Source organism: Caldivirga maquilingensis IC-167 (genome assembly GCF_000018305.1).
GTDB lineage: Archaea > Thermoproteota > Thermoprotei > Thermoproteales > Thermocladiaceae > Caldivirga > Caldivirga maquilingensis.
The window spans coordinates 57,672-173,014 of sequence record NC_009954.1; the positions used below are offsets into that span (position 1 = coordinate 57,672).

104 protein-coding genes, 2 tRNA genes and 2 rRNA genes (1 of these 108 only partly in view) are annotated in these 115,343 nt (G+C 43.5%); 47 read left to right on the forward strand and 61 right to left on the reverse strand.

Annotation, left to right across the window (positions count from 1 at the left end):
- Positions 1-52: 52 nt before the first annotated feature.
- The gene (locus CMAQ_RS00215) at positions 53-934 is read left to right on the forward strand and encodes a DNA polymerase sliding clamp (RefSeq protein WP_012185116.1); all 882 of its coding nucleotides are present in this window, start codon (positions 53-55) and stop codon (positions 932-934) included.
- 116 nt (positions 935-1,050) lie between these two features.
- Here the strand turns inward: CMAQ_RS00215 and CMAQ_RS00220 are convergent, their stop codons facing one another.
- The 6 genes from CMAQ_RS00220 to CMAQ_RS00245 form a co-directional block, all read right to left on the reverse strand.
- A complete protein-coding gene (locus CMAQ_RS00220) occupies positions 1,051-1,698 on the reverse strand; it encodes a hypothetical protein (protein ID WP_012185117.1) in 648 nt (215 codons plus the stop codon).
- 9 nt (positions 1,699-1,707) lie between these two features.
- Positions 1,708-2,115 (reverse strand): thioredoxin, encoded by a 408-nt coding sequence (gene trxA, locus CMAQ_RS00225; RefSeq protein WP_156769793.1) that lies wholly within the window; start codon positions 2,113-2,115, stop codon positions 1,708-1,710.
- 39 nt (positions 2,116-2,154) lie between these two features.
- Positions 2,155-2,586 carry a hypothetical protein gene (locus CMAQ_RS00230; protein ID WP_012185119.1) on the reverse strand — a complete coding sequence of 144 codons (432 nt, stop codon included), beginning with the start codon at positions 2,584-2,586 and terminating at the stop codon, positions 2,155-2,157.
- A 94-nt stretch (positions 2,587-2,680) separates the two neighbouring features.
- Positions 2,681-3,868, reverse strand: a complete 1,188-nt coding sequence (locus CMAQ_RS00235; protein WP_012185120.1) for a DNA double-strand break repair nuclease NurA — start codon at positions 3,866-3,868, stop codon at positions 2,681-2,683.
- Between the two features lies 1 nt (position 3,869).
- Positions 3,870-5,330: an ATP-binding protein gene (locus tag CMAQ_RS00240; RefSeq protein WP_012185121.1), complete on the reverse strand. Its 1,461-nt coding sequence runs from the start codon at positions 5,328-5,330 to the stop codon at positions 3,870-3,872.
- A gap of 83 nt (positions 5,331-5,413) precedes the next feature.
- On the reverse strand, positions 5,414-6,838 hold the full coding sequence (locus tag CMAQ_RS00245; RefSeq protein ID WP_012185122.1) for a VWA domain-containing protein: 1,425 nt from the start codon (positions 6,836-6,838) through the stop codon (positions 5,414-5,416).
- 263 nt (positions 6,839-7,101) lie between these two features.
- Here CMAQ_RS00245 and CMAQ_RS00250 point away from each other — a divergent pair, with 263 nt between their 5' ends.
- On the forward strand, positions 7,102-8,784 hold the full coding sequence (locus CMAQ_RS00250) for an MFS transporter (RefSeq protein ID WP_012185123.1): 1,683 nt from the start codon (positions 7,102-7,104) through the stop codon (positions 8,782-8,784).
- Positions 8,785-8,809: 25 nt separating this feature from the next.
- Here CMAQ_RS00250 and CMAQ_RS00255 read toward each other — a convergent pair whose 3' ends face one another.
- The 3 genes from CMAQ_RS00255 to CMAQ_RS00270 form a co-directional block, all read right to left on the reverse strand.
- A complete protein-coding gene (locus CMAQ_RS00255) occupies positions 8,810-9,685 on the reverse strand; it encodes a thioredoxin domain-containing protein (RefSeq protein WP_012185124.1) in 876 nt (291 codons plus the stop codon).
- Between the two features lie 145 nt (positions 9,686-9,830).
- On the reverse strand, positions 9,831-10,913 hold the full coding sequence (locus tag CMAQ_RS00260; protein WP_048062558.1) for an AAA family ATPase: 1,083 nt from the start codon (positions 10,911-10,913) through the stop codon (positions 9,831-9,833).
- Positions 10,914-11,425: 512 nt separating this feature from the next.
- Entirely contained in the window at positions 11,426-12,442 is a 1,017-nt protein-coding gene (locus tag CMAQ_RS00270; RefSeq protein WP_012185127.1) for a hypothetical protein, read from the reverse strand.
- A gap of 267 nt (positions 12,443-12,709) precedes the next feature.
- Between CMAQ_RS00270 and CMAQ_RS00280 the strand changes: the two genes are divergently transcribed.
- From CMAQ_RS00280 to CMAQ_RS00290, 3 genes are all read left to right on the forward strand, one after another.
- A complete protein-coding gene (locus CMAQ_RS00280; protein ID WP_012185128.1) occupies positions 12,710-13,561 on the forward strand; it encodes an SDR family NAD(P)-dependent oxidoreductase in 852 nt (283 codons plus the stop codon).
- Between the two features lie 209 nt (positions 13,562-13,770).
- On the forward strand, positions 13,771-14,010 hold the full coding sequence (locus tag CMAQ_RS00285) for a hypothetical protein (RefSeq protein ID WP_012185129.1): 240 nt from the start codon (positions 13,771-13,773) through the stop codon (positions 14,008-14,010).
- Positions 14,011-14,185: 175 nt separating this feature from the next.
- Entirely contained in the window at positions 14,186-14,977 is a 792-nt protein-coding gene (locus CMAQ_RS00290; RefSeq protein ID WP_012185130.1) for a nucleotidyltransferase family protein, read from the forward strand.
- Here CMAQ_RS00290 and CMAQ_RS00295 read toward each other — a convergent pair.
- Complete coding sequence (locus CMAQ_RS00295; protein ID WP_012185131.1) at positions 14,970-15,959, reverse strand: hypothetical protein; 990 nt, start codon at positions 15,957-15,959, stop codon at positions 14,970-14,972. The two genes, CMAQ_RS00290 and CMAQ_RS00295, sit on opposite strands and share 8 nt — an antisense overlap.
- Positions 15,960-16,100: 141 nt before the next feature.
- Between CMAQ_RS00295 and CMAQ_RS00300 the strand changes: the two genes are divergently transcribed.
- From CMAQ_RS00300 to CMAQ_RS00310, 3 genes are read left to right on the forward strand one after another with little or no spacing between them, the layout of a single operon-like run.
- The gene (locus CMAQ_RS00300; protein WP_012185132.1) at positions 16,101-16,505 is read left to right on the forward strand and encodes a Fur family transcriptional regulator; all 405 of its coding nucleotides are present in this window, start codon (positions 16,101-16,103) and stop codon (positions 16,503-16,505) included.
- 55 nt (positions 16,506-16,560) lie between these two features.
- Positions 16,561-17,031 carry a rubrerythrin family protein gene (locus tag CMAQ_RS00305; RefSeq protein ID WP_012185133.1) on the forward strand — a complete coding sequence of 157 codons (471 nt, stop codon included), beginning with the start codon at positions 16,561-16,563 and terminating at the stop codon, positions 17,029-17,031.
- Between the two features lie 16 nt (positions 17,032-17,047).
- Positions 17,048-17,650: a DUF3501 family protein gene (locus CMAQ_RS00310; protein ID WP_012185134.1), complete on the forward strand. Its 603-nt coding sequence runs from the start codon at positions 17,048-17,050 to the stop codon at positions 17,648-17,650.
- Between the two features lie 122 nt (positions 17,651-17,772).
- Here the strand turns inward: CMAQ_RS00310 and thiE are convergent, their stop codons facing one another.
- The 6 genes from thiE to CMAQ_RS00340 form a co-directional block, all read right to left on the reverse strand.
- Positions 17,773-18,390 (reverse strand): thiamine phosphate synthase, encoded by a 618-nt coding sequence (gene thiE, locus CMAQ_RS00315; RefSeq protein ID WP_012185135.1) that lies wholly within the window; start codon positions 18,388-18,390, stop codon positions 17,773-17,775.
- On the reverse strand, positions 18,387-19,187 hold the full coding sequence (gene thiM / locus CMAQ_RS00320; RefSeq protein ID WP_012185136.1) for a hydroxyethylthiazole kinase: 801 nt from the start codon (positions 19,185-19,187) through the stop codon (positions 18,387-18,389). The genes thiE and thiM overlap by 4 nt, the downstream gene beginning before the upstream one ends.
- Positions 19,188-19,266: 79 nt before the next feature.
- Entirely contained in the window at positions 19,267-20,658 is a 1,392-nt protein-coding gene (locus CMAQ_RS00325) for a glutamate synthase-related protein (protein ID WP_012185137.1), read from the reverse strand.
- A gap of 8 nt (positions 20,659-20,666) precedes the next feature.
- Positions 20,667-21,713: an asparagine synthetase A gene (locus CMAQ_RS00330; protein WP_012185138.1), complete on the reverse strand. Its 1,047-nt coding sequence runs from the start codon at positions 21,711-21,713 to the stop codon at positions 20,667-20,669.
- 163 nt (positions 21,714-21,876) lie between these two features.
- Positions 21,877-23,088, reverse strand: coding sequence for a redox-regulated ATPase YchF (locus CMAQ_RS00335; RefSeq protein WP_048062560.1), 1,212 nt, complete (start codon positions 23,086-23,088; stop codon positions 21,877-21,879).
- A 143-nt stretch (positions 23,089-23,231) separates the two neighbouring features.
- Positions 23,232-23,564, reverse strand: coding sequence for a hypothetical protein (locus tag CMAQ_RS00340; RefSeq protein ID WP_012185140.1), 333 nt, complete (start codon positions 23,562-23,564; stop codon positions 23,232-23,234).
- Positions 23,565-23,643: 79 nt separating this feature from the next.
- Between CMAQ_RS00340 and CMAQ_RS00345 the strand changes: the two genes are divergently transcribed.
- The 4 genes from CMAQ_RS00345 to CMAQ_RS00360 all read left to right on the forward strand — a co-directional run bounded on the left by CMAQ_RS00345 (position 23,644) and on the right by CMAQ_RS00360 (position 27,357).
- Positions 23,644-24,456, forward strand: a complete 813-nt coding sequence (locus CMAQ_RS00345) for an SPFH domain-containing protein (RefSeq protein WP_012185141.1) — start codon at positions 23,644-23,646, stop codon at positions 24,454-24,456.
- A 57-nt stretch (positions 24,457-24,513) separates the two neighbouring features.
- The gene (locus tag CMAQ_RS00350; RefSeq protein WP_232203772.1) at positions 24,514-25,845 is read left to right on the forward strand and encodes an NfeD family protein; all 1,332 of its coding nucleotides are present in this window, start codon (positions 24,514-24,516) and stop codon (positions 25,843-25,845) included.
- Between the two features lie 232 nt (positions 25,846-26,077).
- Positions 26,078-26,389, forward strand: coding sequence for a hypothetical protein (locus CMAQ_RS00355; protein ID WP_012185143.1), 312 nt, complete (start codon positions 26,078-26,080; stop codon positions 26,387-26,389).
- Positions 26,389-27,357, forward strand: a complete 969-nt coding sequence (locus CMAQ_RS00360) for a hypothetical protein (protein ID WP_012185144.1) — start codon at positions 26,389-26,391, stop codon at positions 27,355-27,357. The genes CMAQ_RS00355 and CMAQ_RS00360 overlap by 1 nt, the downstream gene beginning before the upstream one ends.
- A 5-nt stretch (positions 27,358-27,362) precedes the next feature.
- Here CMAQ_RS00360 and CMAQ_RS00365 read toward each other — a convergent pair whose 3' ends face one another.
- The 4 genes from CMAQ_RS00365 to CMAQ_RS00380 all read right to left on the reverse strand — a co-directional run bounded on the left by CMAQ_RS00365 (position 27,363) and on the right by CMAQ_RS00380 (position 31,234).
- On the reverse strand, positions 27,363-27,842 hold the full coding sequence (locus tag CMAQ_RS00365) for a hypothetical protein (RefSeq protein WP_012185145.1): 480 nt from the start codon (positions 27,840-27,842) through the stop codon (positions 27,363-27,365).
- Positions 27,843-27,882: 40 nt separating this feature from the next.
- Positions 27,883-28,491 carry a DUF2848 domain-containing protein gene (locus CMAQ_RS00370; RefSeq protein ID WP_012185146.1) on the reverse strand — a complete coding sequence of 203 codons (609 nt, stop codon included), beginning with the start codon at positions 28,489-28,491 and terminating at the stop codon, positions 27,883-27,885.
- A 68-nt stretch (positions 28,492-28,559) separates the two neighbouring features.
- Positions 28,560-29,966 carry an aldehyde dehydrogenase family protein gene (locus CMAQ_RS00375; RefSeq protein WP_012185147.1) on the reverse strand — a complete coding sequence of 469 codons (1,407 nt, stop codon included), beginning with the start codon at positions 29,964-29,966 and terminating at the stop codon, positions 28,560-28,562.
- Between the two features lie 80 nt (positions 29,967-30,046).
- Positions 30,047-31,234 (reverse strand): mandelate racemase/muconate lactonizing enzyme family protein, encoded by a 1,188-nt coding sequence (locus CMAQ_RS00380; RefSeq protein WP_012185148.1) that lies wholly within the window; start codon positions 31,232-31,234, stop codon positions 30,047-30,049.
- Positions 31,235-31,693: 459 nt separating this feature from the next.
- On the opposite strand from CMAQ_RS00380, the gene CMAQ_RS00390 reads away from it, so the two are divergent.
- Entirely contained in the window at positions 31,694-32,563 is an 870-nt protein-coding gene (locus CMAQ_RS00390) for an SMP-30/gluconolactonase/LRE family protein (RefSeq protein WP_012185149.1), read from the forward strand.
- A gap of 31 nt (positions 32,564-32,594) precedes the next feature.
- On the opposite strand, the gene CMAQ_RS00395 is transcribed toward CMAQ_RS00390, so the two are convergent.
- Positions 32,595-33,260 carry an NADPH-dependent F420 reductase gene (locus CMAQ_RS00395; protein WP_012185150.1) on the reverse strand — a complete coding sequence of 222 codons (666 nt, stop codon included), beginning with the start codon at positions 33,258-33,260 and terminating at the stop codon, positions 32,595-32,597.
- A 291-nt stretch (positions 33,261-33,551) separates the two neighbouring features.
- Between CMAQ_RS00395 and CMAQ_RS00400 the strand changes: the two genes are divergently transcribed.
- A complete protein-coding gene (locus CMAQ_RS00400) occupies positions 33,552-33,905 on the forward strand; it encodes a hypothetical protein (protein ID WP_012185151.1) in 354 nt (117 codons plus the stop codon).
- Positions 33,906-33,955: 50 nt separating this feature from the next.
- Here the strand turns inward: CMAQ_RS00400 and CMAQ_RS00405 are convergent, their stop codons facing one another.
- Both CMAQ_RS00405 and CMAQ_RS00410 read right to left on the reverse strand, forming a co-directional pair.
- Entirely contained in the window at positions 33,956-34,909 is a 954-nt protein-coding gene (locus CMAQ_RS00405) for an ROK family protein (RefSeq protein WP_012185152.1), read from the reverse strand.
- A gap of 4 nt (positions 34,910-34,913) precedes the next feature.
- The gene (locus tag CMAQ_RS00410; protein ID WP_012185153.1) at positions 34,914-35,705 is read right to left on the reverse strand and encodes a sugar isomerase domain-containing protein; all 792 of its coding nucleotides are present in this window, start codon (positions 35,703-35,705) and stop codon (positions 34,914-34,916) included.
- A 152-nt stretch (positions 35,706-35,857) separates the two neighbouring features.
- Between CMAQ_RS00410 and CMAQ_RS00415 the strand changes: the two genes are divergently transcribed.
- The gene (locus tag CMAQ_RS00415; protein WP_012185154.1) at positions 35,858-38,005 is read left to right on the forward strand and encodes a beta-galactosidase; all 2,148 of its coding nucleotides are present in this window, start codon (positions 35,858-35,860) and stop codon (positions 38,003-38,005) included.
- A gap of 354 nt (positions 38,006-38,359) precedes the next feature.
- On the opposite strand, the gene CMAQ_RS00420 is transcribed toward CMAQ_RS00415, so the two are convergent.
- Positions 38,360-38,986: a membrane protein gene (locus CMAQ_RS00420; protein WP_012185155.1), complete on the reverse strand. Its 627-nt coding sequence runs from the start codon at positions 38,984-38,986 to the stop codon at positions 38,360-38,362.
- A gap of 139 nt (positions 38,987-39,125) precedes the next feature.
- Here CMAQ_RS00420 and CMAQ_RS00425 point away from each other — a divergent pair, with 139 nt between their 5' ends.
- Together CMAQ_RS00425 and CMAQ_RS00430 are read left to right on the forward strand one after the other, a co-directional pair.
- A complete protein-coding gene (locus tag CMAQ_RS00425; RefSeq protein WP_156769794.1) occupies positions 39,126-39,842 on the forward strand; it encodes a hypothetical protein in 717 nt (238 codons plus the stop codon).
- A 278-nt stretch (positions 39,843-40,120) separates the two neighbouring features.
- Positions 40,121-42,088: a molybdopterin biosynthesis protein gene (locus tag CMAQ_RS00430; RefSeq protein ID WP_012185157.1), complete on the forward strand. Its 1,968-nt coding sequence runs from the start codon at positions 40,121-40,123 to the stop codon at positions 42,086-42,088.
- A gap of 10 nt (positions 42,089-42,098) precedes the next feature.
- Here the strand turns inward: CMAQ_RS00430 and CMAQ_RS00435 are convergent, their stop codons facing one another.
- The 7 genes from CMAQ_RS00435 to CMAQ_RS00465 all read right to left on the reverse strand — a co-directional run bounded on the left by CMAQ_RS00435 (position 42,099) and on the right by CMAQ_RS00465 (position 51,511).
- Positions 42,099-43,823: an MFS transporter gene (locus CMAQ_RS00435; protein ID WP_048062562.1), complete on the reverse strand. Its 1,725-nt coding sequence runs from the start codon at positions 43,821-43,823 to the stop codon at positions 42,099-42,101.
- A 67-nt stretch (positions 43,824-43,890) separates the two neighbouring features.
- Entirely contained in the window at positions 43,891-45,057 is a 1,167-nt protein-coding gene (locus tag CMAQ_RS00440) for a GNAT family N-acetyltransferase (protein ID WP_012185159.1), read from the reverse strand.
- 47 nt (positions 45,058-45,104) lie between these two features.
- Positions 45,105-46,787, reverse strand: a complete 1,683-nt coding sequence (locus tag CMAQ_RS00445) for a thermopsin (RefSeq protein ID WP_198002080.1) — start codon at positions 46,785-46,787, stop codon at positions 45,105-45,107.
- 38 nt (positions 46,788-46,825) lie between these two features.
- Positions 46,826-47,626 carry a ParA family protein gene (locus CMAQ_RS00450; protein ID WP_012185161.1) on the reverse strand — a complete coding sequence of 267 codons (801 nt, stop codon included), beginning with the start codon at positions 47,624-47,626 and terminating at the stop codon, positions 46,826-46,828.
- Complete coding sequence (locus tag CMAQ_RS00455; RefSeq protein ID WP_012185162.1) at positions 47,623-47,862, reverse strand: hypothetical protein; 240 nt, start codon at positions 47,860-47,862, stop codon at positions 47,623-47,625. Before CMAQ_RS00455 ends, CMAQ_RS00450 begins: the two co-directional genes overlap by 4 nt.
- Positions 47,863-47,925: 63 nt before the next feature.
- Positions 47,926-49,635 carry a tetraether lipid synthase Tes gene (gene tes / locus CMAQ_RS00460; RefSeq protein ID WP_012185163.1) on the reverse strand — a complete coding sequence of 570 codons (1,710 nt, stop codon included), beginning with the start codon at positions 49,633-49,635 and terminating at the stop codon, positions 47,926-47,928.
- A 61-nt stretch (positions 49,636-49,696) separates the two neighbouring features.
- Positions 49,697-51,511, reverse strand: a complete 1,815-nt coding sequence (locus CMAQ_RS00465) for a glycoside hydrolase family 15 protein (protein ID WP_012185164.1) — start codon at positions 51,509-51,511, stop codon at positions 49,697-49,699.
- Between the two features lie 283 nt (positions 51,512-51,794).
- Here CMAQ_RS00465 and CMAQ_RS00470 point away from each other — a divergent pair, with 283 nt between their 5' ends.
- Positions 51,795-52,106, forward strand: coding sequence for a hypothetical protein (locus tag CMAQ_RS00470; RefSeq protein WP_338028808.1), 312 nt, complete (start codon positions 51,795-51,797; stop codon positions 52,104-52,106).
- A gap of 51 nt (positions 52,107-52,157) precedes the next feature.
- Here CMAQ_RS00470 and argF read toward each other — a convergent pair whose 3' ends face one another.
- From argF to CMAQ_RS00485, 3 genes are all read right to left on the reverse strand, one after another.
- Complete coding sequence (argF, locus tag CMAQ_RS00475; protein ID WP_012185166.1) at positions 52,158-53,099, reverse strand: ornithine carbamoyltransferase; 942 nt, start codon at positions 53,097-53,099, stop codon at positions 52,158-52,160.
- 45 nt (positions 53,100-53,144) lie between these two features.
- Positions 53,145-54,212: a radical SAM/SPASM domain-containing protein gene (locus tag CMAQ_RS00480; RefSeq protein WP_048062564.1), complete on the reverse strand. Its 1,068-nt coding sequence runs from the start codon at positions 54,210-54,212 to the stop codon at positions 53,145-53,147.
- 96 nt (positions 54,213-54,308) lie between these two features.
- The gene (locus CMAQ_RS00485) at positions 54,309-54,665 is read right to left on the reverse strand and encodes a hypothetical protein (RefSeq protein ID WP_012185168.1); all 357 of its coding nucleotides are present in this window, start codon (positions 54,663-54,665) and stop codon (positions 54,309-54,311) included.
- A gap of 48 nt (positions 54,666-54,713) precedes the next feature.
- Between CMAQ_RS00485 and CMAQ_RS00490 the strand changes: the two genes are divergently transcribed.
- Complete coding sequence (locus CMAQ_RS00490; RefSeq protein WP_012185169.1) at positions 54,714-57,494, forward strand: DEAD/DEAH box helicase; 2,781 nt, start codon at positions 54,714-54,716, stop codon at positions 57,492-57,494.
- 182 nt (positions 57,495-57,676) lie between these two features.
- On the forward strand, positions 57,677-57,958 hold the full coding sequence (locus CMAQ_RS00495; protein ID WP_048062565.1) for an ATP cone domain-containing protein: 282 nt from the start codon (positions 57,677-57,679) through the stop codon (positions 57,956-57,958).
- Positions 57,959-57,987: 29 nt separating this feature from the next.
- On the opposite strand, the gene rpsJ is transcribed toward CMAQ_RS00495, so the two are convergent.
- Entirely contained in the window at positions 57,988-58,299 is a 312-nt protein-coding gene (gene rpsJ, locus CMAQ_RS00500) for a 30S ribosomal protein S10 (protein WP_048062566.1), read from the reverse strand.
- Between the two features lie 297 nt (positions 58,300-58,596).
- Between rpsJ and CMAQ_RS00505 the strand changes: the two genes are divergently transcribed.
- The gene (locus tag CMAQ_RS00505; protein ID WP_012185172.1) at positions 58,597-59,385 is read left to right on the forward strand and encodes a class I SAM-dependent methyltransferase; all 789 of its coding nucleotides are present in this window, start codon (positions 58,597-58,599) and stop codon (positions 59,383-59,385) included.
- Between the two features lie 84 nt (positions 59,386-59,469).
- Positions 59,470-59,548: transfer RNA gene (locus CMAQ_RS00510), tRNA-Arg, on the forward strand.
- A gap of 201 nt (positions 59,549-59,749) precedes the next feature.
- On the opposite strand, the gene CMAQ_RS00515 is transcribed toward CMAQ_RS00510, so the two are convergent.
- From CMAQ_RS00515 to CMAQ_RS00555, 9 genes are all read right to left on the reverse strand, one after another.
- Positions 59,750-60,223, reverse strand: coding sequence for an aspartyl protease family protein (locus tag CMAQ_RS00515; RefSeq protein WP_012185173.1), 474 nt, complete (start codon positions 60,221-60,223; stop codon positions 59,750-59,752).
- Positions 60,224-60,502 (reverse strand): hypothetical protein, encoded by a 279-nt coding sequence (locus tag CMAQ_RS00520; RefSeq protein ID WP_012185174.1) that lies wholly within the window; start codon positions 60,500-60,502, stop codon positions 60,224-60,226.
- Between the two features lie 306 nt (positions 60,503-60,808).
- Positions 60,809-61,090, reverse strand: a complete 282-nt coding sequence (locus CMAQ_RS00525) for a hypothetical protein (RefSeq protein ID WP_012185175.1) — start codon at positions 61,088-61,090, stop codon at positions 60,809-60,811.
- 896 nt (positions 61,091-61,986) lie between these two features.
- Complete coding sequence (locus tag CMAQ_RS00530; RefSeq protein ID WP_012185176.1) at positions 61,987-62,715, reverse strand: carotenoid biosynthesis protein; 729 nt, start codon at positions 62,713-62,715, stop codon at positions 61,987-61,989.
- A 238-nt stretch (positions 62,716-62,953) separates the two neighbouring features.
- Positions 62,954-64,006, reverse strand: a complete 1,053-nt coding sequence (locus CMAQ_RS00535; protein ID WP_012185177.1) for a glycoside hydrolase family 130 protein — start codon at positions 64,004-64,006, stop codon at positions 62,954-62,956.
- 216 nt (positions 64,007-64,222) lie between these two features.
- Positions 64,223-67,369, reverse strand: coding sequence for an alpha-mannosidase (locus CMAQ_RS00540; protein ID WP_012185178.1), 3,147 nt, complete (start codon positions 67,367-67,369; stop codon positions 64,223-64,225).
- Positions 67,370-67,435: 66 nt separating this feature from the next.
- Positions 67,436-68,083, reverse strand: coding sequence for an HAD family hydrolase (locus CMAQ_RS00545; protein WP_048062568.1), 648 nt, complete (start codon positions 68,081-68,083; stop codon positions 67,436-67,438).
- Between the two features lie 93 nt (positions 68,084-68,176).
- Positions 68,177-71,417: ribosomal RNA gene (locus CMAQ_RS00550) — 23S ribosomal RNA — on the reverse strand.
- Positions 71,418-71,478: 61 nt separating this feature from the next.
- Positions 71,479-73,157 (reverse strand): 16S ribosomal RNA (locus CMAQ_RS00555).
- Together the 16S and 23S rRNA genes form the textbook arrangement of a ribosomal RNA operon.
- A gap of 259 nt (positions 73,158-73,416) precedes the next feature.
- On the opposite strand from CMAQ_RS00555, the gene CMAQ_RS10505 reads away from it, so the two are divergent.
- The gene (locus CMAQ_RS10505; RefSeq protein WP_012185180.1) at positions 73,417-74,418 is read left to right on the forward strand and encodes a cyclic pyranopterin monophosphate synthase MoaC; all 1,002 of its coding nucleotides are present in this window, start codon (positions 73,417-73,419) and stop codon (positions 74,416-74,418) included.
- Between the two features lies 1 nt (position 74,419).
- On the opposite strand, the gene CMAQ_RS00565 is transcribed toward CMAQ_RS10505, so the two are convergent.
- Positions 74,420-74,917 (reverse strand): hypothetical protein, encoded by a 498-nt coding sequence (locus tag CMAQ_RS00565; RefSeq protein WP_012185181.1) that lies wholly within the window; start codon positions 74,915-74,917, stop codon positions 74,420-74,422.
- Positions 74,918-75,018: 101 nt separating this feature from the next.
- Between CMAQ_RS00565 and CMAQ_RS00570 the strand changes: the two genes are divergently transcribed.
- Positions 75,019-76,149 (forward strand): hypothetical protein, encoded by a 1,131-nt coding sequence (locus CMAQ_RS00570; RefSeq protein WP_156769795.1) that lies wholly within the window; start codon positions 75,019-75,021, stop codon positions 76,147-76,149.
- Here CMAQ_RS00570 and CMAQ_RS00575 read toward each other — a convergent pair.
- Positions 76,146-77,978: a DNA topoisomerase gene (locus CMAQ_RS00575; RefSeq protein ID WP_012185183.1), complete on the reverse strand. Its 1,833-nt coding sequence runs from the start codon at positions 77,976-77,978 to the stop codon at positions 76,146-76,148. The two genes, CMAQ_RS00570 and CMAQ_RS00575, sit on opposite strands and share 4 nt — an antisense overlap.
- A gap of 58 nt (positions 77,979-78,036) precedes the next feature.
- Here CMAQ_RS00575 and CMAQ_RS00580 point away from each other — a divergent pair, with 58 nt between their 5' ends.
- The gene (locus CMAQ_RS00580; protein ID WP_012185184.1) at positions 78,037-78,885 is read left to right on the forward strand and encodes a hypothetical protein; all 849 of its coding nucleotides are present in this window, start codon (positions 78,037-78,039) and stop codon (positions 78,883-78,885) included.
- 33 nt (positions 78,886-78,918) lie between these two features.
- Complete coding sequence (locus CMAQ_RS00585) at positions 78,919-79,701, forward strand: winged helix-turn-helix domain-containing protein (protein WP_012185185.1); 783 nt, start codon at positions 78,919-78,921, stop codon at positions 79,699-79,701.
- 2 nt (positions 79,702-79,703) lie between these two features.
- Here the strand turns inward: CMAQ_RS00585 and CMAQ_RS00590 are convergent, their stop codons facing one another.
- A complete protein-coding gene (locus CMAQ_RS00590) occupies positions 79,704-80,252 on the reverse strand; it encodes a multiprotein bridging factor aMBF1 (protein ID WP_012185186.1) in 549 nt (182 codons plus the stop codon).
- Positions 80,253-80,363: 111 nt separating this feature from the next.
- On the opposite strand from CMAQ_RS00590, the gene CMAQ_RS00595 reads away from it, so the two are divergent.
- Positions 80,364-81,605, forward strand: a complete 1,242-nt coding sequence (locus tag CMAQ_RS00595; RefSeq protein WP_012185187.1) for a M20 family metallo-hydrolase — start codon at positions 80,364-80,366, stop codon at positions 81,603-81,605.
- Between the two features lie 36 nt (positions 81,606-81,641).
- On the opposite strand, the gene CMAQ_RS00600 is transcribed toward CMAQ_RS00595, so the two are convergent.
- Positions 81,642-82,379, reverse strand: coding sequence for a creatininase family protein (locus CMAQ_RS00600; RefSeq protein ID WP_012185188.1), 738 nt, complete (start codon positions 82,377-82,379; stop codon positions 81,642-81,644).
- Between the two features lie 610 nt (positions 82,380-82,989).
- Between CMAQ_RS00600 and CMAQ_RS00605 the strand changes: the two genes are divergently transcribed.
- From CMAQ_RS00605 to CMAQ_RS00620, 4 genes are all read left to right on the forward strand, one after another.
- On the forward strand, positions 82,990-84,351 hold the full coding sequence (locus tag CMAQ_RS00605) for a serine hydrolase (protein ID WP_012185189.1): 1,362 nt from the start codon (positions 82,990-82,992) through the stop codon (positions 84,349-84,351).
- Positions 84,352-84,435: 84 nt separating this feature from the next.
- Positions 84,436-86,121, forward strand: a complete 1,686-nt coding sequence (locus tag CMAQ_RS00610) for a hypothetical protein (protein ID WP_048062842.1) — start codon at positions 84,436-84,438, stop codon at positions 86,119-86,121.
- Between the two features lie 313 nt (positions 86,122-86,434).
- A complete protein-coding gene (locus CMAQ_RS00615) occupies positions 86,435-86,830 on the forward strand; it encodes a hypothetical protein (protein WP_048062572.1) in 396 nt (131 codons plus the stop codon).
- Positions 86,831-87,144: 314 nt separating this feature from the next.
- Positions 87,145-87,720 (forward strand): hypothetical protein, encoded by a 576-nt coding sequence (locus CMAQ_RS00620; protein ID WP_012185193.1) that lies wholly within the window; start codon positions 87,145-87,147, stop codon positions 87,718-87,720.
- Positions 87,721-87,932: 212 nt separating this feature from the next.
- On the opposite strand, the gene CMAQ_RS00625 is transcribed toward CMAQ_RS00620, so the two are convergent.
- The 3 genes from CMAQ_RS00625 to CMAQ_RS10610 form a co-directional block, all read right to left on the reverse strand.
- Positions 87,933-88,166: a hypothetical protein gene (locus CMAQ_RS00625; protein ID WP_048062573.1), complete on the reverse strand. Its 234-nt coding sequence runs from the start codon at positions 88,164-88,166 to the stop codon at positions 87,933-87,935.
- A 53-nt stretch (positions 88,167-88,219) separates the two neighbouring features.
- Positions 88,220-88,765: an inosine/xanthosine triphosphatase gene (yjjX, locus tag CMAQ_RS00630; protein WP_012185194.1), complete on the reverse strand. Its 546-nt coding sequence runs from the start codon at positions 88,763-88,765 to the stop codon at positions 88,220-88,222.
- A 662-nt stretch (positions 88,766-89,427) separates the two neighbouring features.
- Complete coding sequence (locus CMAQ_RS10610; protein WP_156769796.1) at positions 89,428-89,631, reverse strand: hypothetical protein; 204 nt, start codon at positions 89,629-89,631, stop codon at positions 89,428-89,430.
- A gap of 82 nt (positions 89,632-89,713) precedes the next feature.
- Here CMAQ_RS10610 and CMAQ_RS00635 point away from each other — a divergent pair, with 82 nt between their 5' ends.
- The 6 genes from CMAQ_RS00635 to CMAQ_RS00655 all read left to right on the forward strand — a co-directional run bounded on the left by CMAQ_RS00635 (position 89,714) and on the right by CMAQ_RS00655 (position 94,660).
- Positions 89,714-90,331 (forward strand): hypothetical protein, encoded by a 618-nt coding sequence (locus tag CMAQ_RS00635; RefSeq protein WP_156769797.1) that lies wholly within the window; start codon positions 89,714-89,716, stop codon positions 90,329-90,331.
- 5 nt (positions 90,332-90,336) lie between these two features.
- On the forward strand, positions 90,337-91,107 hold the full coding sequence (locus tag CMAQ_RS00640) for a hypothetical protein (RefSeq protein WP_012185196.1): 771 nt from the start codon (positions 90,337-90,339) through the stop codon (positions 91,105-91,107).
- Positions 91,094-92,521 (forward strand): hypothetical protein, encoded by a 1,428-nt coding sequence (locus CMAQ_RS00645; protein WP_012185197.1) that lies wholly within the window; start codon positions 91,094-91,096, stop codon positions 92,519-92,521. Before CMAQ_RS00640 ends, CMAQ_RS00645 begins: the two co-directional genes overlap by 14 nt.
- A 397-nt stretch (positions 92,522-92,918) precedes the next feature.
- Positions 92,919-93,155 (forward strand): hypothetical protein, encoded by a 237-nt coding sequence (locus CMAQ_RS00650; protein ID WP_048062574.1) that lies wholly within the window; start codon positions 92,919-92,921, stop codon positions 93,153-93,155.
- Positions 93,156-93,168: 13 nt separating this feature from the next.
- On the forward strand, positions 93,169-93,300 hold the full coding sequence (locus tag CMAQ_RS10895) for a hypothetical protein (protein WP_269479082.1): 132 nt from the start codon (positions 93,169-93,171) through the stop codon (positions 93,298-93,300).
- A gap of 160 nt (positions 93,301-93,460) precedes the next feature.
- On the forward strand, positions 93,461-94,660 hold the full coding sequence (locus CMAQ_RS00655) for a pyridoxal phosphate-dependent aminotransferase (RefSeq protein ID WP_012185198.1): 1,200 nt from the start codon (positions 93,461-93,463) through the stop codon (positions 94,658-94,660).
- A 306-nt stretch (positions 94,661-94,966) separates the two neighbouring features.
- Here CMAQ_RS00655 and CMAQ_RS00660 read toward each other — a convergent pair whose 3' ends face one another.
- Together CMAQ_RS00660 and CMAQ_RS00665 are read right to left on the reverse strand one after the other, a co-directional pair.
- Positions 94,967-95,998, reverse strand: coding sequence for a threonine ammonia-lyase (locus CMAQ_RS00660; RefSeq protein WP_012185199.1), 1,032 nt, complete (start codon positions 95,996-95,998; stop codon positions 94,967-94,969).
- A 54-nt stretch (positions 95,999-96,052) separates the two neighbouring features.
- On the reverse strand, positions 96,053-97,897 hold the full coding sequence (locus tag CMAQ_RS00665; protein WP_012185200.1) for an APC family permease: 1,845 nt from the start codon (positions 97,895-97,897) through the stop codon (positions 96,053-96,055).
- Positions 97,898-98,133: 236 nt separating this feature from the next.
- Here CMAQ_RS00665 and CMAQ_RS00670 point away from each other — a divergent pair, with 236 nt between their 5' ends.
- Positions 98,134-99,012, forward strand: a complete 879-nt coding sequence (locus CMAQ_RS00670; RefSeq protein ID WP_048062575.1) for a hypothetical protein — start codon at positions 98,134-98,136, stop codon at positions 99,010-99,012.
- The gene (locus CMAQ_RS00675; protein WP_048062576.1) at positions 98,978-99,748 is read left to right on the forward strand and encodes a hypothetical protein; all 771 of its coding nucleotides are present in this window, start codon (positions 98,978-98,980) and stop codon (positions 99,746-99,748) included. The genes CMAQ_RS00670 and CMAQ_RS00675 overlap by 35 nt, the downstream gene beginning before the upstream one ends.
- Before the next feature lie 11 nt (positions 99,749-99,759).
- Here the strand turns inward: CMAQ_RS00675 and CMAQ_RS00680 are convergent.
- A tRNA-Glu gene (locus CMAQ_RS00680) sits at positions 99,760-99,837 on the reverse strand.
- A 149-nt stretch (positions 99,838-99,986) separates the two neighbouring features.
- Here CMAQ_RS00680 and CMAQ_RS00685 point away from each other — a divergent pair.
- From CMAQ_RS00685 to CMAQ_RS00695, 3 genes are read left to right on the forward strand one after another with little or no spacing between them, the layout of a single operon-like run.
- Positions 99,987-100,733: an indole-3-glycerol-phosphate synthase gene (locus tag CMAQ_RS00685; RefSeq protein WP_012185201.1), complete on the forward strand. Its 747-nt coding sequence runs from the start codon at positions 99,987-99,989 to the stop codon at positions 100,731-100,733.
- 36 nt (positions 100,734-100,769) lie between these two features.
- Entirely contained in the window at positions 100,770-101,147 is a 378-nt protein-coding gene (locus tag CMAQ_RS00690) for a hypothetical protein (protein WP_012185202.1), read from the forward strand.
- Between the two features lie 55 nt (positions 101,148-101,202).
- A complete protein-coding gene (locus CMAQ_RS00695; RefSeq protein ID WP_156769798.1) occupies positions 101,203-101,895 on the forward strand; it encodes a hypothetical protein in 693 nt (230 codons plus the stop codon).
- A gap of 22 nt (positions 101,896-101,917) precedes the next feature.
- Here CMAQ_RS00695 and CMAQ_RS00700 read toward each other — a convergent pair whose 3' ends face one another.
- The 3 genes from CMAQ_RS00700 to metG all read right to left on the reverse strand — a co-directional run bounded on the left by CMAQ_RS00700 (position 101,918) and on the right by metG (position 104,705).
- Positions 101,918-102,370 (reverse strand): 30S ribosomal protein S6e, encoded by a 453-nt coding sequence (locus CMAQ_RS00700; protein WP_012185204.1) that lies wholly within the window; start codon positions 102,368-102,370, stop codon positions 101,918-101,920.
- 96 nt (positions 102,371-102,466) lie between these two features.
- Positions 102,467-102,904 carry a MarR family winged helix-turn-helix transcriptional regulator gene (locus CMAQ_RS00705; protein WP_012185205.1) on the reverse strand — a complete coding sequence of 146 codons (438 nt, stop codon included), beginning with the start codon at positions 102,902-102,904 and terminating at the stop codon, positions 102,467-102,469.
- A 52-nt stretch (positions 102,905-102,956) separates the two neighbouring features.
- Positions 102,957-104,705: a methionine--tRNA ligase gene (gene metG, locus CMAQ_RS00710; protein WP_012185206.1), complete on the reverse strand. Its 1,749-nt coding sequence runs from the start codon at positions 104,703-104,705 to the stop codon at positions 102,957-102,959.
- A 115-nt stretch (positions 104,706-104,820) separates the two neighbouring features.
- On the opposite strand from metG, the gene CMAQ_RS00715 reads away from it, so the two are divergent.
- From CMAQ_RS00715 to hflX, 3 genes are all read left to right on the forward strand, one after another.
- Positions 104,821-106,266, forward strand: coding sequence for a PQQ-like beta-propeller repeat protein (locus CMAQ_RS00715; RefSeq protein WP_012185207.1), 1,446 nt, complete (start codon positions 104,821-104,823; stop codon positions 106,264-106,266).
- A gap of 211 nt (positions 106,267-106,477) precedes the next feature.
- Complete coding sequence (locus CMAQ_RS00720; RefSeq protein ID WP_012185208.1) at positions 106,478-107,095, forward strand: ArsR family transcriptional regulator; 618 nt, start codon at positions 106,478-106,480, stop codon at positions 107,093-107,095.
- A gap of 60 nt (positions 107,096-107,155) precedes the next feature.
- Positions 107,156-108,385, forward strand: coding sequence for a GTPase HflX (gene hflX, locus CMAQ_RS00725; RefSeq protein WP_012185209.1), 1,230 nt, complete (start codon positions 107,156-107,158; stop codon positions 108,383-108,385).
- Here the strand turns inward: hflX and CMAQ_RS00730 are convergent.
- On the reverse strand, positions 108,363-108,623 hold the full coding sequence (locus CMAQ_RS00730) for a KEOPS complex subunit Pcc1 (RefSeq protein WP_012185210.1): 261 nt from the start codon (positions 108,621-108,623) through the stop codon (positions 108,363-108,365). The genes hflX and CMAQ_RS00730 overlap by 23 nt on opposite strands.
- Entirely contained in the window at positions 108,604-109,599 is a 996-nt protein-coding gene (locus CMAQ_RS00735; RefSeq protein WP_012185211.1) for a coiled-coil protein, read from the reverse strand. The genes CMAQ_RS00730 and CMAQ_RS00735 overlap by 20 nt, the downstream gene beginning before the upstream one ends.
- A gap of 217 nt (positions 109,600-109,816) precedes the next feature.
- Here CMAQ_RS00735 and CMAQ_RS00740 point away from each other — a divergent pair, with 217 nt between their 5' ends.
- Positions 109,817-110,635, forward strand: coding sequence for an aldo/keto reductase (locus tag CMAQ_RS00740; protein WP_232203774.1), 819 nt, complete (start codon positions 109,817-109,819; stop codon positions 110,633-110,635).
- A gap of 180 nt (positions 110,636-110,815) precedes the next feature.
- Here the strand turns inward: CMAQ_RS00740 and CMAQ_RS00745 are convergent, their stop codons facing one another.
- Together CMAQ_RS00745 and CMAQ_RS00750 are read right to left on the reverse strand one after the other, a co-directional pair.
- On the reverse strand, positions 110,816-111,763 hold the full coding sequence (locus tag CMAQ_RS00745) for an aldo/keto reductase (RefSeq protein WP_048062578.1): 948 nt from the start codon (positions 111,761-111,763) through the stop codon (positions 110,816-110,818).
- A 42-nt stretch (positions 111,764-111,805) separates the two neighbouring features.
- Positions 111,806-114,421, reverse strand: a complete 2,616-nt coding sequence (locus CMAQ_RS00750) for a DNA-directed DNA polymerase I (protein WP_012185214.1) — start codon at positions 114,419-114,421, stop codon at positions 111,806-111,808.
- A gap of 138 nt (positions 114,422-114,559) precedes the next feature.
- Here CMAQ_RS00750 and CMAQ_RS10315 point away from each other — a divergent pair, with 138 nt between their 5' ends.
- On the forward strand, positions 114,560-115,343 hold the 5' portion of the coding sequence (locus CMAQ_RS10315; protein WP_012185215.1) for an ABC transporter permease. It continues 569 nt past the right edge of the window; the window shows 784 of its 1,353 coding nt (coding positions 1-784); it begins with the start codon at positions 114,560-114,562; the stop codon falls past the right edge of the window.

Genomic DNA, 115,343 nt, shown 5'->3' on the forward strand with positions numbered 1-115,343 from the left:
ATTCTTTAATGGGCCCGTAACCTTAAAAAGGGTTATTGAGAATTATATTACAATGCCTGAGGAGAACGAGGAGGAGAGGAGGGAAGAGGAAGCTGAGACTGAGGAGGCAGAGGGTGAGACTGGGGGTGGTTCAATAGTTCAGGAGAGTGGGGAAAGTGGGGTTGTTTACACATTTACGTTTCCTAAGGGTAGGGATGTTAGGTATGTTTTCCTAAGTCTGGCTCAAGTTCTAAATGAGGCTTTATTCGTCATGAGTCCTGATGGTATTAGCCTCAAGGCTATTGATTCATCTAAGGTTTCCCTAGTGCTCCTTAACATACCTTCAACAGCCCTTGAGGAAGTTAACATAACTGACACTGTTAAGGTTGGTGTTCTATTTGATACCATTAAGAAGCTGGCTAAGAGAATTAGGGCTAAGGATAAAGTTGACATAGGTGTTGATAAGGGGAGGAACAGGTTCCTAATGATAATATACTATGGTTCTAAGGGGCGGGAAAGCGGTATGTATAGGAAATTCTACTTACCGATTGTTGATGTTACTCAGGAGGAGATACCGGAGCCGAAGATTGATTACCCTGTTAGGATACGGATGAGCATGGATGCATTCAAGGATGCCTTAACAATGGCTGAGGACATAAGTGACGCAGTCACATTCACCGTTGACCCAGAGTCATTCACCATAAAGGCCTCCGGTGAGGGGGGTAGGTATTATGAGGTTCAGTATCAAAGCACTGATGAATCCTTCCAGGAATTCTCAGTGAGTGAGAAGCAGGAGGCGTCCTATTCCCTTGATTACATAATGAACATGAATAGGCAAATGGCCCCAATATGTGAATACGTTACCATAGAATTCGCCACTAATAAACCCATTAAGTTAACCTACGAGTTCGCGTCAGGTTCATTAACATACTATGTAGCTCCAAGATCCCTGTAGTGAACTAGGCGACTATAATAGTATTCACTATCCTTTAATGACTCTACACTGGGTATATTATGGTAACGTTACTTTGTGATAATACCATAAGGTGTTGCGTGGTCTAGGCCTTGAACCTACATGCCTAATGCTGAATCAACAAGATCCCTAAATAACATACCGATTTCATATAGCTTAACTGTATCGTAGTGCCTTGGCCTACTTATTGTAGCTATGTATATGCCGTATTCCTCATGTTCACCCTCATTTGGCCCCGTGGGCTCACCGTAAGGTGAGAAGAGAATGAATGAGGAGACTCCGCTATTGATTAAGGAACCAATGGCCTCATCAATAGCTGAGTAAACATCGCATTTAATTAATTGATTACTATGTAGGAACCTATCTGGAGCCGTTATGGCTGCTATAACAGGTGTCTTTACTGCTGCATTAATTATAGCATCTACGACTTTATTAACCTCCTCCCTGTATGATGTACCTTGGTCGAGATTAATACTGTATATGCCGTATGTTGGGTTAGCCACCGGTATGTTAATTAATGTTGACCTGGTTAACTTAACTAAAGGCGCCGCAGAGGGGTCGCTTTGAGTATTATTAGTGGGCTCCATGTTCAGTATACTCCACCATGATTTATCAGGGTATTGAGGCCTCTTATTCTCAACCACACCCCTATCAACAATATTCATGAGTCTCGGTAATGCATTAAGTTCACATTCCGTGAAACTACCGTAACCAATACCGTTTATTCCAAGAAGTATGGGATACATTTAACTCACCTAGTCATTGAGGTAAGCCTTAATCCTATCTTGAAGAATCTTCTTAGGCACCACACCTATTACCTGGTCGATTGGTTCACCGTTCTTGAAAATTATGACTGTTGGTAGACTCATAACGTAGTATTTAGCCGCAATTTCAGGTTCCTCTTCAGTATTAAGTCTACCGAAACCCACATTAGGCATCTCAGCAGCCAGTCTCTTTATTATTGGCTCAAGCATGAAGCAGGGGGCGCACCAGGTGGCCCAGAAGTCAACTACAGCAACTTCATGAGTCTTAATGAATTCATCAAAGTTACTGCGATTCAACTCCACTACACCACCAGTATTGTTAACGTTCTTAATCATTTCCCTAGCCTTCCTTTCAAGTAGCTTATCTAATTCAGGGTCTTTGTCAACATCATTAGCCATGAATTCCCCCATGCCTAGTATTTAATAAGCCTTTTTCCGTCAACCACTACCCTTCAGTAATCTATACGCGGCAACACTGTTATTCAGAGCATTATCAACTCCACTTAATGGATTAGCTGAATTATACTCAGTTAAATTTCCTAACGCATAATTAATGTACGTGCTTAACTGACTTACATTAACGCCGCTGCACTTAGCCTTAGCTAGTTCATTAATTAATACGCTGGCATTATTTTTAAGTAGTTGATAAGCATCATAGAATCTTGAGGTACAGCCGTTGACGCATCCATTATATGGTTCACTGTAGTTTAATGCATTAATAACCTTAAGCATTGTGTACTCAAGGGTGTTAATAAGCCTACTGCATTCATCATTATACCTATGGGTGGGTATGTAAACTATGATTAATGCGATAATTAAGGCAATCACAGTCACCAGAATCCAAGCCAACGCACTACGCATCACACTCATTAAGTAGTACCCCTTAATATATGCAGTGGTGCATGAGCTGCAGTGAATACTGAATAAGCCTGCGGGCACTAGTCATTGATATCATTGAATTTCATTAACCCTCCATCTGCCTATAAAGGTAAGCCTTCTGGGGATTCGTTAATTGAAGAAGCGTATTAATTAATTCCCTGACATTATCATTACTTGTACTTAACCCAGCGTACTTAGTTAAAAGTGATTTAACATAGTCAAGTAACCGGGAATCAACCCTAACATATGTATCCACTAAATCGAGTAAATACGGGTAACCTGTGTTAGTTGTCTGTGATGATAAGTACCCAACAATGTTAGGTGCACCTATTCCACCTAGGTCAAGTACCTCTAGTTTAGTTGCAACAGCAGTTATTGGGGCCTTGTAGAATATGAGTTCCGTGTTCGCTATCTTAGGTATTCCACTTAACCTTCCCCCATCTCCACTGAAAACCCTCTTCAAATTCTCAACACCCTCACTGAGTCTCCGTTCAGCCTCCTCCCTACTCATACCCCTCTTAATCTCGCAATCCATGTAATTAACTTGAAGCCACTGCGGCAGTAAATTACCGTAATTACCTAGGCTAATGTACTCACCCTTATTGAGGAGTAGGCTAGCCATGAGTTTATCATTTGTTGATAAGCAGTGGCCAGTGTAAATGGAAAGGTACCTTGATCTAACCCTCTTAACGACACCAATTATGGTTGTTCTGGTTTTTTCAGCAAGGTTAAGCATTCTCTCTAATACATCCTCAACCCTCCTCCTAACACCCTCATAGGCGGGTAGATTATACGGTAATGGGTGAATGTAAATCTCCCCATCAAGTATTACTAAGTCTATGTTCTTCCTACCCTGCATCTTATCCTTAAGTAGTTTAATCACCATTTCCCTTTCCCTTATCTTTGACAGTATTTCAATTGACCTACTGATTTCACTAGTGTCCTCGTAAAGTATGTCACCTGTAACATACCTATCTGACTTACCTCCAACCTGGCCAACATAACCATAGGCTATTACCGTTAAGACACCTCCAACTAACTCAAGTGGTGACGGTGGGAAACTTGAATCTACGGCGTATGCGAAGTACCTGCTTCCACTAATATTGGGTATTGGGCCTATTCTACCTGAGACCTTGGCCTTAAGTTCATTAACCTCATTCATAACTGAGGTTAAGTTAAGCCTATTAGCAATACTCTTAGCGTCCTCAAATAATGCATTAAGTAGGGGTGGATCAACCCAGAGGTCTATGGTGAGGTCTTCATTATTAAACAATTCACCTCACCTCCTTAACCTTAATTAACAATGGTTTCCGTAATGGATTCATTAGACCTGTTACGAAGAATTCCCTAACACTTAACTGTGTTAATACTGAGTCATTAACATCAGCTAAATCCATGTAGCCACCTAATTCCCTTAAATCACCCTGCGTCGGTAATCTACTGAAGAACACTGTACCAATATTAGCCCTGACATTGGCGGCGATATCCCTAGCCATTCTTTGACTAGCTAGTATTAGGCTGAGTCCCCATTTTCTACCCTCCCTTGATGTTGTCTCTATTGGATCCTTGCATATTGTCCATGAGTCCTCAGGCACGTAATTCTGGGCCTCATCAATTATGAAGACTAACCTAGCTGGTACATTGATTTCACCGCGCTTAACCATGTCCCATGCCTCACTTATAACATCAGCAACAATTGCCTGTTTAACAACTAAGTCAGTGTCTTGACTCATATCGATTACCGTTAATCCACGTTCAAGGGAATTCCTAACCACATCACTGGGCTTCACCGACCTCTTATTCAACTCCTCGAAGAACTCATCATCAACGAAGTAATCTATGAAGAGGCTTGCCTTATGAACCGTAGCCTCCCTGGCACTCATTTTACTCATGCTTTGCCTAAGGTGCCTTAGGAATTCCTGCTTATTCCACTTCTCAAACTTCCTATTCATTAAACCCCCCTTATCATTATCCCCCATTACATACGTTAACACCGCAACATCAAGGTACTCACCGTAGCTTTGCCAAGGTAACTTAGCCTTCGACGCTAGGACTGAGGCTATTGTGGGTGGGCTTATTGATATTACCTTAGACCCCACTGTGTAATCCTTATAATACGTAGTGTAATCCACACCGCTATGATCAAATACAATAATCCTATACTCACTTTTAATTAACTCATCAATTAAACCCCTAATGAGCCTTGACTTACCCATACCGGTTGCCCCAAAAACACCAATATGGTATTGAACGTACGTTGGATCAAGCGGCACCTCCCATCCACTATACTTATGTGAACCAATGATTACCTTACCATTAGCCTTAATGAAATTACCTAGAAATGAACCATCCTTAATCACGTAAACCTTAGAACCAGGTGTAACAACTTGAGTTACCTCATCCATTGTATTCTTATGAACATTAAGCATACCGTAGAACCTAACTATCGCTGACGTATAGGGCATTAGTAATGATGGATCCATTATCTCCGGCCTATCTATGAATGGGTTCCTAACCCTATCCTTAACTATTGGTTCAAGCTTAGTGACCCTCCTTATTACACCGAAGAATAACCCCTCATGAATACTATCATCCTTAATCACAGCTAACTGCTCTTCCACGGCGTAGCCCTCAGCCCTTTTATAGAATTGAATCGGTGCATAAACAGTAGTGGATCCACTGGTCACTATACCAACCTCCACACAGCATTTACGCAGTAGGTTATCTGTAAGCATAAGCACGGTTACTGTCCGTGGGAGGCATATAAACTTAGTGAGTAGGGTGAGTTAGCTGAAGCTTGGTTTAAAGTTTTAGTTAATTATAGACCCAACTTATCCATTATTAGAGCCTTATCGAGGTTTGATATGTCGTTTATCTTTATGAATAAGCCATTACCAATCTTAGATAACCTCATGAGTAGGTCAAAGTCACTATTATCACCCACAGCTACTGTTGATAATGTCACACCCATGCGTCTCAACTTCACAGCCTCCTTAATGCAACTACTTGCGTTAACAGTCCTACCATCAGTAATACATATTATGTGTTTATTAGGGTAATTAGACTTACTTAAAATAATCCTAGCCTTCTCAAGGGCATTAGCTATGTTAGTACCACCACCTGGGTAAATGTACCTGCTCATCTCCTCCATTTCATTAATGTACTTCTTAACTGAATGAGGACCCCATAGTATGTCGGCCCTAAAATTGAATAACACCATTGATAACCTATCATTAGTCCTAGATAAGTACCTTATGTACTTTACAATAGCCTCCTTGGCTATGTCCATCTTCATGTAAGCCCCACTGAACTCCTTCATGCTTCCTGAGGTATCAAGACAGAGTACAATATCCATTAACTTAACATCCGCGTACTCCCTAACCACAATATCCCTTGTACTCATTGGCTTATTGAGGAATGTCTTCCTAACCATATTCATTGAAGTCTTATCCAAGTCAATCCTATAAGCTGGGTCACCAATCCTATATTCCCTAACCCCCGTTATGTAGGTTGGGTAATTAGAATGCTCAGTGAACCTGGAGACCCTAAGTGCATTACCTATAGTGGGTTCACGGGCCACATTATCAAGAGCCTTAAAGACCCTTGAACCACCCTTACCCTGATGTGGAAGTAACCCATAACTAGCTAAGTATCTCGCCAACTTCCTAAGCACCTTAACCTTCTCAGTAATGTGCGCCATTGGGTTCACGAACATGTTAAGTAATTGAGCCAGGTTAATGAAATTCATGGTACCTACACTACCGTAGAAAACATCATATATGACGTTAGCCACATCATCACTTGACTCATTACCTGTACCTAATTCCTGGTTGATTAATTGCCCGGTTCCACCATCCTTACTATCATTATTAGGACTTAACTGTGACTTACCTACATTACCCTTAACTAATCCCTCTTCATCAGTGTTTATTTCATCATCATTACGCATATTCAAGTCATTAACGAGAGATAAGGCATACTTAAACGCCTCCTCAAGGATTTCACGCTTATCCGCACCATTGTTAACATTAACTGATGTGTAAAGATTCTCAACACCAACTCTAATTAACCTCTCTTCAATATTCCCACCACCACTAATAAGTATGTTAGCCACAATGTCCCTAAGCGCATACTCATAACTCCTCACTGAACCTGGGCTTACAACGTCCCGGTGGTTAACTAGGTATTGGTAAACCCTACTCAGTACCATTGATATGAACTTCTCAATATCATTCCCCTCCACTTGATTAACACCCAGGCCAGTTTATAAACCGTACCTAAAACCTAATTTTAAAGATAATTAAGCCTCCACTTAAATGGGTAATTAATATTGAGGAGCAGCAGCTTGAAACGCTGACTTATGCATGGTTAATTTACTCTTAAGTCCATTAATCATCAGCTGTAGAACGCGTTAGTAATCCATGTGGCGCAATACCCTCCTTTTACATTATGTGATATGGTTACTTTTTTAAGGGTCTCTGTTGCATAAATATTTACTGGACCCTAATGGAGTACAAGTGGGTTGTATTAACTAATACAACTCTAGGAGTCATAATGTCATCAATAAACATGTACATAGTCCTCATCTCCCTACCAACAATCTTCAGGGGGTTGAACATTAATCCATTCCTACCCGGGGAGTTTGATTATCTGCTTTGGGTGTTAATGGGGTATAGTATAGTGCTGGCAAGTGTCCTCGTAACCTTTGGAAGAATCTCAGACCTATATGGTAGGACTAGACTTTACACGCTTGGGTTCATAATATTCACCATAGCTTCTATTTTACTCTCAGTGATACCGAGTGGTTCAGGTAATTTAGGTGCATTACTACTTATAGTATTTAGGATGATTCAGGCAGTGGGTGGTGGCTTCCTAATGGTTAATAGTACCGCATTATTAACTGATGCCTTCCCACCAGGTGAGAGGGGTAAGGCATTAGGGTTGAATCAAACAGCCTTCATAATAGGGTCGTTCCTAGGTATAATACTTGGCGGCTTATTATCGAACTATGACTGGCACCTACTCTTCCTAGTTAATGTACCATTCGCAGTGGCTGGGGCACTTTGGTCAGTGTTTAAGTTAAGGAGGGTGAGCAGTAGTGGTATTAAAGTGAAGATTGATTACTGGGGTAACGTAACCCTAGCAGCGGGCCTTGTGTTAATATCCCTTGGCTTCACCTATGCATTAATGCCCTATGGTAATTCTGAAATGGGGTGGCTTAACCCATACGTAGTATTATCATTCATAGTCGGGGTAATTATGCTGGTTGCCTTCATACCAATAGAGCTTAGGCAGGAGGCGCCCCTCTTTAATCTATCATTATTTAAGGTGAGGCCATTCACCTACGGCATAATGGCATTATTCCTCTCATCACTGGCGAGGGGCGCCTTAATGTTCCTATTAACAATCTGGCTTCAAGGCATATACCTACCGCTACATGGTTTCAGTTACGCTGAAACACCATTTTGGGCAGGCATATACATGCTTTCAATGCTCATTGGAATGGTAATAATGGCGCCAATAGGAGGTGCCTTAACTGATAAGTATGGTGCCAGGATAGTGGCTACAGTGGGTATGATAATAATTGCAGCATCACTCTACCTACTCACTCTCCTGCCTTATAATTTTAACTTAACATCATTTGAATTAATACTATTCCTAAATGGCCTCGGTAATGGTTTATTCAGTTCCCCTAACACAACATCAATAATGAATGCACTTCACCCTAAGGATAGGGGTGCTGGTAATGGTATGAGGCAAACCTTCAGTAACGTAGGCTCCACGATAAGTATGGCAATGTTTTTCTCAATAGCAATGAGCATCTTCTCCCAATACGTACCCGTTAGGATTCATGAAATGGCGTTAAGCTACGGTTTACCCGCAGACATAGCATCCTCCCTCTCAAAGATACCTGCATCAAGCCTACTCTTCGCCGCATTCCTGGGAATTGACCCGGCATCAGTATTACCAAGCACCCTAACGGCTAACCTGCCGGCAAGCATAATGAAGGTCCTGGATTCAAGCACCTTCCTACCGAATGTACTTGGATCACCATTCATGATGGGTTTAAGGATTTCCCTATACATATCCATAGTACTGGTGGTGATAGGAGCAGTACTCTCATACATGAGGGGAGGCAGGTATGTTTACGAGGAAGCTAAGGGGAAGGAAGAAGCCTATACGGCGTAGTTTTTAGTGTTGTGTTTTGTGTGGGTTAGTTGTTTGGGTTTTTCATTATTATGAACATTGGTGTTCCTATGCTGCCTTGGAGGTTCTTAGGTATGAGTAATGATGCTATATTATTGACTTGACTCCATGCACTACTAGTCATGTTTACTGCTTGCGTGGGATTTAACGTTACCTTGCATTCTGGGTAGTATGTACTGTTGAGTAGGCGGTAGGAGAATATTGGGTAGTAGATTAAGTATGCTTGATTATTATACTCAACGTAGGGTACTAAACCATACATGAAGTCGGCGATGTATGTTTCATTTATGGCACTCAATGTTTGAGTGGCATTAACACTACTAATGCACTTCCATTGAAGCCATAAGGCGACACTATCATTGAATGCTTGAAGAAGAACAGTGGCATTAGGCTGTTGTTGATAAGCCTGGTAGTAGCCTAATGCATGAGTGGGGAAGTACACCGCAATATAGTAGACTCGCCCACTCTCAATTAATGGCGTTATCTGACTGAAATTATAAACATCAAATATAGCGCAGTATGGGCAGACTGGGTCTAGGAACTCAATAAGCCACACAGGGGCCTTGGGGTTACCGTAAGTTATCACATAATCATTACCACCCTCAACAAGCCTCAAAACATACTGAACAGCATTAGGCGTTAATGAACCAACACCCTCACCACTACCCAAACCACTCAACCCATAACCATAAACAACATCACGAACCAAAGTAGGAACATTAGGATAAGCACCAATAACATAAACAAAACCATTACTGGGTAGTGACTTACCTATGCTTAATCCAGGAATTCTTAAAGGTATTATACCTAGTATTGATGTTACTAACACTACCGCCACTACAGCAACCACTACTGCTACTATGATTATTACTTTGCTATTCATTAACGTACCCCAACTAAAAGGCTAAATAAATTTTATTCCGATTCATTATTAATGAGATTACTTAATTCCCAGCATCAACGCTAGTAAGAACGCATTGATGCACATGCAATTTATCTATTAGTTAATTAGGAATTAAAAACATTGATCATTGATTATTCAACTCAATTACCTTTGCATCATTTACCCTCGGCCTTAGTCTACTTGAGGCTATTATCTGAAGATCCTTAGATTTAGCATACTTACCCACTGCACTTAATACGTTTTCCAGTGATTCCTCATTAAGCCCTATGTCCACTCCATCAATTATTATAGTGGAGCCTCTGGGGGCTAGGACTAATTGAACGATAAGCGGTAGTATTGACCTTACCCCTAACCCAGCATTGTAGAGTACCCCCCATGATCCCTTAGCCTTTATGAAACCCATTAACCTATTAGGTGCTATGAAGCCGGCTGTTACATCCTCAACATTTAAGGACTGCATCTCGCTCAGAATTTCCTTAACCTGCTCCCTATAGCTTGGTACAGTGAGCATTCTTGATAATTGGTGAACAGTATACTGTGCATCACCACCCACTGAGTAATCTGGTAGTAAGTCAACTGTTGTTTCAAAGGTCCTCTTCCACCATGCTAACCTATTCTCCCCTATGAAGAAGAACCTATCTCTTAATCCCTGTCTTAGTGAGAATAAGACGGCCTTAGCCACCTTAACTGAATCAGGTGGATCACTGCATGTCTCTAAGGCATCTTCATGCATAATGTGGTATGGGGTTATGCATAAGTCTATGATTTCAGGCTTAAGTATCATGTTCTTATCATTAATCCTACCGAAGGTAACTAAGAGATTATCATTAAGCCAAACCTCCTGCTCAACATTACCTGAGGAGTGAATAAAACTGTAACTATAGGTTATGCTCCCTGAATTAGCATTAATGCCAGTATCCTTTAGGAAACTTGAAATCTGATCATCAATACTGAACCTTAGGCTAACAGTAACCCTACTACTGGTATCCAGGTTCCTTAACACATCAACCACATCATGAATCATTAATAACCTACCTTCAATAATTAATGCATCCTCACCCCTTGACTGCATTATGAGTGTAATCGCCTCAAGCATTGATGACTTCCCACTGGAAGGGGGACCGACAATTACGTTCAAGCCCTCACTGAACTCCACGCATGCATTCCCAATAGCCTTGAAATTACCTACACACGCCTTAATTATCATTAATGATGCTGCCTAGGCTTGGTTTAAAACATTAACACACCATATCACTAAGATTCCCTAATGATAATTACCTCAGCTTGATTAACGCATTAAACTCCTCATAACAATCATTGCGTGTTAATTATATAAAATAAACATAGAGGAGGCTTAATTTAAATAAAATCTAAATCCAGTAGTAAATAATAAGACTATATATTGAATAAAATTTATTAACCCCTATAGCGTTATAATAGGGATGAGGTGCCTAGCATGCATTCGTTTAATTGAGAGAATTCTCACCCCTAGCCTTATTCCTGACTTAGGATCCTTATGGAGTATTTTAATGAACCTGGTGAACACTAGGATTACTATCTACACTATGGCATTTGTTAATAATTTTAAGTTAATTAATTTAAGGTCAATAATAGCTGAATTAGGGTTAACTGCATTATATACCTCCAATTCTAGTGCGAATAATGAGGATTTAAGATACGTAATGTTGATTTATGAAGCAAATAATAATGATTAAGGATTCAACTCCAAATTAACATTGATGTAGTCGTGTATGTTATTGGAATTACCGCAGTTTCCTGTGTTCCATTGATAATGTAGGTTACTTGTAGTTGGTAATGAATAAGGGGCATTGAGAATAGTATGAAGGAACCCATGCATGCGGCTGTGACATTGTAAGCAAATGTATCCCAGTAGCCGCTTAGCCAGTAATGTATTGTAGTTACTGCTGATGCATTATAGAGGGGTAGGTATAATTGACCAATGGGGGTGGGAATATAGTTGACACTGGTTCCATTAGGGAAGGCTGTTTTCGAAATTGAGGTACATGTTAGTAATACTGTTCCATTGGGTGCAATAAGCCTATAACCAATTACAGAGAAGGGTAATGGAGCCAGGTAGGTTAAAAGCACTTCAGATGGCCATGAATCACTGGCTGCGGCATAGGCGTAAATGGAGTTTTGAAGCGTGGTGAAATTAGTGACTATGTATGAGTAAGTGCGCGTTGATCCATTAACCAGGGTGTAGCTTAGGGTTATTGTGGAGCCAGGTAAGGTACTTAATGCATAGTACACAGGTCCTATAACAGTGCTTCTAATGGTCTCTGAACCACCAGCCACCTGATTGAAATTATATATAGTGCTTACTGCTAATATGGTGCTATTGAAGTAAACGAACACTGGGTATGTTATGGTGCTTAAGGGTGGTATTGATACAGTACCCACGTAATATGTACGGGCAGAGTAAGGTAGCATTGTTATATCTAAGTCATATAGGAATTGCGTATAATTCTCAGGGTTACTTATCGTAAACACTATAGCGTATCCATCTTCAGTGGCGTAAATTGCAGAGACATTAATCATGGGTAATTGCCCGTACTTATTATTAATAAGTTGAAGATTAGTTAAGGATTCAAGTAAGTTACTATACCTTGAATTAACCGTACCTAAGGTAGCCTTCATGGTAAGGTACATGTACACGAAGAATACGGCCACTGCTAGGGCTATTACCATTACTGTAATGTAAATGTACTGCCTCATCACCCTGGTTACTTAGTAGCGAATTTAAGCATTATTCACATGAATATAGCTGAATCTCTACGTGGATTAATTACGTTAGTGAATGCACCCTTACTAATTACACAGCATGAAGCAGTGGTAGTTGCATTTAGGGGAGTAATCATGATTAATGGAGTAAGCCCTAATTACACTGCGTGTAATTATATTGATAAAAGTACACCGCACCTAATTAATGCCTCTTATATATGCGGTGCAAAACTTATTAGCATCGATTCATGAAGGATACCTATGGGTAATGAAACACAATATAAGGCAGCCTTCCCAGACTTAAAGGGTAAGGTAGTGATTGTTACCGGATCCACTAGAGGGATCGGTTACGAGATAGTTAAGTTGTTTAAGGAAATGGGCTCTAGAGTGGTGGTTAATGCTAGAAGTGCTGATGAGGTTCAAACCGTGGTGAAGAAGCTTAATGATTATGTCAGTGACGGTGAGGCAATAGGTGTGGCAGGTGACGTAAGTAAGTATGAGGATTGCGAGAAAATAGTCAACGAGACCGTGGATAAGTACGGTAAGATAGATGTACTTGTTAATAATGCTGGTATAAACATGATACGTGACAGCCTCAACTTAAGTATTGATGACTGGGAGAGGACACTTAGAATAGACTTATTCAGTGCCTTCTACATGTCTCAATTAGTTGCCAGAACCATGGTGGCTAAGAAGGTTAAGGGATCAATAGTTAACATAGCTTCCATGGTTGGTCCAATAGTGGCTTTACCTAAGCGCGCAGCATACGCAGCGGCTAAGGCTGGCTTAGTTGGATTAACTAGGGTTCTTGCCGTGGAGTGGGCTCCATTGGGGATTAGGGTTAATGCAATAGCTCCCGGTTACATATGGTCCTCAGCCCAGGAGGTTAATATAGCTAGGGGTGAGTACACTAGGCAGGATATCGAGGGTAGGGTACCAATGGGTAGGTATGGTGATGCTAGGGAGGTTGCCTATGTAGCAGTCTTCCTAGCTTCAGAATTAGCCTCATATGTGACCGGCGCGTTAATAACTGTTGATGGTGGCTGGACAATTTATGGTGGCTGGGAAAGATTACTGAGACAGATACAGGAATCCGCAAGGCAATTAATCTAAAACATAGTGTAATAATGCCCTTTCTATTAAAGACCCGTAACTGTATTACTCTATGATAAATTAAAGAGATACACATTATTGAGTTATGCTCCTTTAATACCAGCATTTAGGGGGAATGATTAAATCCAGGTGGTGAACCTAGAATCCTATAGATCCTAGGATTAATCTTAGTGAGTAATGTTTAAAAGATTGTGGTTCATGGGTTAAGTATGGATTACCTTAAGGTGATAGTATCCGTAACAAAGTACTATAATGTAGTGTACGCTGGAGCCATGGTAGGTTTCCTAGCCTGGTTCATAATGCTACTAACCAATGGTTATCATTATGGCGCTAACATGAGCCCCATAATGCTTGCAGTAATAGTAATATCAGTATTAACGGTTATTTTCGCGGCATTGAATATATACGTTGATGAGTTAATAAAGGGAAGCCGTCAACGTTCAAGGTAAGCATTAAACCATACGGTACCTATCCTACTCACCATGCATAATCCTCTTCATTCAGCACTAGCCCTTATGTTGATTAAGAATTAACCTGTAACATGGTGAGTATTAGCTAATTGCAAGTGAATTTACTCACCTGTGGTGAGTGCAGTTTATATTTTGCGGGGTTAATAACCCATGAATGAATATTGGTGCTGTGGTTACGGCTGCAGGCTTAGGTACTAGGGATGGACCTTGGACACTTATCTTCCCAAAGGCCCTGCTCCCCCTTGTCGTTAAGATAAATGGTATTACTCATATAAGACCTATGCTTGACCTAATAATAACAACACTAACCAGGGTTGGCTGCAGTAAAATATGCATAACCAGGAGGAGCGATGATGATGCAATAGTCAAATACACTAAGGCGCTTTGGGGTACGTTTAACGTAGATTTCACCATCCAGGATGAACCAAGGGGTTTCGGTGACGCCGTATATAGGGGGTTAGGGTGCCTTAATAATGTTGATTGGGTTATAGTTCATTCTGATGATGGATTCATGATTAATGAAAGCTCAATACTAATGAATTCCATTAAATTCGCCGCCGATAGTAATATTGATGGATTAGTATTCGTTAGGAGGGTTAATGACCCAAGCAGGTACGGTGTACTGCAGGGGTTTGTTGAGGAGGGAACAGGCCTCTACAGGGTTACTGAGATTGAGGAGAAGCCTAAGGTACCTAAGTCAAACTTAGCCTTAACAGCAGTGTACTTATTCAAGTACAGCATATTAACTGAGACGTTAAGGAAGATTGAGGATGAGGGTAGGCCAATCATTGAATTCACCGATGCCATTAAGCAAATGGTACAAGGTAAAGCCAAGGTAATGGCTATGGAAGTGGGGCCGAAGACCTGGTTCAGTATAGGTACACCAAGCGAGTACACTGTGGTTCATGAGATTGTGCGCGATAGGGATTTACTGGAGATTATTTAGCCATAATACTTAACCTCCTCCCCTCCCGCTGTAGCCTAGTGGATAAAGGTAGAAGAACCAGTATTGCGGAGAGGGCTAGGACAAGGTACTTATTGTAGTGGAAGAAGAATGGCATAATTGACTCCCCTGTTGAGGTACCTGCAAAGGCAGCATTAATACTGGTGACAGGGTCCTTACTTCCCCTTCCAGCAGTCATAGTTACTAATGGGTAGACTAGGGAGTAGGGTGCAATGAAGATTAATGCAGTTACTATACTTGGGTAAATAGTGTAAACCACGAAGGCTACACCGGTTAAAGCTACGCTAACCCATAACGCGTTATCAACGTATCTGTCTGAAACCCACCTAAGTACACCCATTAAACCAGCGGATAATGCCAGGATCAGTCTCCCGTAGTCACCGAAGCTCGGTATCGTTGATAAGTAGACGGTGTATAACCCACCCACTATGAACGTGACTATTGTATACGGTATAACACTTAAGAAGTCTAGGTTAACTACGAACTTAACCATGTATCTAGTAACCTCCTTAGCCTCACGGTTAATTGGTGGGAGTAGGGTTAACAATGCTGTCACCAGTAGTGGTATTGGGGTCTTCGTGAAGTAGATAACTAGACCCGACACCAGGTAGGCCACTGATGATGCCGTGTAGGATTTAGCAACACCACGATTACCGAAGAGCGAGTAGGCATTCGGCACTATTACTGAGTGAAGTGCACCCAGGAAGGCAAGTAATGGTAATAGTGCCTGTTTAAACGGTATGGTTAATACTGATAATATAATCGTGGGTATTATGAACCATTTCTTGAATCCAAATAAGTAGCCTATGAAGCCGCCAATGGCTAATGACGCATAGCTCAATGAAACCCATAGGTATGTTGATTCCCTGAAGGCTAATGGTATATATAAGGTCGCGTAAAGTAGGCTAAACCTCTGTACTCCAACAAGTATTGAGTAAATGTTATCATTAACCGCATTAAGCACATTGCTGATTAACACCACCCTTTAAGTGTGTAACTCACTTTAGGTTAATTTGAGTGAAGCTGGATTATTTAAGTTAACGCCTATGTGGAAAATATTCCTAGGTAGAAATATTTATATCCCTATATGTTAAAACCACACTGAATGAGTGAAGACTTGGCAAATCTCCTACGGAGTAGAGGATTGAAGGTGACGCCGCAGAGGATTGCCATACTTAAGTTACTGAGCAGTGGTGGGCACTACACTATTGAGCATGTTCATGATAAATTAAGGGATATTGAACCTGGTATAAGTATCTCTACTGTCTATAATACTTTAAGCACATTAACCAGGCTTGGTGTTCTAAGGTCCTTTGAAGCTAATGGTAAGACCTGGTACGAAATAGCTAAGCACCCGCATTTAAACGTCATATGTGAGAACACTGGGCAAATAATTGATATTGATGTTGACTTAACTTGGATTATGGATGAATTAATGCGTAGGGGGATTAAGGTTAAGGACCTAAACATTATTGTTAATGGGGACTGCTCTAAGATGGAGGGGAAGTAGTTTAATAATACTTCTAACCCGAAATATTTATAAACTGCTATTCCGTACTCCAGTTATGGCGAATAAAATCCCTAAGGGTACGAAAACGTATGAAAACCTGAAGGCCGCATTCCAAGGTGAATCAATGGCAAATAGAAGATACCTATATTACGCTAGGCTAGCTAGGCAGAAGGGGCTTAATGATATCGCCGAGGTCTTTGAGAAAACAGCTAATGCTGAAACCGGGCATGCGTTTGGTCACTTAATGTACCTAGGTGTGGATCCAGTGGCTGAGATTGAGATAAACACCATTGAAGATGCCTTAAAGGCATCAATATATGGTGAAACCTACGAGTGGACTCAAATGTACCCGGCTTTCGCTAAGGTTGCCAGGGAGGAGGGATTCCTAGAGGTTGCTGAGTGGCTTGAGGCTGTGGCTAAGGTTGAGAGATTCCACGCAAACAGGTTTAATGAGGCACTTGAGAAGTACTATAAGTCAGCTGGAGTTAAAACTGAGGTAGAGGACGAAACATTAGGTAGACTGTAATTGAGGGTAATTTTAAATGCAGAGTAGATTAATGAACCTTATTTCAAAAATATACACCCCCTCCCAATACTCATCAATCAGGGAGGAGGTTTACAGGCTTATCTCAGAGTATAAGAGGAGTAGGTATGTTCCAATCAATGAAAGGGTAACCGTACTCTTCGAGGATGCGGCAACAGTCTGGTTCCAAATAGAGGAGACGGCTTACTTAGAGGGTGTTGATGATATTAACGTTGTTAGGGAGGCTGTTAAGACATATGCTCCCATGGTGCCGGGAAGTAATGAATTAACTATCACGGTTTTCATAAACATAAATAATTACGATGAATTAAGAAACCTACTACCGAAGTACAATGGTATTGAGAAGTCAATTAAACTAGTAATCAATAACGTTGAATTAGAGGCGACTCCAATTTATCCTGAGGATTACGCACCAGGATCATTACCAAGGAGTATTCATTACCTTAAGGTCACTGGTAAAGGACTTGATGATTTAATTAAATCAAGCAATAGTGTTAAACTTAGGATTACTCATCCAATGGTTAATAAGGAGGTTACCTTAAGTAATGACTCATTAGAGGCTATTAGGGCGTCATTAAAGGGCATTAACTGGGTCATTTAACCCAACCTAAATACATAAACTATAGTTAATTTTACTTAAAATCTAGGTAGTTAAGACCTTATCCCTCAAGTCAGGTGAATTAAATGAGGATCACCACTTCTAAGCATTGGGTAATGGAGTCATTAAGCCTCATCCCAAGCCTTAACAAACCTCTTAGCCATTTCCAAGGGATCCTTTGCCGCTAATATTCCTGAAATCACTGCGGCACCCCAAGCCCCAGTGGCCTTTATGGCTGGTATGGATTCTAAGGTTACACCACCTATTGCGTATACCGGTATACTAACGGATTGGACGACTCTTCTTAATCCCTCAAGTCCAAGTATCCTGTAGTCCGGTTTAGTGGGGCTTGGGAATATGGAGCCTGCACCTAAGTAATCTGCACCAGCCTTCTCCCCCTCCTTAGCCTCATCAACAGTGCTTGCGCTTGCCCCGATTATAATTCCACTAAACCTCCTCTTAACCTCATCCACTGGTGCATCCTCCAAACCCACGTGGACGCCGTCAGCATCAGAGAGTACCGCTATGTCAACCCTATCATCAACTATCATTACTGCTCCATATTGATTACACAGTTTCCTAATCTCCTTAGCCTCATTAAGCATCTGCCTTATGCTACCCTCCTTACGCCTATACTGAATTATCCTCACACCCCCCTCTAGGAACACCTTGGCTGCATCCACATGGTTCTTAACATTATATGAGTCATCAGTTATACCGTATATGCCCTTAGGTAATCTCACTGAACCACCTCTACCTTAGCCATTTTAACGTAATCGTCACCGGTTAGGTTAAATAACTCATCAATTAGGTACTGTTTAAATGTACCAGGTGCCTTACTCTTAGCCTCAGCCTTCTCAGCAGCTATTTCAAAGGCAACCAGTCCCTCTACTGAAGCCTTAACGAAATCCCTGTTAATCGCCATGAAGCTTGCTATAACTGAACCAACCATGCAGCCGGAGCCGGTTACGTATTGGAGTAGTGGTGTACCATTCTTAACAATGACCTTCCTAACACCATCTGATACGTAATCCCATGGACCAGTAATCACTGCTGTTACACCGTATTCCTCAGCAATCTTAACCGCCGTATCCATTGTTGCGTTGACTATTGAATCAACCCCCTTGACGCCACCTGTTACACCGGCTAGGGCTAGCATTTCACCTCCATTACCCTTAACCACTGATACCTCAGTTTCACTTAATATGCGTTTAACAACCTCAGTCCTATACCTAGTGGCCCCAGCGCCCACTGGATCTAGGAGTATTGGAACATTATTTCTACTAGCTGCCTTGCCTGCAATTATCATTGATTCAACCCAATACTCATCTAGTGTGCCTATGTTTATGTATAGTGCATTAGCCTTACTGGCTAATTCCTCAACCTCCTCCTTTGCATGAGCCATTATTGGTGATGCACCTATGGCTAAGGTGACGTTGGCTGCATCATTCATTACAACGAAGTTCATGAAATGATGTACCAGTGGTTTCCTATCCCTAAGGGTTTTTAGGTCCCTTGGAAACTCGTCGCTTAACCACATTGGTGGATTCTTGAGTGTCCTCTTTTTAAATCATTCGCAAGTTATTAATAATCAATAAATTAATTATAGTTAACACACCCTAGTACTCGCTTGAGTAAACGTAGGGTATACCTAAGGCTGAGGCTAAGTCCTTATTAAGTGAAGCCAAGTCCTCCGGGGCCAGGTCCTTAATATCGTACTTGCCTAATGCTGAAACAACCATTTGCGTCTCCACGCGGGTTGCCTCAATAAAATTCCTAACACCAACCTCACCCTTAGCCATGGCGGCCACTATGAATGGCCTACCAGCGTAAATCGCTGATGCCCCTAATGCCCTTGACTTAGCTATATGGGCGCCGTTAAACAACCTACCTGCAAGCAGTAGGCTAACCTTATCATCAATACCCATTAACCTAGCCTTCCTAATCTTAATTAAACCCACTATGGTTGGGTAACCCAACTCCTTCATGGCCACTGAGGGAGCCATGCCTGTTCCACCCTCTTTACCATCAATCACCACGGCATCAGCACCCTCCTCGTAGGAAACCTTAATGACATCTAGTACATCCCTATAGGGGCCAACCTTAACCCACACCTTGGCTCTTGGGTAACTCGTTTTCATTAACCTAATCATCCCCCTTAATATGTCTGCGGTGTATGTTCCCGGTACTGAATACCTCTCAACCTCCTTCCTACTCGTCTTCTCAGGATCCTCCAGGAAGTGGTACTTCTCCTTAACCTTAATAGCCTCCTCCCTCCTCATTTTTATTACCCCACCTAAACCTGGCTTAGCGCCTTGACCAACCTTAATTTCGAAGGCAACCCTACCTTCATCAATGTATGGTTCAAGGTCCTTATCACTATACACCTTATTCCAATGCTCATCATACGCATCCTCAACGTTCTGCTGAATGAAGACGCCACCGTACTTATCAATATTAGTTAAGTACGCCATAACCCTCTCCTTGAAGCTTGGATGCCCGTGAGTCAACCTCTTATCATACCCCCTAACAGTGTGTACATTCTCCCCTATACCATATGGGATACCCTCCTTTGCCGCAGCCTTAGCTATCACTATACTGTACCTGCTGGCTATGTCGGTTGACCCCATTGACGCCACTACAAGGGGCATTGATGACTTTAAGCCACCTATGTTAGTCTCAAGGTTAACATCAGTGAATACAGGTTCCCTAAGTAACTCAGCCATCTTCTCAAGTCTCTTTGGAGTGAAGGCTGGTGGAACAAGGATTAAGTCATCTATTGTTAGGAACCTTGGGTATGACCTTCGATTAATAGGTGCCCCTAGTAGAGCTGCCCCATATGATGCTAATTCACCAAATGGGTAAACACCCTCCTTACCTTTAATTGCCTTAAGCAGTATCTCATCCAGTGGGTAATCATTAATGAAGTCGCTAATACCTCTAAGCATTATTAGGCTTGCCTTCACCCTGAGGGCAAGTTCACTAACCTTTAATGCAAACCACTCAAACATTAAACCACCTATGGCGCCGGTCCTACACCAGCTACCTTAGGGTATGGTCTAGCCTCCCAAACAGCCCTAAGGCCGCAAATATACCTAGTGAACCTCTCAACACCTATGCCGAAGCCCGCGGTTTTTAATGGGTAGAAGTCCTTAAGCATTTCAAGGAACCACCTGTACTTATTTGGATCCTCCCCAGCCTCCCTTATCCTACTAATTACCTTAACAGGCTCATACTCACGTTCACCGCCTGAAATAGCCTCACCAAAGCCCTCTGGGTAAAGCATGTCGAAGTCCCTTAAGTAACCTGGCTTACCTGGATCCTCCCTATTATAGAATCCCCTGGATCCCTTAGGGTACTCGTAGATGAAGAGTGGACTATCGTGGTGAGCTGAAAGCACTTTTTCGCATTCCCAAAGTATCTCAGTATTCCTTGGGTTACTGCAACCAAGCTTATTAACAAGCTCCACAGCCTCCGCGTGAGTGTAGCGGGTGAAGGGGGTCTTATAATGCGGTAGTTCCCTTCCCATTTTCTCAAGGTCCTTGCCGTGAACATCCCTAATGTACCTAGTAACATACATGAATAAACCCTCGGCAACATTCATAGCATCATCAAGTGTACCGTTAAGTATCTCTAAGTCAACTTGGAAGAATTCAACAAGATGCCTACCAGTGAATACGCTATCATTCGGCTCAAACCTAATGTTTGGGGACACGAAGTATACTTTACCAAGCACTGCAGCCATATACTGCTTATACAGTATTGCACTGGACATTACCTTATACTCATGACCATAGAAGTCCACTGTGGCTTGCTTAGCACCCCTTATTCCAGGGTCGGTGACAGGCCCTATTATTGGTGGTAGAACCTCTGTGAAACCCTGGGAATCTAAGTATTCTCGAATAGCGTGAAGTATGGAGGCTTGGATTTTAAACACTGTAACGTACTTACTCTCCCTAGCCCACTTCCAAGAGTACTTAACCCACTCATCAATGAACTTTAAGTACGATTCCTTATCCTTAACCATCTTCTCAAACTCGAGTATAGCTGAATGAACCTTGCTCATACTTTCACACCCATTGCCGTAGTCTACTTATACACCTTATCATCAATTTAACAATATATTAACGTGAATTAACGGTTAATCAGCCTAATAATTTAGGTAATAGATAGAATAGTTACCATAATACTACGTTTAATTTCAGTCACTTAGCCCTATAATTAGTACCTCACCTAGTGGTCACAATTCTTACAATAGATCTATGCTGAAGCCTCTCATTAAGGCCAATCCTCCTACCACTTAAGGCATCTACAGCAAACATAGCCCTCTTAGCAATATCACTGTGTATTGCTGATGCTAAGTCAAGTACAGTTGCGTTCCTGGGAAGCAGGTATACGTCAGGTAGGACCCTACCCTCAGTGTCAGTTAGCCTCTTCTCATCGGCCACTGGGTAAACAGCTATCATGCCTAACACATCAAACACCGCTGTGTTAAGGGCCTTAACAACCCCGGTTCCACCCCATTTCCTCATAATTGACCTAATTCTCTCAAGGGCCTTAACCTGCTCAGGCATTAGGTTACCTACTATTGTGAAGTCTTGATCCCCGGGAATGTACTTTATTAAACCCTTATTGGCCGCTCTCCTCAACGCTAACTCGGCATCAGCACTAGTTGGTATTACCCTATACCCCTTAAGTTCATTAATCATCCTCTTTATGTTATCCTCAGCCTCAGGTATATCAGCCTTATTGGCTGCAATAACCATGGGCTTACCGATGGATCTAATATACTTTACAAGACCCATAATAGCCTCCTCACCCCATAAATGCGGTTGCTTATTAATTAATGATAATTGAGTCAAAGCCTCCTCAATAATAGCCCTAGTTATGCCTAATCCACTTAACATACTGTAGAGTACATCCTCGATCTTCTGCTTAGAGTACTCCACCTGTCTAACCACCTTATCCCACTCCTTCTTAACTATCTGAAGCATCCACATGTCGACCTCATTCTCAAGGAACTTAACATCAAGTAGGGGATCATGAGTACCAGGCTTAACAATCCTACCCTCCTCATCAGTACCACCTGAGGCGTCAACAACATGAATCAGTACAGGCGCCCTCCTGAGGTGGTCTAGGAATTGGTTGCCAAGACCCCTACCCTGCCATGCACCAGGTACTAGGCCTGCCACATCAATTAACTCCACTGGAATTAACCTAGTCCCATCCATGCATATTGAATTCCTTGGATTGTCCTTAACCCCAAGGTCCCTGCAAACACATGGTATTGTAACATAACCCACACCCACGTTAGGTTCAATTGTAGTGAATGGGTAAGGCGCAATCTTAACATCAATTAAGGTTGATGCAGCGAAGAAGGTTGACTTCCCGGCATTAGGCTTCCCAACAATACCAACCTGCACGTGCGTTTGAGTGAGCACTATTAAGTATGGTTTAGGTTTAATTAAAGCTTTGCTGTTGATTATCATAACTTAGGCGGCTGAATAATCATCACTAACTCAGCCCCAGCCTTCTCCGCATGATTACCTTAAGTCGATGAGGTGATTTATTTAAGTATTGCTTCTCATTCACTTAAGGCTTCCTTAAGTCTCATAATCATTAACGATAAAGCCCCCTTATCCACTACGTAAATGCATTTATCCTTGTTAATTCTTCTCGCGTTAACATCAGTAATAATACTACTAAGCGTACTCTTGATCATTGACTTATCCTCATTACTTAACTTCCTATGATGCTGAATAATACCTATTATACGTCTATAACTTATGTACACTACATTACCCTTTGATGAAGAATCAACGTACTCAAGCACCCTTAATAATTCACGAATAACCATTACCTTACCCCTCTTTACTCCATTAATATCAGTGATAAGATCAAATATACTCTTAGCCACATACCACTGCTGGCTATTATTGTTAAATAGTTTACGTATATTGACTAAAAGTTTTAAAATCCTAGAATTAAGTTAACCTATGAGCACAATTTCCTTAATTGTGGATATAGTTATTGCAATAATAGTGCTTATAATAGTCATCCCTATATTAGCCTCAGCAATAAGGATTGTTCCAGAGTATCAAAGACTCGTTAAGCTTAGGTTGGGTAAGTTTAAGGGGGTTTATGGACCTGGTTTAGTACTGGTTATACCCTTCATAGATAGGGTAATAACCATAGACTTAAGGACTATAATGCTTGATATGCCTTCACAAAGGGCTTTAACCAGGGATAATGTTGAAGTCTCAGTGGATGCATCAGTTTACTTAAGGGTTCTTGACGCTAAGAACGTGGTATTATCAATACAGGAGTATAGGAGCGCAGCGGCAACAATAGCTGCAGCAACATTAAGGGACGTGGTGGGTATGGTGGATTTAGACACCCTCCTAACCCAGAGGGAGGAGGTTGCTAAGAGAATCGCATCAATTGTCGATGAACATGTGGAGCCCTGGGGGCTTAAAATATCCAGTGTCGCTATAAAGGACATTAAGCTCCCTGACACCTTGGTTAGAGCCATGGCTGCCCAAGCAGAGGCTGAGAGGATGAGGAGGGCTAAGGTAATACTGGCCCAAGCCGACTACGAGGCTTCTCAAATGTATCTTAAGGCAGCTGAAACATATGTTAAGAACCCAACAGCCTTAACCCTCAGGCAACTTGATACTCTCCTTGAGGTTGCTAAGGAACATAACCTAATACTAGTCGTTCCAAGTAACCTAGAGCCAGTCACAGCCGCAGCCTTAGCATTGAAGGCTAGGGGAGGACAGGAGGGGCAGGGTTCATCAAGTGCCAGCTGAGGGCTTTGAAAAAGGGTTAAATACATGTACTTAAAATTAAGTAAAGGTGTAGGTGAAGTGAAGGCACTATTACTTGCATTAATTATACTCACCTTAGCATTACCCATGATTGTTCATGCAGCATCCAGCGGCATTATTAAGGTAACCCAGGTCTACACTTATAATTTGAATGGAGAGATAACTGATAATACTTATGACGAATTAAAGAGCGTTATTAATCAACTCCCACCTGGTAGTGTATTAGTCATATACATGGAAACACCAGGTGGCTTGCTTGATGCAGCCTTAAACATAGTTAGTCTCTTTGAAACATCAAGTGTAGTGACTGTTGGATTCGTTTACCCAGTGGGCTCATATGCCTGGTCAGGGGGCACGTTAGTCCTCCTCTCAACTACAATAGCCGCCATGGCTCCAGGAACCGTAATTGGTTCATGTCAACCAGTGGAGATCAATGAGGTTACTGGGCAGGAGGTTTTCATAACTGAGCCTAAGATACTTAATGCAGTGGCTAAGTACTTCGTTGAGGCCGCTGAGTTCAGGGGTAGGAACACTACCTTCGCAGCATCCTGCGTATACAATGACACTAATCTAGGGCCTGAGGAGGCGCTTAGGTATGGTGTTATTAATTATGTTGCAAGTGATATTAATCAGTTATTATCCATGATGAATGGTACCACTGTTAACGTTAATGGAGTTAACTACACGTTAATAATGGAGAACCCGACTATAACTCAATTAACGCCACCCATCAGTTACCAACTTTACGATGCTTTACAAAACTCAGTGATTGAGAATATCCTCTCCATACTGGGTGTATTGCTTATCCTGGCAGGTTTAATAACCGCCCACGTATACTTAGCTGGCATAGGTGCAGCATTACTAGTTGTATTAGCCTTACTTGGCTTACCAATAAACTACGCTGGCTTAGGCTTAATGGTGACTGGTGCCTTATTAATGGCCCTTGAGTGGCATAGTGGGGGTAAGTTACATGGTGTATTAATAGCCGTTGGTGCGGTGCTTATTGCAGTGGGTTTAATACTACTCATACCAAATGTCACGCCACCCCAGTATGCACTTAAATATAACCCAACAACACTTAGAATAATACTTTACAGTGAAATAGTAGGGATTGGAGGCTTATCAGCCTGGATAGTAATGCTAATAGTTAGGGCTGTTAGGGCTAAGCCAATATCAACAGTAATATATTACCCAGTAACAGGGTTAATTGGAGTAGCTACTGAGGATATTAAGGCTGGGCAAATGGGCATTGTTAAGATTAGGGGAGAGTACTGGAAGGCAATAGCACTGGAGGATGTTAAGGAGGGTGATAGGGTTACTGTGGTATCGTATGAGAATAATATTATAAAGGTGAAGAAGGCTAATCAATAGTATTTAATGCGCACTGCGTTAGTATCATTAAGACTCTAAGTGACTAATCAACTCACTAAAATTAATTCATGCAATGAATCATGGGTAACATTCTGTAGAATAATTACCTAAGTGAAGCATGCCCGCTCAAGTTAGGTTGGTAATACACGTATTGCCATCACATCCCAGTGAAGTGACTTATGATTCTATTTGAATGCATAAAGCTTATTTAACCTAAGTGCGGAGTCCTCATGTGGCGTTCAGTGATTTAGGTAAGAAGCTGCGTGGATTACTTAAGGATACTGCGTGGATATTTAAGAGGGCTAAAAAGCCTGATAGGGAATCATACTACACCATAGTTAAATTAAGTTTACTAATAATATTCGTCCTTGGGTCATACTCACTTATCTTCAGTTTCCTGGGTTATGCATTAACGAGTAGATCATCATTACTCGTCGTACCTTACCCTGAGAACATAATAATAATAGTAACCATAGTAATCATAATAATAGCCGCATTAGCCTACCTACTGGTAACAACTAGGAGTATTGGTAAAGGTCGCTAATGACCATACTTGAACCAGGCATATTAATGTTCAGTAATGAGTTACTGAACCAATACGCACTGCATGTTATTGAGAAAATTAATGAAATTAAACCACTTAATGCTATTGATGAATTAATGTTAAGCATGATTGGGGTGAAGAGCGGTAGCTTATTAGCTAATGCACTCATGTGGCCTGGTCCAATGCCTGAAATCAACCTTAACTCACTAAACCCCTGTGAAGCCTACCCGCTGGCTAAGATACTTCTATTAAATTGGCCCGCTGGTTTTAATTTAAGTGAATTAAGGTTAATGAGGGAAAGAGCACTAAGGGAGTGCCCTAGTGACCTTGATAAGCTGCAGTTAAGGTTAATTAAGCATAATGATGCCATTAGACTCCTCACTAAGCTATACTATAATGCTGTTACCGGTAAACGTAATGAATTAGATTTACCAGGGTTAATTTACGCACTTACTGTATATGGATTATACGACAAGGCCCTTAGGTTACTTAAGCTTAAGGCGCCTGAGGTCATTAGTAATCCCTTAATGATACTTAGAATACTGTTGAGGGGATTCCTGAATATTACACCCTGGCATAGGGGTCTCATATTATCCACCAGTATACTGAATGTTTCAGATTGGGCATTAGTTACCGTTAGGTACAGGAATAATACCTGCATAATTACTCAGTTTAAGAGCCTTGAATCCCCATACACGGTCTCCAACTGCACCGTTCAGGTTGAGGGTGGTAGATTAGTTGTTGAGAATACTGAACCAGTAATAAGCCTTAAACCACTGATTGTTGAATTAATAATGAAGTCAAGCAACTGGGGTGTGGTATTCATAGCCAACAACACCAATAACCCTATCACATATGAACCAAGGGCGAGAAACGGGTGCTTAATTAAGGCTAAGGATTATGAAACCAATGAGTGCAATGAACTTTACCTTGACGTAGGTGAGTACGCATCAATACACTTTACGTGAATTAATCATGAATTAGCCCTACGCCTACGACCAAGCACAAAACCAACCACTGCAGTGATTATACCTAGTATGAATAGTATGCCGCCTAGGAGTATTAGGTAACCTGATGTTATGAATGGGCTACTTGCCGCTGAGGTTGAGAAGGACTTATACCTAAGCATTATATTAAACGTGCAATTATTCATTATGTTTATCGTGGATGTTTGATTATAAACTATAATGGTTATATTGGCTGTTGTCCTGGAGGCGTACGGTACTGGGCTTGGTGAGATACATGATGCGTTACTGGACTCTATTATGAGTACTGAGGTTGGGTAGATTGAAAGACTAATGAAGTTTCCTGGACTTAATGATGATAGTGGAGCATTCTTTAATTGATTAAATAGACTTAAGGCACTATTAGTTGCCGTGACGGATCCTATTATAGCTAATATAAGGCCTATGACTAAGACTATTACTCCAGATACCGTAATTTTATTAACCATAATGGTTTAGCCTAATTAGGGCTAATAAATATTTCTGAAATTAATCAACCCAATAGTAATGCTCAATGCTTCTTTTACTTGAATTATCAATCATTGATATTTCATAGTAATTACTGACCACGTATTCCTCAGGCATTATTCTACGTTCAACCACAATAACCATGTTCCTAGGCTCCTCCACGGTATCCTCAATCATCTCAAGTACAATACTGGGCTGGGGTAATTCCTTCCCAGTGAATTGTTGAGCAATCTTCTTCTCATCATTGATTATAGCCATATTCCTTAACTCAATTAAATCCCAGTGATCCTCAATATTCTCAAGTGACCAAGCCCTACGGGCGATAACCTTAGGGTAAGTGTGCTTACCTGATATTACGCTGCACCTCTCAGCATCAGGGTCTGTGTGGTCACTGGCAACTGTTATGAATACATCCTCCCTATTCTTAATGAGTAAGGCGTAGGCTATGTTACTGCCGTATGATGCCGTGATTTTCTTAACGTAGTTACTCGTGGTTATTAAGTATGGTTGAAGGGCTATTGTTGATATGCTTCCTGAATCCTGCTGAACCAATAGGAGTGAACCAACCGTTATCTCAATATCCTTCTCAGTTCTATTACCGTACTCTGCAATAATGTTTACTCTATGCATCAATACACAGACGCAGTCCGGTTTATAAACTATAATGCTAATTTAACACGTGAGGATTAGGCTTAACTTCAATCTAATGTGTAAGATATAACCTTAACTTCACTCATCTCAATCATAGTATCCCTAACACTCTCACGTCCAATACCAGACTTCTTAAATCCACCAAAGGGTAGGTTATCAAACCTGAGCCTAGTGGTATCATTAATGAATATGGTTCCTGCCTTAATCCTAGTGGCTAACTTATATGCCCTTGAGAAATTCCTACTGAATATTGATGCGTCAAGCCCATACTCAGTCCTATTGGCTAATTCAACAGCCTCATCATCATCCTTAACCCTAGCAACAGGTAATACTGGGCCGAAAACCTCCTCAATCCACACCGCTGAGTTAAACGGAGCCTCCAGTATTGTTGGTGGATAATAGAACCCCCTTTCCGGAACCCCACTGACCCTATATATGATTCTCCCACCCTTACTTAAAGCATCATTAACGAAGAACTCCATAGTCTCCACAGCCTCCCTACTTATTAATGGACCAACATCAGTATCCTCCCTTAATGGATCACCTATCTTAAGTTTCGAAACACTCTCAGTAAGCCTTTTAATGAATTCATCATACACCTCATCCCTCACTATTAACCTCTTGGTGGCATTGCAGAATTGCCCAGCGTAATCAAACCTACCCACTGTGGCTGCTTGGACAGCCTTATTTAAGTCTGCATCCTCCAGGATTATCATTGCATCACTACCGCCAAGCTCCATAATAACCCTCTTACCCATTAATATTGCCCTACTGGCTAAATTAAGACCAACCTTAGATGAACCAGTGAACGTTATTAATGATACCTTAGGGTTATTAACGAATTCATCACCAATCATTGATGAATCACCAGTAACCACGTTAATTGAACCCTCAGGGAACCCCACCTCAGTAATTATCTTAGCTATCTCAGTTTCCGTTAATGGTGAATTCCTACTCGGCTTAAGAACCACAGTATTACCTATTGCCAAGGCTGGGGCAACCTTATGAGCCATACTGTCTGGTGGAAAATTAAAGGGTGTTATAGCACCCACCACACCCACTGGTTCCCTTCTAATGAAGGCTATTCTCTTCTCATTACCTGCCGGGTAATCATAAGCCTCAAGGGGTATGAATTCACCGGTTAAGACATGGGGTAATTCCTGGGCTGCTAATTCATAAATCCTAGCCGTCCTCTCGAGGATTAACCTAGTGCTCTTAATTGGTCTACCAATCTCCCTTGTTAGTAACCTAGCTAACTCCTCCTTACGTGCCCTAATAGCCTGAGCAACCTTCATTAGTAGCTTAGCCCTCTCGTAGGCCGGTATCGACTGTATCCTGGGTAATGCGTCATATGCCTTACTTATTGCATCCCTAACTTCATTAATACTCATGTCCGGTACATAGGCTAAAACCTCACCGGTCGCTGGTTCATATACTGGGATTTGACGCTGCATACATTAGTTACCTGCCTTGGTTTAATAACATTATCTTCATTTAATTCCAATTCGTATACCTTTAAGCCCACGTAGTCTCACTAGGAGCCACCAGTGGTCCCCTTAACAATCCACGATAAACCACCCTTAATGGTAATCTCAGTCTCATTAATCCTAAGCCTCTCAATAAGCTTCTCATTAACATCAACCCCTAAACCAGGCTTAGTGGGAACCTTAACGTAACCATTCTCCACAGGCATTGAGTCACCCACAAGATCCCTCTTCCACTGGGGCCAGTAATCGTAGAATGATTCCTGAACGGCGAAGTTGGGTATTGATGCATCAAGCTGTATTGTGGCTGCGTGGAGTATTGGGCCGTTAGCGTTGTGAAATGCCATGGGTACACTGAAGGCTTCAGCCATTATTGATGCCTTTCTAGCTTCAGTTAGGCCACCGAATCTGCCCACATCAGTCTGTAGGTAATCAACAAGGCTGAGTTTAAGGTATTGAATTAAGTATCCCTTATTAATTATGCGTTCACCTAAGGCAACCCTAATTCTAGTACTGTTCCTAAACCTAATTAAGCCCTCAATATCCTCTGGGTGAACGGGCTCTTCCATGAATAATGGGTTATAGGGCTCCAAAGCCCACGCTGCCCTAATTGCTGACTCAGCGTTAAACCTACCGTGGGCTTCAATGAGTATGTCCACTCCATCACCAACAGCCTCCCTAACAGCCTTAACCCTCTCAGCGGCATCCTTAATGCCTGCCGAATCAATCATGTCGAAGTATGGGCCAAAGGGGTCGAATTTAAGAGCCGTATAACCCCTCCTAACAGTCTCCTTAGCCTTCTCAGCGAAATCCTCAGGCTTAACTGCATTTGAATACCAGCCATTAGCATAAACCCTAACCCTATCCCTAGTTAAGCCCCCAAGCAACCTATGCACCGGTGCACCAAGCTCCCTACCTATTATGTCCCATGAAGCAATATCAAAAGCACTATAGGCGGCTGTGGACTCTAGGGAAACAGGCATATTGAAGTCCTGTCTATACCACTCAAGCCTATTACCCTCAAGGTTAAACACATCCCTACCCCTCATGACACTGGATAATACCTTAATTAATTGAACCAATGCATTAACTCTAATCGAACTAAGAGTTTCCCCCCAACCAACTCCACCATCCTTAGTAACAACCCTAACTAAAACCATATATGACGCCCAAGGCGCTGGGTCATCAGGCCTAGGGTTATATAGTATTATAGGCTCCACTTCACTTATCTCCGGCATGCCTATGCTTCACAATGCGTTTTTTAAACCATTCCGTATGCAACTAAGTATAAAAACGTGGAATCCAATGTTAAGAAGAACATGCATCAATGATGCAGTAATAATTAAGTTAAGGCATAACGCCTCTTTTTCATTAATGGAATTGCCGTTAAAAAGATTAAAGGAGAGCAGCCTAAATTCAAATTGATTCAAGCAATATATTGCATGAGTAAGGAATCACCTAAACCTGAGATTAAGGGATTTACAGGTTACATAGCCTACCTAGGATTACATGAAGGGTACATTAAAGAGTATTACGAAACCTAAATGATTTCAATGATTATACGTCCTCTACTGAAGTTCAATAAACCAATAGAGCTGGTGTTTCAAGCCCAAGGGAATAATCTTAGGTGTTACATTTAATTAATTCATGTGGGTATACAATTTAAAAACTAGGTGAAGGCAGTAAAATTGATCAATATGAGTTCAGAATCCGCAACACCGTTGATTAACTTACCTCGTTCCAGGCTTGGTGAAGGGCCTATTTGGGATCACGTTAATGAAACATTGTATTGGGTTGATATTAATGGGGATAGGGTACACATGTATAAGCCTAAGGATGGTTATGTTAATTCAATTAAACTTGGCCCAATGCCCAGTTGCATCGCACTTAACAGTGATGGTAATTTAGTCGTCACAATTAAGAATAAGGTGATTCTAGTTAATCCTAATAATGGTGTCATTTTAAAGACCCTGGCTAATGTTGATGAAGGTGCTGATAATAGGTTTAATGACTGTAGGTGTGATCCATTTGGACGTTTAGTTGCTGGCACAATGTACATGCCCATGCCTAGGAAGCCTCAAGCATCGCTTTATATTATTGATCATGATTTAAGTGTTAGGAGACTTTTAAGTGGGGTTATGGTTTCTAATGGCTTAACATGGTCACTTGATGGATCAATAATGTACTATATAGATAGCCCAACTAGGAGGGTGGCGGTATACGGTTATGATGTTAAGCATGGTGAATTAACTGGTTTAAGGGATGTAATCGACTTGTCAAACCTACAGGGTAACCCGGATGGTATGACTATTGACTCAAGTGGTTACCTTTGGATTGCATTATGGGGTGGTGGTAGGGTTATTAGGGTTAATCCATTTAATAAAACTATTATTAATTCAATAACAGTTAACGCAAGATACACTAGCTCATGCACTTTTGGTGGAGGTGACTTATCAACATTATTCATAAGCACTGCAATGGGTGAACCACCCCTTGAGTATGAGGGTTACTTATTCACCACCAGTACCAATGTTAAGGGTGTTAGGCAATACATGTGTAGGTACTGAATCCATAATTTAAACCTGATGCTAGTGCCACTCACTTCTTAATAATTACCTTAAATCCAAATAAGTCAGTACCAGTGTTTTCCCATAACCTAAACCATAGCGGTACCAGTAGTTCCATAGCCCTAGCAGCCCTTATATCACCTAAATCCACCACAGTCCTCCAGCCGAACCATTCCTTTAAGATGCTGGTGACAAGCTGCTTAGCATCCTTATTATTCCCGCTCACGAACATATCAATCTCACCTCCCAGTAGCCCAGGATTAACCATTAACCTATAGCTAACGAAGTTAAGGGTCTTAACAACCTTGGATTCAGGGAAGGCCTCCTGAATCCTCTCACCCAGGGACTTACCCTCAGGCATAATCACAGTGGGTTCACCTGAGGAGAAGTCTACGGCGTTAGCAACGTCAATGATTATCTTCCCCTTAAGATTCTCATAACCCGCTGACTTAAGGGCATCTAGGGAGTATAGGCCATTAGTACAATTAAAGATTATCTCGCCGAATTCTGCAGCATCCCTGAAGGTTCCATGGGATGCTAATGATCCATTACTCCTAGCCCAATTCCTAGCAGCCTCATTATCCCTACTACGTGAACCCATGCGAACCTCATTACCTAATTCAACAAGCTTGGTTGCAATAGCTTGACCAACCTCACCAGTACCCAACACACCTATTCTCATTTTCCTCAGGGACATAGCCTATGTACGCATTAGTAATTTAAAAACTTTACAATGTAATCTAATCCCTCATTTGAATAGTCGTCAGGAGACTCAAGGAGACCTACTGCATCACTGCCTTCCTCAGAATTCAAAAATACTCCCTAGAAATAAATGAGGCTTAAGGTTTCTTTCATCTCTTCTATTCATCTATGTGAGTATCTTCATTAAAGTATGGGTAAACTAGCATTGACCTATTGAAGCCGTGCACTAGGTTACTCCTACTGAGAAGCCTCTATATTTATAAATACTTATTTTAGGGTTTAAACTATGTCTCAGGTTAGTATTGATGAACTTAATTGGGGTTTAGTGGCTTGGATAATACCATTAGCTGGTGGAATACTGGGGTTCATAATTAGGCCTGAATCTAATTACGTTAAGCATTGGTCGTATTTAAGTATTGCATTCGGTATAGTGATAATAGTGGTTTCGGTAATACTTGACTTATTGTCCTTAGCAACAATGATTCTTCCACCCTTGTTCATAATCATTAAGGCTTTAAGCATACTGGTAGGGCTTGTCTTCGTGATAATTTGGATAGTGGGGATAATTAGGGAACGTAATTCAATATACTGGAAGCCAGCCTTAATATATGATGTTGCAAAGATGCTTGGATCACCGTAATTAAATCAACAAGATAATTGACTTAATTCACCATCTTTACCGCATCCTCCTCATGCACAATTATTACTACTCATTATGCAGTGGGCCAAGCCGTAGAGGTTAGATAAGTAACCTAACTGTGAAACTACAATTCTGCTTCTCCTAAGGGAGTGTGGTTGAGCTACCTTAACAGACTTCAGAATAGTATTCATGAATCTTCTCCCAATTTCCACCCCCACACCACCACTTAATACTAATACCTCAGGATTTATTAGACTAATTAAGTTAGCCGCAGTAATACCCACTATCGTCGCCGCCTCCTCTAGCACCGGTTTAATTAATGCTACCCCTTGATCAAGCATTTGGAAAATGCAGTGGGCATTGTGTGTGTTACAGTTCCTAATAATGTTGAGGCAGGATTCATCGCGTATACGTAGGCAGTACCTGTATGTTTTCCTGAATAATGCTGGGCCTGATATCTGATCCTCAAGGAATCCTCTTGATGATTTATGCCTAGGTATTCTCCTACTCAGTAACCACCAACCCACTGCCCCTGCAACACCACTACTCCCCCTTAATGGTTTACCGTTAATTAATAATCCAGCAGCCACACCGGTACCAATCATTAATGACACTGCATTGCTCACCCCCCTGGCTGCCCCCTGCCAATACTCACCCATAATGTTGGCAACCCTATCATCAATAATGGTTAAGTTACTTAGATTAAGCTTCCTCTTAATCATTAAGGCAACATTAATATTCCTCCAACCCCTTATGTTAGGTGCCCAAACTAACCCATTCTCCCTAACTATTCCAGGTATGCTGATTCCTACACCAATTAAGTTAACTCCACTAAGACCACTAATGTAGTGTCGTATAGTTTCAATAACTTGATTCACTGCATATTCACCTCCCCTCTCGTCAATGCTTTGAACCCTATAATCCTCAACTTTACCATCACTGTAAATTAACGCTGATGCAATCTTAGATCCACCAATATCAATAACCACAGTTACATCAACCACTCAACTAATCACCAGCAGCTATATGCCTAATATACAATTCCCTATGCCTCCTAAGTATTGAATTCATTCTAGCATCCGCATCAGCATCAAAACCCCTGACTGGGAAAATGGGGATTTCACGGCCTTTATTGATTAGCTTCTCTATTGTGTTTAGAAGAAGCATGTTAGCCACTATGGTGAAGGCTACTGTTGAAAGAGGCCCGACGCGTAGTCTCTTACCCCTTAAATCAATCATTAATGATACGTCACCAGCCGGGACACCAGTATCAATGGTTACATCAGCCACCTCATGTAGCTTCAGATTTAATGGGTGACGCGGCTTAGCTGAATTAGCGTGAGTAAGTGATGTTACCCCAATCACCGGTGCACCCCTATTCTTAAATTGCACTGCGATTTCAACGGATATTGGTGTAGTACCTGAGTGGGAGAACACGATGACGCAGTCCTCCTTATGAACACTGTAATTCTCCATTATCCTACGCCCATACTCAGGTGAATTCTCTATGAAGTCGAATTGAGGATAACCTAAGTCCCCAACCATCCTTAGGAATGATACTAGGGGTAAATCCACTATTGGTATGAAGCCTAATGTTGAACCATACCTGGGGAACATTTCCATTACCGGTATTGCCGCGTGCCCGGAACCGAAGAGGAAGCAGGCATGTTCACTATCAATAGTGCTAGCAATTATGTCACTGGCCTTGTTAATGTTCTGAACTTGAGTACTGGTGATGTGATTAATAATTCCCTGAACATTACTCACCCAGTTACGCCAATACTCATTGGGAACACTCATGAAGGGTCACCTGAACTGAACCGAGGCCTAGATTCCCCGGTTCCATACGTATTACCAATGTTCATTAATCCTTAATTAAGCCTCGTGTATTTAAGCAGTAATTGCAACATATTGTAGTTAACGCATATTAATTTTAACTTATTGGTGGATTAATGTCGTTTCCGGTTTCCGTATGGTATGGTGTAGGTAGCGTTACCCCACTGTTTGATGAGGAAACCATTAAGAGGGATTTAAAGAACATTAAGGAGGCTGGGTTTAAGTATGTTAGGGGTTGGGTTAACTGGAGGGATTCTGAACCAAGACCCGGGGAGTATGATTTCAGTGGAGTCGAGAATCTGCTTAAGACCGCTAACGACATTGGCTTAAGGGTTATTCTTCAGGTTTACCTTGAATTCGCCCCCGATTGGTTACCTAAGCTTCACCCAGACTCACTATACGTCTCTGAGTCAGGCAGCGTTATCATGCCTCAAGGTAGCCCTGGGGTTTGCCTTGACCACCCTGGTGTTAGGGCTAGGGCTGAGGAATTCATGAGGAAGCTGGCTCAAGTAGTGATTAAGTACCCTAACTTCTATGTCTGGGACTTATGGAGTGAACCCAATGTTATTCAGTGGATTTACCAACCCACTGGTTGGCGTGGATTATTCTGCTACTGCAATTACTCTAAGGGTAGGTTCAGGGATTGGTTAAAGACTATATACGGCAACGTTAACACGTTGAATAAGGCCTGGCATAGGAGTTACCTGGAGTTTAATGATGTTGAACCACCGCGTTTCGTCTCCCTTCACTTCGCTAGGGATAACATTGATTGGTTAACATTCAATATAGTTAAGCTTAAGGAGGACCTTGAATGGAGGGTTAAGGTAATTAGGAGTATTGATAATAATCACCCAGTGGTTAGTCATAGTCATGGCGGTACCTCAGTGTTCAGTAATCCACTCTTCGGTGAACCTGATGATTGGGAAATGGCCAGTGTGGTTGATGCATGGGGTACATCATTTTACCCCAAGCACGCAGGTAGGGTTAAGGTTGACCATGTTCTTGACTCACTAGTACTTGATGCAGCTAGGTCAGCGGCATTAGCCAGTGGTAAACCATACTGGATAGGGGAGCTTCAAGCTGGTCAAGGTGTTGGTGGGCTTAAGGCGGTTGAACCAGTGACACCTGATGATGTGGCTCTTTGGATGTGGCAGGCGATTGCACATGAGGCTAAGGCAATTAACATATATCACTGGTACCCTATGATGCTTGGTTTTGAGTCAGGTGGGTATGGGTTAATTAACCCTGATGGTTCATTAACCGATAGGGCTAGGAAGGCTGGGGAAACAGCCAGGGTGATTTACGAGAATAGTGACCTATTCCTAAAGGCTAAGTTAATTGACTCAAGTGTGGCTATACTTTATAATATTGAGTCGTATAAGTGGCTTTGGATTGCTCAAAGGCATAGTAGTGATGTATTATCAAGGTCAATACTGGGTGTTTATAGGGTTCTCTTCAATAGTAATTATAATGTGGATTTAGTATCCATTAGACAGGTTGAAGGAAACTTAATTAGTAAGTACAAGGTGCTTATAGCCCCATTATCACTGGTAATGACCCTTAAGGCTGCCCTAGGTTTAAGGAACTTTGTAAGTAATGGTGGATTACTACTGGTTGATTCAAGGTTCGCAGCGATTAGGAGTGACGGTTACATTGACTCAGGTACACCGGCGTATGGGTTAAGTGAGGTTATTGGGGGTTATGAGGACGGCTACATGAGTGTGGATAAGGTGAACTTAAGAATCACTAGTAATCTAATACCTGGTTTAAAGACCGGTGACTTAATAATTGGTTCTAATTACGTTAGCTGGCTTAATTCAAAGGCTAATGAAGTAGGGGTTAGTGAATTTAACTTAAGTAAACCTTCAATAACCATTAATGATTATGGTAAAGGGAAGGCAATCTACGTGGGTACAAGCATTGGTTTATCCTATGAGGCTAATGGACCAGGGAGTGGTGTTGGAAAATTAATAGAAGGCATCATGAATATTGCCATGGTTCAACCACCTGTTGAAGTTAAGTCAACCAGGGAGGGTTACATTGAGGTAAGAATAATGAGGAGTGGTGCTGATTATTTACTCTTCATAATAAATCACTCCTACGGTGATCAACTAGTTAATGTGAGAATTAATGAGAATGTAATTAATGTGGGCAATGCATCAATTAAGGACCTTGTAACTGGTGCATCAATAAGTATTACTAATAATGAGCTTCAGTTAACCCTAAGGGGTAGGCAAGTTGTAGTAGGGCTTGTGTCTATTTAAATGCTTCAAGCATTCAAGGTAACTCAGACGCACTTAAACCCATGGTAAGGATAGATACTTGAACTCATTACTAAACCCACATTCATGGCTATAGATAAATTTGAGTAGCGGGTAAACGGCTTATTAAGCTGATTAAATGAAGTAATTTTCACATTGCCTTTTTAACACTTGAATCTCATGCTCAGAATTTAATAATTGATAATGCTAGGTTACCTGATTAATTTTAGAGTGTAGTGGACCGGCCGGGACTTGAACCCGGGATCTCCCGCGTGCGAGGCTTATGCGGAGCCTAGCCCTCAGGATCATATTTTTACTCAACCACTATTTTTAAGCTTTCCTAAGACTAAGTCAATATTAAATCCTCAGTAACCCGTAGTTAACTGCTAGGTAAATGAAGAAGAATGCCAATAGGAATAGGTCACTTATCGGCATGATTATTTCCACCGCCCAAAGTGTACCAAGGCTAAAGAGTAATGCTGATAACACATACTTAAGATGCGGTAACCTTATCCTGGATATCTGGTCCTTAAGCGCTATGGTTAAAGCCACAACTACAATAGATGCAATGAGTGTTCCAGTTAATGCTGAGAAGTAGCCCTTGGGTATTAATGCTATTAATACTAAGGCAGCCTCAAAGGCCTCAACAGCAGAGACCGTGAAGACTACGGCTAAATCACTCTTCTCCTCCTCAACATTACCCCTCCTAATCCCCTTAAAGTACCTTCTTGCACTTCTAAGCAGCCTGTAACCGAAGTAGAACAGTATTACCGCTGAAACCGCTAGAACATAATCAAGGGGCAGATACACTATATACCTACCCACTGTGAAAGTAGGTACAAGAACCAGTAATACCCCGGCTACAGCGTAAAGCGTTGGTTTAATACCCTTATATATACCTTGGTAAACAGCAGTCACCGCACCAGCCTCAGAAAGCTCAAGCATACTCACCCCCAATGCCGCTAAGAATATACCCACATTCATAATAGTCTTTAAACATGGTGGTTTTAAATTTTAACCCATTGTACCTTAAGGAGAGAATCATTACGCTTTAAACCTTACAATAAGATTCATGTGGTTCAGTGAGAAAACTTAAAAAATCATCCAGGCTTTATAAATGAGGATGAACAGTAGTAGCGTAATCATGATTAGGAACGCCATATTAATTTACCTACTTGGCTCAATACTACTGGTGATTGTCTTCATGTTGTATATAGCTGGTTACGTCATTAATCAATCTCAATCATACTACATTAACCTAGAGAAACCGTTTTATGTGATAATAACCCTTAATTCACTATTAGCCGTAGCAGTGGCTGTATTAGAGTATACTGGGTTCAGGAGATTATCTGAATTAAAGGGAACCTATAGGTTTGGTGCATATGGTGCAATACTTCAATTAATCTCATTACCATTCTCCATAACCGGAGCCATATATTACATTCAAAGCATTGAGAACACGTATAAGGTTAGTAATATATCAGGGTTCACAATGCAGGCGTTACTTGTTAAGGTTAATTCATTAACATACCTAGGTACCGCTGGTTCATTAATTAACCTAATTGGCTGGCTGCTGGTTTTCGCAATACTTCATAAATTAGGTTCTGACCACGGAAACGGCATCGTGAAGACTGGTTCATTAGCAGCCATAATTGGACTGGCACTGGCAATTAGTGTGACTTCATATGTACCTGTGGCTTATACTTCATATAATGCCATTAATGTTGCATCCGTACTAATATTATTCACGTTACTCATTATAGGGGGCTTAATAGCATTCATTGGTATAATAATGCTCCTAATTGGCTTAACATCACTAGCAAAGGTTATTACGCATTAATTCCGTAGGGGCAATTAACGAAAACTTATATTGATTTAATTAATTAAACTCATTAAACATGGTCACCCTCATAACCTTGAGCGAGCCATGGGAATTTTACACGCAGCTAGGGCTCTCACTGAAATTGCCTCCGAGTTACTTAAATTCACTTGGACTCAAGGATAACATTAGTGTACCTAGTGATTCTAAGAACCATTAATGAACCCGTATTAAGTGGAAGAAAAGAGTCCATAATTAAACTGAAATGATTTATAAAGAGCAGTGAATTGCTGCGTAGCATGCCTAAGAGGGTGATTTTTCATGAACTAAAGACCCCTGAGGAGGCTTTAGCAGTAATAAGTGGATTCATTAAGAGGAGTGAAGTGGAGTACGTTAATTTAGAGGACTCATACATGAGAGTTTTAGCGGAGGATGTTTACGCTAAGGTTGATGTACCACCATTCGATAGAGCCACCATGGATGGGTACGCCCTTAGGGCTGAGGACACTTTTGGCGCTGATGAACTACACCCTGTTAAGCTCAGGTTAAGTAACTTAAGTATTAATGCAGGTGACTCCAATTTACCATTAGTTGAGAAGGGGAGTGCAGTGGAGATTGCGACAGGTGCTCCATTACCCCCAGGGTCTAATGCAGTGGTGCCTGTCGAGTACACTAAGGTTGATGATGGAACATTAACAATCTATAGGTCAGTAACACCTATGGATAACGTAATGTCAGCCGGCTCAGACATAATGATGGGGGAGTTGATTCTTAGAAGATGCACATTAATTAAGGAGAGGGAGGTTGGTGTATTGGCTGCAGTGGGCATTGATAAGGTGCCTGTATTTAAAAGGCCTAGGGTTGCCATAATATCAAGCGGAAATGAACTGGTTAAGCCAGGTTCACTCTTAAGCATGGGTAAGATATATGATATAAACACTTACACTATTGCCCACGGCGTCAGGGAGGCTGGGGGTGAACCATTGTTAATGGGTATTGTTAAGGATGATGAAGCAGAGATGGAGGGGATTATTAGGGATGCCTTAAGCAAGGCTGACCTAGTCCTACTCTCAGGGGGTACGTCAGCTGGTGCATTAGATATAAGCTACAGGGTACTTGATAGAATTGGTCCACCTGGTGTAATTGTTCACGGCCTTAATGTTAAGCCGGGGAAGCCAACCGTTGTCGCCGTTAGTAAGGAGGGCAAACTTGTAGTTGGCCTACCTGGTTACCCAAGTAGCGCATTAATGATATTCAATATAATTGTTAAACCAATCCTAGCTAAGATGCAGTGCCTAAGCCTAACCCAGCCGGTCATTAGGGCTCAAATGGCTATTAGGGTTGAGGGGGCGAGGGGAAGGAGGGGCCTTAACCCAGTTAGCCTAGTTGAGACTGAGAGTGGTGTTAAGGCATACCCTCTACCAGCTGAGTCAGGTGCAATAACAACCTTAGCCTACGCTGAGGGTTACATTGAGATTCCTGAAAATAGGGAATTCCTGGAGGAGGGGGAGTGGGTTAACGTTAGGTTGTTTACCCATCAGTATAAGCCAGCTAACTTATACATAATGGGTAGTCACGACGTGGCCTTAGACTCATCATTAATACCATTACTACCTGATTGGATTACAGCTAAGGTCATTAACATAGGTTCCCTTGAGGGGCTTAAGGCAGCCATTAGAGGGGAGGCTGATGTAGCTGGTATTCACTTAATAGATGAGGAGACAGGTGAATATAATGAACCATTCGTTAGGAAGTATGGTGAGGGAAAGGTAAGGCTAGTGGCAGGTTACATGAGGGAACAAGGCATAATACTACCTAAGGGTAATCCAAGAGGAATCAGTAGCTTCGAGGATTTAATTAGGCTTAAACTTAGGATTGTGAACAGAAATAAGGGTGCTGGAACAAGATTCCTATTCGATAAGTTGCTTAAGGAGTATGCGTTGAGAAATGGGGTGAGCTTCGAGGAGTTAGCTAAATCAATACCAGGCTACTACCATGAGGCAAGAACACATACAGCCGTAGCCGCCGCTATTGCTCAAGGCAGAGCTGAGGCTGGGGTAGGTATTAGGGCAGCTGCTGAAATGTATGGTCTAGACTTCATACCACTGGCTTGGGAGAGATACGACTTCGCAGTACCTTTAAGTAAGTTAAGTAAAGATAGTGTAAGGGTATTCATAAGTGTACTTAAGGATGAGGAGTTTAAGAGGAGATTAAGCTCAATACCGGGTTACAAGACACTAAGTAACACCGGTGAATTCATAATTTAACCATAGATTACTACTCAGTGAAAGGTCTCTTACCGTTTTCACTCTCCAGTAACTTAACTTGATGAACAATATGCTCCCTACCCCTTAAGTACGAGAACACCGCCGCCGCAAACGCCATTACAGCGGCTATGTGGTAGGCGTACTCGAAACCCATAGCCATAGCTGGGGCTATGGCGCTTGGGAAGAATGATGGGTGAGTCACAGCGGCGTAAATGCTACTAGGTAATTGAATACCAGCTTCACTAAGCATGACTTTTATTGGGTCATAACCCATGAATGCTGCGAATAAGGCATAGGCTGGGGGTATTCTTGATAATGCCGCTACGTCGCTTTGAGGAACACCAGCGTTAATTAACGCCTTACTTAGTGATAATGATAATGATGCCGCTGATCCAGCTAATATGAGTGTTAGGAATACTGCGAAACTCATTAATAACCCTATGTTCTGCATGCTTGCCCTTAACCCAGATGCCGCTGACCTATCCTCCTGGGGTACTGAACTCATTATTGAGACTAAGTTAGGGGACTGGAATAAGCCTGAACCAGCACCCATTAGGAGTAAGTCGGCTGCGAATAGAGTGTAATTAAAGTTCATTGAAAGCGTAGTCAGCAGCTCGAAGCTAATCCCCAGTAGTATTGCACCGATTGTTGAAACAACCCTGGCTCCAAACCTATTAATTAATCTACCACCCAATGGGGCAAATATGGCATTAGCCACACTACTCGGTATTAGGTATATGCCAGCCAATAGTGGCGTTTCAGAGTAAGGTACTCCATGCATTGGGAGGTATATTGCCTGCAGTAGTAGTGATAAAACGAATACGTTTGCACCTTGAGCTAGGAACAGGAATAATGCACTTAATACACCGAACGTGAATGGCCTTATCTTAAATAAGTTAATCCTAAGTATAGGCTCCTTAATCCTCATTTCAATCGGTATCAGTAAAGCCAGGAGCAGTAATCCACCACCTATTAGTCCCCATACGGTTGGATTCCCCCAACTCATTGATGAGTTCCCCGAAGGCAGCATACCGAATGTTATGCCTAGAAGGAGAAGGACAAGTGATGCAGCAAGCATTGATGCACCTATGTAATCAACCTTAACCTTCTTAATGCCTAACGGTAACTTATATACCGTTAAGTAAGCCCATATGGTACTGATTATGCCTATTGGCGTATTAATTAGGAAAACCAGCCTCCAGTTAATTACAGCTAATACACCGCCTATAACTAGGCCTATTATGCTACCTGCACTGAAGGCTATGCTGACAATACCCATAGCGACACCCCTCCTGTGGGGTGGGTAGACGTCGGTTATTATTGCGGCACTATTCGTAAACATCATGGATCCACCTAAGCCTTGAATAAACCTGTAAGCAATCATCTGTAATGCTGCCACTAATCCATATCCTGGCACTAAGCCTAGTAGCGTTGAGAGTATTGTGAATACTGCATCACCTATCGTGAACATTCTACCCCTACCATACATGTCGGATAACCTACCCACTATTGGTACAGCCACAGCAACCATTAATGGGTATGAGAACATTAACCAAAGCATTGATGTAAAGCCAAGTGGTGACATTGGATCAACACCAATACCCCTTAATACATCAGGTAACGCTATTATTATTGCTGACATAGTCATTGAAGCCATTAATGATCCCAGGAATGAGTTAACCAGGATTGCCCTCCTCCTCTCCTCACTAATTAGCTCCGATGGCTCATTAGACATATAATTACCGCTTAACACCCTATCGCTTAAAAACCCTTCCCTCAATCTAATAATGCCCTATATAGGGTTAAACATAGTTGAGAAGCGGAATGTGAATGGGTATTGGTAGTAACGTAGTCAATGGTTTAAGCCTCTTAGCTACGTAACCCATTGGTCCACCTAAGATTAACCTAACCCCATCCCTTTCACTTAATTCAATGTAATTCCCACTCCCCTCACTTGAAGTAACCTCCACTGAACCACCCCTTACGAATACCGTGGCCTTATCAAGCTCATTGTTGAATCTAAGCCCTAGGGTAACTTCATAATCCTTTAATCCACGTTCCTGAGCCCTACTACTTAACAATGGTTCGAAACTCTTGAGTAATGCATAAACATTATTTATTCTAAATACCCCTTCAGGAAGGGTTACATAGTATGAGGTTACTTTAAGTAATTCCCCAAGTCTAGCCTCATCATATGCATTAACGTGAACCACAGCCTCATTAACTGATGCAGCCTTCATGAACCCACTCACCAACTCCGCCTCACGATTACTTAAGGAAGCCACCTCAACTATATTGGGCCTACTTAAGACTCCCCTTGCCGCACCACTTCCCTGGCTAATTACATAACCATCATCACTAACCCAAATCCTCAATGGTGGTTCACCTAATGATGCTGGATCCAGGCTTTCATAACTCTTATAGCATTCCCACCTTCTCTCAACCCTTATTGGTATTGATTCATAGTGTCTTCTCATTAATGGAACCGCATCATCCCACTTAACTTCACTAACTTCAATGGGCTTAATTCCTGACTTGGATACTGAACGTGAAGTAATGTATAATGCCTGCTTTTGACCAGCAACCTCCCACCCGAAGGCACCGTACCTTTGCCTATCACCCCAAAGCACTGATAATGGTATTCCCTCCTTCTTCATTACATTAATTACATGATTAAGTAAAGCAGACATATAACCCTTCCCCCTCTCCTCGGGTAATGTGGCAACACCCCCAATGCCACCCATTATGATACTGACACCGAAGCTAATGGCCTTCATTTTAAATAAACCAATGTGGGAAACCAATTTACCGTTATCCTCAATAACATAGAATGATGATAAATCCCTACACGCATCACTATAAATATAAGGGTAATGCCTAGGGAAGAAACCACTTGGGAAACCGTAACTCCTTTCAAGTAGTCTCATGAATTCATCCCACTCCTCCTCCTTAACATTCCTAATAATCATTAACCTACAGTAAGCGTACCCGCGGTTTTAAATTAATGCCACATTACCTAATGACGATTACCTTCATCACTTAGGGTAAGCATAATCAATATCATAATCATTAATAATGATAATACAGGAAACACCAGGTACATTACCGTTAAGGTACCTATACTCACTTCATTACCCCACAGTACCTTAATTGTTAATGAACCATTAATTATCAATGTAGCTTCAGGATACTTAACTAGCGTACCATTGTTAAGTAAGTAGCCTCTAAACACCATTAAACCCAAGTACCTTGGTTCCTTAAGTTTAAGCACATACCCCTTAGGATACCAATACACTAACGGCGTCTCATTCCCGCTTAACCCAATTAACTTCACTTCAAATAATTGATTATAAATTACCCTTACCTCAGTTGGCCCATTAACAATAATAGTTACGCTACTTGAATTAATAATACGCGTCTCATTAATCACGAATTCAATGCGTTTAATTACTGATGAATTACCGGTAATTAATCTACCTAGGGTTAGATTAAGCATGTATCCTTTAGGAACCATTATAAATTCCGATCCATTAATTAATGATATGAAGACAGGCACATAGTAGTATAATGGTCCAGGGTATTCGTAGGCGCTGCCAGTAATCTGAACGTTAACACCATTACTCACTAGGGCTGATGCATTAGCTACAGCCTCACCTGTTAATGTACCAATACCCCACGTGTACGGTGCCGGGTAATATGATTCATTAACCCTATGAAGTAACGTGAAGGTTGCATTAACACTTTTAACCACAGCCCATATTCCACACACTGGCCCAGTTAACACTAACTCAGTGTCAATAGGTATACCAAATTCAACGTAACTTGAACCATTAACGATGATGCTTGGTTTACCTGCATTAATCAATGTAACGTTATCAAACCATATTAATGACCCTTGAACACCATAACCGAAGCTTAAGTGAGCTGAATTAACCCCACTAACCATTATGGCTAACGTTAAGTTAAAGGGTGTTTTTAATTCACCTATAACCCTACTGTACGCGTAGTATTGTTGACCATTGAAGTCGCCTATGGATCCCAGACCCATTACATTACTTAAGGTGGCGTTGAGTGATGTTATGTTCCACACATTATCAACAATTGATGCTGCAGTTCCATTAAGTATAACAACATCTTGAACTATATAGTATCCGTCACCGGCCTTTACTATTGAATTCAATTGAATATCAGCATAATCATCACCAGCCTTAACCCCGCAATCACCCCTAACATCAGTTACATTAAGACTCCTAATGAAGGCTACACCCAATACTTCACTTGTTTCATAGGAGTAAGCCAATAATGGTTCACCATAATATAACGCCACACCGTAGTCAGCAACCCCAATTGGGTTATAGGAGTAGAATGCTTCACTGGAACTATTATATTGAAACATGTAGAATAAGTAAACTGAGTAATTATTATGATTAATGAATAATACACGCGACTCACCCTGCTTAATGACTAGTGAAGCACTGCCATTAACCACATGAACCATGTTATGAATCATAACTACTAATGATGAATTAGCCACCATATAGAGCACCCCCGGTCCATTAAGGTAGATTACGTATGATGAATTAGGATTAATTAATAAACCGTACATGGGCATTCCTGAACCAATAGTCATATTAAAGGATACTGGGGTCACGTTAACCAACTGAGGTTGCATTAATGCTGCAATAAATAGCGCCAGCATTATCATTACTAACCATGCTAGGTTGTGTTTAAATTACTTTAATGCTTAGTGGTAAGCGGTAACACGACTTCATTAAAGTATTTAATAATATCCCTTAATGCCGGTGACTCACTTGGCGATAATTTAAGAACCTCAACCTCCATTGCCTGCCTAGTAACGTAAAGTAATTTATCGTAGGCCACAGTGTATGGCTTAATCCCAGTAATCTCCTCAACCACTTTAACCCACTCCTTACCTGTTGTTGGATCCACAGGGTACTTGTAATCAAACATATTCAGTATTGGCGGTAGTATAGTTGCATTGCTCTTAATTCCCTTAATGAAGCCCACTATTGATGATAAGGACTCAATGGAACTATGGTCAACTGTGGTAACTGGTATTACGTACGTTGATTCACTTAATATAGGTTCCAGGAATTGCCTAGTGAAGCCCACTGAGGGTGTATCAATCACCATCATTATTGGCTTCAAGTACTCCATAATAACCCTTATTATGTACCTTAATTTAAATAATGGTAAACCCTCAACTATACTACCTGGCACTGAGAAAACCAGTCTCATCTCCTCATTACCAATAACCCATGATTTAAGGTAAAGCGCGTAAAGCGGGTTATTTATCTTACCTGTTAAGTAATCTGAGAGGGTGTAATTAACCTTAGTTAATGAGCCTAGTAAAACCTTAGACGCCGAGCCATTATCAACACCTAGGTCAAGAAGCACAACCGGGTATGGTGATGAACCCCTAAGTCTATATGCCGCTAATGTAGCCGTATTAACGGCTATAGTAGTCTTACCAGTACCACCCTTAGAACCACTGACGACAGTTATAATAATCGTCAATACTCCTCACCCGGCTTCCTAATACCCCTATTCTTAATGTCATTCGGCCCAGGTTCACTTGGGGTCTTATTACTCTCATTACTCTTACCCTTAGGTGAAATGAAGGCGCTTAACACCAGTATTATTATACCTGCACCATAGACTATTGGGCCAATTATTGCGTAACCCAGCATTGATACTGCGTATCCAATTATATTAAGCACTGCACCAATCATGAGCATTATCCTAGCATCCATAATTAAACATAGGCATCTGGTATTAAAAAATTATCTTTAATAAATCTAGAAGCCGTATGCGTATTAGGCGAAGCCTGTTATGAACTTACCTGGATTCAACTTCAACCAATCCTTAGCATCCATCTTAAGATTCTTCTCAATCCTGTCCCTATGGAAGTTGTTAAGGGTGCAGAACGGTATTATTCTCCCATCAGGCACCGCGTAATGTATGTCGCATCTTTGTATGCGTTGAACATCAAAGTTCATAGTATCCATGAAGTGCATTATACCTATCCCTATTATGTTGAACATGAATTTGCCTAATGCATCGTAACTCTTCTTAACTATCACATCCTGAAGCAGATCCTTCACTGCTTTATGCTTAACGTACTTAAGTAACTTAAGCGTCTTAAGACTACCAATGGCCCTATGGACACCTCCCTTAACTGCCTCATTGTATATCCTCCATATTTCAGCCTCAAATCCATCAACATCAACAAGCTTAGTTATTGGAACAATATCCTTAGCATCCTCATCATAGTATATGAATGTTGATGCACCGCAAACTGGGTTATTCGTAAACAGCGGCTTCGGTGAATTTGTAAGTACTTCAACTAACTTACCTAAGGCCACGGGCCAATTAACCGGCCTCCAATCCCACCTACTTATCTTACCACCGGTCTGCTTCTCAGTCTCAATTATGACGTCGGGTATTGTTATTCTATACTGCCTTAACTCCTCAGGTGAATACTCCTTAGCCCTACCTGAGAATGACACAGGCTGCACATTAACCCATCTAACTACATCCCTGTTCTTAACTGCGAAGTCAAGTATCTTACCAATATCCTTCTCATTATAGTTCTTCGCCATGGTGACCACCAGTACGATGGATCTATGGCCAAGTTTCCTGGCATTATCAATAACCTTCTTCTTTAATTCAGCATAAGCCTTAGGGTCGTATAGCCTATGCCTCCACACACCCTTATTGTTAGGATCAATAGTATCGAACTGAAGGTATATTGTTGATACACCGGCATCAAGCAATGCCTTATAGTAGTTAATGTCATTAGCTATCCTAATACCATTAGTGTTAACCTCAACATGATCAAAGCCAAGCTTCTTAGCCATCCTAACTATCTCCGGTAAATCATTCCTAACCGTTGGTTCACCACCACTTAATTGAAGCGCATTAGGTGCCCACGGTCCCTGACTCCTCAGTATCCTCATCATGCGTTCAATATCGGCTAACGATGGTTCATACACGTAACCAGCTACACCGGCGTTAGCGAAGCATACTGGACACTTCATGTTACACCTATTAGTTACATCAATTATGGATAATACAGTATTAGTCTTATGCACTGGGCATAGGCCGCAGCCGAATGGGCAACCACCAGCTTCCTCATAATACACCACGTCGGTATTGGGGTTAGCAACACCCTTACCTATGTAGTTTGGGTCATCCCATTGCAGGAAGTAGTAGTACATTTCAGCGTCACCCCAGTAGATGTCTAGGAATTGGCCGTGCTCTGGGCAAGTTTTCTTAAGCCAAATTATGTTATTATGCTCATACACAACCATTGGTACTTGCTTATTGCAGACTGGGCAAACTGATGTTGATAACTTAATTATCCTAGATGGTTCAGGTAGGTTGAACTTCTTCTTATACATTGTCTGAAGGTTCTGGTCATTGATCATCCTAGTGAACGTCTTAGGGAGCCTGAAGCGGCTTAGATCGACGAGGGGTTTAGCCGTGGACTCCTCTATGGTTTTCCCGACTACTAGTTCCTGCATTAACTGAATCAAGTTCTGGGTTATTAATAAGCTTTACACACTATTAATACTCTGAGAAGTGTCACTTATTGCTAATGAGTGGTGGCGTTATTTTGTTGAATAAATCATTATTGATTACCTCAGCCATTATGTACATTGCATGCGACCAAGCCAGGGGTATTGCAGAGATGGGTCTTCCTGAATCCTTATCAACCTGCTCAGGGAGCATACCAGTACTAGTACTGTGGGTTAAAGCCCATTTTATTAATTCATTGGCCTTATCAACATTACCAGCCAGTTTATGGTATATTGCAAGCCAAAGGGTTGTTATTATCCATGGGTTACCACCGTAGTACTTATCCTCAGGATTCCTGCCCACGCCACCAACCTTATACTTAAACGTCTTCTCAATGGTTTCAGCATTCATCTTCACCCTGTCATCATTCACGTTAACCATATTGAATGGGAAAACTAAGCCAAGCGTTGCTGAATCGGGTATATTGAATCTTGGTTTAATTATTTTGATGAAGAAACTACCATTCCATGCCTGATTAAGTGTAGTTGAACGAATAACTGAAGCATACCTACCCCACTCCACAGCCCTATTTCTATCACCTATTTCACCGGCTAAGTATGATGCCGATGATAAAGCGGCGTACACTGAGGCATTGGTGTAAGTATGAACACCTAAGTGCTCCTCCCAGGGCCCAACGGTGGGTGTTGTTAAACCATCATCACTTACGTTAGCCGCCAAATACTCAGCAGCCTTCCTAACCATTACCCACGCATTCTTTAGAAACTGCCTATCTAGAGTTAACTTAAAGTGAACGTAGGTTGCAAGCACCACTGAGGCTGTTTCATCTATTTGAAAGGACCATGATGGCGCCTTAAGTCCAGGCTCAGCGTAGTACCTTTGGTAGAAGGCCCCGTTCTCCCCCTGTGACTTAACCACCCAATTAATGAATTTAAAGGCTTCATCATGGTAACCAAGAATATCCAACGCCATAGCTGAGTAAGCCGCATCCCTGGGCCAGCAATACCTGTAATCAGGCCATAATGTTGGTGCCGCTATGAAAGCTCCCTCTGAGTCTTGAAGCATCTTAATTACGTACGCTGAGTGCTTAATCATTTCCTCACTAATAACTCCATTTAACTTAATCTTATTAATCCAACCCTCCCAATGCTCAGCAACGCTATGGCTTAAGATGTAGCAATCCATTGATTTAATCTTGGCTAATTCCCTTAATGCAGCCTCCTCGCTCTTATCTAGGATAAAGTAAATGGTTAATGTCTCATTATCCCTAAGCCTCCACAGTAATGCGAAGTTAACTCCCCTGAAGCCCTCATATATGCTTAGTTTATTCATGTTGAGTCTACCATCGTAGGCGTCAGTGAACGCATCTGAGTCGGCGCCTAATTGACCAATCTGATACTCATTAGGTATCCTATCACCTGAGACCACTAGGGTGAGTCCCCTCTTATAGTCTACTATGGCGCCATACCTCTCATCAAAGTAAGCTGCATCAGCATTGTGGGTTTCCCATAATTGAGGTGAAGTATAGTATATGAAGCTGAATTCACCCGGTATACTGAATTCAAACCTCCTAATAAGTACACTTTCACTATGGAGTACGAAGTCCATTACCTTAACCGAAGCATCCCCACTCTTGAACACGGTCTCCAAGATCCCTGGGGCAGCATACCTCTGTTTAATATCACTCCAATCCGTTAACCAACTGAAGTAGCCCCTCCTATATATTCCAGGTAATGAGGAGTGAATGTTCTGTGGAAATGACTTCGTTGGGTAAAACAAGTACCTTAACTCCCCTCTACCGCCAATAACAGCAAGCATACTATCATTACCTACAATACTCTGCTCATAAACCGTCTCCGTCATTAGTTAACTATTTAGGTGTAAGCTTATTAAATGTTGTATACGTTACGGATTCACGTACGCACTAACTATGGGTAATTCCCATGCATCATTCAATGAATTAGAATGATTAAGGCATCATCACTCCTCATTGAGCTAAAAGTTTATTAAGCTGCGTGTGTAAAATATTTAGTAGAGGTGGTGGAGTATTGTAATATATGTATCGCCAGATGCTAAATCTGCGGAGCAGACAACACCGCAGATGGAGCTTAAGAAGCTTATGCTTAGTGAGCTTATAGATGGAGAAATGATTGTTGGAGCAGCCATAATAGACTCTAATAATATTCCAATAATACATCATTTACCAACAACATTAACATTAAAATCCCTTAGAAACGTCATGAGCCTCCTAGAGATTGCTCAAAGATCTCGAAAGCTTTCCGATGATCTCCTTGGTCCCTTCAACTATATCCTCATAAAATACGCTAATTTTAAAATCGCCTTCTTCAACATGACTGATAAGGGTTGGTTAATAGTTTTCGTGAACCCTGTTTGGCATGTTGAGAATGCCATGCCTAAGATTAGGCAGTTCATGGTTAAAGCATATAAGTTAATATAGTGTTTTAAATCTTAAGAATTAATCGCATTCCCTTATTTAAATCAGTTTACCTTACCTAATCAATGCAGCTAATATGGCCTTAGCCGTGTGAAGCCTATTCTCAGCCTGCTGCCACACAACACTTTTAGATGAGTCAATTACATCATCAGTGACCTCAAGACCCCTATGGGCTGGTAGACAATGCATGAATACTGCGTTCTCCCCTGCAATATTCATTAAACCTTGGTTTACTTGATATGGTTTAAGCAGCTTCATTCTCTCCTCAGCCTCCTTCTCCATACCCATTGATACCCATACATCAGTGTACACTGCATCAACACCCTTAACCCCCTCCTCAATGGTTTCCGTAACAGTGAGTACTGCACCTGTTCTTTTACCTAAATCCTCAGCATCCTCAATGTACCTTCTACTTGGCCAGTACCTCTTAGGGGATACTATCCTAATATCCCATCCTAACCTGGCTCCTATTGCAATTAGGCTATGGGCCATGTTATTATCCCCATCACCTACGAAGGCTAATTTAATGCCATTAACCTTACCTTTAACCTCCCATAACGTTAACGCATCCGCAAGCACCTGGGTTGGGTGGCATTCATCACTTAGGGCATTCACAACAGGTACTTGGGAGTGCTGGGTGAGTTTGATTAATGTTGAGTGGTTGAAGACCCTGGCTACTATACCGTCAACAATCCTTGAAACAACCCTAGCAGTATCCTCAACAGTCTCCCCCCTACCTAACTGAAGCTCCTGGGGATTACTGTAAATAGTCTTCATGCCGAGTTGCCAAGCAGCAGTTTCAAAACTAATCCTTGTCCTTGTACTAGGCTTCTCAAATACCATGAGTAGCGTCTTACCCTGGTGGACACCAATGTACCTTTCACCCAAGTAATACCTCTCCTTCATATTTTTAGACAGATTAAGCAGCATTAATACCTCCTGTGGAGTGTAGTCAAGCCAACTGAGTAGGCTCCTACCCCTTAATTGATTCAACATGCTTTATTAAATCCACCCACACTATTAAGTATTATTCCTTAACGCCTACGGTATGACTTCAGTGGAGTCCAGGATTGGGTCATAGTATAGGTCGCTTAATTTAACCACACCCTTATTCACTAATTCCTTAACCTCAGGCCCAATCTCAAGTATGGTTCTTATAGTCTCCTTAGTAACGTAATCAACAGTCAATACACCATCTAAACCCCAATACTCCTCACCCTCCTTAATGGCGTATAGGCACCTACCACCACAGTACTGCCTATACTCGCATGTCTTACACATTTCAGGTAACTGAGACTCAATATCAATTAAATTGAAGCCAACGTTAACATTACCTAATACTGCCCAATTCTCATGAACAGCAATTGGACATGATAAAATCCTGCCATCAGTGGAGATGGCGATTGATCTATACCCTGCACCACAGGGTGGTCCCCTGTATGGTTTATGTAAGTATGCTGTTAAAACCCCAAGTATGGGCACTATGCCAATGACCCTACCTTCCCTTAGGTTACTTAGAAATAATTCAACAAGCTTCCTCACCCCAGGTAGGTAATTTGACTTAGCCCACGTTAATACATCCCACTTACCATCCCATATAACGTCCAGTTGCCAGTGAACCAGGTTGAAGCCGATATTAAGTAAATGCGTTACATCAATATATATGTCCGTTAACCGTGTCACAGCCATTCTAGCTATTAACCTATTAACCCCAATAGACTTAAGCCTCATTAAGGCCTTAATCACACGATCATATGCACCAAAGCCTCTATGGGCATCAGTAACCTCTCTCCTACCATCTATTGATAAGAGAACAACACTCATTCTCCTCCAGTACTCATTGGGCAGTAATTCAGTTAATGTTCCATTAGTTTGAATCCCCCATCTACTAGCCTTAACATTATCCATCATCCACATTATGAAGCGTGGATTAAGCAGCGGTTCCCCGCCATAGAATATTACTGTGGCATTATTATCCTTCTCAATTAACTCCTTCAACTTAACTGGATTATAATTAATCCTCCAAGGCACCACCTTTGGGTTAAAGGAACCACCGCAGTAACTGCACCTTAAGTTGCATGCACCTGTGGTGAATACTAGCCAAAGCATCATCGGCGGAGCACATTAGTGTATATAAATCTTAATGAGGCTGTATTAAATTAAGTGAAATAATTAATAATGCATTATTCCCATTACCGAAATTAATCATGAATGCTGCTCAATCATTTCCAGTAATTCCTTATCCATGTATTGCCTCATCACATTCAATACAATCAATGATAATTCATCATCATTAACCTCCCCATTCAATATCACCCTCACGCTTATTAATTCCCTTAACCCATCATGCTCATGACCAATCATCTCAACCACATGATTACCCATGTTAACCCTACTATACACTAGGGAGCCAGCCCAACCCAACTCAATTCTCTCTCCTGATGCAGGGTATTGGGGGGAGTAGATGTCTAGGGAAATTACGTTATCCACAATTCTACCAACCTCAATCCCATTAACAACTATGACCCTCCCCCACTCCTCGCTCTTAAACTCAACCTTCACGTTTAACCTAGGTTGAGTAGGTTTTTTAAGGGATATTGAGTTAACCTCATGGTGGTTAATTCATTCGAATTACTGCATCCTAAGGTTAAGGAGGCTGTTAAGGAATTGGGTTATGAGAAGCCCACTAAGGTTCAGGAGTTAGCCATACCCATAGTTTTAACAGGTGAACATACGTTAATATCATCACCCACTGGTACAGGGAAGACTGAGGCGGCGCTACTGCCTGTCTTATCAATGATGCTTAACTCCGGGGTGAGGGAGGGGATAAGGATTCTCTACATTACGCCGGCTAAGTCGCTTAATAGGGATTTAGAGCAGAGGATACGTAGGCTAAGTAGCTTACTTGGCTTAACCATAGCTGTAAGGCATGGAGACACCACAAGCAGTGAGAGGAGTAGGCAGAGGAGGAATCCGCCTCAAATACTCATAACAACACCTGAAACACTCCAGATACTATTGGTTTCACCAGTAATGAGGAATTGGCTTAGGGGTGTTGGCTGGGTCATAATTGATGAGGTTCATGAACTCCTCGGTAGCAAGAGGGGGGTTCAATTAGCCGTTGGCCTTGAGAGACTGGTGGAGCTGGCTGGTGAGTTTCAGAGGATTGCACTATCAGCAACAATAGGTGACCTGGAGCTTGCATCATCATTAGTGGGTGGGGTTGGGAGGGGGGTGAGGATTGTTAATGTTAATGATGTTTCAAGAACCATGGAGTTAACAATACATTACCTAAGGCCCGATAGTGATATTGAGGAGGCAGCAAGGAGAATCAGTGAGGTAGTTAATAGGTATGGGGGCTCGGTACTCCTCTTCACTAACACTAGGGATATGGCTGAGCTGCTGGGTACTGAATTGAAGAAGGTCATTAACGGTGTGGAGGTTTACCATGGATCCCTAAGCAGGGAGAGGAGGGAGACCGTGGAGGAGGGGCTTAGGAATGGTGAGGTTAAGGTTGTTGTATCCACATCAAGTCTTGAATTAGGCATAGACATAGGTAGTATTGAGGCAGTAATCCAGTACATGAGTCCTAAGCAGAGTGATAGGTTAATTCAGAGGGTTGGGAGGAGTGGGCATGAGGTTGGTGGGGTTGCTAAGGGCCATGTATTCACTGTAACGCCTGATGATTACCTTGAGTCACTGGTACTGGCTAGAAGGGCTATTGAGGGTGAACTTGAGGGTGATTACCCATACCACGCGGGGGCAATGGATGTGCTGCTTCATCAATTAGCAGGCATAATACTAGACCACGGGGGCTCAGTTACGGTGAATGATGCGTATAGGATCATTAAGAGGGCACACCCCTACTCCTCGCTACAGTTAAGTGACTTAATGAGGCTTATTGAATTCTCCTCAAGGGAATTGAAGCTAATAGGTAATTACGATGGTGTCTTAAGGAATAGGAGGGGGTTGAGGATTTACTACCTCCAGAATGTGTCAATGATACCTGATGAAAGGAGGTTTAAGGCTGTTAACTACATGGATAAGTCAACCATAGGTGAACTTGATGAAGACTTCGCATTAACACTGGAGCAGAATAAGGTAATAGTACTAGCTGGTAGATTATGGAGGGTTTTAACCATTGATAAGGATGAGGGGGTTATTACACTGGATGAATTGAGGAGCGGTGAAGGTGAGTTACCTGAGTGGATTGGTGATGAAATACCAGTATCCTATGAGGTTGCCCAGGAGGTTTGCAGGTTGAGGAGGAGATTACTGGCAGGTGGTTCCTTAAGCAGCTTCAATAGGATTAAGTTAATGAACATTAATGAACTCCTTGAGGATGTTAGGGAATTATCAAGTGACTTAAGGGGTAAGTACCCTGATGTTAATGAAACGTTAATCGAGTACTCAAGTAACTTAATAGTGATTCACTCCTGCCTAGGCACTAAGGGTAATGAGGCACTTGGCCTTTATTTAACAGGATACTTAACTGGCAGGCTTGCCCTCTCAATATCATATGTTAGGGATCCCTATAGGGTTATTATAAAAACCCCTAGGCCAATTAACCCGGAGATTATAAGGAGGGCGCTTCAGGAGGATGTTGATACTGTTGAGGAGACCTTGAGGAATGTTATTAAGAATAGTAACCTTTATAGGTATAGGTTTATTCACGTTGCCAGGAGAATGGGGGTATTACCTAAGGGTACTATTGATGTCAATGTTGATAGGTTAACTAAAGTCTATAATGAGTCTGTACTGGATAATGAGGTAATTAATGAGATTGAGGTGGATAAGCTTGACTTAGATGCATTGAGACGCTTCATAAACGGTATTAAGGATGGGGTAATTAAGCTAAACTTCCTAGCTAGGAAGCCCTCTAAACTAGCCCTAATGGTAATGGGTGGCTTAGGCACTAGGTCGATTATAACTGATGAAGTACCCAGGAACATAATCATTGATTCAGTTAAGAAGAGGATCATGAATAAGGAAGTAACCCTCCTATGCTTAAGGTGCGGATGGCATTTAACAGGCAAGGTGAGTAACATAATTAATATGGAACTTAAGTGCCCAAAATGCGGCATGAAGACCCTAACCATGTTGAAGCACAGGGATGAGGATATTAATAAGGCCATTAAGCTAATAACAAGAGCCAGGAGGGGGTTACAGCTTACTACTGATGAGGAGGAGTACCTTAGTGAACTCAGGGAGAGGGCTAGGGTAATAATGGATCATGGCTACAGGGGTTTAATAGCACTCTCAGCCTACGGTGTTGGTACAGCCACTGTTAAGAGGATTCTAAGTAATATCACTAATGATGATGAATTATTCTTAAACATACTTGAGGCGGAGAGGGAGTATGTGAGGACGAAGGCATTCTGGGCTGATTAATAGCCTTAATAAATTACGGGTGTCTTAACCCACAGTTACTTAACGCCATCCTCAGTCCAAAACCGGCATGATTTACTATTCCTGTAAGAATATGTGAATACTTTAAATAATTATGTTGTGCATCTTCAATTATTACGCTATTATGGAGAAATATTTATATCCGAATAATGCTTAACAGTATTATGGTAACTACAGTGGTTAAAAGAGATGGTACTGAGGAACCCTTCATAGTGGAGAAGATTGTTGTTAGCATACTTAAAACTGGGGCTCCCTTGGATAAGGCTAGGGAAATAGCTAAACGGATTGAGTGTAATTTCATTAATGTTGATAAAGTATCAGCCAAGGATTTAACAAAGGCCATACTAACGGAGTTAAGAAAGGCTAATGAGGAGTGGTATAGGAATTGGATTGTTTTCGATAGGGCTGTTAAAAGGAGGGCAACTGAGAAGGAGATTGAGACCTAGGCGTTTAGGGCATTTAATTTAAATTTAAATTAACCTATTAACTCAATCTCAACCTTAACATCCTCAGGTATTCTAAGCCTCATTAACTGCCTAAGGGCCCTCTCATCAGCATCCATGTCCACAACCCTCTTATGTATCCTCATTTCCCAATGATCATAAGTATGGTAACCTTGACCACTTGGAGCCCTCCTCACAGTTACCATAAGCCGCCTAGTGGGTAATGGTATTGGTCCCCTAACTTTAATCCCAAGCTTCTTAGCTATCCCAGTAATATCCCTAGCTAATCCATCAACCGAATCAGTGTTAGTCCCCCAAATCCTAATTCTCACAATCCTAGGCACAGGCCACTGATAGGAAACCCCTTTAAAACATTTCTGAACACTAAGACATGACACCTACAACATGAGGCATAGCCTATTTTAACTCATCAATAATATTAAACTATTTAACTGTGTTCACGACTCAGCTTTAGGTGCATTATATTAATTACCTTTAATGAGAATACGTAAGCAATGTGAAGCAATAATGGGGTTAAAGTAATTTAAACACACGTAAAGTTAACTAAGACACCTTGAACAATTGTAATAGGAATACATCATAGGGAATAAAATTAATTAAACTTAAACAAGCTTAAACCAGTGGAGTGGGTTAAGGAATTCTTCATAAGGAACGCTGAACTTTACGTAAGGGTATTAAGCAGTGAAGCAATGTTAAGGGAAGGTGAGGATACTGCAGTTAAGCTTAGTGATTATTTAAGTAGAAGGGGGTTAAGGAACTGCAAGATACTGGATGTTGGAAGCGGAGTAGGGAGAGTGGCTATACCTCTAGCTAAGTTAGGCTTTAAAGTAATAGGTATAGATATATCACAAGACTTCATTAATGAAGCCATTAAGAGAGCCACCAGGGAGGGGGTTAATGATAATGTGGTTTTCCTACTGGGAGATGCCAGGGAATTAAGCAGTGTTATTAGGCATTACGCCCCCTTTAACGTTACCTTATTCATGTTCACAACAGTAATAGGTTACTATGATTATGAAACGGACCTCTCAATACTTAGGCAAGTACACGATGTTTCAGGGCCTGGTTCATTATTAATAATTGATACTGTTGATAAGGAGTATTACATTAATAATGCCGGTAAAAGCATTGTTAATGAGATTGGAGACCACTTAATCATACAAAGATTTAAACTAGATCAAGAATTAAAGAATGTTAAAGTATATTGGAGCTACTACATTAGGGACAAGGACAAGTACACCCTCAAACTCATCACTAATACTCAATTATCACTAAGAATATATTCAATAAGTGAGTTAAGGGAATTAGCCTCAAGAGCAGGCTGGAACCTTATTGAGGCGTACTCAGATATAGGTGAAACACCATATAAACCAGGGGGCAGGCTCCTCGCAGTATTCGCCTATGCTTAAGGTATTATTAATCACGTGAACATTAGTAAACTAGCTAATGAGGGAAAATATTCATAAACCCCCACGCAAGCAAAGCCCAGTAGGGGGCCCGTAGCTCAGCATGGATTAGAGCGGCGGCCTCCTAAGCCGTAGGTCGTGGGTTCAAATCCCACCGGGCCCGCCAGTTTTGTTCAGTTTTCCTTGTTTAATTCTAGTTACGAATCAATGACCTATGGCTTGTCGTGGAGTATTGTTCCGAGGAAGTGATGCGGATTGTTCCATAAACATGGCCTTCAGCATGCAAATACCCATGCAGTACCTAGGTTGATTCCACGCGAGGAGCCACGTGCATGGAGCATCTCCCTACGTTGAATTGATGAGTGATTTAGTAAGTTACCGTTATTTGACCTGTCACTCCATCATATATTAAGATGACGTTACGTAGTATGTCACGGCCAATCAACGCCTTATACTGCTGCGTTGACAGGTCAACCGAGGCGATGGTCATGTTATCGAGTATAATTCTAGCCCTCGGATCTGGTACATTCGAGAATAATACAAGCTTAACTAAATATATGGGTACAGCAACCGTACCACCTGCAGTGGCTAGGTTAATCGTACCATACGGTGGATAGCCAAGTTGATTCAACACACTCCTATCTATAGCAGTTATTAAGGCTCCAGTATCAATTAATGCGGGTACAGTCTTTGCGCCATTAAGGATTATGCCCCTACTTTGGGCGAAGCTCCAAATAACACTTGCTGGTTCAACGTCTATGGTTATTACGGGCCCGTTCATTCTAAGTGCATCAGCAGGCGATGTATTCTGTGCTGCATAATTAATCCTTACTATGGGCATTCACGACACTTGAGCAGAATCAAGGCCTAGCGCATGCGTTGGCGAGAAATACTCCGCCCTCTCCTCCTTAACTTTCTGAATTATGAACATGCCATTAATGCCGTATTTCTCAAGAGCATACTTATAAGCCTCCTCGATACTCTCAAAAATACCCTGCACCTCACCATCCTTAATAACCACGTACTTATCCCTGTACTTAACCAATAACTCAGGTAACTTAGCCTTAAACGCTTCATACTCCTTAATCATCCAATCAGATGCGCTAACGAGAAAAGTCATATTCGCTTAAATTTCAAAACAATTTAAAAAGCTTTTCTTCGAAAACATCCTTATAATTTCATGGTAATCATAGTGCGTCCTCGAATTGACTCCTTATGTTTCAGGCTCCAGCAAATGCTTAATCAATACTCCACAATCCTAGACAATGCATTGTAGGATTATGGAATTTACATGATTCGTAAGGCTCGAATTGTCTATCTAGGTGCTCCTTAACGTAAATACCAACGTTTAATTCACCTCCGCTAACTCTTTCCCCACATCCCTAAAGAATTCATTTACTTCCCTGGCAACCTCGGGTGAGAATGCCTAATCATACTCATCACTCTTAGATAGGTTACTCACATTGAACCTAATGAGTACCTTCCTCTCCCAGAATAATTCAATAACAGCTTTAGAACCTTCCTGTACTAGTTTCAATAGAATGGTAAACCTACCGCCCCCCATCATTGACTCTAATACCGTGTAGCCAAGTATCTTCAGAATCATCGCGTATATCATTAACTGAACAAATAACTTCATTAAATCCCCAATACTTCTTAAAACCTCTTCACCATATAGGAGCTCCATATTCCTCCCCCAAAGTGACATGTACACTCCTACCCTACTGGAGGAGTCCTCAACTATTTCGATAAGCTTACCCTCCCACTTACTTACAATGTTTCCAACCTTAGTGAGTACAGTCTCTGGTCTTGGTTGTACAGAAGCTATGCTGAGCTACATATACATACACGATCAAGGTACGATTCAAATCCTATTCTCCCTTGAAGGGATTAGGGTATTCCTTATAATATTGTTCACTAGGCATATCTATAAGTAGCCCAAGCCTAAACCCAAAGTTCTTCATATAATCTAGAAGCTGCTCTCTACCATCACTTCTCATACCAGGAGCTTTCGCTTCAATTAAGACCTTCCTATACTAGTAGTCAACAAATAATCTATAACCCTCAGCTGTAACCTCTCATGCTTAACCTCCGAACCATTAATCCCGGCTAATACACTATTAATAAATCCCTAACATAGTATTCAGGTTTTTGATAGAGACTCACCCTAACCCACCACTACTCCCAGAGTACCTCTCTTACTAATCTCCACTCTCCTAATAAGATCCCCCAACTAGACTCATCCCTTAAAACCCACCCTATCATATCTGTAATGTATAGACTCAGTACTCTAAGGAATCTCTGCCAGGTAAAGTTAGCTGATGGTGAGCCGGTGTATGTGACCTTGGTTAACATTAGCATAAACCCTCTTTTATCTAGGCTCTTGGCCGGTTAGTCATGAGGGAAAAATGGCTTTCACTGGGAGTTACCTCAGTTATTGATACCTCCAGGTTCTTTGTACGTAATTGTTTAGATCCAGGTTAATTATAAGAATGAGTAGATGACCTGTGGGCTTTACTGCATGTATGGAGACCTAAGGTTGATCAGCAAATACTTGAACGCAGTGGTGAATCCTCCATTACTAGCTGGTGTTGCCCATTGTACCTATCCACATCTACGTAGTCTCAGTATCACCATGGTGTTGAATATGATAAGTAATACAGTTGAGATCAAGGCCACAGGCATTAACCCGTAGAATGCATCAGTGATCGCCCAGTCTATGTCGTATAGGTCGTAGAACAGTAGGGCGATTATAGATGGCTTATAACCCCATACCCTCATTACACGGGCGTAGATTAGGTAGAATGTTATTGATACCACGAACCACCCAAGGAAGTTGATTAATGGTACCCCAAAGAACTGACCCCTAGTTACCCAGTGCCATAGACCAATGGGTCCTGAAAGCAGTGGATCGAAGGTTACGTCAAGGACCACCATACCCAATGCAGACAGTACATAATCACCGTATGCAATCAGCGTGAAGTAGCCCAGGGACGACCAAAGCAATGGTATCAGTATGGGTACTCCATAGACCTTGGGCCCAAGACCCTGGGTGTAGTAATACTTGCCGAAGGGTATTCCGTAGTTGACGCCCAGTAACTCAAAGGCCATGGATACAAGGAATGTAATCACTAAAAATGTAAAGGCCCTTCTAGCCTCCATATTCATTATTGAATGTGCTAGGTAGATAATTATTAAGTAGAGGGGGGATGCTATGAAACCCACAACTAAGCCTACAACACCACTCATTTGCACCGTGTTACCAATGATTAGGCAGGGTATGTATAGGTAGGCCAGGATCCATACCACGATTAGTATCCTGGACTTAACCATGATCCTGCCTTATTCACATGGCTTATAAGCATTTAATCCTATGCTTTATCAATGAGTATCATGTTTAACTATCATTAGGTAAACCATGGCGAATAATTAAGGTAACCTACTATGATTAGTAGATAAAAGCCTATTACCCACATGCTAAGGCAATACATCATCAACTATCTCCCCCTTATAGCCCCTTTCTTGGAGTAATTTCCAACCTACTGTTGAAGTCACTTAATTATGCTGTCACCTAGCCCTTTAGCCACGTGAGTTTGCTTAATGCCTTATCTAACTCCACTGTGTAAACACCAATTGCATAGTCGCTTACGCCTCCAATCCATATTAATGAATCTTCATGTATTATTAAGCCATCCCCGAATATTACCCTTGGCCTATCCCCATACTCCTCCTCAATGCCTGTTGGCTCCAGTAGGTAGTTGCTTATGGCTAATAATTCACCATCACTGTTCACTAATGCTAACCCATTCCTATACGAGTAATCACTCCTGGATACTCCATGCCAGCCCACAAGGTACTCATTCGATGATAATTTAACGGCGTTTGTTGACCAACCAACCTTGAATTCGAAATCCTCAAACCAAAGTACCGGCCTCATTGAATCCATGTTTAACGTTAATTCACTTAAATTAGCCTCACCGCTCCATCCAATTTCTAAACCACCTATGTTAGGTCTAATGAGCATTGATACCTTATTACCCTTAACCTCAATGAAGGCTGAATCCTTCCACCAATCCGGGACATAAGATTCACCGTTAGCGGCCTTAATGGTGAAGAATCCCCTCCTAACAACGTTAAATTCATTGTCCATAACCGCTAAAGCTTGAACAGCCCTAGGCCTTAACTCACCGCCACTGTAATAATACCCCCATCCAGTGTACAGTATTAAGTACTCATCACCATGCTTAATGATGCGTGGATCCTCACAACCCCTAAACTCCCAAAGCTCCCTAGGCCACATTATTAACCTAGCATTAACAGGTTTATTAACACGACCATTAACAACATCCCGTATACTTAATTCAATTAAACCTATACTTGAAACATAATTCAGGTAATCGAATATGATTCTAGGGAAGATTAGTAAGGTATCATTATTTAAAACAGCCGCTGGGTTAAATACCTCAACAGGCTTACGTGGGTAATTAGTAACATTAACATCACTAGGCATTATTAAGGTGATTCTCTTAAATATGGGCTCCGCAATACTCCTCCTAAACCCCTTATGTACGTTGATAAAATTAACCGCTAATTCACGTAACCTACCAATAATAGTATTCTCCATAAAGCTTAAGGAAGACTAAGTATTTAAGTTTAAACATACATTGCCATAATGTTTATAGCTTCATTAATTCAATTAATCACATAATTCCGAATCTCAATGATTAATACTATTGGTGACTTTCACTGAGCTCTATCTTCACGTAATCCTCATGGGTTAATAATAAATTAACTCACATCCCCACTAGCTAAACACGGGCTGTTAAGTTACTTAAACCCGTTAGCTTCCTGCATCATATTTAATTCTAATTGTTTTAATTTCAAATGGCTTTAATAATATGTTATTGAGTCCACTTAATGTTCCTACCTCATTCTTCTCAATAATGTCGGTTTCAGTAACTCCCTTCACCTTAACACCGTTAATGCCTATGCTCACATTAACCTGCCTCTCATATGGATTATAGAGCCTCAGTATTAGCTCATTCATTGAGTCCTCAGCAACCTTAAGCGCAGTTAACATTGCCTCAGGTGGGTTAACGTGCATGAAGCTCCATTGGCCTACTCCCTGGTTCCGTGACTCACCAGTGATTATCACGTACTTTAAACCATGGGTAATCTCGTAGGTTACCCTAGGTACCTCAGCGTCCTGGTAATTACCTAAATGCGGGTAAAGGTATATGCTTGTCTCCATTTCACCCACATCACTCCATGGGTTTGGGAAGGTTGGTGACCTTAGTAGACTTAACCCAATCCTGCCACCGCTCACACTGTAGCCATGTCTTGATGGTGCTATTACGGCTAGGCCCTTCACGTTATCTGAAACATCAACCCACCTGAGGGCTGGAACCTCAATCTTCCCCTCCCTTAATTGAACCTGCGGATTAGTCGACCTGCGCAGTGACCCGAAGGGTATGTCGAAGACCGCCTCCTCGGCATTAATTACTGTGTTAATCCAGGTCTTCACCAGTATGCCCTTATCCAACCAATTAATACTGTACTTAACCTCAACAACCGGTGAACCCTTCCTTAAACACACCTCCTGGGTTATCCTCGACTTATTAAACTCCTTAATACTACTCACACATGATATTAATGGACCAGTGATGGTTAATGACGGCTCCGACACGGTGCTTAACTCATAGCCCTCGTTCAATGAGTCTAGTGAGAAGCGCCATGCATCTGAAATAAGAGGCCTCTCAACATGGGCCATTAATTTAATGGGCTCCTTCAATACGTTGACGCCACTCTTCTTAATGATCAATGAATCCGCATCACCCTTATTATTTAAATTAACCTTAACGTATTCATTCTCAAGGGAGAAGCCGTCACCAGTCCTGGTGACTAAAACCCCATTACTCGGGTTTATGCACTTACCGTTTACTCCATATGCACTAAACCCCATTGCTGGTGTATTCACGTACACGAACCTGTCTTCACCATTATCCTGGCACTCCAGGTTGACTTCAATGCTCCTCGGTATTTTAATAACCCCGCTTCTACCCCATGGGAGTGGGTTAAACACGATTAATGAATCCCCTAAACCCAATTTCCTCCCCACCGCCGAAACGGCTTCACTCATTAATTCACTGCTCCTTAGTAATAAGTTCCTTAACTCACTGTACGCTTCATCGTAAACCTCCTTGATTGCTGAGCCTGGTACTATGTCGTGGAATTGATTGAATAGTAGTCTCATCCACAGTTCATTGATTTCACTTAAACCATGGTCACCTGCACCCACTGCATACGCCATTGTTACTGATGCCTCAGCATCAGTGAGCTGTGCCTCTGATTTAGCTACTAATTCCTTAATCGGTAGGTTGGTGGTGTATGTTCCTATGAAGTTCTCTACGTGTATTTCACCACTCCATTTAGGTAACTTATCCTTAACACTGCTTAATGCAGCCACGTAATCATCCTCCCTGAATTCAATAACCCTTGGGACGCTTGGTAGCTCATTGATTAATTCCCTGTACTCAATCATCTCCCTAGTGGGTCCACCGCCACCGTCACCGTAGCCGTAGGGGTATATTAACTGGGGTAGTGTATCCTTACCCCTGTACATTGACCATGCCTGGTAGGCGTTAAGTGGGGTGTGGGCATTATTGTAGTTAACTAGGATTACCTGCGTGGGTATTTCTGAACCATCGATACCAATCCAGGTGAAGGCGTGGAGTGGGAATTCTGTTAAGGAGTGGGTTATTATTCTCCATGATGAGAAGACCTCTATACCGCTCTTCCTCATTATTTGAGGTAGATTCGCCGAGAAGCCGAAGGTGTCCGGTAACCAACCCACCTTAGCCATTCTCCCGAATCTGCTTAGGAAGTATCTTTGACCGTATAGGAATTGCCTAGCTAGGGATTCACCATCAATAATATTAGCATCACTCTCAATCCACATTCCACCCGCAATAATCCATTTACCTGATTCAATAAGCTTCTTAACCTCATTGAAGAGACCGGGGTCATTATCCTCAACCCACTTATAGTACTGGGCTGAGCTTTGAAGGAAGCTAATACCATACTCCTTAATTAGGTTAACCATTGTTGAGAACGTCCTAATAACCTTCCTAATAGTCTCACCCCTAGGCCACAGCCACGCTGCATCAATGTGACTATGCCCAACAGCAACCAGTAAACCCTCCTTAGGGTACTTTTCACTCAACTTAATTAACCCTGAATTTAACTTATCCTCAATTTCATGGATTGGTATTGAATCGGGGTCTATGGTTTTAGGTATGTCGCTTAGAAAACCCTTAACAACCCCTAGTCCATGTAACCCAACACCCATTACATAGCTACCATCAGGTCTCCTGAGGTCCATTCTATTGAAGAATTGAGAGTACGGTGAGTCGTAAAGCATCATTAGGGTTAAGGTGACTTGACTCAACGTTGGGTTAACCCTAATCCCCTTAGTCACGTTAATTAGTAATTCCTCAAGGTCAACTCTAAGCGGGTTATCCTTAGGTAAATGCTCAATGAAGTCTATGAGTGCCAGTAACCTTAATCCAAGCCTCATAATACTCCAATTAACCTCAATTAAGTAAGCGTAATCAAACCTGAAGTCCCAGGTATGCTGACCGAAGAGCGCCCTCGGTGTGGCGTTAACCTCAATAACGTTAACCCCAGGGTTAACTGGGAAGTAGGTGTGGGCCTCATCGTAACCCCAGGCCTCATTATTAATTCTAATCAGTGCATTACCGGTGAGTAGAATCTTAATGAACCACCTATGCTTGGTTTCAGGTACAGTAACCCTTGTCCTAAACATGAGGTTATCATTAGGCCCTGCACCGGTCCTGTACGGTAAATTAACGTTAACCCCATTATTCAGTAATTCCCAGTCATTAATTGAAGCATACCTACCCACTGAGGATGCCATTAACTCGAAGGCTAAGCCCTCAACACCCCCTAAATCAACTTCACGACTCATTTAAAACACTACCATTACTATTAATCCTTAACTTTTAACAATTACGTTTAAACCACCGTGGTTGAGTTACGAGGCTTCCTCAAGTTCCTTAACAGCCTTAGGTAGATCCATTAGGTTCCTAATGACTTTATCAGCATTCAATTCCTTGACCCACTTATTCAACACACCAATACTCAACAACCCCATGCCCCTACACACCTCAATATCCCTTGGGTGATCAGTAACGTATACGGCGCCCTTAACGCTACCATTATTGTAAATACCCAGTATTCGCTTAAGTAAATCACCCTTATTGTAATTAGGCCCAAGGTCACCGAGGGCCATGTAACCATCAAGCAGGTTCAATAAGCCGTATACTGCTAATTCAGGGGTTAGTAGGTTGCTTTCAATCTCCCTACCAGTAGCCATTACAATTAACCTACCCTCCCCCTTAAGAATCCTTAAAGCCTCCAAGGCACCTGGCATTAATTCCCCGTACTCACCATCATTAATGTACCTTAACCAGCACCTCCTCCAAAACCAGTAATCAAGGGCATTGGGGCCTATGATTAAGGCTAAGCCACTCCTAATACCTCTCTCATCGTAGTACATTTCCATGAACTCACTGAACGATACACCATTAACATTACTCAACTTAACCAACACATCATAGCAACGCCTAGCAGTATCCACTAGAGTCATATCCAAATCCACTATAATTAAACCAATCCTCACACACCCCATTACTAGGCAAGGTAATAAACCTAATCCACCATAGGAAAACCAACCCAAGCCACCAGGAGGCCACTAGGACTGGATTTGCGCCCACTACCCGCACCATCGGGCGATTGGGAGTGGCAGGCTCCCCCCTCGGGAAAACCCTCGGGGGATACACCACCACCCCATCAACCCCGTCTTCTACGGGAGCCCTAACCACCCCCAACCGGGTAACCCCGGTCAGGAGCGGCGGCCGCCTATTTTAGGGGCGGGTTTCCCGCTTAGATGCCTTCAGCGGTTACCCCAAGCGGCGTGGCTGCCCGGCACTGCCCTGCCGGACAACCGGTAGACTAGAGGCCGCGGCGCCCCGTTCCTCTCGTACTGAGGGCACCTTCCCCTCAGGCGGCCAGCACCCCCGACAGGTAGAGACCGACCTGTCTCACGACGGTCTGAACCCATCTCACGTTCCCCTTTAATGGGCGGGCAGCCCCACCCTTGGCGGCTGCTGCACCGCCAGGATGGGAAGAGACGACGTCTGGGTACCAAACCGCGGGGTCGATGGGAACTCTCACCCGCGACGAGCCGGTTACTCCTGGGGTACCTTTTCCGACATGCCCGGCCCCCTCCAGTGGGGGCACGAGCGTTCGCTAGGCCCGGGTTTCCCCCCTGCCCCCCTAGCGTTCAAGGGGGCAGTCAGCCCCGCATTTGGCCTTACCCTCTACGGTCGGTTTCTGACCGACCTGAGCGGAGCTTAGGGCACCCCTGATATCTTTTCAGAGGTGTGCCGCCCCAGCCAAACTGCCAACCCGCCGCTGTCCCCTGGGTGAACCCCAGGGTTAGGGGCAGAGGAGGAGATGGGTGGTGTTTCATTGACGCATCCCCACGGCCCGGAGACCATGGTTCATCGCTCCCACCTACACTATGCACCCCCTCCCCCACCCCAACGACGGGCTGCAGTAAAGGTCCACAGGGTCTTCTCGCCCCGTCGGGGGTCCCAGGACTCTGCACCTGGAGGTGGGTTCGCCGGGCACCAGGCTGGGACAGTGGGGACCTCGTTGATCCATTCATGCACGCCGGAACTTACCCGGCAAGGCATTTGGCTACCTTAAGAGGGTCAGAGTTACCCCCGGCCTTCAGCGGCGCTTAGCCCGGTTGAACCCGGGTTTCACGTACCGCCAGTGGCCAGGATTCAGCCCCCGTACAAACCCTTACGGGCTCGCGGGGACCTATGTTTTTGTTAAACAGTCAGGTCCCCCTTGCCACTGCGACCCACGGTCCCGGGTTTTACCCAGACCGCGGGCACCCTTTATCCCGAAGTTACAGGGCTAATTTGCCGAGTTCCCTAGCCTGGCGTGACCCGACCCGCCTTGGGCTTCTCACCCAGGCGACCTGTGTCGGTTCTCGGTACGGTCGTGGGGGCTCGTTCCCCATTCCCTTTTCATGGGCCCCAGGAGTCGGGTGAACCGGGCTCAAGGCCCGGCTATTACCGTCTTCAACCGGTTCTCGCCATGACGGCACTCCCCGGTCTTCGACGGTTAAATGGGGCGGCAGCCCCACTCACCCTATCCTGAGACGTCGGGAATGGGGCCTGCGTTGCCGCAAACCTACCCCCACGGCACGGGATTATTAACCCGTTTCCCTTTCGGTGGGTGCCAATTAGGCCCCACCTTAGGACCGGCTAACCCATGGCTGATGAACATTACCATGGAACCCTGGGCCTTTCCGGCGGAGGGGTATCCCACCCCTCTTCGCTGCTACTACCGCCAGGATCCTCATTCACCGCGGGTCCACCGGACCTCACGGCCCGGCTTCCGCCCCACGGCGACGCCCCCCTACCCCACGCGGATCAATGATCCGTGGGCCGGGGTCTCGGCGGCGGGCTTGAGTCCCTGTGCGTCTTCGGGGCCTCCCACCTCAGCGGGTCCGCTGTTACGCGTTGCTTAGCCGATGGCTGCTGCTGGGCCTACGGTCCCGCCGTCTTCGGTGGGAGACACCCTTCTAGATTGACACTTAGCCCGCACTTTGGGGCCTTAACCCCGGTCTGGGTTGTTTCCCTCTCGGCCCCCAAGCTTACCCCCGGGGAACCCGTCTCCCCCCTTCAATGGGGCTCATGGGTTCGGAGTTTGACCCGGGACCGGAGCCTTTCGGCCCCTGCATCCCGGATCAGTGCTCTACCCCATGAGCACCCTCCAGGGAGGCCAGCCTAAGAGCTGCTTCGGGGGGAACCAGCTATCACCGAGCTTGATTGGTCTTTTGCCCCTAGCCCAGGGTCACGGGAACGATTTGCACGTCAGAACCCCAATCGGGCCTCCACGGGGCTTTCGCCCCGCTTCACCCTACCCCGGGCTAGATCGCTCGGTTTCTGGTCTCCCACCTGTGGCTACGGGCCCTTAACGGACCCAGCCCCTCGTCGGTTAACCCGACTGCGGGCCTTCGGTTTCCCTACGCCTCCGGGGTTAACCCCCTTAGACTCGCCACAGATGGGAACTCCCTGGCTCGTGTTTCTGGACGTAAGCGGCGACCCCGTACCCCACCCTCGTACTCCCGGGTCACCCCGGTTTCCTTCAGGTGGGGTTATCCTTGAGGGCCGCCGCACCTTTAACCGTCCGGTTTCAGGCTCTTTTCACACCCCTCGCGGGGTTCTTTTCAGCTCTAGGGGCACGGGACCCAGGGTATACGGTGATACCACTACGCATCATTATAATGCCCGCGGCTTAACTAATACAACTACCCCCTTTAATTAACCCATAACCCCACCGGTGGGTTTTCTCACGAGGTAATTAAGCAATGAGCAGAGAATCCGCGGGCAATCAACACTACTCCATGTTTCCTGAGTCCCATGCTTTCCCTCACGGTACTTGTTCGCTATCGGACTCGGGACGTACTTAGCCTTAGGGGCTGGAGGCCCCCGTATTCCCACGGCAAAACCAAGCCGTGGTACTCCGGGACATTGGGAATCCGCCAGCAACCTTTAGCCTACGGGGCTATCACCCTCTACGGCGGGGCTTTCCAGCCCACTTCGGCTAGGCTGCCTCGGCGGTACCCAAGCCCAAACACCACATCCCCCCACGGTTACCCCATGGGGGTTCGGTTTGGGCTAACCCCCTTTCGGTCGCCCCTACTCAGGGGGTCCCTTTTGGTTTCCCCTCCTGCGGGTACTAAGATGTTTCCGTTCCCCGCGTTCCCACCCCCTACGGGGCACCTGAGCCTATTCGGCCCAGGTAGGAAGCCCCATTCGGGGATCCCGGGATCAACGCCTGCCTGCGGCTACCCCGGGCATATCGCCGCTTGCCACGCCCTTCCTCGGCGCCCGAGCCGAGCCATCCACCGGACGGCTTCGCGGCACGGGTAGCGGGTAAACGCTCCAGCCTAGTGACCGGAAAGAAGCCACCTTGAACTCCTAACCCCCGAAAAGGAGGTGATCCGGCCGCAGGTTCCCCTACGGCCACCTTGTTACGACTTCGCCCCCCTTGGGGACCCCCAACTCGACCCCCCAGTTACCCAGGGGGCCTCGTTAAGGATCCCCTCGGGTGGCGCGACGGGCGGTGTGTGCAAGGGGCAGGGACGTATTCACCGCGCGTTGGTGACACGCGGTTACTAGGGATTCCACGTTCACGAGGGCGAGTTACAGCCCTCGATTCCTACTGGGGCGGGGTTTACGGGATTGCCTCCCCCTTTCGGGGTCGGAACCCGCTGTCCCCGCCATTGCAGCTCGCGTGCAGCCCCGGGGTTTCGGGGCATACTGACCTGCCGTGGCCCCCTCCTTCCTCCGGCTTACGCCGGCAGTCCTCCCTGTGTGCCCCCCACCCCGAAGGGTAGGGTAGCAACAGGGAGCGGGGGTCGCGCTCGTTGCCAGACTTAACTGGACACCTCACGGCACGAGCTGGCGACGGCCATGCACCTCCTCTCAGCTCGTCCGGCAAGGTCGTTAGCCTGGCCTTCATCCTGCTGTCGCCCCGGGTGAGGTTTCCGGCGTTGACTCCAATTAAGCCGCAAGCTTCACCCCTTGTGGTGCCCCCCCGCCAATTCCTTTAAGTATGCTGGGCGGCGGCCGTGCCGGGGTAAAGTGCCAGGGTAAAGTTGAGGATGTGAGTGCTAAAAAAGGAGGGTTCTGAGTTTACTGTACTTTGTTGGATATCTAGTTCCCGTCGGGGAACTCCGGCACGGCCCGCCGCCTTTCAGCCTTCCGCCCCGGCCTGGGCTTGTGGCCCAGTGCCAGGTTTGCGGCCGTACTCCCCAGGCGGCGGGCTTAACGGCTTCCCTACGCCACTGGGCGGGCACTAAGCCCACCCAACAGCTAGCCCGCATCGTTTACAGCTGGGACTACAGGGGTATCTAATCCCCTTTGCTCCCCCAGCTTTCGCCCCTCACCGTCGGGCGTGTTCCAGCCGAGCGCTTCCGCCACTGGTGGTCCTCCCGGGATTATCGGATTTCGCCCCTACCCCGGGAGTACCCTCGGCCTCTCCCACCCCCAAGCCCGGCAGTATCACCCCCGGCCCATGGGTTGAGCCCATGGATTTCAGGGGTGACTTACCGGGCCGGCTACGGGCGCTTTAGGCCCAGTAAACACCCCGACCACTCGCGGAGCTGGTATTACCGCGGCGGCTGACACCAGACTTGCCCCCCGCTTATTCCCCCAGCTACTTACACGGGGGAAAAGCCGCCCTCATCGGGCGGCACTCGGGGTGGCCCCGTCGCGGGTTACCGCATTGCGGAGTATTCGAGCCTGCTGCACCCCATAGGGCCTGGGCCCTTGTCTCAGTGCCCATCTCGGGGCTCCCGCTCTCACGGCCCCCACCCGTCTTCGGCCTGGCGGGCCGTTACCCCGCCAGCTACCATGATGGGCCGTAGCCCCATCCTCGGGCGAGCCGCGCCGGGTACCGGACGTGGCTCTTTTCGGGGAGGGGGCCTTCCAGCACCCTTCCCCTATGGGGGATTAGCCCCAGTTTCCCGGGGTTATCCCCCTCCCGAGGGTAGGTTGGCCACGTGTTACTGAGCCGTGCGCCGCACCCCAGCGGGTCCCTGGGGCGCTTGACTCGCATGGCTAAGCCCCACCCCGATAGCGGTCGGGTCCGGCAGGATCAACCGGTTTCAGGATGCGGCCGCAAGGCCGCTCCTGGGGGGTTAGGATTTGTTCGTGGCTTCTTTCCGTTTCCTGGTGGCTTGGGTTGGATCACCCCTCAGATTCGCCCCGGGTTTTCCCCGGTGGTGTTTCTGGGGGGCTCATGAATTTTACTGAGCGTGCAGTAGGTTCTTCAAAGGGCCCTTATTTAAGCTTTATCCCTTGATTCCCTTTAACGCTTTTTGAGGGGCTGGGTAGTGTTTATATTTAGTGCCTGGTTTTAAGCGTTATGAGTGTTAGGATGATTGATGTTTCGGGGAAGGAGAGTGTTTACAGGGAGGCTTGGGTTGAGGGTTTGATTAGGCTTAGGCCGGAGTTGGCTAAGGTTATTGGTGATTCATGGTTCATTGGCCTAGGTAACTTAGCCTCATCAATCTCAGTGGCCGCTGTGGTTGCTGTTAAGAGGGCTTGGGAGTTCATTCCCCTTCTTCACCCAATACCAATAACTAATGTTGAGGTTGAGTTGACTCATGGTTACGATTACGTTGGGTTGAGGGTTGGGGCTAAGACAGTTGCCCAGACTGGGGTTGAGATGGATGCCTTATTCGGGGCCTTAACCGGCCTTGTGACTGCTTGGAATGTTATTAAGGCTAGGCACTGCGTCTGTGGGCCTAACGGTGACTGTAGGGTTGTTGAGGAGGGTGAGGTGGGTGGATTATCCTTCAGTGGTGTGGGTGAGATTAAGGGTATTGAGGGGGTGAGGGTTATTAGGAAGATTAAGGGTGGGTTAAGCAGTGGTAATGGTACTGAGGGCACTGGGTCGATTAACGTTAATAATGCCCCATCCCTAGTAACACTCTTCGACGCCTCTAATGAACCCACGTACATCGGGGAGGCTGAGGCAAGCGGCTTCATTAAGCTTAAGCCAAGCACGGTGGAGTTGATTAGGAGTGGGGGTGTTGAGAAGGGTGATGTCTTAGCCACCGCCCAATTAGCAGCCATATCAATGGCTAAGAGGGCTTGGGAACTCCTACCCCTTATTCACCAGAATTACTTAACCCACGTTGCCGTTGGCGCTGAGGTTAAGGATAATGGGGTTTACGTTAAGGTAACCACTAGGAATGTTTCAAGGACGGGTTCAGCCATGGAGGCGCTAATGGCCACTGGGGCAGCGTTACTGACTATTTGGGATATGGTTAAGAAGTATGAGAAGGATGAGAATGGACAATACCCTGACACTGAGGTAAGCTTCATTAGGCTTGAGAAGGCTGTTAAGACGCCTATGCAGTAGGTTAAATTGCGTAGTAGGATTGCTGCGTTGAGGCTGCCTTAGCCTGCTGAGTACTCTGCTGCCTGGCGGATTCAATGGCATCCTTAATCTTCACGTAATCCCTACCAACCACTGTCACTTTAACAACATCACTAAGCACCTTAAACTCATCACCCAGGTTAACCACGTACTCCCTACTCAACAATACACCCTCGTAGACATTAATAACCATAACCTGTCCCACAATCCTAAGGGACCCGTACTCGTATTGAATCATGACCGTTGAATGCTCCTCCGACCCATCGCCTGAACTCCCGAGGTAAAGGGTTTCAATTACCTTAACCTTACCGTCACCCATGGGTAACTGCCCTGACACATGGATTATAGGCTTATCCTCAATGTAATTAACCTCAATATTAACACCCCTCTTCAAGTACTTAGCCACCTCACTACTCACTATACTCCTAATGTTCTCCATTGATTCAATCCTCTTAGCAAATAAGGGTACGCCACTAAGCATGCTAGTTAAATGCACTGGAGCTTAAAACATTTACCACGTTAAGCAGGCGCCACGACTCATAAGTTAAATAAGTATTCACTGATTAAGACCCAGTGGGCTTAATGGTGAGTAGGTTAGTGAAGGCGTCTGTGGGCTTAACCTACGTTGGGTCAATTGCCGCCGGGGCATTCTCAACAGGTGTTGAGATTGTTCACTTCTTCACCTACTTTGGCTCATTAGGCGTCTTCAGTGTGATTTTAGCCACAATACTCTTCACAATATTCCCAGTAATTGGTCTTGAATACGCCAGGTTAACCGGGTTCTATGACTACGGTAGGTTCGTTAAGTCACTGATAGGAGGGGGATTATTCATACTCTTTGAGATTGTTTACGTAGCCTTAGTGGCATTATTCATAAGTGCCGTTATGGCTGCAGGTGGGCAAATGCTTCAATCAATACTCGGCATTAACCAGTACTATGGCTTAGTCATGATGTATGCGGTTTCAATAACCGTGATTACATTTGGTAGGAGGATTGTCCTTGGGGCTGAGGCATTATTAACAATCATTAAGGTTTCAATAATAACATTAGCCACTGTGGCAGTAATAATCTTATCCTGGGGCAAGGTAACTTATTCACTACACCATGTGATCAACCCCTCCGGTTGGCTTAATAACCCCCTGGGCTTCCTTGAGTCACCCATACTCTACGTGAGTTATAACCTAGTTGGCTTACCGGCAATGGCCAGTGTTGCCCAGGACTTAGGGAGTAGGAGGGATGTTACTGAATCATCCCTAATCGGTGGATTAACACTAGGCCTAATGATTACTCTAGAGTACTTAGCCACAATAGGCTACTATAGTTTAGCCATTAATCCAAGTTACCAATTCGCCAACCTACCCATATACTACGCGTTACTGTACTCTAAGGCCCCCTATGGGTTAATTATACTTTACGTGGCCTTCCTATACATAGCCTTATTAACAGCCCTGGTCGGTAACGTGAATTCAATCACATATAGGGCCGAGGTGGCGTTGAGGGGTAGGAGAGGCGTGAGACCTATTGTTACAGTAATCATACTGACTGCAGCCACTGTAATAGCCACCAGTGGCTTATACTACATAGTGGCTGTTGGGTACACTTACTTATCGTACGCCTTCCTTGTATTATTCACAATACCCCTGGCCTCAGTGGGTGCCTATAGGGTCTTTATTAGACGCCCGAGAAAGGTGGAGGGTAGGTATGGTGATTAAGCGCCCTTTTCATTAACCATGCTTCTCAACGCCTTAGCTAATTCTTCCCCGAGTTGATTAGAATTAGGCTTCATTGAGGTGTAAACCCTAGCGGCCTCCTCCTCAAGCCTCCTCCTCACTGAGTCAGGCATCTCCTTCCCTGAACCAATGAGTGAAAGCATGGACTCCATCCTACTCCTGAAGTTTGGGTCTATTAACGTTGGTGCGTACTTGGATAATGAGGTTATTAACGCTTTACCAAGCGGTGTGGGTACACACTGCCCCTTAATTATCTTGAAGTACCTTCTCTTAACGTTAGTATGTATGTGGTCCTGCATAGTGGCGTCTGTACCTATACCGTACTTCCTCATTAACCTAAGCAACTCTGATTCACTTAAGTAGGGTGGCGGCGTGGTCTTCCTCTTAACAACCTTAGCATCCTTAACAGTGACCTGCATACCAATCCTTAATGCGCTTAAGGGTAGTGGATTAGCCCTAGGTCTCTCGAAGGGGTAAATCGTGAAGTAGCCGTCATTAATGATCCTGAGGCCTGAAGCCTCGAAGAGTACTCCACCAGCATCAACAGTAAGCCTCTGCTCCTCAATTAAGGCTGGGGGACTTAGGGTTGCTAGGAAATGCCTAACCACCAGGTCGTATATGAGCCAGTACTTAAAGTCCCTGAACCTAGCCATTAACTCAGGCTTATCAGCAGCCTTAACCGGGTGTATTGGCGGGTGGGCGTTATCATTATCCTTACCTGCAGTAGGCCTTAATTCACCAGCCAGTAGATGCCTTGCGTATTGACCGTAGGTTGACGTTGAGGTTAGGTTCCTTAAAATACCCCTTAAATCCAGGGTGGGTGGGTAAATGTTGGTTTCAGTTCTTGGGTAGGATATGTAACCCTGCCTGTAAAGCTCCTCTGCTGCATCAAGGGTCTGCTTACTCCTAATGTTGAGGAATCTACTAGCCCTCCTCTCAAGCTCCACGGTTTCAAGGGGCTTAGGTGGATTAACGTGAACCCTCTTAGCCTCAATATTCTTAACCACCGCCTTACCTGCCTTAACCCTACTAAGCGCCTCCTGGGCCTCCTTAAGGTTCTTAAACTTATCAATGGACTCTAATTCAATTAACTCACCGTTAGCCTCAATGATTAATTTAATCTTATAGTAAACCTCAGGCTTAAAATTCTCCCTCTCCAAGGCTCTTTGAACAACTAGGTTAAGCACCGGTGTTTGACAGGGGCCGTAGCTTAGGAACTCACCCCTATTTAATGGCGCCTTACTTGACTTGGCGCTTAAGGTTAATAGCCTAGTGAATGTTGCACCGTACTTAAGGTCAATAACCATTCTGGTGAAGACCTTCCTAGCAAGGTTAACGTTGATTGTTGTTAACTTACTGAATGCCCTCCTAATATCATCCCTAGTGACCGCTGAGAATAATGCCCTCCTAAACCTTAAGGTGGGTTTCCTAAGCCTAGTCACAAGCATTACCTCGTAGGCTATTGCCTCACCCTCAACATCAGAGTCTAGGGCGAGGATAATTTCCCTAGCCTGCTTCGATAATTCAACCAACGCCGTTACGTACGGCCTATCCCAACCCCTAATCACCATTACTGGCTCAAGGTCAAGGAGCTTACCCGGCTCCACTCTGTTCCAATTATTATAGGAGTGTTCAAAGTCGAAGTCAAGGATATGCCCCCTTAGGCCCATGGATGCCCAATACTCCCCATTAACCTTAAAGAAGTAGACGGGTACAATACCAATTCTCCTTAATGTGTATCCACCCTCAGCTAAGTATTGGGCTATAGCCTTAGCCACACTGTTCTTTTCAGCAACAATTAACTTATCCATTCAACAGTATTCAAGCGAAACATTTAATAAATCCTTCACTAAATTTAGGTTGATTGAGATGTCAAGTGAGAAGAAGCCTGATGAGAAGAAGCAGACGCCTCAAGTACCTCCACCACCCATATTGACGCCGCAGCCTCAGCCGATTACTCAAGGTCAACAGAATCAACAAGGTGGGCAAGTTAACCCAATTGTTAAGCCACCTACGCAACAGGCTCCATCTCTGCCGCAGATTCCCTCACAGTACACACCACCCCCTACTCAACAGCCCCAGAGACCAATGATGCAGCCTACCCAGGCACCCCAGGTACCGTATGCTTCACCTACATTACCACCACCATTACCGTATCAGCGTGTTCCTCCTCAACAAGCCCCGCAGCAGGCACCTATTCAATACCCTCCCCAGTATCCTCAGTATCCCCCTGCCTTACCCCCAATGATGCAGCAGTATCCTCCTCAGCCGCCGCCTCAACAGTTTATTAGGCCTGAGGAGCAGCTTTCAGTTAGTGGTGATGTTCACAGAGCCTTTAGGTACGCAATGGTGGTTGGTGTGCCATTAGCAGTGGGGGGTATTGTGATTGCTTTACTTGCATCCTTGGCAATAAGCATACCTGCCTACGTTTACTTAATTATGGGTGTTTCAGTGGTGTTACTGTCCATTGCCTTAATAATAACCAACTACTCCTGGTTTAGGTCCCTTAGAATACTTGAGAGCGAGATAGGTAAAATAAACCAACGCCTATCAAACCTCCAGCAAGCCAGGGCGCCGCCGATGCAGACTCAACCCATGATGCCTCTCCCACAGCAGATGCAGCAGAGGTACGTTATGCCACCACTCCCACCACCCTACATGCAGCAACCTCAAGGTGCTTCAGAGGGGGCATCGGATAGCAATGACTTCACTCAGTAATTCATACGGCATTAAGGCTACTATTAAATACAGGTGGTTTCTGCATTAAGGGATTATGACCTCCGGCGAGCGGTTTATAACCCCCTTCTTCAATTAGGCTTAATAGTGAATACAGTGCCGGATAACCCATTGAAGGATAATGAACCCATTAACACCCTATTACTGTTGCCTGTCAAGGCTTTTGAAGCATTAACCACATACCCGGTGAGACTGAGTATTGTGAATGCCTTGATAAATGGGCCATTAACAGTTACTGATGTTTCAAGCAGGTTAAAGTTAGCTAAGGGTATTGTGCATAGGCATTTGAAGGTTCTTGAGAAGCTTGGTTGGGTTACTGTGGCTAATGATGAGGTCCTCAGGATACTTAACCTACCTAGGGAGGCTAATAGAGTGTACTACATGTTATCCTCATTAATATACTTCGGTTATAGTGTTGTTGTTAATAATTATGAGGTTCAACTTAAGATTGATGGTAAATACGCAGCCTTCATAGACTCAAGGAAGGGGATTCTCATTGTTAAAACCCCCACCGCCACCTATGGTTGCGTTAAGTCCTGTGGAAACAGCGGCGAATGCTTTAATTGGGCTCTTAGGGTTTCAAGGAAGTTTAAGGTTCAGATTGAGGCACCGAGCAGTAGTGTTGATGAGACCTTGGTTCAATTATTCCACGGAATATTGATTAAAGGCTTCACGTCACCTAAGGCTAAGTTACCTTTAATAAAAATAATTGACTTGAAGATTGACAACATGTATAGGCAATGGTTAGGTAACCCAATTAGGGTTAATAACGTTAATCACAGGAACGGTGGGCAGTAAGGCTACTGCCCCTCCTTATCCTTCCTCCTAATCTCAACCACATCACCTAACGTTACCTCACCGCCCCCTGATTCACCAAACTCCATTTCAGCCTCCTCCCTCTCAACAAGTAGCTTAATCCCCAGGACCTTCTCCATTTTCCTGGCTAGGTTAATATCGGGGATTAGTTTACCATCCTCAATATTCCTAAGCGTGCTCTCCTTTATACCAAGCATGCTTGCTAATACGTCCCTACTCATACCTAACCTGCTTCTAGCATCCTTAATCACCTCACCGTAATTATCAATAACCTCAAGCCTCTCCGCTTGATTAACATTAACCTCATTACGTCTCTTAACCTGCCTAACGGGGGTTATGTACCTCTGCCTTGGCTTAATCGTCGTTTGACCACTTGGGGTTTGTTGAATAACGCCTGAAACCACCCTAACACCCTTAACGTTAGCGTAACGGGAGGCGCAGCGTTGACATAGCGTTAATACGGCTCCATCTATTTCAACAACTATGGGTTCACCGTTTATTTCCCTCCCACATATGTCACACGTAACTACCATACTTCTTAGTAATGTAGCGTAGTATATTAACCTTTTGCTACCAATGAGCGATAATTCCTTTAATAGGGATTAAGGCTTAACTTTAAATTCATAATTAAAAATCCCTACACCATGACGCAGGATAAGCCTGATTTAAGTAGGGTAATGAGTAAGGTGGGTGAATTAAGGGAATTCATTATTAACCTATACAAGGACTTCATACCGATAAGGGCACTTGCCCCTGAGAATGGGGGCGATGGGGAGTGGGATAGGGCCCAGTACTTAATTAATGTTGCCAGGCAGTATTTTGATGATGTTAAGGTTATTGAGGCACCTGACCCTAGGGTGAGTAGGGGTTCAAGACCTAACGTGGTGGCTACCATTAAGGGGATTGATGAATCTAGGACCTTCTGGGTAATAGCGCATATGGATACTGTACCAGAGGGTGATAGAGCCCTGTGGAGTGTTGAGCCTTATCAAGCGACTGTTAAGGGGGATTTAGTGTATGGTAGGGGTGTTGAGGATAATGGTCAAGGCATAGTAATGGGCTTAGCCGTGGGTAAGGTTTTAAGGGATTTAGGCATTAAACCACCATTCAACTATGGCCTAATACTGGCCAGTGATGAGGAGGTGGGGAGTAAGTATGGGATAAGGTACATACTGGATACTGAGAGGGATTTATTTAAGGCCAGTGACCTTATCCTCGTACCTGATGCAGGGAATCCCGATGGATCAATGATTGAGATAGCTGAGAAGGCAATACTTTGGTTAAGGATTACTATTACTGGTAAGCAGGGCCATGCCAGTGTCCCTGAGTCGGCCTTGAATGCCCATAGGTTAGGCATGATGCTTGCCCTTAAGCTTGATGAAGTGCTTCACAGTACCTATAATGCCGAGGACCCATTATTCACGCCACCTGAGTCAACCTTTGAACCCACTAGGGTTGATAAGAATGTGGATAACGTTAACACTATACCCGGTAGACACGTGTTCTACTTCGACTGCAGGGTGTTACCTAGGTATAGTCTTGATGATGTCTTAGCCACGGTCAATAAGACTGCTGAGGAATTCTGCAGGGAGAAAGGCTGCGGATTCAGTGTTGAGGTTTTGAATAGGGATGACCCAGCACCCCCCACTAGTCCTAATAGTGAAGTTGTTCAGAGGCTTACTAGGGCTATTAAGATGATTAGGAACATTGATGTTAAGTACATGGGTATTGGGGGAGGCACGTATGCTAAGTACATTAGGATGCTGGGTATTCCTGTGGCAGTCTGGATGACTTCAAGTAATACTGCGCATTCCCCCGATGAGCGCGTTAACTTAAACGACGTCATAAATGATGTTAAGGTTACTTTAGCATCAATGATGATTTAACCACAGGGCCATTTGAGAACCGGCAATGCTTGACCCTTACTTAACCTTACTTATCGGTAGTTTTCCACTTCTTAAATCATTAATTAGCTGGGTAAGCTCATTAATAGCTGACTCAAGTATTACCTTACCCTTCTCTACACTGGCTCTTGAGGGATAACCCTGAACAGCCTTAGTGTACTCTAGGGCGTAGGCGTCCTTACCATACACCCTGAACTTAACCTCAACCCACTCATCAGCTGACCCATCCCTGGGAATCCACTTAACCAAGTGCGGGTAAGCCGCCCAAACCTCACTGGTCTCATCCTCTGCTGCATGACCCTCCGGGGTCTCTAGGACCTTCCTCCTAGCCTCCCTACCTAAGTCAATCCACCAGTTAACCAGGATTATGACTAGGTTAGTCTCCTTAGCTACATCCTTAGAGGCCATGCTTAAAGCATCAACATTACCACCATGCCCATTAACCACCACTAGGTACTTCACCCCATTCCTAACAACCTCCCTGAATATTTCCCTATAAAGCATGTAAAGCACTTCATTGCTTATTGATATAGTGCCAGGGAACTTATCGAGGACATAAGTATTACCGTACCAAACAGTGGGGAGTAGTAGTGCATTCGTCCTCCTAGCAGCTTCCTCAGCTATGTAGGTTGCCATTAACGCATCAGTACCTAATGGTAAATGCGGCCCATGGGCCTCAACAATACCAGTGGGTAATATTGCTATTGTCTTATCAACCTTCTCGAAGTCAGGCCAGGTTAACTCCCACCAACGCATTAACTGTACTTATCCACAAGCCCTTATAATATTAATCCCCCTGATTCATGCATAATTCCCTGAGTATCAGTATCCCCCTCATCATTTACCCAATAATATACTTCTGGTAAATTACACCGGGCCTCTTATCAATGCACTTAATCCTTATTACCCTCCCTCCGTGGCGTTACCACTATATCCACTGGTGAGTTAAAGTACTCCAGGGTACTCATTATTCCCCACTTAATCTCCGCATAACCATGCAACTTACCCAACCTCCTGCCTATGCGGATTCACTGTTATGGAGCTTATTATCACTAGGTCCATCTTCGGTAATTCCTGGGGTTATGGACACACACCTAAAGGCGCTGGCTATGGATCCAGGATTAAAACCCTCCCCTAATCCTTGGTACCGGCATTACCAGGGTCTTACCCATGCTTAATGCTAATTCCCTACACCTCCTCTGCGGCGAGCTTGAATTAATCTAATCACCCTTGGCGTTCTTAAATTCAAGGATTATTGATGCCAGGTTACAGTTAAGCATTGTCCGAACCCACGAAGTTAGGTATATCCCTTAATATCCACGTGACGCATATTAAAACGTTTAAATTATGACTGACTAATCAATACATGGTGGATTTTGAATATATCGAGGAATTCATAGTAAACAGAATGAGGGAGACCAGGATCCCAGGACTTAGCGTGGGCATAGTCAAGGAAAATGAATTAATTTACGCAAGAGGCTTTGGGTTCAGGAACTTGGAAAGAGGACTGCCGGCAACCCCCGGTACTATTTATGGTATCGGATCAGTAACTAAGAGCTTTACCGCATTGTCTATACTGAGGCTTGCCGAGGAGGGTAGGTTGAGTCTTGAGGATCCCGTGGATAAGTACATACAACTTAAGCTTAGGATCTCTGGAGAACCAGTCAAGATACATCACTTATTAACACACACCAGTGGAATACCCGCACTGGGTTATGCCGAGGCCTTCATAAACGGGGCCCTGGGGTTAGACAGTAACTGGTTACCGGTATCGTCGGCGGATGACGTCATGGTATTCATGAGGGGCTATGAGGACTGGGTTGTATCAAGGCCAGGTGAGAGGTTCTTTTACCTTAATGAAGGCTACGTACTCCTGGGCCACGTGGTGAGTAAAGTTAGCGGTATCCCTTACGAGACCTATGTTACGCAGCACATACTCAAGCCCCTTGGGATGAACAGAACATACTTCAACGCAGAGGAAGTCTCCAGGGACTCCGACGTGGCTACACCGTACATACTGGATAGGAAGGGTAGGCATATACCCAGTAGGTTCCCCTTCGGGATAACGGCAGATGGTGGGTTGTTAAGCAACGTCATTGACATGTCTAGATACATCACAATGCTCATGAATAGAGGTGTGCTTAATGATGTGAGGATAGTGAGTAAGGATTACCTGGAACTTGCAGAGAGGAGGTACATCAACGTGCCCTGGAGGATAATTGGTGATGAGGGTTATGGCTATGGGTTGATAGTTAGTGAGAACTTCTTTGGTAGAAAGCTCGTGCAGCATAGTGGGAATGTCCTTGTTTACACAGCGTACATGGCCTACCTACCCAGTGATAGGTTAGGTGTGGTAATCATGAGTAACGCCGAGGGGTACTCCATGATGAAAATGGGCATTTACATATTAACAAGGCTCGTGGGCCACGAGCCCAGGGAACTATGGGCATTTAAACTAGAGGATACGTTGAGGAGACTGGAGGGTGTTTATGAAGCGTATAACGGTACCGTGAGGGTTTCCGTGAAGGCACGGGGTGACTTCCTAGTGATTAAAAGCTCCACGAGGTACACCGAGGAATCAACAATACTAATCCCAGAGGAGGTGAGCGGTGACTATGCACGATTCTACACATTACTTTACGGAGCCAAGGTACCCGTGGAGTTCACTATAAAGGGAGGTAAAATATACATGACGTATGAAAGATACGTATTCATAAAGAGAGAGTAAAGGAATGAGGTTATTCAATCACATAAAAATGAAAGAAAAATTATAAAGAATATAACAATACACAGTACTTGTATGGCAGGAAAAATGCCCAATAAATGGGTAAGCCGCGTCAAGGCTCTGTTAGTGATTATACTGGTTATGGCAGTGGCTTCAATACTCATGTCACTACTCATTACTGTTAAGGCCCAACCCGCACCAATACAGTCAGTCAGGGTTAGCACTGGCGTGTTATCCTACTACGAATCACTACCATCCACTGCGCCGGGCATTGTAATTAGGGTTTACTTAATCAATGGTTCAACAATAAAACCCGCCAACGCCTTCGTAAGCATCTACGCAAACCTACCCAACGGAATCATACCCATGATTCACGCGTACGGTAGCGTGGTAACACTACCCTTCAGTGATAATGCGTGGTCCTTCGTAATCAATAAGTGGCTGGGCACGGGCATGCCGGTGGGTAGCTACAATACATCACTCCTAGTCTTCACAACATACGTGAGTGGTAATAAGTCCTGGATCGTACCCATGCTCATCCCATACAACGTTGGTTGGGTCCTAACCTCCAGGGGTGTTGGGATTACCACGGTTGGTTCGGCCACGCCCAGGTTCGTCGTGGCTGCCATATACATCAACGTGACTGGGATCAAGCCATTCAGTGTTGTGAGGGTGAGTGCCGTGGGTAAGCAAGACCCACAGATCCTCGGTACCTACGATGGCTACGTACTCTATAACTGCTCAGTAAGCGGGCCGCAACCAGAGATCCACGTATCATCACCCTATGAGTTTATACCAGAGAGTACCTGCCTGGGTATAAATGGTTCATTACCACTGGTCTGGGTCACATGGAGTAATGGCGTTATACATAGGGATAGTAACTTAGAGTTCTTTTTAGATGTTGGCTATATTGGTGTGATGCCCTGGGAGGCGGTGGCCACGGAATACGGTGAAGTAGGCCAGTCCTACAGTGCTAACGAGACATGGGCACTGGCATTTCCAATATTCATGTCCTCCGTGAGGGGCCCTGGATCGTTTTACTGGGCATACAATGGTACGTGGGCGATTGTTAATTATAGTGTATGGTACGTGGACCCAATGACTGGCGTTACGGAGTATCTAGGTTCGGTGACGGTTTCCGAAGTCCTCTATGTACCCAGTCAGGAACCGGTGGAAGACGGTATTGATTATGGTAATGGGCCCATCAGCGTGTTGTACTATGGTGCAACCACCATATTTAATAAACTAATTGGTTACTCAGTATTGAATACATCATCAGTAATTTACTACATAAACTTTATACCTAATCCATTGACCGGGGTTGAGGAGCTCTACGAGTGTAATGGCCCAGTCTCCATTGCATATATGGTGGGATCGAAGACGGGGGCATTGTACTCCATTATCCTTGGCGGGGCCGAATCTGCCGTGAACACGGCCCAATTTGGCACGGGCCTTATGGCATATGTTGTGTCGCCACCATATAATGCTATAGCAAATATTATATATGGTGCAATAGCAAATGAAATAACAGATATTATATTGACGGAGCTTGAAATAGCAGGTATCATACTACCACCATCGAACACTACCTTCATTCAAACATTTCTCGAGACGACTGGTATCAGTAACGGCACGCGCCTTTACATATCCGTCGTGATGACATCCAAACCCTTCGGGATACCAACCTACGGCTTCATACTCAATACAACGAATTACTACGGAAATCCGCAGGAGTATACCTGCAGTTACGGTAAGGTGATGGTTATAGGTTAGGGGATAATGACTTCATCGACCTATTACGCACTAATTCTCAAAATCCATGTGAAGTAGTAGGTCAATATTCTGCCCAAGCATTGGCTCATTGCCAATTTACCAAGCCCATACCTAAGCTCATTGGTGTATTTATGAGGCCCCTTAATGAAAATACCCACACACTAGGGGCTTGGATTACAGTATTAATGATGGGGGAGCAACGATAAAGCATCATTAGTACTGCAAGAATCACACCACTCCACGTGGAGGATCCCAATGTGTAATGAATCTTTCAAGCGAAAGGCATAAAAACACGATTGGTACTTCACATACTATGGAGTTGAGCGAGTTGATGAACCTGTTAATTAGTAGGGGTGTGGATTATGTGATGTCTCAATTACCAGGTTGGATTAGCAGGAGGGAGGTTTCAAGGGATGATGCAGAATTAATACTCATGTACGCAATTAGCAGTAGGCTTGATGAACTGGGCAAGAAGATTGATGATTTAAGTAAAAGAATCGATGACTTAAGTAAAAGAATTGACGTGAGATTCGATGAGTTGGGTAGGAAGATTGATGACCTACATAAGGAGGTTATTGATAGGTTAGACCTCATAAGTAATCAATTGAGGGTTCTGAATTCGAACATAGCAGCCACGTATGAGTTGACGTCAAAGGTTATGACTAAGTTAATGGAAAGCAGCCTAACACAGGCACCACCACGTTCATGATGAATTACAAAAGCTGATTATACACTTTTTCATAACACAATCTAGGCCTATGTAAGCGATAAGCCAGTAAGTCAAGCCAGCCAGTGAGCCATACTGTACGTTAGTGCGCACCCAAGCCTTCATGAAGGCCTCCGAGGATTGCAATGGCATTGCCAATGTTGAAGCTATAGACACTGGCTACCAATAAGCCAGCAACATATCCGCTTAATTTATTATTCACAACCTGAGCATGTAGGTGTCGCTAATCGTTAATAAGAATCACTTGGCGCCATGGCCACAAAGTATTTATAGGAGTTAAGTAGGAAAATTAATTAATGGGCTTAAGCACGTGGGTGCTTAATAGGATCACTTGGTTTTATGTGGGCTTCGTCTTCGTAAGCTTCGCATTACTCCTCTGGCTCTTCATAAGTGGTTACTTAACAATATACACGGGTCTACCATTGCCATACTTCATGCTCTACACAACGGGCAACGTAGCAATCACCGCCTTAGTCACCATGATCGTAATCCTAGGCCTATATGTATACCTGGGCATTGTGCTAATACGCAGCGGCTTTAGTAGAGGTTACGTGCCGATAGGGTTCGTGGCATCAATAATAATAGGCATGGTCCTAATCCTAACCGGGCAGTTCGTAGCCGCTGTGGTGTTCTTAATAATTGCCCTAGTATTACAAATCGGTAGCTACGCCGTGTTAACAAGCATAGCGACGAATAAGGTCTCCATGTACATGTGGTTAATAGGCGCATTACTGATATTGGCTGCGGCAATACTCACAATGATTAATAGGCTCCTCGTGAACTACATAGAGGCAGTCATACAGTCACTATCAATACTAGCTTGTACAGTTGAGGTATGGTCAATAATGGGTAAACGAGACCGAATACGGTGATACTGGTGATAAGTGTTGAGTTGATAGCTATGGAATTATGATTCGTCGAGTCATGATGTAAGGCCTTCTTAGCTGTGCATTAGGTAATGTGCTGGTGCTTGAATTAGGGAACGGTGGATACGTAATAAGCGCAGCAACCTTCACTGGCTATGGTACCCTCCATATCACTAATCATTTTATAAAAGTATAGTATATTACAGTTCCTTAGAATATTATTCGTACACATGTATAAATCGGTACTTATATTTAAGAAGTCGCACAACGCTTATTGATTTTAATTTCACAATGTAGTAATGCATTGACTCCCTGGCTTCCTCAACTATGTAGGTTACTATTAATGCATTAGTACTGAGGAGTGGGTGTGGCTCATGGACCTCAATTATACTTGTTGGTAGTAGGGCTATGATTTTATTGACCTTCTTAAACTCAGCTAGGTTAACTCCCACCAACGCATTATTAAGTCTTCTAAGTAAGCATTTAAGCTATTAATCAAGGAGTCTTAATCACTTAATTCATAAAGATCCTTATTCCAAGGCATTCTGGGTAGAAGCGCCATGTACACCGCCTCAGTATTCAAGTTAATCCTCTTAATTAACCCCCTGCTTAATAGGCCAATGAACCCGATTCCCTTACCTGCATTGGGAACCCCATAATACTTCTCAACAACATCATTAAGCTCCTTACCAGTCATTAACTCCCTCATAAATGCTGGCGGTATCATGAATGCTGGACTTAGCCCCAATGTGATTAAGCCTTTTCTATCAATCACCGCAGCCACTGTTACATCAAAATTCACATTGAAGGCACTTAACATTAATACACCGGCTTCAATACCGATGCCGTAGGTTGAGTCCTTAATTGAGCTAAGGGCATGCCTAGCCCTAACTACTGCACCATTAACAGTCGCCTCAAGACCCATTGGCTCCGGAGGTATGCCAGGTGGTGGATCCACCGCCTCAACTGTACCATTAATGTTAAGAATCCTTAAAGCCTCCTCAACAGCCTTAACCTTACTTGGATTCCTTGAAGCCAAGGCCACCTTCATAAGCTTAATACTAGTTACCTTACCTTAACTTCTTTAAATTTGACCCACATTATTTAGGATTCACTATTCACAAACATCATCTAGTTTACCGTTACTGGGTCAATCGAACACAAGACTAATGCCCTGTACCTCAAGTAAGGTATCGTTATACGATTGAGGACTCCTTAAAAGAATGCAACGCATCAATGTGCTACGTGTATCACGGTTAAGTGCGGAAAACCAAGAACACCATAATAGAAATGGGTGGTGGATCTTGTTCTTTACGATGTTTTAAATTGATTTTCATTAATTACATGCTACATATCTCTGGATCCCATGTAAATGAGAATAATTGGATCGAAGGCCCAATTCATAATACACTGCTGAATAAATGAGACAGTATGAGAAACACCTACCGGCAATAAAGTAATAATAATAATAAAGGCAGTAAATCAATAAATCAACCCCTAGGACGAGGAGACCAGTAGGTATCTGCCCTTAATGGCCTTTTCCTAGGAATTATCCACAGTCCTATGAGCGATGAAGACACAATACTCCTCTGTCACGTAGTTTTTGTGAAGAATAAAAATTAAGAATTATTATAATTTAAAAACATAGTTAAAAATCATACTAATGTATTTAACTATAGCAATAAAAATAAAAGCGAACCAATCTATTACTCTCTAAGAAAATAGTTTAACCGTAAAATTTAAATAAAATAAGGTAAGGGCCTTTTTAAGGTACAATGTATTAAGCAGTGCAAATGTGCCGGCTCCATAATGATGGCTTAGTATGAGTGCATTTAAAATCTTCCTTCTTATTTCCATACCCCTCATTTCATTATCCCTAATCCTAATATACGGCACGGCATTGATTGCACCCTCCATAGTAAGGATCTCCACGCCTCAGAGCATGCCTTATGCCCAAGCTAGTAATGTCATTGTTAATGCCAGTGGGGTTTATGTGATCGTGAGTGTGGTAAATAATGGTTTTAACTTCACGCCAACGAGCGGCTGGGTATTAATTGCGAACACTGGTGAGTTGGGTAATTTAACCATAATAAATGGAACACTGGCTGTGTCCAGGATGGGGCTGGAGCCTGGTTACGTGGTAATGAGCAGTGCAGGTGTGAGAGGGGTGGTCAAGGGTTACCTAGATGGGGCGCCTGCTGAGATAGCCTTCTTCAGCATAGTCCCAATTCACGTGGCCAATACGGTGGCCTTATCAAGCGTGAATTATAGTAATTGCGTACTAGTGCTTATCTTTAATGTATCATCAATAGTCCCCGTTAGGTTGTGGGGCATTGTCAACATGAGCCTATACACAGTGGTAGGTCATGAGTATGTCCTTAACACCATGAATGTGGTGTTTAATGAGAGTGTTTATGTACCCGCTGGTGATCATACCGTTAACATAACAATCCCCATAATGCCATTCTATGACGTGGACAGGTTTATCTACGTGTATGATTGCAACCTTAAGGGTGATGTGGCGTATGCGCTCTACTTACCAATAAGCATTACTTATTATTACCCCACCGTGAACCAAACCGTGAACACCGTTATCTTCAAGTCCTTCACCGGGTGACTTCCATGAGACTCGAGGTCATGATTCAAGTGGTTCTGGCATTAGCCTTCGTGGTCTCCTGGTTCCTGCTGCCGATTTATGGCATTACAGGCCCTGGGTTAGCCATGGTTCTAACACCCGTGGGTTACGTGGTGGATTTCCTAGGCCTGAGATACCTCGTGGTTCCACCAACAATATTCGCAATATGGCTCTTTGCCCTAACGTCATCACTAATACCCATTGTTTGGAGGAGCACTAGATACCCACTCTACCTCTCACTACTCCTCGCTGTTCTCTCGATGACCATGCTTACTGACACAATTCTCTTCCAGTGGCGATACATGACGGTGAGGGGCTACGTAATACAACCAACACCCACGGGTTACATCTATGTTCAACTACACCACACGCCAAGCCTGAGTCTGCCGTTTTACATACTGGTGATTTACCTAGTACTAACGCTTGTCAATACCGTGACCAGGGCTAAATGGTTGAGGTTTAGGGAGTGGAGTATTGTTGAGGTTTACCAAACAAGGGGCACTATGACTGCCATTAAGGAGTCCCTAAGGAGGCTTGGGATACCTTATGAGGAGTTTGATGATGGTATTAGGGTTGGTGACTTAATTATTAAGGAGGTTCATGGCATGATAACAATAAGCAGGGTAGGCAGAAACCCCATGGCAACCGATGAGATTCAAGGGTTAAGTCCTGAGGAGGCTATTGCCGTAGTGATAACACACGCAGTTCAGTATGCATTTAAGACTGGGTCCAGGGTGGTTGAGTATGAAGGTGAGTAAACGGGTAGTAGCCATGGCAATACTACTGGCCTTAGTCATGGTGCCTTCATCATTAGTCATCGTTAGTGATGTAATAAATACGTACAGGGGCAATATGAGGATTAGCACCACACAGCCGATTAAGGTAACGCCAGGCTCCTTCCTTTACCAAACACCATGCGGTCAACTCCTAATACAAAGCCAGTGGGCGCCAACTGGCACGGGCTTCAGCGGCTCCATGAACCTACCCCTAATAACATTGAGCACAACTAATGGCTACAGGTTGATGATGACGCCAATACCCATGTTCTCACTCACCACATCAACAAGCGGCGTGTTAACCCTGGGAATAAACACCAACCCCTACATAGCCTCAGCATACCTAAACATAGGCGGAACCACACAGCAGGTATACCCAGGAACCGGCACATGGAGCCTAACCACGGGCTCCTACACAGCAAACCTAACGGGACTCACACTAACCACCCCAGTCACGGGCACGGTAACACTAAGCGGTAATTACAACTTCACACCAACCACAGGCGTCACGTTCACGTACACCTTCACGGAAACCCTAAACCTAAAGCAGCCATCCTTCAACATAATGAACCTGTTAAACGGTTACCAGAACTGGTACGTGCCGCACGTGTACCAGGGCGATTATCAAGGCACCCGCACTTATCAATGGCCGGTTTATTACCCACTCAGCGCAGCACCACAGTACTGGGCACCAATATCCACGGGCATTAACCAACCAGTCCTAATGATGGTGCAGGCTCGGCAATGGTCCGCCGGCGCCATGTTCTGGAGTGAAGCCTACACCAGTGGTCAGTCAGTCACAATAACAATACTGGGCACCTACTCCAGTGGCACATCAAACCCAGCGGATGGCTATGAATTCTACTTCTTCATAGTTCCAAATGGATGGGCCATATCCTCTTCTTCCAATTACTCAATACCTTACTCAGTATCCTCATCACAAATTGGTACTCAGGTATCACCTGTGCAGGGCGAGGTTATCCTACCCGTCTCTGTATATAATACGTGGTACGTAGTGGTTCAGTGGGACCCGTACTGGCAGTACGGCTATACTGCGAGCGGTTATACTGGGCAGTGGAATGTCTGGGCTGTAAGCTATACCCCCTCCCGGCTAAGGATTAACTCGGTGAATGGTGTGGGCAGTGGTTACTTTAAGCCAAACCCAGGGGATTACATATGCGTTAGCGTCACGTATAATGCAACTACGAACACCGTGAGCGGCATTGCCGTGGACCTAAACACGGGCGCCTACGCCATACTACCTCCCATAAACCTAGCTAGCTTTTCGAATTTTAAGCCGCCAAACAGTGGTACCTACGTATTTGGCGTAGCTGGCAACACGGGAGGCGCCTATGCCAATTGGGCAATACTAGCCGTTAATTACACGGCGCGTTAGGTACTCAGCAGATCCACTGTACATTACGGGTTAGTTAACCCTCAGCAGGCTTATCAACAGAAGTAATTACGTTAAGAACTCATTATTTATTCATACCTCGCTTTTCAGGCTAATTTCACACGCATTTTTCTACATCGTCATATTAGCCGTGGCAGCAGTACCCTCAACCATTGAGGATGAGGAAGTAAGGGGCTGCAGGTTCATGAAACTAGGGATGGAGATTAAGGTTGAAAATAATACTTGCTAAACCTAGGTTTGGTTGACTATGAACTTTGGGCCACACTGCCTGCTGGGTCTTATGCTCCTAGGAATGCCTCAAGGACCAGGTAGCATTATGGTTATTGCAAGCATGTAACTAAATTCAGTACACCTGTGTTACCATGTTGTTTACTGGCCTGTGGACAACACCACGGAACTATACATAAGTAGGGTGGATGCAAAGAGGGGTATTGCTAGGCTTATGGAATTCATGAACATAGAAATAACCGAAGTAATGAATAATGAGGGTAAGGCAGGATTCCATAGCAGGAATCTAGAGAGCATTATGAAGCTCAATATACCAATTAATACAGTGGGTGCCCAGGGACTTCATGAGAATAACCGTAAGGAGAGCCGAGGGACTGACCCTAGTTAATGATTAGGGGTTAGTGGAGCCTGGCGTTAGGGATGTTAGGGTTAATGTCATTATTCAGTTCATGAGATATGGCTTCGTTAAGAAGGTGAATACCGAGAGAATGAATGGTGGCAAGGTTGTTGAATTCATTTACATGCATAATTAATCCTTAATGTCCCTCAGGTGGAACCCTGTGGATAAGTACCTAAACAATAACCTGTAATGCATAATGGAGATTAGGGTTCCTGAATTCCTCACTAAGGGTATTTAGCTAACTCATCCATGGAGAAAATATTATTAAATGCTATTTCAACAGTTAATGCATCATGAGGATCTCTACAAGATCCTCAATGTTCCCGGGATCTAAGATAAGGGCTATTAATGAGGAGGTAGTTAGGCTTTCAAGCCGTGGTATTAAGATTTATGAGTTCCATATAGGGCAGCCGGGTTTACCACCAAGTAAGGACTTGCTTCTTGAGTTTACCAAGGAATTACTTGAGAAACCCTTTGAGCTAAGCATGTACACGCCCAGTAGCGGCATTGATGAGTTGAGGGTCATGATTGCCAATGACTATAGTAAGTACTCTGGGGTCAATGTTACGCCCAGCGATGTATCTGTCACGGCAGGGTCCGCAGAGGCACTACTTGCATTGTTCATGGCCGTAATAGATGAGGGTGATGAGGTTGTCCTCACGGACCCCACGTACTTAATGTACGAACCTGTAATTAGATTTCTTGGTGGCAAGGTTATTAAAGTAAGGGCCAGGGAGGAGCTGGGCTGGTTACCCAGTGAGGATGATTTGAGGAGTGCCGTGGGCAGGAAAACTAAAGCCATAATCCTGGTTAATCCAGACAATCCCACGGGTAGGGTACTTGGTGAAAAGATCATTAAATTGGCTGTGGACTTGGCGAAGGACTATGATGCCTATGTGATCTACGATGAGGCATATAAGCATCTTTACTACGAGGGAAACCATACATATGCCCTTGGGCTTGATATGGAGCATGTGATTGCCGTAAATACCTTCTCCAAGGACCCCGCAATGCCTGGTTGGAGGCTCGGCTACGTGGTTACTCATGAGGAGTTTATCAAGGTTTTTAATAGGGTTAAGCAGTACACGAATCTAAACCCACCAACACCATCCCAGTACGCAGGGCTACTTTACTTAACTAAGTACAAGGAGAGGTACCTAAGTGAGACCCTGCCCATTTACAGGTCAAGGATGGAGACCATGTACAAAGCCATTAGGGAATACTTGCCCAAGGCCGCTGTGGTCAAGCCCAGGGCTGGCTTATTCATGTTCGTGAACCTTAAGCCATACCTGGAGAAACTTGGCATTGATGATGAGGAATTCTCCTTGAAATTAATAAGGGATGCCCACGTAGCCGTGGTCCCAGGCTCTGCCTTTGGCGATAACGGTAAGTACCATGTGAGGATGAACTTCGCTAGGGAGGATGAGAATAACATTGTTGAGGGAGTTAAGAGGATAAGTGAGTATTTAGAGGGAAAACTAAGTAATCCATAACTAGGTAGAACTCAATGATAGTAAAGTTAGGTAAAACAATAGCAGACATGATCAAGGTGAGTGGGGAGTATGAGAAAGGAACTAAGTGATGAGGCGAGGGTTAGGGTAAGCACATCACGGCGGTGCCTCGAGGAATTAAATTGGTAGTGGTATTGTAGTGGTATTAAAATATATTCACTGAGAAACACTGATGGACATGAGTAGATTTAATTAAGATGTGCTACTAATGACGATTAATGCAATTATGAGCAGGGACTCACGTTAAAAGTCAGCATAAAGTGTTGGCGCTGGATAATATACGCTGTATTAAGTTCTGCCTTCATAAGCTTTCTCATTTTCAAGTATTTTCCTTAACCTCTCTACATCAATGTGGCTGCCTGTTATTACAGCAACTACATTATAAACACCGCCTTGACCAAGCTTCTTAACTAAGTCACCATTTATTATAGGCCCTATTGCTATAGCGCCAGCCCCCTCGGCAATTACATGTTCATACTTAAGCAATACGTATACAGCTCTCTCAATGTCACGCTCATTAACTAAGAGCACGCCATCTAGGTAACGCCTTATGTATTCAAAGGGTATCTCGCCAGGTCTAGAGGCAAGTCCGTCAGCGATAGTTTCAATGCTACTAAGCACCACAGGTTTACCCTCCTTAAGTGATAGTACATAAAATGGTGCATTTTCAGGTTGTACTCCATAAACCTTAGTACTTGGCTTAACATGCCTTACTAAGTAGGAGACACCAGCCGGTAAAGCACCACCACCAAGCGGTATAAGTATGGCGTCAACGTTGGGTAAATCCTCAAGTATCTCAAGTCCAATGGTTGTATGTCCAGCAATTACATAGTAATCATTAAATGTATGTATAAGTTTAATCCTCTGATCACTTGAGGAAATCTCGAGAGCCTTCTTCTCAGCTTCAACGTACGACCTACCATACTTAATAACCTCAGCACCATATCTCTCCATATCCTCGACCTTAGACCTCTGCGTGGTCTCAGGAACAACCACGGTAGCCCTGACTCTCAATATGCTGGCTACGTATGCCAGAGCAACAGCGTGATTGCCAGTAGATACCGTTAGGAAGTGCTCATAACCGTCACGCATATACTTATGGACGGCAAAGAATACACCCCTAACCTTGAAACTACCGCTCCTCTGTAGATTCTCCAGTTTTAAGTAGACATTTAAGCCATTACTTGATAGTCGCTCTGACCTATACAGGGGGGTTCTAATCACGTAACCCATTGATTCCATCCTTCTGGTGAATTCCCAAGCCTCCTGAATGAGGGGCATTAAATCAATGGATTTATTAACACCTACATTAATACTCATTGTAAATCATGAATAAAGTATATTTTTAAGCTTTAAATTAACCTCACCATGCCGTTATCTCTTTATTTCCTCCATTATCTGGTCTATTGCCTTCGTCCTAAATGCACTGTAAACAGCCCAATAATGAAATACCAATGTTATTATTGCAGCAATTACCGTGTCTATCGGGAAGGGTATCGCTTTACGTAGACCGAAAGAGCCATAATAAGAAAGTAACGTGATCACAATCATGTAAGTTGGGAACCAAACCCCAGCCTTAAATTCCCTCCTTAAGTAATCACTACCTAGTCTATAAAGTATGGCCATGCTAACGTATATTAACACAGCCGCGACGATTATGTACATTAGCAGGCCCGTGTCATTATAAACCCTTAACCCCTTAGTCACACTATAGAAGTAAGAAAATGCTGCAGCCACGCCTATAGCATCAATGAAGCCTAAAGTTAATGACAGAGGAAGACTTACATTTAATCTCTTGTACGCATAATAACCAAAGTAAATGGGTAACCCCACGAATACTGCCAGAAAGAACTTAGATACCGTACTGAACCCCGACCAGTAAATAATTAGGGATGCCGCAAGCGTCGCTACTGGGGCTAATACCGATGTAGCCCATAACCTGAATGGGCGAGGAAGATCGGGCGCAATCCTCCTCAGTGCCTGCACAGCTATACCACCAGTGACCATGTACGTGAGTACCCTACCAACTGTTGTGAACGAAACTATTGATTGCCAGGTTGGAAACGGCAATAGGTACAAGGCGCCAAGTACCGCTATTGTGATGAGGGACCACTTTGGTATTCTTGTACGGCTTAATACAAGGAACCAAGGTGGTAAATAACCGTCAGCCGCGATTCCATAGAGCGCCCTAGTTGCGCCTCCCGTAGATATAAATCCTGTACCTGCAGGTGATATAACGGCATCTGTTAGAAATACCACGACCCAAGCAGCTAAAAACGCGACAGCTACTGGCACGACGTACTTGAGGGACTCTAGCAACTGTGCTATTGGCGCCTTAGATATTGAGGATGTTCTCAATGCTGCCCAGGCACCCTCCTTAACACCAATTACGTCCCAGTGTATTGCACCTATGAAGGCGAGCTCAAGTAGTATGTATATTGTCATTGCTATTAATATCGCGCTTATGATTGCAAAGGGGATGTCCTTACTGGGATTTTTACCTTCACCACCATACTCAATAGCCTGCCTAAAACCGAGGTAAGCAAATAAAACGCCTCCAGTTGGCATCGCGTAAAATACCGCTGCCCAACCCGTGTACGGTGCAGTGCCACTCGTTGGTATGAAACCACCGCCAGCGGTGAAATTAGCCGGGTTGAATGCCAAGGCTATCATTATCATCGCGGTTATTGAGGGTATCAGTAATTTCCACCAGCCAAGGCCATAGACCGTATCACCAACGGCCTTAACACCTATGTAATTTACATAGATGAATAATGCTAGGAATAGATAGGCAACAACATAACCAAGCGCCGTCAAGATGCCGGTATGAGGATTGTATAGCTGTGGAAAGAAGAAGGATAAATATCGAGTCGCCGTTAAAGCCTCTGTGGGTGGTACAGCCGTTATGGCTAAGAAATAAGACCAACCAATTAAAAAACCAGCAAAGCCACCAAACACGTAGTGTGGATATCTAACAAGTGCGCCTGACTTCGGTATCGCGGAGGCAATCTCAGCATTAGCTAATGCTACGAGCAGTATTATGATGCCGGCTATTATCCAGGCCAATAAGGCAGCGCCACCGGCATAGGAGGCGGCATACATGGGTGCAAACAACCAACCAGCACCGATTATTTCACCAATCGAGAGAAACAATAACCTACGCCTATTTAAAGCTTTACGTAGTTCTCTATCGGTTTTGATACCGAAATCCTCCGCCATACATTCTTAACTTATTTAATGACTTATAAATTTTACCCTATATTACACATGTTATAAAATAGATTAACAATACTCTAATTATCTGAATATAAAATAGATTAACAAACTCCGACCTTGATACCCAATCGTGTGGTTCCTGGTGCTTAATTTCCTAATCATCACCCTGATGCCGGTTTCCTGGTTGATCATTGTAATGAGGAAAGGTATATATCTCAGTATAAAAAGATAAATTTACGATGAGTGGGGGTGTGCTTGGTAGGGGGTTGAGGGTAGTGGGTTTGGTGTTGTTGTTTGTGGCTGTTCTCCTGATTCTCACTGGCCATGGGTTGAGTGGTGGTTTGGGGAAAGGTTCTCAATCAAGTGCTTTACCTGGGTCAGTGGGTGTTTTGTCCATTGGTTCCATACCAGTTAATGCCCCAGTCTTCGTTATTGGACCCAACACCCTACTAAGCCCTGTTAAGGGTTTATTGCTTAATGCCTCTATTACACCCATTGCATTAAGCCAATTAACCGAGACACCAAGCGATAGTTTCATAATAATTGATTGGGATTACATGAAGCCACTACTGATTAACCATTACGGCTTGAATTCCTCAAGCCTAGTCCTCAGTGTATTATCGAGGTTACTCTCTAGGGGTGATTTCATTGCACTATACGGTAATGCCAGTGATGAGGGTTTAATGGGCCTTACCCTAACCCTAGCATGGGCTAGGGGTGTGAATAATGAGTTAATACTCTCCACGGGCAACTCCTACGCATTCAGAATGCTGCTAACGGCTGTCCCATTAATACCAATGAGGGGTGATGTCATGGAGATAGCCTACGGGGGTAGGGGTTGGTTAGCCATAGCACCAATACACGAAAACCAACTAATAAACTACATAATACCGTACATGATGATGAGGAGCGGGTTAATAAATGCATTAAAGGTGATGCAGTACGTAGATCCTCCTGGTGACCCATGCTGGGAACTATGGCTTCAGTTCTACCCACAATCATCACCAAACGGAGTCTTTGAGAATAACGAGGTAACACTGATATGGTTAGCACCACAGTGGGGCGGACCATACCTTAATTATTATGTTAATGGTTTGGGGGGCGTATCAGGATGGTAATGGCACATTCTTTATCGACTCATGCATAGAATTCAATAACTACGGCGGTGCTGGTGATGGCACTGCAATCATAGGTGTATCGGTTAATAACTTCATAGATTATTCGGTCGCCCCCACTATGGTTAGTAATGGTGGTTTTGAGGATTGGCAGCTTGGGGCCATGGATTACTACACGGGCTATGAGGATTATGTTAACGGACTGTCAAGCGCCTTCTTCGGAAGCGGTGGTGGGGTTCGGCCACATCTACCCCCCATTAGAGAGAGTATAAGCCTAACCACACCACAGGTAACTAATTATCAAGCACTCTCTATGACCTTAGTTGAGGGTAATTTCACCTGGGTCTTCAAAATAAAGAATGGCCACATAGCGGAGGGTTATTATAATGCCTTTGGGGATTCGGTTGGTGATGCGGAATTATTCATACCCAGTTTTAATCCAAGCAACTCCTATGTGGCGTTTTTGCCTGTGGATTTTGAGAATTTGGTGGTTACTTCAAAGTACTGGGTGTTCACTGGGCGTACCTTAGAGCCATTCTGCACCTACAAGCTCATGTGGACTGATGTATTGTGGAATGTTGTCGTAACACCCATTACTCAAGTATCAACAGGTAGCTACTTATTCAACTTCAATAATACCTTTACAGGCATACTCATTGAAAACACACCACCAAACAGCTACCTAACAGGACTAACAACCGGAACAACACCATGCTACACCCTACCATCACCACCGTGAAAACAACAACATGGTGCCCCGGCCGGGATTTGAACCCGGGTCACGGGCTCGAGAGGCCCGCATACTTGTCCGGGCTATACGACCGGGGCTTATGACTCGTCTATACTTGGCTTTTTTAGCTTTTCCCACGCATTTAGCGTTTAATCGGGTTAATATTCCTTAATTTAATCAACCAGTGTACTGCTACTGATTAATGCTTAAATGAATGCATTTAAAGCCTGCTTAATGCTTCTTATTCATGGGGTTTCTTGATGATGTTAAGAGGCTTACTGAGCTTAGGGTTAAGTTAATGAGTGGTCCTGTGGCTAGGGCGCCTAGTTTAGTTAAGGCTATTGAAGGTAGGAATAGTGAGGGTTATGTTGGTTTAATAGCCGAGTATAAGAGGGTTAGCCCTAGTGGGGTTATTAGGCTTGACCTGGATGCCTACAGTTACTTCAACCAAGTATCATCCTACGCCACAGGCTTCAGTGTGTTAACTGAACCATTCTTCTTCACTGGGAATACCTTATTCATTAGAATCGCCTCAATGTTCAGTAAGCCTATACTCTATAAGGACTTCGTTATTCATGAGTACCAGGTTGAGGAGGCCTTTAACAATGGTGCAAGCGCAGTACTCGTAATATATAGATTACTTAACGGTGATGTTGGGTGGCTTATTGATGCGGTTAGACGTAGGGGGCTTGAGCCACTTATAGAGGTTGATAATGTTAATGATGCTGTTAACGCCGCTAAGGATTACCCTGGATTCATGATTGGTGTTAATTCAAGGGACTTAGGTGACTTAACAGTATCCCTTGAGAGGAGTATTGAGATAATTAGGGCTATTAGGGGTAAGGGAGTCTTGATCATTGCCGAGAGTGGGGTTAAGGGTAGGGGTGAGGTTGAGGCTTTAGCTAGGGAGGGTGTTAATGCTGTCCTCGTGGGTACTGCATTAATGAGGAATCCTGCCTTGGCTAGGGAGCTCCATGATGTGAGGCTTGGTTGAAATGCTTAAAAACCTTGTTGATTAAAATTAAGCTTGGTGGTTAAGGCTAAGACGCTTACCTTATCAAAGTACTTAATGAATCTCAGTGACAATATTGATGCACGTAGGCTTAAGGAATTGATTGGAAGCCTACTTAACTTAACGTATATTGTTGCTGATGATGAGTCTGAGCTTAATGATGAGGGTGTTAACGATTTCCAGTACATTCTTCACCTTGCACTTGCTGTACTTCGATTAGCTGAGGAGCCATGCTTAACGTCTGATTGCATTAATAAGGTCATTAATGTACTGAGGAGGACTAGTGAGGTGGCTTACGGTTGCGTTAATGATTGCGGTGAACTTAAGGTGATTGCCGAGGAGCTTAGGAGTCTATATAACCATGAATTATCCTACTCATCCTACTGGAGGTTTTAATGCGAGTACCCCTGTGTGAATAATGCTTATTAATTCCCAGTTTACCGTTCACTTAATGTCTAGGAAGAGTAGGGGAAGTAGGAAGAAGAGGAGACTATTCATAGTGGCTATAATCGCTATTGCAATAGCTGAGGTGGGGTTCATAGTGGCTTACATTGGTCCAACCCTACTCTATAAGCAACCTAGTGCTGAACCTAATTTATTCTCATTAATAGGTGTGTCACTTGTTAACGTATCATCATACACCACTACACCATCATTAATGAATCCCCTCGTTTTCAACGGCACTAAGCCGGTGGCAGTATTCATAACCATGGCACCCACGACACAGTGCACAATACCCTACAGCCTACTAAGCAATTTAACCGCATCATCAAACGTAATACTGGTTCTACTGAGCTCCCCCACAGTGGGCCTACAGTTCATAACCCCGCCCCAGTGGACTAATGTTTACTACAGTATGGAGACCCTTAACTGCACTGCACCACCTAATGTTTACTTGGCTACTGCGTCATGGTTCAGTAGTGGTTCCCAGATACCAGTGGGTTTATTTAATGCAACCCAGGCACTTAACATAATTAACGCATCCACAGTGCTTAACGCCCTAGAAGGTAATTCAATAAGCACTGTACTGCCAATGATCATAGTATCCTACGGTAATGGTACATTAGTGGGATACTTAACAGGCCTTAATGCATTAAATTACAGTAAGATAGCCGTGTTGATTAATAAGGCATCAGGTAGCTGATGTGATGCATTTACTTAATATTTTATTGAGCCGCCTCAGCTTTTTCCTCGGCCTTGGCTTCAGTAGGCTTGGCCTCCCCACTAACCTGAATTACGGGTTCCTTATCCCAATTTTCAGGGTAAACTAAGACTGCGTTAACTTGAACAATTTGGTCACTAATAGTATTACCCCTAATTAATCTCCTCACCCTTAATCCCTTCTTCTCAGGCCTAAAGCCTGGCCTACCGGAGAGGAGGGCATACTTCTTCACAGGCCCCTCTATGCCTGGGTGCATTGGTGCCCCATCGTACCCAGTGCCTCCAGTTATCTTAATTCTAAAGCCCTGCGGTAGATCAATAATCTCCTTAATTAATTGAGCATCAAACACATCCCCTATCCTTAACCCTATTAGCCTCTGGGCCACCTCATCCTTAACCTCAAGTTGCTTAGACTTACCGCTCCTTGGGTCACTTAACACTAGCTTAAAGGTTGGCATTACGCGACGCTACATGCTTATTTTTTAAACTTTACCACGTACTTAAGGCTCCATCCTCTAGAGGGGTAGATGCATGGGTTTAGGTACATTATTGAGTTAAGTTGCGTTCTCTTGACCAAGTGTACTCCTTAGCTTAATCAAGTTATACAGCCAATTACCCAGTAATTCGCAGGTTTCGGGGGAATTCTCATGGCCGACGCCGCATGAGGATATGTAGGGGCAGTAGAAGCAGGGTATTGTGGCTAGGAGGTTTAAGTCAACCTCAGGTATTATACTGGCCTTAGCCTCCAGTTTCCTGGCCTCCCTAAGCCCCTTCCTTGTTAACTTAATTTCATAAACCTTCTCATTAACCTTCCTCCTTGTTACAAGCCCCATTCTGATTAACTTATTTAATGCAGGTATACCCACCTTACTGTTGGTTCCAGCCATTTTCCATAAATCCTTCTGCAGGCACTTACCATTAAGCCTAATTAGAGTTAAGAGTATGTTAACTTCAACAGGCCCTATCTCATCATTATTCTGCTGATTAGACACAGGCGTTGAGTTTACCTGGGTTATAAATATTTACCGTTAATGCGCATTTGACTTAAGGATTAGGTAAGTAGGCTTGCTCCCACGGGTATTTACCCTTATCCTTAATGTCCCTTATTTCATCAAGCTTCTTAAGCATTACATTCAACTCCTCCTTACTTATTTTCCTGAATAATGGCTTTGGTTCACTTAGCCGTAATCCCTGTTCAATAGGCTTCCTAGCATCCCCCCATCTTAAGCCATTACTGTAACCCATCATTCTCCATAACTCATTAATACTGAAGGGTATTACTGGTGCAAGTGTTATTGATAATGTCTTAACAATGCTCATGAGCATATATATTGCACTATTGAATTCCACTTCACTTAATCTCCATGGTTGCCTCTCATTAAGGTACTTATTGCCTATCCTTGCTATTTCAATAGACTGGGATACCGCATCCTTTAGCATTATTCTCTCATAATCCTCCTCAACAGTGTTGAGGATTTCAAGAACCTTACCGTAAATCTCCTGGTCCTGCTCAATCATCTTAACGTCACCGGGTACAGTACCCCACCTCCTCTTAGCCAGTGTCAATACCCTGTGTATGAAGTTACCCACTGTGTCATTCATAATTGAGTTAACTACATCTAGGAATGAATCCCACGTGAAGTTACTATCCCTCTGCTCAGGCCTATTGTAAATGAGGTAGAACCTCCAGTAGTCCGCTGGGAGTAGGGCTATTGCTTCATCAGCCCAAATCCCAACCCTCTGGCTCTTTGAGAACTTCTTGCCTTCGAAAATCAAGTACTCGGTTGATGACGTTGTCCAAGGCATTACGTAATCCTCCCCCGTAGCCATAAGTAGTGCTGGGAATATTATTGTGTGGAACGGTATGTTATCCTTACCTATGAAGAATACAACTCTAGTCCCCTTATTAAACCAGAACCTCCTCCAATCATCCTCCCTGCCAAGCCTCCTAAAGTACTCTATGGTTGCTGAGACATAGCCTAAAACTGCCTCAAACCAGACGTAAATAGTCTTACCCTCAGCTCCAGGGAATGGGGCTGGGATACCCCACTTATTATCCCTTGTTATTGCCCTAGGCCTTAAACCCTCCTTAAGTATCCCCAGGCTCATTTGCTTCGCATTATCTGGAAGCGCACTATTCCCCTCAATGTAGCTCCTAATCCTATCCTCAAGCCTCCTTAAGTCGAGGTACCAGTGCCTGGTTAATCTCCACTCTGGTGTTGAACCACATATCGCGCACTTGGGGTTAATTAACATTCTTGGTTCAAGCAACCTACCGCAGTTCTCACACTGATCACCCCTTGCGTAGGGGTAACCGCAGTATGGGCATGTACCTATCACGAACCTATCAGGTAGGAATATCTTATCCCTTGGGCAGTAGGGTAATTCATCATCCTTAGTGAATATGTAGCCATTATTGTAGATTTTAGTGAAGGCATCCCTAACATACCACTTATGAACCTCCGACTCAGTCCTAGTGTAGTTATCGGGTTCAATACCCCAAAGCTTAAGTAACTTAACAATGATTTCATGCATCCTATCCGTTAATTGCCTTGGTTCAATACCCAGTTTAATGGCCTCAACCTCAATTGGCGTACCATGCTCATCACTACCAGTGACAAAGACGACATCATAACCCTTCAACTTAAGATACCTTGTGAATACATCAGCGGATAATAGTGAACCTATTAGATTACCTAAGTGTGGGACGGCGTAAATATATGGCCATGCTGAGCCCACAACCCACCTTACCTCATTTCCATTGGGGTCACTGAAGATTCGCCTATCAAGCACTCTTAATAAGCTTTTCCATTACAATAAATTAGGCTGCTTAAGTCCATTACCCTGAGCCAATACTTAGAGCACTGGTGAGTTCGGTTTTTAAACTGATATTGAATCGACGCTGCACATGAATAGGTATCAGGTAGCGATAACGGTTATTTCGATAGCGTTAGCTGTATCCTGGATTATATCAATAGTTAATATTACCTCTGCTAAAACCAATGCAAGCATAACTGTAACAAACACCATTACTCAGACTATTACAAGCACCGTAGTTAGAACCATTACGTATACTCCCCAATACACTAAATACACTAACGTTACCGGCAGCAATAGTAGTCAACTTAATTACCAATTCATGTTACCTTACGTAGTTCAATCAATACCAGGGGAGTCTAGTGGGTACTGGCGTAATACGGTAATGTTCGATGGTAATCCACAACATGATTACTTTGTACCAACTAGAACAGGTTACTTCATGGTCAACGTTACTTGGGCTATTATTGTTCAACCAACCATCTACGGTTACTTACTCATAGTAACCACCTCAGGTCCATTTAACGCCACAAGCTTTAGTGTTAAAGATGATGTAGGTAGCGTCTGCGCATTGAGTGCAATTAATGGTGACGTGGTTTGGTGTAGGGTCTTCCCTAATCAAATAATGACGCAACCCATTGTGATCAACGACACACTGGTGGTTGGTTTAGGAAACGCCGTGTTAACCCCAACATACAGGGGCACTGGTGTTAATGCCGTGGTGGCGTTAAATGTGAGTAACGGTAACGAATTATGGAATTACACCACGTTGGGTGAAGATATGCCAACACCAGTTTACTACAGGGGCATGGTAATTGAGGCTGATGGCAGCGGGGATGCCTTCGCATTAAATATTACTAACGGTAAACCCGTATGGATTGATCAATTAGGCACCTACGATAGCATGTCTTCACTGCTCCTGGTTAATGGCATTGTTTACTTTGGTACATCAACAACATTCTGGGCTATTAATGCAAGTAATGGCGCAGTGATATGGGGTGATTATCTTTATGGAACTTACCAAAACATGGGTGGTTTAGATGATTCATCACCAGCATACTATGGAGGCATCGTAGTAACGTCATTCACTGTACATCTCTCTAATAACCTTATGGATGAGGAATTAGTCGCCTTTAATGCTACTAATGGTAATATCCTATGGACCTTCTATGAAGGAATATCACCAGTGCCACCTAACCTTGAGGCTCCACCTGTGGTAATACATAGGGGTATTGTCTTCCATGATTCACCAGTCGGTGTACTATATGCTATTAACGTAACTAATGGTAAAGTATTATGGACATTTAAGACTGGACCCACGTTAAGTACTGTGGGAATTATAGGTGATTATATTATTATTCAAAATAGAACCGGTGAAATGTTCGTACTTAGCCTTAACGGCGACTTAATTAAGACTATTATTACTCCGGTGATTCCGGGTCCAGGTAGTCCACTTATCACGAAGAATTCTGTAATAATAGCCGGCTTAAATGGAATCATTGACTCAATACCACTCTACATAGTTCTACATACATAAGTAGTAACTTAAATTATGTTTTTAAAACTATAATTCATTAGTTTATACTGGTAAATTAATGAGAGTTGACGCCTTCGTGGGAAGATTATAAATCAAGCAGATATACTAACTATTACTGAATCGTTACCATTATTTACGTTACCTCATTCGTAATCCAGTAACTTGAGTAGTGTTTAAAAGCAGTGGTGGTTATTTATCATAAGTGGTTTAAATGTCCCTAATTGACGTTAGTAGGTTAAATGAGTTTGATGAGGATATGGTGATAAGGTTCCCCATAAGGCCTCATACGTTTAAGAAGGGGAAGGTTAGGTTAATGAGTATTGACGCCTTCGAGAAGGCTATTGACCCAAGTAGGCTAAGCATACTTAAGTTAATTGCCTTCGGTGTGTCTAAGCCGTCTATAATTGGGGTGAAGCTTAAGATGCCTAAATCAACATTGTATAGGCACTTGTCAGTGTTAATGAAGTATGGTTGGATTGAGAGGAGTAGCAATGGGTTAGTTTTCTCAGCCCCAATATACCTCGCCTATGAGGTTGAGAGCGGGAAGCCTGGTTCATTAGGCCTAAGGCTTCTTAACGGGAAGGGTGCTTTCATAGATGAGAAGACGGGGTTCATAATAATCAATGGTGTTAGACCCATTCAAAACTGTTTAAAATGCCCAATGCTTAGGCAATGTACCGAGCACGTTAAGTTACTGGCTCATGAATTCAACGTAACCCTGAGGAGTAAAACCCCCGCTGAGGCTTATATAGAGGTTTTAACCTGGGTAACGTCTAAGAATTTAGCCAGGATACTTAACTCAATATACCTTGATTTAAGCATTAGGTGAAGTTAAGCCCGTTGCGGAAAAGTAATAAAAACACACGCATGGTACTGATAATTAGTTGGCATGGGTAAGGAGGCATTACTGGTTTACGTTGATCCAAATCCCATGGAGAGTAAGGTTAATGAATTCAGAATGCTTGCCGAGGTAGCTGGCTATGAGGTTAAGGGGCTTGTAGTTCAGAGGAGGATCCCGGACTCCAGGTATTACGTGGGTATTGGTAAGCTTATGGATGTTAAGAGGCTTATTGAGGACGGCGTCAATTACCTAATAACATACCATCAGCTTAAGCCTAATCAATCCTTTAACTTATCCAGGGAGTTAAGGGTGAATGTAATGGATAGAGTTAAGTTAATCCTTGAGATATTTGATAAGAGGGCTGGTGATGCTGAGGCTAAACTACAGATAAAGTTAGCTGAGTTAAAGTACTCACTGCCCTTAATCAGGGAGTACATTAGGTTGAGTAAGAAGGGGGAGCAGATTGGCTTTCACGGCCTGGGTGAGTATGGTGCAGAAACATACTATAAGCATGCCTTAAGGCAGATAGCCTCAGTTAAGAGGAGGTTAAACGCAATAAAGTCCATGAGGGATACTCACATAATTAAGAGGAAGGATAAGGGTATCCCTGAGGTTGCGTTAACAGGCTACACAATGGCCGGTAAGACGACGCTCTTCAATAGGTTAACCGGCGAGGGCAAGTATATTGATGGTAAGGCATTCGCAACCCTATCAACCTACTCCAGGTTAGTTAATTTTAATGGTAAGTACGCCGTTATTACAGATACCGTAGGCTTCATTGATGACTTACCACCAGTATTAGTGGAGTCTTTCTACTCAACAATAAGGGAAATAGCGTACGCAGACCTCATACTCCTCATAATAGACTCAAGTGACTCAGCGGAGGAGGTGCGTAGGAAGGTTAGCAGTTCAATAAGTATATTAAATGATATAGCTGTACCTATGAGTAAGGTTATTCCAGTCTTCAATAAGATTGATGAAGTTAAGGACACTGATTCATTACTTAATGTTGCGCTTGAATTCAAGTTAAGTAACCCATTATTCATATCAGCTAAGGCTGGTATTGGGTTGGAGTCATTGAAGAGTAGGATAGCCTCCGAGTTAAGGGATTACACCACGGTGAGATTAGCCGTGGGGGATCTTGATACTGTTAATCAACTGCTTAGGCATAGGGCATCAATAATGTTTATTAATAATGACTCCGCATTAGTTAATGTTAGGAGGGAGGATCTTGCACTCCTTGATGAGAAGGGGATTAGTTACCGGATTGAAGGCTGAGTATTAGGTAAATGTGCTTGAGAACCCCATTAATCAAACTTCGCGCGCTATTAATGTCGCTTGCCTTAATAACCACCACAACATCGCCGTTACTTAAATACGTTGATACCATACCCCTCTTAAACTTGAATTCAGGTTCCATTACCTTAAAAACCCTGTAAACAACCTCATTATCCTCACTTAACCTAAGCCTAATGGAGACCTCTATGGGTTCAGAGTCACTCACTCTGCTGGTCATCTGAGTCCTCCAGTCCCATTAACTCATCAAGGCTAACTCTTTCACCCTTCTCAAGCTTCTGAAGAGCCTCCATGGCCTTCCTCCTCAACTCACCCTTAACCGACTCCTCACTCCTCCTTCTCTCAGCCGCCGCTGCTGATTTCCTTGCAGCCACTAGGAGTAGCCTATTCTTATTAATCTCATCAATAATCTGCCTCTTAGTCTCCTTAAGCTCCTTTATTCTAGCGTAGAGGCCCAGCATCTGCTTCTTGATCTCATCCCTCTCAGCCTTCAACTCATCCCTCCTCTTCTTAAGTTCACCTATACTATTTCTAATTTCATTCACCTTACTCCTAAGCCCCATTAACTCATCCTTAAGCGGCTTATAGCTACCCTCGTAGGTTGACTTGAGGCTGTTGACTAATTCAGTACGTCTTCTACTTAATTCCTCAATTTCCTTAACAGTGTTGGCTATATGATTCCTAAGCTCATCCAGTGTCTCAGCCTTCTCAAGGTTCTTCTCAAGCTCTGTAATGGTTTTATAGAACTCCATCTCCTTCTTTAAATCTGAAGGTGATGTATCATGCTCAAACTCAAGCCTCTCAATCAAGACCCTTAACTTATCCTTATCCTGAACCCTACCACCTGATGCCTCAAGCTCCTTTAAAAGCTCCCTAAGATTCCTAACCCTATCCCTTAATTGAATAATCCTCTTACTCACCTCATCCTTCTCAGCCTTATTCTTCTTAAGATACTCAATGAGATTATTCCTTTTACTGATTAATTCATTAATCTTATTCTTTAATTCACTTAACTCAGCCCTCTTACTGTTTAATTGGTTTATTACGGCTGTTAATTGGCTTCTCTTCTCATTTAACTTGCCTTTAAGTTCATTCAATTCCTTATAAGTCTTATCCAACTCACCATTAACATCATTCAACTTAACGTTCAACTCTTCTATCTTCTTCTCAAGCTCCTCAACGTTAAGTAATGACACAAGCAACCCTTAACAACCCAATATATAAGCTTTATCCAAGAGAAAGTAAACCACCCCACCCTTAGGGAGTTGGGGGTTTCTACCTCATTGCCCCACCTTACCTGAATTACCCAAGGATACTGAGCATGGCCATGTAGGCTGTAATACACTGCCTTAAAAGGCAAGGCTTCAATACGATCCGCTAAAGCTTTAAATGCAGGCATCCCGGTTAATGAGCATGGAGTATAGGGATTTCAGGGGAGGGTTAAGAATGCCTATTATTGGCTTAGGCTCGTACTTATCTGTATCAGAATGCATGAGGAGAGACCATTACATTGCAGTCTTCAGAAGAGCCCTGGAACTGGGTTACAGGATGTTCGATACCGCAGAGGCTTATAATTGCTCCGAGGAAGTCATAGGCAAGGCTGTTTCTGGTTTTTCTCGTGATGATTTGTTTATTATTAGTAAGGTTTGGCCTACTCATGCTTCTTTTAATGATGTTTTGAGGAGTGCTAGGGCTAGTGTTGGTAGGCTTGGTACTTTCATTGACCTATACCTCCTCCACTGGCCTAGTCGTGAGGTGCCTATTGCTGAGACTATTAGGGCTTTTGAGAGGCTTATTGATGATGGTTTAATTAGGTTCATGGGTGTTAGTAATTTTGATTCAACCGCCTTAATGGAGGCTATGAGTGCTGCTAAGAAGTATGAGATTGTTGCCGATGAGGTTAAGTATAATTTAACAGATAGGTTCATTGAGAGGGATTTAATGCCAATAGCCGTTAAGGAGAATATAGCCATAATAGCCTACAGCCCACTGGGCACCGGTAACCTACTAAACCCCAGTAACCCAGGCTACAGTGTGTTAAAGACCATAGCCGATAAGTACGGTAAAACACCGGCACAAGTGGCGTTAAACTGGTTAATAAGTAAACCAAACACAGTGGCGATACCAAAGGCAACAAGGGAGGAGCATTTAAGGGAGAACCTAGGGGCATTAGGATGGAGAATAAACCAAGAAGACCAAAAACAACTAGAACAAGCATACCCAATAAGATGACTAGTTTAAACAATTTACAATAACGCACCTAAAACCTTGATAATTCGCAATGGTTTCCTCCATTCCAAGAGGTTTCACCTTATGTAAATACATAAAAAGTACCTTAAGTGCTTAGGGTTGGTGAGGAACATAAATCAACTGATTATTGATGAAACTGACCTGCTCTGAGCCCTTATTACTTTAGAAGTTTACGTAGCTTATTCTAAGTGAATCACTGGCCTTCGTTAACTTAAGGAAGTCCTCCTCACTCATTCTCCATCCAGCTGCCCCAGCATTCTCCTCAACCTGCTCAGCATTCCTAGCCCCTGGTATTGGTACGACATTCGGGTGCATTATCAACCAGTTTAATGCCACTTGAGCCGGTGTCTTACCGTACTTTGATGCAACCTCCTTTATTACCGGAACTAGCTTACTGCTTATTTCCCTGAAGTTATCATCCATGAATAATGGATCCCCAGCCCTTAAGTCATTCCTAGGCCTATTCTCGAAACTATACTTACCGGTAACAACCCCCTTGGCTAATGGACTCCACGCTATTAATGTTAAGCCCTCCCTCTGGACGTAAGGTAGAATCTCCTTCTCAACCTCCCTCTCAACTATACTATACCTATTCTGGGTACTCACTATATCAGTCTTGGATAGGCATTTCCTTGCGTAATCAAGCAGTGGTGGCAGGTAGTTGCTAACCCCAATGTACCTTACTACACCATCGTTAACAAGCTTCTCCATAGCCCTCATTGTTTCGCAAACAGGTGTGTTTAACCATGCTGCTGGCCAATGCAGTTGAAGTAAATCTATTGCATCAATGCCAAGGCGTTCCTTACTCCTATGTGCTGCCTTAATCACATCATCATACCTATGCCAGTCACCAGGCACCTTAGTGGCGATAATAACCTGATCCCTAATACCAAGCTCCTTAATAGCCCTACCAACAAACTCCTCACTCCTACCCCTACCGTAGACTGCTGCAGTGTCTATGAAGTTAATGCCTACTTCAACGGCCTTACTTATCACCGTCTTAGCCACCTGGTACTCATACGGGCCCCAGGCATCTCCACCGAATTGCCACGCACCTAGACCAATTATAGATATCTTTAACCCAGTTTTGCCTAAAGATACATACTCCATGGTTAACATGCCTTAAGTGAATTATTAAATATTACGCGTCTCCTACATTAGCTTTGACCCAACAATGTTCTCGAAGGGTATGCCTAAGGCGTCAAGTATCTGCTCCAGTGATGTCCTTAAGTACTCAATGTACTTATCCGAGTCAATCTCATCAATTCTAGCCAACTGAACAGGCTTAACCCCCTCCCTAGTAGTAGTCTTAACGAAGAATATTATGTCACCGGGACCGGGCTTAACCCCATACTTACCCAGTAGTTCCGCGGCCTTAACATGCTGCGGTGTGTTCTTAGTGTACTCGCTTATTGGTTTATTTATAGCCATTTTAACGGCAAGCTTATCCAATGGTACATCCTTATTCCTAATCATAACGTAGTACTCCCTCACACGCTCCTTAATAGCCTCAGTAACCTTCTCAACATCATTAATACTACTTATTGTACTGAAGAGGTGTATAACATCCTTAACCGCATCCTTAGCTATATCAGGTGTATTCCTCTTCTTACCCACAAGCCCCTTCATATCCACTGAACCATCCTGCAGTATGCCTGCGTAATTCTTCTTCCTACCGCTTAAGGCAAGTATCCTATAGGCCTTATCCAACTCAATATCAATACCCATCTCGTCCTTAACCCAATTTATCATCTCCTCAAGCTTATCCTTACTTGGATTATAGAGGAATAGACTATCCGTATCACCGTATATTGGGGTCAGGCCTAAGTCAAGGGCCTTAATTATAGTCCTAGTTATAGCCAACCTACCCAGGGCAGTAACTAGTTCAGCCAATGGGGGGCAGTAGAGTGGGAATATTTCAGCTCCAAAGACGCCGTAGGATGCGTTTATGAAGACCTTCAACGCCGCTTGAACAACATTATAGTAATCCCTCTGCCTCGGGTCCTTATCACCCTTAGCCAGCTTCTTATACACGTAAACCCTCATATCCCTAAGTAACCCAACTAGTAGTGATGTTAAACCCCTCATATTTGAACAAACCCAGTGAGGTAGGTTTGGGACTGGCCTATTCCTAGGATCATTGGCCTGCTTCTCGTCAGGGCACCTGACTGTTTCATAGGATAGATTCCACCTCTTTATTATTGATGGGTATAGGCTTGCGAAGTCAAGCACGTAAACGTTTGGGTATATGCCTGCAATGGGCTCTATCACAATGGCACCCGCATACTTCTTATTCTTTATTATGGCCTTAGTGGCCACTGAACCCTTAGCATTCACCACATCCTCCTTATTAGGTATTAACCAACCCCTCTTCCTATGCTCGAAGTAAACCATATTCCTTATCCACGCTGAGACCTGGTACCTTGAAACATCGTTAAGCGGGGTCTTCGATATCCTGGCTAATAGGACTATTAACCTCATGACTAATTCATTATTGAAGGTTGTTAAGTAAAGCGTCAGTAACGCATCCCTGAAGTTGTAGTTAACTAACTCAATGTAATTCATTTCACTAATGGGCTTCTCCCTCTCAACCTTGGAAATGCCGAGTAATGCACTTGCTATGGCGTCCAGGGTCTTTTCACCGCCTGAGTACTTGCCGCCGAAGGCATAGACTTCAACAGCCCTAATGTTGAAGAACTTGTATAAGTCGATGTGAACACCAAGCACGTACCTTGCCTCCCCATCCCTTGTTAAGATTATGGGTAACTCCTCCTTCCTGAAGCCTAATTTAAGTGCCCTATTGTAAATGTAGGTTAAGTCAAAGGAGTCACCGTTGAAGGTGATTAATATTGGGTAAGCCATTATTGTTTTAAAGAACTCCCTCAGGAGATCCCTCTCATTATCGAAGAACATGACTTCAACATCATCACTCAGCAACATGCCTTGGTCATCAGCATTCATTAGTATTTCAGGCCTCCTAAGAACCAGAACCCTCTTAAGCCCATCACTACCAGCTAGGCCTATTGCAATTATCTCATACAATGCCTCCTTGGGGTTAGGTATCTTATTCTCCTGCGGTGTATAAACCTCAATATCTATAGCAATCCTCTTCAAAGGTGGTACAGGTGCTTGAAATAGGGGTAACCACTCCCTGAAGGCCTTTAGGTACTCCTCATCATTAGCGTACAGCTCCTCCCCAAGCTTCTGAATCTCACCTGGAACATCAACGTTAACTGGAGTTAATTTACCATTCTCAATCCTGTAAAACATACCGGGTACTAGGCCATTATCATATATGTAGGATAAGTGATACTTAATCCTAGCCTCCCAGGACCTAGGTATAATGTCTCTAATGGACTCCCTACCACCACCTATTGTTAATGGATCCTTAGCGTAAACCACCGTGTAGGTTTTGCTCTTTAATTCAAGGGGATTGAACTTAACCACTGTATCAATGTGATCGAAGCCCTTAAGCCTTAATATTGACTTATAATTAGTAACCAACTCATCGGGTGGTATATCGGTTATTAAGTATGGTTTATGACCAGTGTTATCGTACCAGAAGTAGATCCTATCATTCATGAAGTCGTAAAGCTTCACTAAGGCCTTACCGGCCTTACCATCATAGGTTACGTCAATTAATATACTGGGGGGTGTGCTTGTGGGTGTTTCAGCGGTAATGGCGCTTTCCTGAATATACTCCTCACTGGATTCCTCAACCTCCTCTTCCTCTGGTTCCTCAATTTTATCTAATTCATCCTTGGGCACAAGTCTACGGTTACTGGAAAGTTATAAGGGTTTCAGCTTAAGTTAATTATTAATTAAGTGAGTTTAGTTTAAGGGGAAAATTAACCTATTGAGATGAGTTAAGACTTAAATATGAGGTATTAATCTACTTTAGGAGTAATGGTTGATTGCGACTTAATAGATATGGCGTTCGTGGACTCTAACGCTAGACGTAAGATTATACAATACATGCTTGATAAGGGCATTGATCCACAGGACCTGGGTTTCTCAAGGGAGTACATTGAATCAGTGTTGAGGGGTAATGCTGAGGTGAATAACATGCTTCTATGCGCTGCCTTAAGATTCATGGATCTTGATGAGTTGAACCGAGTAATAGGCTATGTACCGAGGATGGCCACTGAGGATGATTTAATAATGGTGATTAGTAGGGCTAAGAGGGATGAGGCCTACAGGAGGCTATTACTTGAAGCTGTTAATAGGGCGTTTAGGGAGGAGCAGGCTAAGGGTAGTGAGGTCACTGTTAGTGGGTTGGGTTACGTTAAGTATAAGCTACCTGACCTCGCCTTAACCATAGCTAAGCTTGAGAGGAAACTCCCTGAAAGAACCATTGGAGCGATTCTTTGGTCCATTAAGACAATCCTAATGCTATTCGCTGAATTAGTCTTCGCACTAGCCATAGCCTTCTTCATAATACACGCAGTGCCTGGTGCAGGTCACCTAGTGGATCCTGTTAATAGTTTTCTAAGATTCCTACTAATGGTTCTCCACGGTAACTTAGGTTGGTCAAGGACCTATGGGGCTCCTGTGGCTGAGATAATAGCCCTTGCCGCCCCCTGGACCATAACCATAGCAACCATATCCCTAACCCTAGCCTTCATAACAGGCTACACACTCGGCTTAGTCAGCGCCTCTAGGACTGGTATCATTGACTCATTTATTAATG

What these genes read in the sequence shown, in the direction of transcription:
- CMAQ_RS00215 (WP_012185116.1), top strand. Translation starts at nt 53, where the DNA reads ATGCCTGAGGAGAACGAGGAGGAGAGGAGGGAAGAGGAAGCTGAGACT.
- CMAQ_RS00220 (WP_012185117.1), bottom strand. Translation starts at nt 1,698, where the DNA reads ATGTATCCCATACTTCTTGGAATAAACGGTATTGGTTACGGTAGTTTC.
- trxA (WP_156769793.1), bottom strand. Translation starts at nt 2,115, where the DNA reads ATGGCTAATGATGTTGACAAAGACCCTGAATTAGATAAGCTACTTGAA.
- CMAQ_RS00230 (WP_012185119.1), bottom strand. Translation starts at nt 2,586, where the DNA reads ATGAGTGTGATGCGTAGTGCGTTGGCTTGGATTCTGGTGACTGTGATT.
- CMAQ_RS00240 (WP_012185121.1), bottom strand. Translation starts at nt 5,330, where the DNA reads ATGCTTACAGATAACCTACTGCGTAAATGCTGTGTGGAGGTTGGTATA.
- CMAQ_RS00250 (WP_012185123.1), top strand. Translation starts at nt 7,102, where the DNA reads ATGGAGTACAAGTGGGTTGTATTAACTAATACAACTCTAGGAGTCATA.
- CMAQ_RS00255 (WP_012185124.1), bottom strand. Translation starts at nt 9,685, where the DNA reads ATGAATAGCAAAGTAATAATCATAGTAGCAGTAGTGGTTGCTGTAGTG.
- CMAQ_RS00260 (WP_048062558.1), bottom strand. Translation starts at nt 10,913, where the DNA reads ATGATAATTAAGGCGTGTGTAGGTAATTTCAAGGCTATTGGGAATGCA.
- CMAQ_RS00270 (WP_012185127.1), bottom strand. Translation starts at nt 12,442, where the DNA reads ATGAGGCAGTACATTTACATTACAGTAATGGTAATAGCCCTAGCAGTG.
- CMAQ_RS00280 (WP_012185128.1), top strand. Translation starts at nt 12,710, where the DNA reads ATGGGTAATGAAACACAATATAAGGCAGCCTTCCCAGACTTAAAGGGT.
- CMAQ_RS00285 (WP_012185129.1), top strand. Translation starts at nt 13,771, where the DNA reads ATGGATTACCTTAAGGTGATAGTATCCGTAACAAAGTACTATAATGTA.
- CMAQ_RS00290 (WP_012185130.1), top strand. Translation starts at nt 14,186, where the DNA reads ATGAATATTGGTGCTGTGGTTACGGCTGCAGGCTTAGGTACTAGGGAT.
- CMAQ_RS00300 (WP_012185132.1), top strand. Translation starts at nt 16,101, where the DNA reads ATGAGTGAAGACTTGGCAAATCTCCTACGGAGTAGAGGATTGAAGGTG.
- CMAQ_RS00305 (WP_012185133.1), top strand. Translation starts at nt 16,561, where the DNA reads ATGGCGAATAAAATCCCTAAGGGTACGAAAACGTATGAAAACCTGAAG.
- CMAQ_RS00310 (WP_012185134.1), top strand. Translation starts at nt 17,048, where the DNA reads ATGCAGAGTAGATTAATGAACCTTATTTCAAAAATATACACCCCCTCC.
- thiM (WP_012185136.1), bottom strand. Translation starts at nt 19,187, where the DNA reads ATGTGGTTAAGCGACGAGTTTCCAAGGGACCTAAAAACCCTTAGGGAT.
- CMAQ_RS00325 (WP_012185137.1), bottom strand. Translation starts at nt 20,658, where the DNA reads ATGTTTGAGTGGTTTGCATTAAAGGTTAGTGAACTTGCCCTCAGGGTG.
- CMAQ_RS00330 (WP_012185138.1), bottom strand. Translation starts at nt 21,713, where the DNA reads ATGAGCAAGGTTCATTCAGCTATACTCGAGTTTGAGAAGATGGTTAAG.
- CMAQ_RS00345 (WP_012185141.1), top strand. Translation starts at nt 23,644, where the DNA reads ATGAGCACAATTTCCTTAATTGTGGATATAGTTATTGCAATAATAGTG.
- CMAQ_RS00360 (WP_012185144.1), top strand. Translation starts at nt 26,389, where the DNA reads ATGACCATACTTGAACCAGGCATATTAATGTTCAGTAATGAGTTACTG.
- CMAQ_RS00365 (WP_012185145.1), bottom strand. Translation starts at nt 27,842, where the DNA reads ATGGTTAATAAAATTACGGTATCTGGAGTAATAGTCTTAGTCATAGGC.
- CMAQ_RS00370 (WP_012185146.1), bottom strand. Translation starts at nt 28,491, where the DNA reads ATGCATAGAGTAAACATTATTGCAGAGTACGGTAATAGAACTGAGAAG.
- CMAQ_RS00375 (WP_012185147.1), bottom strand. Translation starts at nt 29,966, where the DNA reads ATGCAGCGTCAAATCCCAGTATATGAACCAGCGACCGGTGAGGTTTTA.
- CMAQ_RS00380 (WP_012185148.1), bottom strand. Translation starts at nt 31,234, where the DNA reads ATGCCGGAGATAAGTGAAGTGGAGCCTATAATACTATATAACCCTAGG.
- CMAQ_RS00390 (WP_012185149.1), top strand. Translation starts at nt 31,694, where the DNA reads ATGAGTTCAGAATCCGCAACACCGTTGATTAACTTACCTCGTTCCAGG.
- CMAQ_RS00395 (WP_012185150.1), bottom strand. Translation starts at nt 33,260, where the DNA reads ATGTCCCTGAGGAAAATGAGAATAGGTGTGTTGGGTACTGGTGAGGTT.
- CMAQ_RS00400 (WP_012185151.1), top strand. Translation starts at nt 33,552, where the DNA reads ATGTCTCAGGTTAGTATTGATGAACTTAATTGGGGTTTAGTGGCTTGG.
- CMAQ_RS00410 (WP_012185153.1), bottom strand. Translation starts at nt 35,705, where the DNA reads ATGAGTGTTCCCAATGAGTATTGGCGTAACTGGGTGAGTAATGTTCAG.
- CMAQ_RS00415 (WP_012185154.1), top strand. Translation starts at nt 35,858, where the DNA reads ATGTCGTTTCCGGTTTCCGTATGGTATGGTGTAGGTAGCGTTACCCCA.
- CMAQ_RS00420 (WP_012185155.1), bottom strand. Translation starts at nt 38,986, where the DNA reads ATGAATGTGGGTATATTCTTAGCGGCATTGGGGGTGAGTATGCTTGAG.
- CMAQ_RS00425 (WP_156769794.1), top strand. Translation starts at nt 39,126, where the DNA reads ATGAACAGTAGTAGCGTAATCATGATTAGGAACGCCATATTAATTTAC.
- CMAQ_RS00430 (WP_012185157.1), top strand. Translation starts at nt 40,121, where the DNA reads ATGCCTAAGAGGGTGATTTTTCATGAACTAAAGACCCCTGAGGAGGCT.
- CMAQ_RS00435 (WP_048062562.1), bottom strand. Translation starts at nt 43,823, where the DNA reads ATGTCTAATGAGCCATCGGAGCTAATTAGTGAGGAGAGGAGGAGGGCA.
- CMAQ_RS00440 (WP_012185159.1), bottom strand. Translation starts at nt 45,057, where the DNA reads ATGATTATTAGGAATGTTAAGGAGGAGGAGTGGGATGAATTCATGAGA.
- CMAQ_RS00445 (WP_198002080.1), bottom strand. Translation starts at nt 46,787, where the DNA reads ATGCTGGCGCTATTTATTGCAGCATTAATGCAACCTCAGTTGGTTAAC.
- CMAQ_RS00455 (WP_012185162.1), bottom strand. Translation starts at nt 47,862, where the DNA reads ATGGATGCTAGGATAATGCTCATGATTGGTGCAGTGCTTAATATAATT.
- tes (WP_012185163.1), bottom strand. Translation starts at nt 49,635, where the DNA reads ATGCAGGAACTAGTAGTCGGGAAAACCATAGAGGAGTCCACGGCTAAA.
- CMAQ_RS00465 (WP_012185164.1), bottom strand. Translation starts at nt 51,511, where the DNA reads ATGACGGAGACGGTTTATGAGCAGAGTATTGTAGGTAATGATAGTATG.
- CMAQ_RS00470 (WP_338028808.1), top strand. Translation starts at nt 51,795, where the DNA reads ATGATTGTTGGAGCAGCCATAATAGACTCTAATAATATTCCAATAATA.
- argF (WP_012185166.1), bottom strand. Translation starts at nt 53,099, where the DNA reads ATGTTGAATCAATTAAGGGGTAGGAGCCTACTCAGTTGGCTTGACTAC.
- CMAQ_RS00480 (WP_048062564.1), bottom strand. Translation starts at nt 54,212, where the DNA reads ATGCTTTGGCTAGTATTCACCACAGGTGCATGCAACTTAAGGTGCAGT.
- CMAQ_RS00490 (WP_012185169.1), top strand. Translation starts at nt 54,714, where the DNA reads ATGGTGGTTAATTCATTCGAATTACTGCATCCTAAGGTTAAGGAGGCT.
- CMAQ_RS00495 (WP_048062565.1), top strand. Translation starts at nt 57,677, where the DNA reads ATGGTAACTACAGTGGTTAAAAGAGATGGTACTGAGGAACCCTTCATA.
- CMAQ_RS00515 (WP_012185173.1), bottom strand. Translation starts at nt 60,223, where the DNA reads ATGCCCATAGTAAGGATTAATTATGCAGCACAGAATACATCGCCTGCT.
- CMAQ_RS00520 (WP_012185174.1), bottom strand. Translation starts at nt 60,502, where the DNA reads ATGACTTTTCTCGTTAGCGCATCTGATTGGATGATTAAGGAGTATGAA.
- CMAQ_RS00525 (WP_012185175.1), bottom strand. Translation starts at nt 61,090, where the DNA reads ATGTCACTTTGGGGGAGGAATATGGAGCTCCTATATGGTGAAGAGGTT.
- CMAQ_RS00530 (WP_012185176.1), bottom strand. Translation starts at nt 62,715, where the DNA reads ATGGTTAAGTCCAGGATACTAATCGTGGTATGGATCCTGGCCTACCTA.
- CMAQ_RS00535 (WP_012185177.1), bottom strand. Translation starts at nt 64,006, where the DNA reads ATGGAGAATACTATTATTGGTAGGTTACGTGAATTAGCGGTTAATTTT.
- CMAQ_RS00540 (WP_012185178.1), bottom strand. Translation starts at nt 67,369, where the DNA reads ATGAGTCGTGAAGTTGATTTAGGGGGTGTTGAGGGCTTAGCCTTCGAG.
- CMAQ_RS10505 (WP_012185180.1), top strand. Translation starts at nt 73,417, where the DNA reads ATGAGTGTTAGGATGATTGATGTTTCGGGGAAGGAGAGTGTTTACAGG.
- CMAQ_RS00565 (WP_012185181.1), bottom strand. Translation starts at nt 74,917, where the DNA reads ATGCTTAGTGGCGTACCCTTATTTGCTAAGAGGATTGAATCAATGGAG.
- CMAQ_RS00570 (WP_156769795.1), top strand. Translation starts at nt 75,019, where the DNA reads ATGGTGAGTAGGTTAGTGAAGGCGTCTGTGGGCTTAACCTACGTTGGG.
- CMAQ_RS00575 (WP_012185183.1), bottom strand. Translation starts at nt 77,978, where the DNA reads ATGGATAAGTTAATTGTTGCTGAAAAGAACAGTGTGGCTAAGGCTATA.
- CMAQ_RS00580 (WP_012185184.1), top strand. Translation starts at nt 78,037, where the DNA reads ATGTCAAGTGAGAAGAAGCCTGATGAGAAGAAGCAGACGCCTCAAGTA.
- CMAQ_RS00590 (WP_012185186.1), bottom strand. Translation starts at nt 80,252, where the DNA reads ATGGTAGTTACGTGTGACATATGTGGGAGGGAAATAAACGGTGAACCC.
- CMAQ_RS00595 (WP_012185187.1), top strand. Translation starts at nt 80,364, where the DNA reads ATGACGCAGGATAAGCCTGATTTAAGTAGGGTAATGAGTAAGGTGGGT.
- CMAQ_RS00600 (WP_012185188.1), bottom strand. Translation starts at nt 82,379, where the DNA reads ATGCGTTGGTGGGAGTTAACCTGGCCTGACTTCGAGAAGGTTGATAAG.
- CMAQ_RS00605 (WP_012185189.1), top strand. Translation starts at nt 82,990, where the DNA reads ATGGTGGATTTTGAATATATCGAGGAATTCATAGTAAACAGAATGAGG.
- CMAQ_RS00610 (WP_048062842.1), top strand. Translation starts at nt 84,436, where the DNA reads ATGCCCAATAAATGGGTAAGCCGCGTCAAGGCTCTGTTAGTGATTATA.
- CMAQ_RS00615 (WP_048062572.1), top strand. Translation starts at nt 86,435, where the DNA reads ATGGAGTTGAGCGAGTTGATGAACCTGTTAATTAGTAGGGGTGTGGAT.
- CMAQ_RS00620 (WP_012185193.1), top strand. Translation starts at nt 87,145, where the DNA reads ATGGGCTTAAGCACGTGGGTGCTTAATAGGATCACTTGGTTTTATGTG.
- yjjX (WP_012185194.1), bottom strand. Translation starts at nt 88,765, where the DNA reads ATGAAGGTGGCCTTGGCTTCAAGGAATCCAAGTAAGGTTAAGGCTGTT.
- CMAQ_RS10610 (WP_156769796.1), bottom strand. Translation starts at nt 89,631, where the DNA reads ATGGAGGGTGCAATCAATGCCGTGCCGTATATTAGGATTAGGGATAAT.
- CMAQ_RS00640 (WP_012185196.1), top strand. Translation starts at nt 90,337, where the DNA reads ATGAGACTCGAGGTCATGATTCAAGTGGTTCTGGCATTAGCCTTCGTG.
- CMAQ_RS00645 (WP_012185197.1), top strand. Translation starts at nt 91,094, where the DNA reads ATGAAGGTGAGTAAACGGGTAGTAGCCATGGCAATACTACTGGCCTTA.
- CMAQ_RS00655 (WP_012185198.1), top strand. Translation starts at nt 93,461, where the DNA reads ATGAGGATCTCTACAAGATCCTCAATGTTCCCGGGATCTAAGATAAGG.
- CMAQ_RS00660 (WP_012185199.1), bottom strand. Translation starts at nt 95,998, where the DNA reads ATGAGTATTAATGTAGGTGTTAATAAATCCATTGATTTAATGCCCCTC.
- CMAQ_RS00665 (WP_012185200.1), bottom strand. Translation starts at nt 97,897, where the DNA reads ATGGCGGAGGATTTCGGTATCAAAACCGATAGAGAACTACGTAAAGCT.
- CMAQ_RS00670 (WP_048062575.1), top strand. Translation starts at nt 98,134, where the DNA reads ATGAGTGGGGGTGTGCTTGGTAGGGGGTTGAGGGTAGTGGGTTTGGTG.
- CMAQ_RS00675 (WP_048062576.1), top strand. Translation starts at nt 98,978, where the DNA reads ATGTTAATGGTTTGGGGGGCGTATCAGGATGGTAATGGCACATTCTTT.
- CMAQ_RS00685 (WP_012185201.1), top strand. Translation starts at nt 99,987, where the DNA reads ATGGGGTTTCTTGATGATGTTAAGAGGCTTACTGAGCTTAGGGTTAAG.
- CMAQ_RS00695 (WP_156769798.1), top strand. Translation starts at nt 101,203, where the DNA reads ATGTCTAGGAAGAGTAGGGGAAGTAGGAAGAAGAGGAGACTATTCATA.
- CMAQ_RS00700 (WP_012185204.1), bottom strand. Translation starts at nt 102,370, where the DNA reads ATGCCAACCTTTAAGCTAGTGTTAAGTGACCCAAGGAGCGGTAAGTCT.
- CMAQ_RS00715 (WP_012185207.1), top strand. Translation starts at nt 104,821, where the DNA reads ATGAATAGGTATCAGGTAGCGATAACGGTTATTTCGATAGCGTTAGCT.
- CMAQ_RS00720 (WP_012185208.1), top strand. Translation starts at nt 106,478, where the DNA reads ATGTCCCTAATTGACGTTAGTAGGTTAAATGAGTTTGATGAGGATATG.
- hflX (WP_012185209.1), top strand. Translation starts at nt 107,156, where the DNA reads ATGGGTAAGGAGGCATTACTGGTTTACGTTGATCCAAATCCCATGGAG.
- CMAQ_RS00730 (WP_012185210.1), bottom strand. Translation starts at nt 108,623, where the DNA reads ATGACCAGCAGAGTGAGTGACTCTGAACCCATAGAGGTCTCCATTAGG.
- CMAQ_RS00740 (WP_232203774.1), top strand. Translation starts at nt 109,817, where the DNA reads ATGGAGTATAGGGATTTCAGGGGAGGGTTAAGAATGCCTATTATTGGC.
- CMAQ_RS00745 (WP_048062578.1), bottom strand. Translation starts at nt 111,763, where the DNA reads ATGGAGTATGTATCTTTAGGCAAAACTGGGTTAAAGATATCTATAATT.